This window comes from Flavobacterium calami (genome assembly GCF_038290035.1).
GTDB classification, from domain to species: domain Bacteria; phylum Bacteroidota; class Bacteroidia; order Flavobacteriales; family Flavobacteriaceae; genus Flavobacterium; species Flavobacterium calami.
The window spans coordinates 1-115343 of sequence record NZ_JBBYHS010000016.1; the positions used below are offsets into that span (position 1 = coordinate 1).

The following is a 115343-nucleotide window of genomic DNA, read 5'->3' on the forward strand; positions in this document are numbered from 1 at the left end:
ATCCGCATCATTACTCGATAAAACATTTATAAATGAACTACTTATGAAATCAGATTACAATAATATCAATGAACATAATACTAACCAGCTGGTTTTTAACTTATTTTAAGTGGACACTAGTGACTGAAATCAATAAAAAAATTCTCTATTTTACCCGAAAATTTTAATAAAAAAGTGAGTGTTGGCCAAATTTTGATTAAGCATTTTTCGACATGCTCGACTAAATTACTGAGAATAATATTGATTTGATTAAAATCAGATTCCAAGTCTTTGATGTTTTCAGCCGTACTGACTTCGGCTGAGGCGATTCCTAAATCCAGATTTACATGTGCATTGATTCCGAGCAATAAATGCTGAACCACTATTGGCCAAAATGTTTCGGCCTGTTGAAAAGAGAATTCCCAGCATTCAGATGCTTTTTGTTTGGCTTTATATTGATAATACGCTTTCAGATATCGATTGGCAAAAATTACGTCAAGTTTTTCCATTCGTTCACCATTCTGAAAAGAACCGTTTTGAATCCCTTCTTTTACTTTCAGGGTAACTTCACGATACAATGCGGTAAACAATCCCAAAGCACTCTGCTCCTGTTTTGATATTTCTATTATTTCATCTAATAATACAATGACTTCATCTATAGTAGCAGCTTGTTTTATACTCATTTTTAATTAATTAAGATTAAATTAGCAAGAGCGAATATAATTATTTTAATCTTTAAAAAAATTAATATTTTAAAGAATTATCCTGTTATTTTAAAACTCAGTTAATGTTTTGATAAACTTTCTACAGCTTTACTGTTTTTAAAAAATACACCAAAAGGAGTATTTTTTTAAATAGGAGCATTATGTAATTTTGAAGTTAATTTTAACTTTAAAAATCATTATTTTATGACAAAAAAACTACTCTTTACTCTTTTAAGTTTTGCGATTTTTTCTATTTCTTATTCGCAACAAGAAGCTACGGATTATATTTCAAATTTAGACGAGCCCTCGGCAATAATCAACAAAGGAAATATATTATATGTACAGGGACCTAAAAAATTGTATGAAATAAATACGGCTTCCGGCTCTCCTACTGCAAATGTAATTTACACAGCTGCAGCAAATTTTTACATGAACAATCTTGCTATTAGCGGTAATATTCTTTACATCTCGGAAGAAAATTACGATGAAGTTGCTAATCAGGCTTTTGGATGTAGAATTATTGCTCTTGACCTCAATAATCCGGGTGCACCTGTTAATGTAATTTATACTACTCCAAATTATGTTTCGGCATTAGCAATTACAGGATCTACAATCTATTTTGCATCTGAATTTGAAGTAGCTCTGGATGATTATACAGTTCAGATTCAAAAAATAGATGTAAATAATCCTGTGGCTACTGTTGTAGTAAACAATTTGGCTGAAGATGAAGAAGCAAATGATATGGCTTTTTATAACAATAATTTAATGATATCTGTAGGTGGTGTACAGAAAGTTTTTGGTTTCGACACTACAGAAACTGTAATTAATGTGTCAGAATACCTTACCGGTTTAAACTATAACAAAGGATTATTTGTAAATGGAAATAACGTATTTATTGCAGATGGAAATCGTATTGGAACGAAACCACTTAATTTGCCAACTCCATTGACTTTTGTGGCTCAAAATACAATTTACAAGGATAACAATAATGGAACACCTTTTAATGCGAATTTCAGAGATGTAGTTTTGATTGGTGACAAATTATACATGACCTTATTAAATCAGGGGAAAGTAGTTACTGTACAGGATGCCACTTTATCTAACAATAAATTCAGTCAGGATTTAAAAGGAGTTTCTGTTTATAATTCAAAAACAGCACTTATTATTTCCGGATTAGAAAACAATCAGTTGGCATCAATTTATACTTTATCCGGACAATTAATTACTTCAAAAGAACTTTCTGCAGGTGAAAACTCAATTGACATCAGTTCATATAGCCATGGTGCTTATATAATTAGATTAGGCAGTAAATCATTTAAATTCATTAAATAGTCTGAAGTAAAAACATTTTTCAATTTATTACAAAAGCTGCAAGAAAATATTTTTGCAGCTTTTTTTATTTATGAAAGAAAAAAAATCAACCTTTGTGTAATAAAAATCTTTAAACTTTTTATAGATGAAAATCGTAATTGTATCCCTGCTTTTGATAATTGGCCTAAACTCATTTGCTCAATCAAAAGATTTTTCCGGCGAATATACACGCACACTTGGTGAGGAAGGAAAGCATGTAATTGAATACAAACTAGTTTTAAATCAGGACGGTACATTTGTGTTTCATTCCTATTCAAAAATAAAAGGCGGTATTCCACCTGAAGTCAATACATACGGAAAAGGAAAGTGGAGTTCAAAAGACAACCTGATTACTTTTTTATCAAATAAAAATGAAGATTTTGACGAAAAATATACTTTAAATTTTAATAATTCAAAAGCTCGATTCATAACTAAAAATCCAAGAGATAAAAGCGATAAAATAGTTAGAACGAAACTTCAGTTTTTAGAATCAGAAATTTCATGGATGCAAAGAATTGATATTTTTAAAATTTAAATTAATTCAAAATCATCATTCAAAAATACAGTGCCAGAAAACGAGGAATTAAAAATTCGTTCAAAACTTAAAATCTTAGTATCTTAGAATCTTAGCCACTTTTTTACAAAAAATACCTAATTTCGCTCTCCCAACAAGAATAGAAAAATGAAGGTCTGTATTGCCGAGAAACCAAGTGTAGCACGTGAAATTGCATCCGTTTTGGGAGCCAATACCAAGCACGATGGTTATTATGAAGGTAACGGCTATGCTGTAACCTACACTTTCGGTCATTTATGCACCTTAAAAGAACCAAACGATTACAAACCACACTGGAAGAGCTGGGATTTGAACAATCTCCCAATGCTTCCTGAAAAATTTGAAACCAAAGTCGTTGAGAATTCTGGAATCCAGAAACAGTTTAAAATCATTAAAAGTCTTTTTGACAAAGCCGAGGTAGTCATCAACTGCGGGGATGCCGGACAGGAAGGAGAACTGATTCAGCGCTGGGTGATGAACGAAGCGCATTATAAGGGAAAAATTCTACGTTTATGGATTTCGTCACTTACCACAGAGGCTATTAAAGAAGGTTTTGAAAACCTGAAACCTTCAGCGAATTACGATAATTTATATTATGCCGGATTTTCAAGAGCCATTGGCGACTGGTTGCTCGGCATGAACGCCACCCGTTTGTATACCGTAAAACATGGCGGTTACAAACAGGTTCTGTCTATTGGACGCGTGCAGACGCCAACATTGGCGATGGTTGTAGACCGTTTTAGAGAAATCGAAAACTTTAAGCCACAACCCTACTGGGAATTACAGACTTTATACAGAGAAACGCTTTTTAGTTATGAAGAAGGCCGTTTTTTAAACAAAGAAGACGGAGAAATTCTGGCAGAAAAAGTCAAAGAAAGTGATTTTGAAATTGTTTCTGTTGATAAAAAAAACGGAAACGAATATGCTCCTAAACTTTTCGACTTAACCGGTTTACAGGTGTATTGCAACCAGAAATTTGGATTTTCAGCAGAAGAAACACTGAAAATTGCCCAGACTTTGTACGAACAGAAAGTTATCACTTATCCCAGAGTTGATACGACTTTTTTACCGAATGATATTTATCCGAAAGTGCCGGGAATTCTACAGAAACTAACCAATTATGCAGAATTGACTCAGCCTGTTTTAGAGAAAAAAATCAAAAAATCGCCAAAGGTTTTCAACGATAAAAAAGTAACCGATCACCATGCTATCATTCCAACAGGAGTTCAAAATAATTTAGCATACAATCAGCAGCAGGTTTACGATATTATTACAAGACGTTTTATTGCCGTTTTTTATGATGATTGTCTCGTTGCCAACACTACAGTTATTGGAAAAGCTGCGGATGTTACTTTTAAAGCCACAGGAAAAGAGATACTAAAGAAAGGTTTCCGTGTGGTTTTTGAAGATCCGAATGCGAAAGAAAAAGAACCCGATTTACTGCCGAGTTTTACTGTGGGCGAAAAAGGACCTCATGAACCTTCTTTTCTTCAAAAAGAAACCAAACCGCCAAATCAGTTTACCGAAGCGACTTTACTTCGTGCTATGGAAACCGCAGGAAAACAAGTTGACGACGAAGACTTACGTGAATTGATGAAAGAAAACGGAATCGGGCGTCCGTCAACGCGTGCGAATATTATTGAAACGCTTTTCAAACGCCAGTATATTGTTCGAAATAAAAAACAGGTTTTACCCACTTTAACCGGAATTCAGTTGATCGATACGATTCAGAATGAATTGGTCAAATCGGCTGAACTTACCGGAACCTGGGAAAAACAATTGAAAGATATTGAAAAAGGAACTTTTACCGCTGCAGCTTTCATCAGAAACATGAAACGAATGGTTGAAGCTTTGGTTTATGAAGTTCGAAGCGAAACCAAACATGCTAATATTTCGCACGCAGCAACGATTCAGAAACACGTTGTAAAAACGGAAAAAGAGAAAAAGAAAGCGTCTGGAATTACGGCAGAAACGTGTCCGAAATGCCAGAAAGGAAATCTAATTAAAGGGAAATCTGCTTTTGGATGCAGCGAATATAAATCGGGCTGTGATTTTGTACTCCCTTTTATTTTTCACAATAAAAAAATTACGGAAAGTCAATATTTACGATTGGTCCAAAAGGGTTCTACAGTTAATATAAAAGGTTTTAAAACCGATTCCGGTACTGTTGAAGGTTTAATTCGTTTTGAAGAAAATTACAAACTGAAATTAGAACCTAAGAAAACCGAGAAAAAAGCAGAAACTAAAGAAAGTTCAGATTCATTAGTTTGCCCGAAATGCAAAAAAGGAACAATACTGAAAGGCAAAACTGCTTATGGTTGTGCCGAATATAAATCGGGCTGTGATTTTAAAGTTACTTTTGATGAAGTTCGAGCTAAACTAAAAGATCAAAAACCGACTAAGGAATTGGTTTATTCGATTCTTTGCGAAGAAAAATAAAAAGTAAGAAGTAAAATGTTAGATGTCTACGAATATACATTTCACATTTCACATTTCACATTTCACATTTCACAAATAAACAATTCTTTTTCATACTTTAGTACAATCAAAAACCTTATAAATATGTTTCAGAAAATTACTGTTATCGCACTTATTATAGCTTTCGTTTCCTGCCAGAAAAAACAAACCGTTGAAAAAGATAAAATCAAAAAAGCAGACTGGTTAATCGGAAACTGGGAGAACACATCTCCAGATGGTCTTTTAACCGAAAACTGGCAAAAATTAAACGATAGTACTTTTAGTGCCGCATCTTATTTCATTAAAGGAAAAGACACATTGCATTTTGAAACTATTATTTTGGCTCAATTGGGTGAAACATTGACCTACAAAGCAACTGTAAAAGGTCAAAATGACGATAAACCGGTTGCCTTTCCTTCTACTTCGGAATCAGATAAACAATTGGTTTTCGAAAACACGAAACATGATTATCCTCAAAAAATCACTTATACAAAAGGAGCTAATAATACTTTGACGGCTGAGATTTCTGGGAATTTGAATGGAAAACCGAGTTCTGAGAAGTTTGTGATGATAAAAAAGTAATTTCTTTTTTTGTAAAATGTAAAAAGTTTTTAGTTCGAAGTATAATTACATTACAAAATGAAAAAATTCACATACGTTGAAAAAACTCCCTTACTCAAACTTATTATTGGCAATCTATTATTTGTACCATGTGTTTTGGTAATAATTTTTATCAATACAGGAAATAATCCACTTCATTTTTTAATCTATTTACTGATAGCTTATTGGGGAATTTTCTTTATCTCTTCAGAAGGCTTGGAAATTGATTTTCAAAACAAAAAGTTTAGAAAACTATTTTCTATATATGGAATTAAAATTGGTCTATCGTGGAAATTTTTACCCGAAATCAAATATTTAGCTTTAGTGGAAACAACTGTAAAACAAACTTTTGGAGGGCGAGGTTTTAAATCTAGTGCCACTACAACTATAACCGAAAAGACAATAAAAATAAATGTTTTCGACCTTAGCGAAAAGTCTTTCACATTATATTTTGCAAATGATAGAAATACAGCTCTAAAAATTGCTTCAAAAATTAAGGAAGCTTATAAAATAGAAGTTTTGACAAATTTTCAATAATAAAAAGAAGACAACAGAATAAATTAGCTACAAAAAAAACTTAGAATCTTAGCGACTAAGAACCTTATCAACTTTAAAAAAAACTACTCATTCTCCCCTATTTTATTCACCATAAAAATCATCAGAATACCTAAAAGCGCCATTACCAGAAACGCCCATTTCATACTCAGATATTCAGAGATAAAACCAACCATTGGCGGAACCAGTAAAAATCCGAGATAACCGATTGTAGAAATAGAAGTTAAGGCTGAACCACTGCTTAATTTTGATGATCTTCCGGCGATACTAAAAACTAACGGAACTACACAGGAAACCCCTCCACCTATTAAGACATAACCAAAAATAGTAGGGTATGCATACGGAAGGATGAAACAAATGGCAAAACCTACAGTAATCAGGATTCCGCTATAGAGCAAAATCTTTTTGGTTCCGAATTTCATTACACCATAATCTCCAAATATACGTCCTAAAGTCACCGCTGTGGCAAAAAACACAAAAGCAGCACTGGTTAATTTTGGAGAAGCTTTTAATATATTTTCAAAATAAATTCCGCTCCAGTCGTACATAGTGTTTTCGCAAGCCATGGAAACAAAGCAAATCAAAGCGAATTTTACCAGATTTTTTTCCGGCATTGAGAAGAACTTCTTTTTAACGGGTACAGGCACATTATGAATACTCAACGGATAAAAACAAGCCGTCAGCGCCAGCATAAAAACACTCACTCCCAACAAATGATGGGATGGCGCAATATGCTGTGTTACCATTACGTATCCTAAACCTGCTCCTGCAAAAACAGCAATACTCCAAACCGCATGAAAACGGGTAATGATTGATTTTGGATATAATTTTTGTACTTCAAGAGATTGAGCATTAATTGATAAATTGAAAATATTACGGGAAGCTCCAAAAATTAAAAGCACAATAACCAACTGCCATACAAAAGCAACTAATCCCGGTAAAGACAGCACAATATTAAACATAATTGCTCCTAAAAGCATGATATAGCGGCTGCTATGTTTGTTCAATAATTTTCCTGTAAAAGGCATTGTCAGCATTAATCCAATTGGAAATGCGAATAAAACAGCTCCGAACTGGGCTTCGGATAAATGCAATTGTGCCTGAATATGTGGTATTCGGGATACCCATGAAGAATATCCAAAACCTGAAAGGAAAAAAAAGACAGTATTAGCTATACGATAGCCACGGGGAGTATTTTGAATTTTTTTGAAGAAAGGTAAAATCATGAAGTCATTTTTCAGACTGCAAAATTAAGGTATTTTGAAGCAACATCCTTTCTTTTAACTTTTCTTAAAAAAGAATTATACAGATACAAACATAAGTACTTAAAAATTAAAATTTTAACAATTTATCCTTTTTAAATTTTTAACTAATGCAATAAACTGGAGAAAATTATATTTATTCATTCTAAATAATATTTGCTAACGCAATATTAATTTTTACATTTGCATTGTTTTTATTTATTCTAAATAAAATTAAATTTCCTTAACCAAAATAAATTTATAATGAAGTATCTAAAAATGAAAACACTCCGTTTTCTATTTTCAATCAGTATGCTATTTTCGGCAATTAGCATGTTTTCACAACAAAACCACGGAAAAATAAAAGGAATCATTACGACCTCTGACGGTGCTCCGGCAGCAGATGTAAATATCATCCTGAAAAAAACAAAATATAATGCCGTAACCAATGACGAGGGAAATTTTGAGTTTAACAGAGTAGCTCCAAATACCTATACATTACAAGTTTCTTTAACGGGTTATGAGACTTTAGAGCAGGAAGTAAATGTTTCTGAAAATGAAACTACTTCGCTTAGTTTACAACTGAAAGTTTCTAATAAAGAATTACAGGAGGTTGTGGTAAGCGGTAAAAAAAGCATTATGTCCAAAAAGACAGATTATGTTGCCAGAATGCCATTAGCTAATCTTGAAAATCCTCAGGTGTACAGTGTAATTCACAAAGAACTTTTACAGGAACAAGTTGCCGTAAACATTGAAACAGCCATAAGAAATAGTGCAGGTGCTGTACCAGTAAGTTATCCTTCGGGTGGAATTGGAATAGGATTCAGAGGTTTTACCGTTGGGGTTAACGCCAGAAATGGTATGGAAACTGTTACGGGGCGTTCTTCTATAGATTTGTCAAACGTAGAACGGATTGAGGTGATGAAAGGTCCTTCAGGAACCTTATTTGGTTCATCTGTATCTTCTTTTGGTGGTGTGGTGAATCTGGTTACCAAAAAACCTTTCGAAACTACAGCTTCAGAAGTAACTTATACTGGAGGAAGTTTTGGTCTTAACCGACTTACTGCTGATGTAAATACGCCTTTAAATAAAGAAAAAACAGTACTTTTCAGAATCAACTTAGCTGTAAATAATGAAAAAAGCTTTTTAGATTATGGTTTCAATAAATCACTGGCTGTTGCTCCAAGTCTTACTTTTAAAGCAAACGACAAACTTACATTCCATTTTGATGCAGAATTGTATAATTCAAACAATACCCGACGAACCTATAACACTTATGATACAGCTTCTGGCATAAACAATCCAGAGCAATTAAAGATAGATTATAAAAAATCTATGTTCCATGATGACAATGATGCGAAAACTTCAGCAACCAAAATTTTTGCACAGGCTGAATATGAAATTTCCGAAAACTGGAAATCTACTACTATATTTTCTTTCGTAGGTGAAGACGTAGAACGGAGCTATCAAAGCTACGCTAACTGGACTTCTCCAACAAACGCTTCCAGAAGAGTTGGACTTTGGGGACCTATTTTTAATAATTATACCAATCTACAGGAAAATATTAATGGTCAGTTTTCTACCTGGATATTCAAACACAAATTTCTTGCAGGTATCAATTTAAGAAAATATGAATCTAACTTCTCAGGAGGAAGAACTGCCACAACCTATCTTGACAATATAGATGTAACTACCAACTTCGCCCCGATTAGAAGAAAAGCAGTAGATGCAGTATTAACGCTGACTACATCTCCGGTTGGAGATCAGGAAACGTTTAGCGCCTATGTTTGTGATGTAATCAATTTTACTGACCGATTATCAGCGATGCTAAGTTTACGTTTTGACAATTTTAACCGTGATCAGGCAGGAACTGTAACTGCATTTCACCAAAATGCTCTGTCTCCTAAATTTGGACTGGTTTATGAAATTGTTAAAGATCAGGTTTCAGTGTTTGGAAATTACATGAACGGATTCCAGAATTATGCTCCTGTACCACAGCCTTCAAGCGGTGAAACATTAGTATTAGACCCTGTATATGCCAATCAGTATGAAGGAGGTATAAAAGCAGAAACTTTTAATAAAAAACTGAGCGCTACTGCCAGCTATTACAATATTACAATTGATAATGGTACCAGAACACTTGCCAATGGAGATACTATGCAGGATGTAAAACAAGAAAGCAAAGGAGTAGATTTTGAATTAATCGCCAAACCAATAAACGGATTAAGTATTATTGCAGGATATGCTTATAATGACAATCGTATTCTGAAAGCAACTAACCCTGAACTTGAGGGAAATAAAGCTGCAAGTTCTCCTGAAAACGTAGTGAATTTTTGGACTACCTATACTTTTCAAAATAAATTTAAAGGATTAGGTTTCGGTATAGGTGCCAATTATGTCGATGATAATTATTTCACCGTTGATAATACTTTTTATATGCCATCTTACATGATCTACAATGCTACTGCATTTTACGATCAGCCAAACTGGAGAGTTGGTGTGAAACTAAACAATATAACCAACGAAAAATATTGGGATATCTGGGGAGCATCACAAGCTCCAACAAACCTTCTGGTAAGTTTATCATTAAAATTTTAAAACTAATTACAACAAAAAACACCTCGCCTCATTAAGGAATGAGGTGTTTTAAATATATAATAACAGCTTTTATTTAAGCAGTTGTAGCGTACTCAACATGACATTTAAAAATTTTATAAAGAAAGTACATTTATGGCTGGGATTATCCTCAGGGCTAATTGTAGTTATACTCGGAATTACAGGCTGCTTGTATGTTTTTGAGGAAGAATTACGGCCTATAGTTCATGACTATTATTGTGTAGATCAGGTAAAAAGTAAAAAACTCCCTGTTAGCCAGTTAATAGAAATTGCAGAAGAAGCCAACAAAAGCAATCCGAAACAGACACTTTCCGGATGCAAAATAATGAATGACGATAAGCGTACCGTAATGATCTGGTTTTTTGAAGAACTAGACAAAGATGCTATTTGGTACTGGAATCGTTATCAGAGTACTTACGTCTATTTAGATCCTTATACAGGAAGAGTAAAAAAACTGGAAGAATACAACTTTGAGTTTTTTGTATTTATACGAATGCTGCATCAAACACTATGTTTTGACAGCAAAATAGGAGATCCAATCGTAGGAACTGCAACCATTATATTTATCATTTCATTAATTACAGGTCTGGTACTCTGGTGGCCAAAAAATAAACAGGTAGCCAAACAGCGATTTTGGTTTCGATGGAAAGATACCACTAAATGGAAACGTAAAAATTATGATTTACATAACATCCTGGGGTATTACATGATGATTTTTGCCTTGATTATTGCGCTTACCGGTTTAGTATGGGCTTTTGAATGTTATGACAAAGGGATCCAATGGGTATTTAATGGAGGAAAAAACATTGAAAAAGATACCAAAGTTATCGAATCTGATACCCTTCATTATACCGAAAATAAACCGGTTGATAAGATTTACAATACCATAAAACAATTGCGGCCTGATGCTAAAAGTTATTTTATGTTTATGCCTAAAGCAAATGATTCATTGGGAACTGTAGGCGCTTTTATCAAACATGAAAGCCGTTTTGATGATGTATCAATACAGTTTGATCAGTACACGGCGAAGCAACTTCTAACCACAACTTACGAAGACAAAAATAATGGTGAAAAATTCCGGTTCATAAATTATGATTTGCACGTTGGAAGTATTCTTGGGTTTCCCGGAAAAATATTAGCCTTTATTGCGAGTCTGGTTTCCGCGAGTTTACCCATTACAGGCTTTTTAATCTGGTGGGGACGAAATAACAAGAAAAAGAAAACCTCTCCTTAATTAGACATTAGCTCAAAAAAAATAATCTTTTTGAAATTAGAAAATTAACCATTTAAAATAATTTATGAACCATTCTAACAAACAAATTCAAAATTTTGTATTTATAGTTTATTCATTCTTATTCTTTTCGCTTAGTTGTGCTGCTCAACAAAACAACGGAAAAATAAAAGGAAATATTACTACTTCTGACGGTGAACCTGCTGCGGGTGTAAATGTCATTCTTAAAAACTCGAAATATGGTACAATTGCCAATGAAGATGGTAATTTTGAATTAAACCGTGTAAAACCTAATACTTATACACTGCAAATTTCATTAACCGGTTATGAAACAGCACAGCAAGAAATAACCGTTAACGAAAATGAGACAACCACAATTAATCTACAATTAAAAGTTTCTAACAAGGAATTAAAAGAGATCGTGATACATAGCAACAAGGCAAATAAATTTGCCGATAGAGAAACAGTTTATGTCGCACGTATGCCACTGAAAAATTTAGAAAACTCACAAGTATACAACACTGTGAGTAAGGAGTTAATAAAGGAACAGCTGGCTACAGATATGTCACAGGTCCATAGAAATATACCCGGAGCAATACCTGGTGCTGCCGGAGGTGGCAGCGTTGGTATTGTATCCAGAGGATTTACTAGTTATCAATCACTTAGAAACGGTATGAATTCTGCAGCTATTGCACCTGAAGACCCTATTAATATTGAACGTGTTGAAGCTATAAAGGGACCTGTGGGCACTCTATTTAGTAATATTTCGACCAGTTTAGGAGGAGTTCTTAACTATGTTACTAAAAAACCATACGAAACTTTTGGAGGCGAAGTATCTTATACAACCGGTAGTTATCAACTAAACCGAATAACGGCTGATGTAAATACGCCTCTTGATAAAGAAAAAACATTGTTATTTAGAGCTACAGCTTCGTATCAAACAAGAAATGGTTATGTTAATGGTGATGGGGCACTTTGGGCAAACAGCTATTCTTTTTCTCCAAAATTAACTTATAAAGTGAATCCAAATCTTACTTTAGATATTGATGTCGATATTGTTAGTCAAAAATACAATGCCACTTATGTTTATACTATTGGCTCTGGAGTTACTGCAAAAAGTTTAAAAGATTTACTTCCTTATGATAAAAGTTTAAGCAGTAATGGTCTTGCCAATTATAACTTCATGAATAATGTAAATGTTACAGCAAATTATAAAATTTCGGAAAGTTGGACTTCACAAACCAGTTATATGTTTTCTGAAGGACATTATCCAAAACAATATTTATATTCAGCTGCTACTTTTACAAGCAATACTTCTGTTAACAGAGTCGTTGGATTATGGGAACCTGATAATAAATTTGGTCAAACACAGCTACAACAAAACTTTGTTGGTGATTTTAAAATAGGTAAACTTAGAAATCGCATTGTCGCAGGTATAGATTGGTCGCAATATTACTATGGATTAAATCGTCCTTTAGCATTAACCGATGGATATAAAGATACAGTAGATCTAACCAAACCTATTCCTGAAATTAGTCAAACTCAGGTAGAGACGGCAAATTCATTAGTTAAATACAATTTTAGAAGTTCTAAACTGGATCAATATAGTGCTTATGTTTCAGATGTGTTAAACGTAACAGATAACTTATTGGTAATGGCAAGTTTGAGACTTACCCGAGCTATAAATAATGGCGTATACTCACAAAATACAGGATTAATAACTGGTAATTATAACCAAACACAATTCTCTCCAAAATTAGGCATCGTTTATCAAGTGCTGAAAGACAAAATATCACTTTTTACCAATTACAATAATGGTTTTGTAAATGTGGCACCTGCTCCAACTGCTCCTAATGGAGATATAACTGTATTAAAACCACAGCAGGCTAATCAAACTGAAGGAGGTGTAAAATTCGATTTATTTAACGGTAAATTAAGCAGCACATTTAGTTATTACGACATTCGGGTGACTAATGCTACCTATCCTGATCCTGCAAACGCAGCCTATACAGTACAAAATGGAACGCAGCACAGTAAAGGATTCGAAGCGGACGTAATTGCCAATCCTATTGCAGGACTGAATATTGTTGCTGGTTATGGATTTAACGAAAACATATATACTAAAAACTCAACAGCTCTTCAGGGTAAATTTGCAACCTTTGCACCTAAAAACATTGCAAACCTTTGGATTAGCTATAAAATAATGAAAGGCAAATTAAGCGGCCTTGGTCTTGGTGCAGGAGGGAATTATGTAAGTGACTCCTGGTACAACACATCTAATACTTTTATATTCAACGGCTACACTGTTGCGAATGCATCTGTTTTTTATAGTACTGAAAAACTTATCCTAAACCTTAAGCTAAATAATATTACCAATGAACAATATTATATTGTAGGAACAGGTACACCTCAAATGTTGAGAAATATTGCAGTAGGTTTTACATACAAATTATAAAACTCTTTTTTAGTTATTCTTTTTAATAAAATCAAGGCTTAGTTTGCTTATTTAGTTTCTTCAAACCGCTAAGAACATGCTTTATATTTTTAAGAGTTAAAATCTTAAGAAAAAAAAATAGGGACAATCAGGTATACAATTTTAATGACGAAATATGGTAATCGATAATAATTCTTTAGCTCCTAGAAACATTGCATTAAATAAGACATTAAAGCTTTAAGATTTTAAATCTATCTATATTACACCTCTATTTAAAACTTCTTCTAAATAGAGGTGTTTTTTTGTTAACCTAAAAAATAATTATTCCAACACTCTCTACCACAAATAATATTTTACATTTGCCTGTTTTTAATTCAAAACAACTAATCTAACCAAAAACATGGCCTTTTTTAATCTTCGAATTCCACATTTTATTTTTATAATTTGCTTGTTTCTAATTTCAGCAACAAATACTTTTTCCCAAAACAACGGCAAAATAAAAGGTAAGATAACTACCTCTGATAACGAACCTGCTGTGGGTGTAAATGTCATTCTTAAAAATAGTAAATATAGTACAGTAACTAACGAAGAAGGTGTTTTTGAATTTAACAGAATAAAAACCAATAATTACATTTTGCTGGTTTCCTTGCCCGGATATGAAACTCTTGAACAAACTGTAAATTTTGAGAACGGCGAAACAACTTCTCTAAATCTTCAATTAAAAGTTTCTAATAAACAATTACAGGAAGTAACAATATACAATAACAATAAGGCAAAACTTTTTCCGAAACAAAGCACTTATGTTTCTAAAATGCCTCTGAAAAACATCGAAAATCCTCAAGTTTATAATGTTGTTACAGCAGACTTATTAAAAGAACAGGCAATAACCAATTTTGAAGATGCCTTAAAAAATGTACCCGGTATTCAAAAATTATGGGAATCTACAGGTGCTGCCGGAAATGGAGGTTCCTATTATACCTTGCGTGGTTTTGAAACACAAGCAAAAATTGTAAATGGATTACCTGGCTTGACAAACGGTAGTCTGGATCCGGCAAATATTGAACGTATTGAAGTTATAAAAGGACCATCCGGAACTTTGTTTGGCAGCAGTCTTGTTTGTTATGGCGGATTTATAAATACCGTAACCAAAAAACCGTATTCGGGTTTTGGTGCAGAAGTCTCTTATCTTGCCGGAAGTTTCGGTCTGAACAGAGTCACCGCAGATGTAAACACTTCTATAGATGAATCTGATAATGTTGCCATAAGAGTCAATGCCGCCTTTCAGACAGAAAACAGTTTTCAGGACGCAGGTTTTCGCACTTCTTACTTTTTAGCACCTGTCCTATCCTACAAGGTCAACGAAAAATTATCTTTCCTTATTAATACTGAATTTATGCAGGAAGAAAAAACAACACCTACAATTTTATTTTTGGGAAGAAGTAAACCATTACAATTCAGTAATCTTGAAGAGTTAAATTACAATACAAAGTTATCTTTTACCATTAATGACCTATCCATTAAAAACCCAAAATACAATTTGCAGGCATTGATGAATTATAAAATATCAGACCAATGGACTTCGCAAACGGCATTATCAAGAGGGTCTACAAAATCTAAAGGATATTATTCATACATTAATGACAATCAAAATGGGGATGGGGATTTTGGAATCATTATTACAAAAGAAGATTCTTTCACAACAACTACTGATATTCAGCAAAATTTTGTTGGTGATTTCAAAATTGGCAGCATGCGAAACCGTATTGTAATCGGGCTTGATTATTTTCAAAAAAATGTAATGTACGGAGGTACCGAATGGGTTGGAGTTTACAACGTTACCCCTCAGGGTGAAGTGAGACAATATGATGAAAATAATCCGAATTATTTAACGCAGTCATCTGTCGACAAACTACTTTCTGCTACAGACACCAGTAATTATAATTCGAGAAATAGTACTTATAGTGCTTATGCTTCTGATGTAATGAATATTTTTCCTAAATTGATTGCAATGGCAAGTTTACGTATTGACTATTTTGACAATGAAGCTGACATTACAAATGAAAAGGATGATTATGACCAAACGGCATTATCTCCTAAATTTGGCTTATTATACCAGCCAATTGAAGATAAACTGTCCTTATTTGCCAATTACATGAATGGTTTTAAAAACGTTACTCCAGGTAATAGCCCAACTGGAATTCAGAACTTCGAACCGGAGCATGCTAACCAATTAGAATTTGGAATCAAGGCAAATCTTTTAAACGATAAATTAAATGCTACGGTAAGTTATTATGATATCAAAGTAGCTAATTTGCTAACTGCTGATCCTGCTGATATAAAAAGAAGTTTGCAAGGCGGTGAAGCCCAAAGCAAAGGTTTTGAATTTGATTTGAATGCTTCTCCAGCAAAAGGTTTACATATTATTGCCGGATACAGTTATAACGACAGTAAAGTAACCAAAGGCGACATGAAAAATGTCTGGCTGGAAGAAGGAAAAAGACCCATGTGGTCCGGACCTGAAAATTTAGTAAATCTTTGGGCAACCTATAAATTTAATAATGGAGCCCTGAAAGATTTTGGCTTCGGCTTTGGAGGAAATTATGCCAGTGAAAATGCAGTCGTAAACAGCGTGACTCTTGGAAAATTTGTATTGCCATCTTATACGGTCATGAATAGTTCTGTTTTTTATGGCTCTAACAAATTCAGGGTTGCTTTAAACATCAATAACATTGCAAACAAAGAATACTTTAATGGCGGATGGGCAACTGTAAATCCGCAAAAACCAAGAAATGTTGTAGCGAGTTTTACCTATAAATTTTAAAAATAATTATAAAGGAGATCCAAAATTGGTGCCTTTAATTTTTAGTTTATGTGTTTAAAATATTCAAAGTTTTTTTTCATGCGAACTAAACAAAATTTATTGTTAAGAAATTTCACACTAAACAAACTAATTAAAATGCCTTACTCCCACAGTAAGGCATTTTTTTTTACGACCTTACTTACCTATAATCAAAGCATTAAAAAAATTATCCATATTTAATCTAAATAAGATTTGTTAAACAAATATTAAATTTTACATTTGCACTATTCTTATCAAGTCTAAATAACAAACAAACTTAATTTCAATGAATAAACAAAATTATAGAACAAAATACCTTTTGGTTTTTGCCGTTTTTTTGATTTCAATAGCAACTTCTTTTGCTCAGAGCGGTACAATAAAAGGAACCATACAAACCAGTGATGATAAAGCTGCAGAAGGAGTTTCTGTTTCCGTTAAAGGAACAAACAAAACTACAATTGCGGATAACAACGGGGTATATGAAATTAAAAACGTTCCTGCAGGTACACAAACATTAGTGGTTACTTTAGTTGGTTATGATGATATTAAAGAAGAAGTTACTATTACTGCCGGTGAAGTTACTACTACAGATTTAAAACTAACTTTATCGAATACTGAGCTTAATCAGGTTGTCGTTTTGAGCAACAAGAGTGCTTCAAAAACCAACAGAATTTCATCATCACTTCGTTTGCAATCGCCTATTATCGAAATCCCGCAAAATATTCAGGTTGTTACTGCAAAATTGATGCAGGATCAACAAATTTTTGATATGCTTGAAGGTGCTACCAGAAACGTAAGTGGTGTTACAAGAGTAGAACACTGGGACAACTATGCCAACATTTTCATGAGAGGTAGCCGTGTAAATCCTTTTAGAAACGGTATGAATGTAAGCACAACCTGGGGACCATTGACAGAAGACATGAGTATGGTAGAACGTATCGAGTTCGTAAAAGGACCTGCAGGATTCATGTTATCAAACGGAAACGCAAGCGGACTGTACAATGTGGTAACTAAAAAACCAAGCGGACGTAACAAAGGAGAAGCTACTCTTACATTAGGAAGTTTTGATTTATACAGAGCTGCCCTTGATTTTGACGGAAAATTATCAAAAGACGGAAAACTATTATACCGTATTAATGTAATGGGACAGGCAAAAGGCAGTCACCGTCAATTTGATTACAATAACCGCTACTCTATAGCTCCAGTATTAAAATACCTTTTTGATGATAATACATCTCTTACATTAGAATATACACATCAATTTTCACAAGTAAACATGATTGGAACTAATTATGCTTTTTCTAAAAAAGGATATGCTGATCTGCCAAGAGACTTTACTACAGGAGAAGGCAATTTTGATCCAACAAACATGAATGACAGAAGTCTTCTTCTTATTCTTGATCACAAAATAAACGATAACTGGAAATTTACAGGACAAGGAGCTTATTTTCATTATACTCAGCAAGGTATGTCAATGTGGCCGGATGCAATTACAGGTCCTGATGAAAATATTATGACCAGACGTGTATACATATCAGAAGATTATGCTGTGGCTAAAACTGGGCAATTTTATGTAAATGGAGAAGAAAAAACCGGATCTGTTAACCACAAAATACTTGCTGGTATTGACTTAAGTGATAAAATCAATTATTATGACTGGAATCAAAGCGCCTTGCTTACTGATCTTGATATTTACAACCCTGTTTACGGGACTATGAATGCAAGTAATATGCCTGTTTTTGATACAAGCGTAGATATAAAAGTAAGAGGAGTTCAATATAAAAATGCTTACAATGCTTTTTATGTACAAGATGAACTTGGATTTCTTGACAACACACTTCGCCTGACACTTGCAGGTAGATATACTACTTTAAAAACAGCAAATGTATATTCCGGAGAATTCAAAGACAGTAAATTCACTCCTCGTTTAGGACTGAGCTGGTCAATTAATAAAAACACTTCTGTTTATGCTTTAAGAGACGAATCATTCAACGAAAATTACGGAACTGATTCTAGTGGTAAAAGCTTTGACCCTCAAACAGGCACAAACTATGAATTAGGATTTAAAAGAGACTGGATGAATGGAAAATGGAATTCAACATTTGCTCTTTACCAAATTGTCAATAACAATGTTCTTACACCAGATCCTAATAATATGCAATTTAGCATACAAAGCGGACAACAAAAAGTAAAAGGTTTTGAAGCAGATATCAGAGGTGAGATTTTAAAGAATCTTGATGTAGTAATTAATTATGCTTTTACCGAAGGTAAAATCACTAAAGATGAGAGTAATCCTGCATCTGTGGGCAGCCAATTATCCGGAACTTCAAAACATGTTCAGAATACCTGGTTAAATTACAAAATAGACAATGGTGCATTGAATGGCATAGGGTTCTCTTTAGGATACCAATATCAGGTAGACAGAAAACCTTGGTTTGCATCTAATGATGAAACGCAATTACCGGATTATTTCCGTCTGGATGGTGGTTTAACTTATACCAAAAACAAAATGACATATAATATCCTTGTAAATAACATATTAGATAAATATTTATTTTCTGGAGGATACTATACGTCCAACCAAACATATTACTGGCAATCAGAACCAGGAACAAACGTTCGTTTCTCTGTTTCTTATAAATTTTAATTAAAGACAGTAATTCATTTCACACTAAAACTCCTCATCTTATTGGGGAGTTTTATACATTAAATATTAATCTTAAATATAAAATTATGCAATCAAATAACTTTAAAAAAATAGCTTTTGCAGTTCTAATGCTTGTAGTAAGCCCTGCCCTCTTTGCCCACGCCTTATGGATCGAAACTAAAGCTACAGGTACAAAGGGCAAAGCTCAGGAAATATCCGTATTTTTTGGAGAATACGCAGATAATGACATTACTAAAGCCGATAAATGGTTTTCAGATTTAAAGGAATTTACCTTAATAGTGATTTCACCTTCAAAAAAAGAAACTAAACTAACGGCTAAAGCCCTTGAAAATAAATATCAGGCCTTTTTTACTCCTGATGAAGACGGGGTTTATACCATTGCCATGCACCATAAAGTAAAAGATGTGTACGGAACTATGGTTTTAGATTACAACTCAAGTGCTACCGTTACAGTTGGTATAGCTACTAAAGGAAACGAAGCTACTGCAAATTCAAATGTCATCAGCTTATTTTCTAAAGATGTAATTAATGCAAAACAAAAAAACAAAGTAACTGTAACTGCTTCTTACGATGGCAAGATTGCAAAGGAGCAGAAAATAAAGGTAATCGCACCAAATGGCTGGGAAAAAGAATTATGGAGTAATGAAAATGGTGAAGTCTCCTTTACTCCAATATGGTCTGGTAACTATATGGTAGAGTTTGCTTATACTGAAAAGACAGCAGGTGAACATAATGGCAAAAAATATGATGAAATCTGGAAAATGGCAACTTATCTAATTGCTGTAAAATAATTTATTTTTTACTTTAAATTCATTAAACCTTGCTCAAACAGCAAGGTTTTTTTGTAGTTATTTTTAACTAATTTAAATAAACTTAATTAAAATTTTAAGCAAATATTAAGCTATTTTTAATGTTATTTTAATAAATATAATTCTCTAAATATTTTGTTAAAGCATAAACGTGTCTTTATATTTGCAGAAAAAAATTATCTTTATTAAATCTAAATAAACAACATGAAGAATAAATTACTACTGGTTTTATCATTTGTAAGTTTTATTTCCTATAGCCAAAATATAAAAGAATCAGATACAGATAATGCTTCGGCAATTAATGATACTGTAAAAAACAAAAAAGGACAAATCCTTAATGAAGTTAAAATTACTGCCAATAAACCCAAAAAACCAATTTCAGCAGCTCGTTCAGGAATTAAAGTGATGGATTTGCCTCAGAGCGTTCAGATTATTGGAAACGAAGTTATCGAACAACAGCAGGCTATTCGTCTGAGTGATGTTATCAAGAATGCTAATGGTGTCTATGTTGGGTCTGCACGTGGTGGCGCACAGGAATCATTTTGGTCAAGAGGTTATTCAATGGATGCCAATAACATGTTTAAAAATGGTTTTCGTTATAATGCAGGTTCTATTCCAGATGTTACCGGTTTAGAAAAAGTAGAATTTTTAAAAGGCGGTTCAGCATTATTATATGGAAATGTTACACCTGGAGGAATTCTGAACTTAGTTACCAAAACTCCAAAGTTTACACAAGGTGGTGAGTTGTCTATACAAATGGGAAGCTATGCTTATTACAAACCGTCAATTGATATTTATGGACCTCTAAACCAATCCATTGCTTACCGTATAAATGCATCTTACGAAAATTCGGAGAGCTTTAGAGATTATGTAAAAAATGATCGTATTTATTTTAATCCTTCTCTTTTGTTTAATCTTTCTGAAAAAACTCAAATTACATTACAAGGAGATTACTTAAGTGCGGACTGGACACCTGATTTTGGAACCGGAATCGTTGGAAAAGAAATTTTGGATTTACCACGCAATCAATTTTTTGGAGCGCTATGGTCAACAGGAAACACAAAATCTTCAAGCGCATCGTTACTGTTTAACCATAACTTCAATGATAATTGGAAATTAGGATTCAATTCTTCTTTTCAAACATACAGAAGAACTCAAACGTCAACTGCACAATTATCGAACTTAGCCTATTCTACAAATAGCACAACGGGCGCAACAGAAGTTCTTTGGAAAAGAGGCTTAACAAAGGCTGATGCTGGAGAAAATATATTTGCAGACCAACTGAATCTTCAGGGTGTTTTTAATACCGGAAAAATCAAACATCAACTATTTACAGGGGCTGACTACGAATACTCAATGGCACCAAGCTATACTTTTGGTTTTTTTGATCCTGCAAAACCTGCTGATCTTGTAACAACAGAGGCAAAAGCCATAAATATCTTAAACTACGATTACAGCACTCAAAGCCTTAATGTACCTTACAGCAACAGAATAACCCAATTGGCTACAACAGAAACAAAACGTTTTGGAGTTTTTGCACAAGATTTAATTTCTATCACAGAACACGTCAAGTTTTTAGGAGGAATTCGTTGGTCATGGCAGGAAAGTCAGGTTACTACAACAAAAGAAGTAATTGAAAAAGAAATCGTAAACGGACAGCCTACTAATAAAAATATAATTAAAACTCCATATGAAAATGCAGCTCCTGTAACTGCCGCAAAGGTGCTAAACAGAGCTTTTTCTCCAAAAGCAGGTCTTGTTATACAGCCTAACAAAGACATGTCGCTGTTTGCCAGCTATTCTAACTCGTTTACACCAAATACAGGAACTACAGTTGATTTTAAACCATTAGATCCGTCTATCATTGATCAGTACGAAGTAGGTATCAAAAAAGACTTCTGGAAAGGGGATTTAAGTACCAACGTAACAGTTTATATGATTGAAAACAACAACTTAGCACAAACGGCCCAATATCAGGCAGATGGTGTTACTGAAAACGTAAATACAAATTTAAAAGAACTAGTTGGAGCTACAAAAGGTAAAGGAATTGAAATCGATGTTACTGCAAGACCTGTAGAAGGTTTAAACATTATAGCCGGATATAGTTTTAATGAAACTAAAGTTTCAAAATCATCCGGAACTAGCGGAAGTTTAGTTGTTGGTGATATTTTAGCAAGAACACCAAGACATACGGCAAATTTGAGCTTTTTCTACAAAATACATGATGGAGTTTTAAAAGGATTTTCTTTTGGTGCAATTGGAAGCTATATCGGAGACCGCACAGGAGGCTGGAATGATGATTACTTATGGACAGAAATTAAACCAGCACCTACTAACCCAAATGATCCAAAATACACAGTTACTATCAGAGATCGTGACATTCCATTAGAAGGTTACGTAACGGTCGATGCAACGGCAGGTTACGAATGGAAAAAAGTATCTCTATTATGTAAATTATCTAATCTTACAGATGAGTTAAACTATACAGTACACGAAAATTACAGTACAAACCCTATCGCTCCCCGTCAGGTAATGGTTAGCCTGAAATACAAATTATAACCTAAAATCAGGTTTTACCTTTACTAAAAAACTTTTTCTGCTTCTTTCATTTTTGAAAGACGGAAAAAGTTTTTCTTTTTAAAATAAAAAGTATTTTTGCCCGAAGAACCTCAATTATTATAAACCTTTTTATTTATTTAAACATGCCTAGTCCAGTTTCAGAATGTCTTTACTGTCAAAATAACGACACCTTACATCAGTTAATGATAAAAGTTTCAGACTTAAAAGTCTCGCAGCTTTTTCTTTTTAAAGAACAGTCTTATACAGGCCGTTTAAATGTAGTCTACAAAGATCACGCAGTTGAATTTTATGAACTAAGTGACGAACAACGTAATTTATTCATGGAGGATGTTGCTACAGTTGCAAAAGCTATTGCAAAAGCCTTTAATCCTGATAAAATCAATTATGGTGCATTTAGTGACACTTTATCACATTTGCACATGCATATCGTTCCGAAATACAAAGACGGTTACGGATTTGGAAGTGTTTTTGAAATGAATCCTCAAAAAACCTATTTATCTGATGCTGAATATGATGCTGTTATTGAAAAAATTAAAGCCAACTTGTAATTCTCAATAAAAGCAAGTATATAAAAAAGCTTTTTCTGCCTCTTTCAATTTTGAAATGCAGAAAAAGCTTTTATCATTATGATACTAATTGATTAAAGTTAAATAACCCCCATCTTTTGCATTAAGAAAGTAGCACTTTTGTTTTGACAAATTCCGTCACGAAGTTTGTAATCAAAATGTAAATCATTGTCTTTTATTTCGACTTCAAAACACTGATTGGTTAAAATGTCAGGATATTCATTTGTAGTCAGACAAACTTCAATATCATGCGTTGCAATAGCACCAATTGCATTTTTAGCAATCACCTTTTTGACTACTTCAATTGTTCCGTTTCGTTTGTCATCAGAGTTGGTTCCTCTTAAAATTTCATCCAGTAAAACAAAAGCCGGTTTTTCTTCCAACGCATCCATAATTTGCTTTAAAAGTTTGATTTCAGCAAAAAAATAGGATTCGCTATCTGCTAAAGAATCTGACAAACGCATTGAAACTAAAACTGGAAGTGGATGAATTTTGGCCTCTGAAGCACAGACTACTGAGCCTATTCCTCCTAAAACCATATTCACACCAAGACTCCTTAAAAAAGTACTTTTTCCGGACATATTAGAACCTGTTAAAATCATAAAAGATTCCGGATAAAAATGCGTATCATTCCCTACTCTGCTCAACGGATTTAATAATGGATGGCTTAGGTTTTTAAATCCGATTTTATATTCAGAATTAATTTCCGGAAACACAAAATCAGGATTATTATAAGCCATATTTGCCAGACTGCTTAAAGCTTCAAACTCACCAATCACATCAATCCATTTTTCTAGTTGATCCGCATGCTCTTCTTTCCATTTTAAAAGTGCTTTTAAAACATGAAGATTAAATAAAAATGAACCATTAAAGAGCGTAGCCGTCACAAGATTATTAATCGTATCCATTCTGGAAAACAATTCCGAAAGCTGTTTCAAATGCAAACTGGCAGATGTATTTTTAAAAACCAGCTGTTGCTGTAAGCTAATTAACTTTTTGGATTCAAATTTTTCTGATTCGATCTTCTCAACCAAAAGTCCATATTGTTTGATGATTTTATCAATATTATCCGCTTTGGCAATTTCAGACTGAATTTGTTTGAATGCCCTTCCTAAAACGATAAGATTTCCAATAAAAACATAAGTCAGATACGACAACAGAATTGTTTTTGAGGTAATAAAATAAGCTGTCAGAAAACCAAAAAACAATGCTGGCAAAACAAATGAAAGTATATCTAAAACTTTAGGTAAAGAATTATTTCTAAATGATTTCCAATACATTAAAGACTCATAAAAAACTTTACTGTCATGACTGACAACTCCAAGCGCATTCAATTCTTGGCGCCAATCTATTTTTGATGCAAGTTCTTTTACAGCTTCCTGATTTTCAAGAATAACTTCATTCGAATTCAATTTCAATAATTGATTTGCTAATGTTTTTTTTCCGATAAAAGTGGCCGTTCTGTTTAAATTCTGGAACAAAGAATGCTCTCCGAAGATATCCAGATCGTACGCATACGGATGATGAAAATCGTTAAATTCGAAGCCGTTTTCAAAAGTAAGCTTCTCTCTTTTCAGAAAAGAGATTTCATTTTTATTGATTTTTAAAAGAGCAGTTAAAAGCTGTTTATGAAAGGACAAACGCGAATGAATACGCATTAAAAAAATAAAACCAACAAAAAATAACAATGCACTTATTAAGTATAGAATCTCATCAGTTTTAATATAATAAAACATTAGAAACAAAAAACTAAAAATACTCAAAAGCCTTAAAAGACTGATGGTGTTAAATTTTTTATTGGTTTTATTTAATGACTCTGTATAATAGGAAACCCTGTTTTGATAATAGTCCATCTTTGCAATTTAGTTGAGCCACAAATATAGGTTTTACCATTACAATAATCATTTTTTATTGCTTTAGAAATTAATCTTCATGCATCACTAATACCGGAATAGAAACCTCTTTGGTGATTTTTTTGGTAAAACTGGAATCAAAAAGACTTTCAAAAAAAGATCTTTTGTGTGTAATAGTGGTCAGGATATCAATGTCTTTAAAAAGTATAAAATCGAGTATCGTTTCTTTGACATCATCACTTGGCAGCACCAAAAACTCTACATTTTCACCTGCAAACTCAGCCTCCCATTCTTTAATAGTTTGATGAGAAACATCAGAAACAGAGGTTTTGACATACAAGCTTCTAACTTTAGCATTCGTTTTCTTAGCAATTTTTAATACTTTTTTCAGTTCTTTTTTATCTTTTTCGCGATAACGGGTCGTAAAACCAATTACTTTTATTTTTTTGAATTTAGCATCTATCGGGACACACAATACCGGAACTTCAACACCTGAAATCACCGAATTAGTGTTTGAACCAGTAAAAAACTTCGTCCAGTCAGAAACTCCGTTTGTACCCATAATTACAAAATCTATCTGATCTTCTTCAACGGCATTTTTCAGATTATAAAGCAGATCACCATCCATCAGACGATGCCTGATTACGATTTCATCTAAATTGCGTTCTGCCGCAATAGCTCTTAACTTCGGGATTTCATCTTTAAAAACTTCAAATTTGGCTAATTCAATAGAACTGTAAATCGCAGCGTAATTTTCTGGAAAAAACTGACTATCATAGACCGGAATTTCAAAAGTGTGCAGCAAAATAAGTTCGCCGTTGACAATTTTTGCAAATTCTAAAGCATGAACAAATGCATTTGTAGCCGCTTCAGAAAAATCGGTTGGGAATAATATCTTTTTCATCATTACATTTTTTAGATTAACTACATAAAGTTAGTGAATCACAGTTAGATGTTCCCTGATAATTATCAGTTTTAGAAAAATTTAACCCAAATGAGTATTTTAAAAAATGGCTGCAAATAAAAAAGCTTTAGAAAATTTGTTGCCAAACTCCCTAAAGCTTTATACACAAGCCTATAAAATTGTTTATTTTTTCACAAACTTGAAAGATTTATACCCTAAACGAGCAGTATAGACTCCTGTTGTAAAATGAGAAATATTAATTTTTTCATCCGCATTTGTATTTCCTGTTTTAACTACCTTACCATCAATACTGATGATTTGATACTCAGATGAATCTTCTAAATTTGAAAAACTAATAAAATCAGAAGTTGGATTAGGGTATAAAGCCACTTTTGGAGATTTTTCAAAATCCTGTGTTGCCAAACTGTTCAAATTTGCTTTGTACAACAAATAAGTAGTGGTAGTTCCATTATAATAATCTCCAAAAAAATACAGGTTATTGTTTCCATCAGCAATCATTTCACCAATATCCGGATTATTTCCATTAAAATCAAATCCACTTACAGCCAATGATGCTGTGGGAGTAGCAGAATTCAAATCAATTCTCTTAATCACTTGCGGACTACTATCTCTATTTAGATATATATAATTGTTATAAATTTCTCCTTTGTAAAAAAAATCTCCAGGCGCATCATTATAATAAGCAATAGCAGCAGTAGGTGTTCCAGTTGTTACATCAAGTTTCAAAATATTTGTTGCTCCGTTGACTTCGGCACCAGACCACTCAGTAACATACAAAAAATTGTCCTTAAACTCAAAATCATCTATACTGTAAAATTGGTTATTCAACACTGTTTTAATAGGCGCTCCGGATAAATTAATCAACGAAATCTGCATATTGATTAAATCTTCGTTACTATCTATAAAAGCTTCAGAAACATACACATTTGTTCCATTTGCATCTATCTCTATCGGATACATAAGTCCTGAATAAAGATCCACTACCGTCGGGTTAGCTAAAGATGCATTAATTTTAGAAAGTTTACCTGACCCTGGAGCTATTACGGCATTGTTTCTTTGCAAAAAGTAAAGTTCGTTGCCCACTACTTTTAATCCTGTCGGATAAGTAAGACCTGTAACAACATCCACTACCGGACTGTTCGGAGCAGAAAGACTCACTTTGACTATTTTTCCAGCCGAAGTAATAGAAATATACAATTCATTATTGTAAATTTCCATATCCATGCCATCAGCAAACTGGACCCCATTCGATAAATTATTATGAAACAAGGTCGGTGTTACCTGTGCCTGTCCACAAAATAAATTTAGTAATAAAACTGCAATAAGAGTAATTTTTAATTTCATAAGCTTTTATTTTTTAATTGTTTCTACAAAAATAATTTTTTTTTTGTTTGTAATAAGCATCATATTAATAATCACTTGAATCTTATATAAAATAATAAAACTCACAAAGTCACAAGCCTTTCAAAAACTTTGTACCTTTGCATCCTTGCAACTTACAACATGATAAATCCAGATTCTATAGTCGCTTTGGCTACTCCATCCGGAGCAGGAGCTATTGCCATAATTCGTATTTCAGGTACTGAAGCTATTTCCATTGGAAATTCAGTTTTTAAATCCATAAAGAATAAAGATTTAACCAAGCAAAAAACACATACGCTTCATTTAGGCCATATTGTGGATAACGAAAAAACGCTTGATGAAGTTTTGGTATCTGTTTTTAAAGGACCAAATTCGTATACGGGTGAAGATACTATCGAAATTTCCTGCCATGGATCAACTTATATCCAACAGCAAATTATTCAGTTATTGTTGCGAAAAGGATGCCGAATGGCTGATGCTGGAGAATTTACGCTAAGAGCCTTCCTGAACGGAAAACTGGATTTATCGCAGGCAGAAGCCGTAGCGGATCTGATTTCGTCTGACAATGAAGCTTCACACCAAATTGCGATGCAACAGATGCGTGGCGGTTTTAGTAATGAAATTGCTAAATTACGTGAAGAACTTTTAAACTTTGCTTCCTTAATTGAACTGGAACTTGATTTTGCAGAAGAAGACGTAGAATTTGCAGACCGTACACAATTTTATGAGTTACTAAACCGAATTGAGTTTGTTCTAAAACGTTTAATCGATTCATTTGCTGTCGGTAATGTGATAAAAAACGGTATTCCGGTAGCAATTGTGGGAGAGCCAAATGTTGGAAAATCAACTTTGCTAAACGCCTTACTTAATGAAGAACGCGCAATAGTATCTGACATTGCCGGAACCACTCGCGATACGATTGAAGACGAATTGGTGATTGGCGGTGTTGGTTTCAGGTTTATAGATACAGCGGGAATACGTGAAACAAAAGACGTGGTTGAAAGCATCGGAATCAAAAAAACTTTCGAAAAAATAGATCAGGCGCAGGTTGTTATCTTTTTGTTTGATGGTTTAAAATTCAAAGCCGCCAGTTCAGAGTTTGTTTCTGAAATAGAACAGATTAAAAACAAATATCCTTTAAAACCATTAATTATAATTGTAAATAAAAAGGATATTCTTTCTGAAGAAGAAGCTTTTAATATCACTCATAAACTCCAAAGTTTAAACGCCAAACTTTTATTAATATCGGCAAAACACAAAATTGGCGTTGAAGAGTTGAAGAATGAATTGTTGTCATTTGTAAATACAGGAGCTTTAAGAAACAACGAAACTATCATCACAAATACAAGACATTACGATTCATTGCTTAAAGCTTTAGACGAAATACAAAAAGTAAAATTTGGCCTTGAAACAAATCTCTCAAGTGACTTAATTGCACTGGATATTAAAGAAGCCTTGTATCAATTCGGGCTCATCACAGGTCAGGTCAGCAACGACGAATTGCTTGGAAATATCTTTGCAAACTTCTGCATCGGAAAATAGCAGGACAAAGCATCACAAAATAAAAACAAACAAACGAGTTAAAATATTGATAATTAATATTTTAACTCGTTTTTTTACTGTCGTTTTCTTTTTGATATTAGGTGATGTTTTGATTAAATTTGTACCGTTTTTGTACCTCGAAAACACGAGGTACAAAAAATATTTTTTTTTGGCCAAATTATGGCACTCAGAGACACACATAGTCACATTCTATGAGTTCAAATATTAAGATTTATTGGTTCTTCAAAATTTTTATGCTTCCTGCAATGCATTTTTAACAAATCAACAACAACCTGTATTCACCTTCATTTTCAATTGGTGCTCTATGAATACAAGGCAATACTTGTTGTTTTGGATGATCTACTGCAAGACGCCAAAGATGCATCAACCCTAAATTAATTGGTTTTACATTCGGATGTATCTGATAATGTAAATCAAAGTAATTCTCCTTCAAAAAATCATCAAATTCTTCCTCTGTTCCATTATGCAGTTCTTTTAGTTTTGCACGGATTTCCGGTATCAAAATTTTTTGCTCTGCCTGCGAATTAGAAATAATATCACTTGCTGCTCCGTAATATGTACATAAAAAAGTATCTGTTGCAATAGGTGAACGATCAACATGAAATGAATATACATCGGTAGATATGAAATCAAATTCATCATCACGCTCATAACATTTCAATAAATTAAGTGATGGTGAAGCCCCGAAATCAGTTAGTAATTGTAAATCATTCAAAATAATTTCCCGTGCCCTAGAACCTTTTTCCGATAATTTGAGTCCGATTAAATCTTCAGGATAAACTTCTGTTATATTTTCTTTTAAAGACAACTTGCTTACAACTTCGTTAAAATCTCCATCCAAATCTCTATACCAGCATAGCGCATTTATTTCTCCTTCAAAATTGGTATTTACAAGCTCAGAGAAAGTAGAGACCAAACCTATTTGGTCACTGTCAGAAAATATATTACTCATGGTGTTTGTTGCTGCATTAGATTACAAAAATATACAATAGCTGGTACTTCGCCTGAATTAATGTTTCCTTAAAAAGAAAAAACTAACTCACACACGTTTGGCAAAATTGTTTTTAATACACTTTTTTTGTTTCGTTTTATTAAAAAAAACCGAATTGACGTTTTTGATTTCACTATCGGACTATTACTCTTCGAAAGTAGTTAGGCAAAACATCACACAATCTATCAAATCTGTAAATAATCAATTTTCATTTATTTGTATATTTGCCCATACCCTATTGTTATAATAAGCAAAACCAATAATGTTCGAGCTTTTACGCATAGATCCAAAAACTCTCTTTCTGCTTTATCTTTGGGGCAATTTTTTTACCTGCATCCTAATTTTCAGTTATTCCTTTTCGTATGCAACAGGCGATAACAAAAAAATTCTAAAATGGTTTGGACTGGGAAAATTATTACTTACAATTGCCTGGGTGCTGGCTATCCTGCGAAATGTTGCCAGTGATTTCATCTCAATTAACATTGCCAATTCCCTGATTTTCTGCGCATGTGGCTTCGAAACCTTGGCTATGTTAGCACTCCTCAGGAGCAAAGCCAGAAAATATTATTTGTTGCAAACAGGAATTACAATTGCTGTCATACTCATTTTTAATTTTGCAACTCTATTAAAGGCTACTACAAATATCCGGGTCATAATTAGTTCAATCGGAATATTTGCCATTTATCTGCCTGTTACAATCAGTTATTTTGTCGAAAAAAAGAAAAGTTTCTTTAAAACGTTTTATATCCTGTGCTATGCCGGATTTGAAATCCTAATCATAATACGAACTATTTACCGATACCTTCATCCTCAGGAACAAGTTTTTACCGATAATTTATTAGACTCTTTGTACTGTATTGGTTTATTCATGGTGAGTCTGATTGGAATCGTGGGATTATTATTATTAGTTAAAGAAAAACAAGATCATAAGATTCAAAAACTTTTAAACGATAAAAACCAGTTCTTTTCTATAATTGCCCATGATTTAAGAGGACCATTGGGTTCATCTGTTTCACTCTCTGAAGTCTTACTTGAAAATATAGATGAATACAATCGTGAAGAAATGAGGGAAATCTCAGAAACGCTGCACGATTCAAATAAAAACATCTACAAATTATTGGAGAACTTATTAGAATGGTCGCAGATGCAAACCGGAATGATCACATTTTCTCCAAAAAAAATACTACTGAACACTTTGATTGAGGAAAATATTGAACTTAGCAAAAATTCGGCATCAAATAAAAATATAAAAATTGTTTTTGAGGCTGCTTATTTTATTGAAGCCGAAGCAGACAAAAACATGATTGACACCATTTTGCGAAATTTACTGAGCAATGCAATTAAATTTACCGATAAAAACGGCGAAATTAAAATTAGACTTCAAAAAACAGATCAAAAAGCTGAAATATCAATCACAGATAACGGAATCGGGATTCCTGATAATATAAAAGAAACACTGTTTAAAATTAACCGAAAGTCCATACAAAAAGGAACTGAAAATGAATCAGGCAGCGGACTGGGATTATTACTTTGTAAGGAATTCGTAAACAAGCATAAGGGAAAAATATGGGTAGAAAGCGAATTAGGAAAAGGAAGTTCTTTTAAATTCGCTCTTCCTTTAACAAATTAATAATAAACACGTTATATGTTTTTGTTTTTTTTTTAAAAGATAAATTCATAAAACTGTTTCTGTTTTTATTAACACACAATACAAAAGCAATCTGCTAAATTTGTATACTTCTAAATTTACCTCATGAAACGTTCCGGTTCGGCTGATCTTCCACTTCATTATGGCCATGTCCCTTTATGGCTTGCCGAACGTATGTCTAAATTAGGACTGGCAATTGTAGAAACTATAGCAATGGAATTTTCGACGTCAGAAGTCATCAGTAAACTGAGCAATCCTTTTTGGTTTCAGAGTTTTGGTGCTGTGATGGGAATGGACTGGCATTCTTCTGGCATTACGACTTCTGTCCTTGGGGCTTTGAAGAAATCGGTCAACCCTCATTCTAAAGAACTCGGTATTTACATCTGCGGAGGAAAAGGTACTCACTCAATGAAAACACCTCAGGAACTCTTGTATGTAGGCGAACAGACAGGACTAGACGGTAATGGTCTTGCAAATTGCAGCAGACTTACTGCCAAAGTTGATAACACAGCAATTCAGGACGGGTTTCAGTTATACCAGCATAATTTTATTGTGGATAATAAAGGGCAATGGGCCGTCATCCAGCAAGGCATGAACCCGGATTCTAAAACGGCACGAAGATACCATTGGCATTCTGAGGATTTAAAGTCTTTTATCAACGAACCACATACTTTTATATACGGAGAAAATCAGGGCAGTATTCTGAACCTTACAGCCGGAACAGCCGAAAAATCAAGAGCAGGAATTTTAGAACTGTCTAAAGAGTCTCCGACAAAAATAATTAGAGAAATACAGCATCTTTCTATGCCTGCGCATCATGACGTACGAGTTGAAAATGTAAATATGAAAAGACTGGGTGCGATGTTGTGGACCACCCATGAAAACAGCCCCGAAGATTTTGAAGAACTTTTGCTTTTAAAGGGCATGGGATCAAGAGCTCTTCAATCTTTAGCACTCGTTAGCGAAGTTATTTACGGTACCCCTACCCGATTTGAAGATCCTGCCCGTTTTTCTTTTGCCCATGGTGGAAAAGACGGACATCCGTTTCCTGTACCAGTAAAAATTTATGATGAAACTATTGATACCCTGGAAAGAGCTATTCATCGAGCTAAAATTGGCAACAGCGACAAGATAGAAGCAATTCGTAAGCTTTCTGAAATTTGCCGGAAAGCTGAAGAAAATTTTACGCCCAATAACAATCTGGATGCCCTCATTCAAAAAGAAAGGGATGAATCTTATAAATATGGAGGGAAAACCGTTTTTGGAGATGCAAAACCTCCTAAAAACAAATCTATTCCACCAGACAATCAGTTGCAATTGTTCTGATTTTTTTTGGCAATTTTAAGAGTCCGAAACCCTATTCGGAAACTTTAAAAAAAAACCTTCAAAACTTGATACGGGTTTATTTATAAGCACTTTCTGCCGAACCACAATTTGCTCCAATGTTCCTAAAAACATAAAAACAGGTAAATATACGTATTGCGATATTGTGAAATTTAACTAATTTAACTATCACGTTTTCAACAAACAAACTCAGTTTACACCTGACCTTATCTAACCTCAACACTAACCAAATCCAAACTTTATGAAAATTGGAATTATAGGAATTGGATCCCTCACACTAGAATTAGCAAACAGATCCGCACTTGCAGGATATGAAGTTATGGTAAACAATCCGAGAGGTAATAGCCTTGTAAGAGATACAATTGCCAGAATTGGTACAAATATAAAACTAGTATCATTGCATGAAACTGCTTCAGCAGATATTATTGTTTTGTTTGTTCCTAAAGATAATCTGGAATCTGTAATTCAAAATCTGCCTGATATGACTGGTAAAATAATACTTCACACCAGCGGTCTCATATTCAATCCTCAATCTCTCTTATCAGGAATATCTAATGCATTTACCTATCAAATAACTGCTTCACTGCTTCCTACTGCACATGTGGTAAAGCTTTTTCATCCTGTTAGCCTGGAACCCAAAAAAGATTCTTTTCGCGAAAAAAAAGACGAAATCTTTTATATCGCAAGCCATGCCGGTTCCAGACACACTGTGAGGGCATTTTTCAAAAAGCTTGATTTCTCAGCTATCAATCTTTCCGGTCGCTTACGTAGTGTGGGAATTGATTTAAAAACAGGCATTACACCTGTCGTTATTCAGCCACCTATTTTTTATTCAAATTAGGTTTCGATAGGCTTCATATAGCATCTTCAGAAACGATTTATTGGAGTAAGGAAAACCGTAAAAATAGTTTTATTTAAAAACCGAACTTTAAGCAAACTATAAAAATAAGGTTATGCTTAAAAAAACTATTTTTATTGAAAACAAGTTTTCCTTAACTACCAAATACAATCAGCTGGTATTAAAATCTGAAACTAAAGAAAGTACAATCCCCATAGAGGATATTGGATTTCTTGTTCTTGACCATAATTGGACTTTTTTTATCATTATTGAAAAGTTAATTTTAGCTTCCTACCCTTTTTTTACCTAAATTTACAATAAGCAAGAATTCTTATTAATTACTCATCCTGAATTTGTTACAAATTAAAATATAAGTATTACCCAAAATAAATTTATACATGAAGCATTTTCTGTTATTCACATTTTTTATTGGTTTCATAAGTTTTTCTTTCGGTCAGGCAATAGCTGATTCTGTTCCTAAAAAAGAGAAAAAAATCGAATTGAGGGTTATGCCTTATTTGAGTTATAACCGTAATCTCGAATTTATGTTTGGGGCTATTCCGATGATGATGTATAAAGTCAACGAAAAGGATACCATTTCGCCGAAGTCGTTATCTGGAATGTCAGCCATTTATACCACTAATAAATCTTATATTATTGCCCTTTTTAACAGATGGTACCTGGATGAAGACAACTGGCGTGTGAAATTTTTCTTTCTGACCGGCAATCAAAATTCACAATTTTATGTAGACGATGTGGATCAGCCTGATTTTTATGATTATGGGACTAAAACCACCATCTTAAGTTTGGGAGGCCAGCGAAAAATAGTCGGCAAATTTTATGGTGGGCTATCGTATACGTATGCACATTACGACACGGTTTACGAGGATGATATCTCACCTGCTTCGGTTTCGCATAGTAACGCTTTGGTTTTTGAATTACTGTTTGATACTAGAGATGCTGTTTATTATCCTACCAAAGGCTATAAAATTAAACTGGACTGGTCTACTTATCCAAAATTTATGGACAATAGTCTGGCATCCAACCGAGTTTCGTTTCAGGCCAATAAATACATTCCGACACGCGAAGGAAAAGATGTTATTGCAGCTCGTCTTTATGGTAAATTCGGTCTCGGAAATGTCGCTTTTGAACAGCAGAGTACCATTGGTAATACTGATATCCGGGGTTATTCTGAAGGTAAATACCGTGGTGACGGCTTAATGGATATTCAGGGTGAATACCGCTATAATTTTGGTAAAAAAATGGGCCTTGTAGGTTTTGTTGGTCTCGCAACAATTTACGGTTCTGACACACCGAGTTTTGACTGGAAAATGTATCCCGGAGGAGGAGTCGGATATCGTTACAATCCTTTTAAAAAATCAAAATTTAATGTGGGTATTGACGGAGCTGTGGGTAAAGGCGACTGGGGAGTTTATTTTAGAATTGGCGAAGTTTTCTAAATCTTTTTTTTGAACAAGAAGTCTCTTTTAATATTTTTTTTTGCATTACAGGCTTCTTTAGTTCGCTCTGCTCGTGTACAATGTAATGCGGGATGTGGCTTACTGAAATACCCTTTTTTCTGCTTCAAAAAACTATTCGTATTCATTTCTAAATTTTAAAAAAGCCTGTCAGGAATACTGAATACCTGACAGGCCAAACTAAAAACTAACCAAACTTTTTTTTTGAATTTTCTATCTACTTAACTGGCTCATAAAACTCTATTTCTACGATAGGCAGGCGCTGAATTGTTTTATCTGCATTATTGATTCCGGCCTGATCTACTTTTCCGGTAATTTCTACCAGATTGATAGCGTCACTGTCTTTTTCGGAACCCAATAATTCGATTTGGACTTTTTTACCTTTGGTTGAGGCAAAATCTATCGTCACATACCCTAAACTCAGCGGAGTTGACCCTTCAAAAACTTTCTTACCGTCAACAGCTATTTTGATTAGGTATTTTTTGCTTCTCCACCCTGCCAGTTTCATCACAACCTGATTAACATTAGCTGTGCGAGCCAGTTCATATTCGATTACTGCTTTGTCATTTTTTCCGTATGACCATTGCGTCAGTTCGTTATCATCATAACTTTTTGCAACATCTGCCTGATTAGATTCGGTCTTAGCGCCAATAATCGCAACTGGAATTCGGGTTTTCTTAAACGATGGTGTTCTTGGCGTAGGCCCTTTTTCCGTATAAGAAGGTAAGTTGTCAGACGGTAATTTTGTAGACAATTTGTCCAAATCGGTTTGAATTGTTTTTACCTCTATAGCCGTACTTTTGAGTGATTGAGAAGACGCTTTAATACTGATAACTCCGGCTGTTTCGGTTGATCTCACAAAAATTCGATTCACTCCACATTCCACCGGAAGATTTTTAGAACCAATATAATTGTCAGGTCCTTGGGCAATCCCACCGACAAAAGTACCTTGACCCTGTACCTCAAAATCAATCATATTCATAGCCGTAGGACAACGGTTTCCTTTTTCATCCACCACTTCTACCTGAACGATTGCCAAATCATTAGCATTGGCCAACATCCCTCCAGGTCTCTCGATGGTGGTTAATTTAAGTCCAACAGGATTTCCGGCCGTTTTGATTTCGTCTTCACAAATAGCTTTTCCTGCTTTATCATAACCAACCGCTTTGATGCTTCCGGGTTTAAATTGTACATTTTTAAATTTGAACAAAAACCTTTTATCTTGCGTTCCTTTTCCAAGACTAATATTATTCACAAATAACTCCACCACATCGGCGGTAGAAACTACTGTAATGTCTTTGGTTACGCTATTTTCATAATTCCAATGTCCGATGATGTGAGCCGCCGGTTTCTCGGTATCGACCCAGCCATCCCAAATAACTTGATGCGCATAAAAGCCGTCTTTAGGAATACGCATTGGATCGACCTCACCGCTTCGACGGTAATTTTCCTGTCCTCTGTAATGGGTGTTTGAATCACTGAAAATAATATTCACTCCACCCGAACTTACACGGGCTCCAGTCCCCGGACGGGCTTCCCAATAGTCGTACCAACGCACCACATCTTCAATGGCATGAGCATCCTGATTGTGATTGTAAGCACTCGCATCGACAACTTTTGTCCCGTTTACATTGGTATGATTGGTTCCTCCTGTTCCTTCTTTATGAAAAGGCGGGGTAAACTCATCCCAATATTTACGTAAGCCTTCGTCCCTGCTGTATTCAGTTGCCCACATCGGGATATGCGCACTTTTGTTGATGTACAACATTTCACCACCATATTCGGCTACTTTACTGTCCAACATTTCACGGCTGCCGATAGCGCGACCTCCAAATGGATCATACTGATTTCGAATGTTTAGCATTTCCTGCATGTGTTCTTCAGAAATACTTTCGTTACCGGATTCGTAAAACAAAATACTCGGATTGTTTCGGTTGTAAATAATAGCGTCACGCATCAATTCGGTACGCTGTTCCCATCTTCTGCCTGTAACATCTTTTTCGGAATCACCTGCTGGCATTGCCTGAATAAGCCCTACTCTGTCACAAGATTCCACATCTTGTTTCCAAGGCGTGATGTGCATCCAGCGCACTAAATTTCCGTTGCTCTTTACCATCAGACTATTCGAATAATCACTCAGCCAGGCCGGAGCAGACATTCCGATAGAAGGCCATTCGTTACTGGTGCGTTGTGCATAACCGTGCATCATTATTACTCGGTCGTTCAAATACACCATTCCGTTTTTGAATTCTGTTTTGCGGAATCCTGTTTTGATATCGACCTTATCAACCGATTGGTTTTCTACCATCAACTCCGAAGTTACCGTGTACAAATACCCATAACCCCAACTCCAAAAATTCAGATTTTGCAAAGCTTTGGATGCCTTTAAATCTTTGGTTTGATTGGGTTCCAAAGTAATAGCTTCGCCTAAAAAACTGGCCACTTCTTTTCCTTCCAAATCTTTTATGCTGACTTTCAGCTGTGCTTTTACCGTTTTGGCCTCTTCATTTTTTACCTGAGAAGTTACATTTACAGTCGCTTTCTTTTGGGCAATGTTGAAATCGCTTGCATACACATAAGTTCCCGTAGTACCAAGGAAAGAATACAATGGCAAAGTTTGGTACACTTTTGATTTAATGTGCAGAAATACATTTTTGGGCATACCGCCGTAATTGGCATTAAAGTTTTTGTCATTCCATTGATAAGGGGAATTACTGGATTTTTCTCTGTATTTCCAGTCATTATCGGTTTTTACAGCGATTACATTTTCCTGAGGAAATGGATTCACCAAAGCCGAAATATCAATTCCAAAAGCCATTGCTCCATTTTCGTGGCGACCTGCAAATTTTCCGTTTACGTAAACTTCTCCCATTTGGCGAACGCCTTCAAATTCGATAAAAACTTTTTTGTTTACAGCCTCCTTAGGCAATTGAAAAGTTTTGCGGTACCAGGCAATTCCGGTCGACAAATGAGAAATATCTACTTTGAAAGCTTCTGCCTGATTCCATGCAAAAGGCAGATTTACTTTAGACCATTTGTTGTCATCATAAGTTATCTCTTTGGCTTGCTCAGCATCACCTACATTTAATTTCCAACCGTAATTGAAATTGTATTTGACTCTGCCAGAATCATTCTGTGCATTTAGTCCGTTTGCAAATAGAACTGCGAAACCAAATGCGTAAAAAATATTTTTAATAGTCATTATTTAAATTGGTATTGGGTTAGTTGAATAGTAAGCACTTTTAAAGGTTTCACAAATATAAATCCTTCTGCACAACTTGTATTATCAGCCTTTGCCATTGGTTATCATATTCGGACATATTGGCCAATTATGATATAAAATGTCAATTTATGATAGGCAACAGCCTTTTATGTACTATTATTTTTGCCTGGACCGCTTAGATTTTAGAAATTTAAAAGCCCATAATTTTGACAGAATATAAAGTAAATGTAGATTTGAAAAGTAAGATTGTTTTTTTGAAGCAGTAAAAATTTGGCATTTCAGGAAACATCGTCCGCTTTCCATTACACACCAACGATAGCGAACTGACGAAATAATCGGGACTAAAAAGGAAACATTTTACATATTAGCTATCAATCAAAAAATCATCATTAGAAAGAACTATCCAATTCAGATTTGAAATAAAGTAAACATGAAAATATCAAAACTTATTCTTGCCTTTCTTTTTTTTATGGCATTAAACGCCAATGCTCAAACAGAAAAAGGAACACTCATTGCCGGAGACAAAACCTTTTTGCTAAATGGTAAACCTTTTGTAGTACGTGCAGGTGAACTTCATTTTCCGAGGATTCCACGCGAATACTGGGAACACAGAATCCAAATGTGCAAAGCCATGGGGATGAATACGATTTGTATTTACCTGTTTTGGAATTTTCACGAACAACAACCTGATAAATTTGATTTTACAGGACAAAAAGACGTAGCAGAATTTGTACGCCTCGTTCAAAAAAACGGAATGTACTGTATCGTGCGCCCCGGACCTTATGCCTGTGCCGAATGGGATATGGGCGGTCTGCCATGGTGGCTGTTGAAAAAAAATGACATTCAGGTGCGGACTTCAAAAGATCCGTATTTTATGGAGCGTTCTGTTAATTACTTAAAACGTGTGGGCAAAGAACTGGCTCCTCTTCAGATTCAAAATGGTGGAAATATCATCATGGTTCAGGTCGAAAATGAATATGGTGTTTTCGGTCAGGATGTGAATTATATGGAAAAGGTACGAGATGCCGTTCGTTCTTCCGGATTTGACAAAGTACAATTATTCCGTTGTGACTGGAGTTCGAATTTCTTTAAATATGATGTTGAAGGCGTGTATACCGCATTAAACTTTGGAGCAGGTTCGAATATCGATCAGCAGTTTCAAAAATACAATGAAGTCTATCCCAACGCCCCTCAAATGTGCAGCGAATACTGGACAGGATGGTTTGATTACTGGGGTCGTGCTCATGAAACCAGATCTATCAGCAGTTTTATAGGCAGTTTAAAAGACATGCTCGACCGCAATATTTCGTTCAGCCTTTACATGGCTCATGGCGGAACTTCTTTCGGGCAATGGGGTGGTGCCAATGCGCCTCCGTTTGGTTCTATGGTCGCTTCCTACGATTATAACGCTCCTATAAATGAAGCCGGACAACCTACAGACAAATTCTATGCTGTTCGTGACTTATTAAAAAATTATCTAAATCCCGGAGAAACGATTCCGGAACCGCCGGCTAATTATCCGGTAATTTCGATTCCTAAAATCACTTTTAGTGAAACAGCTCCTCTTTTCGACAATCTTCCGAAAGCCATTCCGTCAGAAACCATAAAACCTATGGAATATTTTAATCAGGGCTGGGGACGAATTTTATACCGAACAAAACTTCCGGAATGTACAACTCCGTTCAAATTAAAACTTACTGAACTTCACGACTGGGCCAACATTTATATCAACGGAAAACTTATCGGAAACCTGGATCGCCGAAAAGATGAAAGTACTATTGAAATGCCTCCGGTTAAAAAAGGTGATGTACTCGACATTCTGGTCGATGCCAACGGCCGTGTAAATTATGGGAAAACCATCATTGACCGAAAAGGAATTACTGAAAAAGTTGAAATGCAGATTTCATCCAATTCAAGTACGCTTACCAATTGGGAAGTTTATAATTTTCCTGTGGAATATGATTTCCAGAAAAACCTCAAATTCAAAAAAGAAAAAACAAATGGTCCTGCCTGGTATCGCGCCACTTTCAAACTTACTGCTATTGGTGACACTTATATCGATATGAGCAGCTGGGGAAAAGGAATGGTTTGGGTAAACGGTTATAATATCGGAAGATACTGGAAAATTGGTCCGCAACAAACCCTATTCATGCCGGGATGCTGGCTGAAAAAAGGCAAAAATGAAATTATAATCCTGGATTTAGAAACTCCAAAAGATCCTCAAATTTCAGGTGTTACGATTCCTGTATTGGACAAAATTGTTGTTGACGAATCTCTTTTACACAGAAAAAAAGGAGAAACTCTTGATCTTTCCGCTGAAACTCCTGTTGATTCAGGTTCGCTTAACGCTGATAAAGACTGGAAAGAAGTACTTTTTCAAAAAACGGCTGAAGGGCAATACTTCTGTTTTGAAGCTATTGCATCTCAAAATCCAAAAGACAACAGCGCCAGTATTGCCGAAATTGAACTTATTGGAACAGATGGACAACTGATTCCGCGTTCTAAATGGAAAATAGTCTATGCCGACAGCGAAGAAGTAATGGTTGGAAATTATTCTGCCGAGAAGATTTTCGATCAGCAGGAATCAACCATTTGGACTACCAGTAAAGCCGGCGATAAAATCACTTATCCGCATCAGGTTGTGGTTGATATGGGCGAAAATATAAAAATCAAAGGTTTCAAATTTTTGCCACGTACCGATAAAAGCACTTCAGGGAATATTAAATCGTATAATTTCTATATCAAAACAAGTTCATTTTCGATTAAAAAATAAATTGATGATTTCAGTGATTAGTGAAAAGTAATTAGTGATTGGCACTTGAAATTTGCAGTCTCTTGCCTATCAACATAACAATAATTACTAAAGACTAATCACTAATAACTATTCACTAATAACTATTTACTAATAACTATTTACTAACAACCAATAAACCTCAATGAAAAAACATATTATTAACTGCCTGCTGATGGTCGCCTTTTTTACCCTAAGCAGTTTTAAACAGGAAGAAATAAACCTCGAAGGCAACTGGCTTTTCGAAATAGACAGACAGGACGTTGGTGTTGCTGAAAAATGGTTTAACCGAAAACTGACAGACCACATAAAACTGCCGGGTTCTATGGCTCAATTTCTAAAAGGAGACGAAATCACTTTGAAAACAAAATGGACAGGTTCTATTTATGACAGTTCTTTTTATTTCATTCCCCGCTTAGAAAAATACCGCCAGCCTGGAAATATCCACATTCCTTTCTGGCTGACACCTGCAAAGCATTATGTTGGAGCTGCATGGTACCAAAAAGAAGTAAATATTCCCGCAAACTGGAAAGGCAAACGCATCATCCTTCGTTTAGAAAGAGCACACATACAAACCCGTGTTTGGGTCAACGACAAAGAAATTGGTCTTCAAAACTCATTGGTAGCCCCTCATGTGTATGATTTAAGTCCGTATCTGAGTACCGGAAAACAACGTATTACAATCCGTATCGACAATAGAATCAAAGAGATTAATGTTGGTCCTGACTCGCATAGTATCACAGATCATACTCAGGGCAACTGGAACGGAATTATTGGTAAAATCGCTTTGGAGTCGCTTTCTCCTATTTACATTGACGATGTTCAGATTTATCCGGATGTGAAAAACCGAAAAGCGCTTGTAAAAATTACAGTCAATAATACCACGTCGGAATCGTTTGACGGAAAACTCAAAATTTCGGCAAAAAGTTTCAACAGTCCGAAATCAGATCAGACTAAGGAAATCACAAGCAATCTAACCATTTCCAAACAAAAAGAAAACACTATCGAACTTGATTTACCTTTTGGAAAAGGAATGCAAATCTGGGATGAATTTGATCCATCACTTTATAATTTAGAAGTAAAACTTGTTTCCAAAGCTGTAATTGCTACGAAAAAAGTACAATTCGGAATGCGGGAATTCAAAATCAGAGGAAGTCAATTTCTAATAAATGATATTCCGGTAGTACTTCGCGGAACGGTTCACAATTGTGAATTTCCGTTAACGGGTTATCCTGCAACAACAGTCGAAGCCTGGGAAAAGATCTTTAAAACCATCAAATCGTATGGTTTAAATCATGTGCGTTTTCATTCCTGGTGTCCACCTGAAGCTGCTTTTATTGCTGCCGATAAAACAGGACTATATTTACAGCCCGAAGGTCCGAGCTGGCCTAATCACGGGCCTAAAATAGGTTTGGGTCAGCCGGTCGATAAGTTTTTGTATGATGAAACCATTCGTATGGCAAAAGAATACGGAAATTATGCATCGTTTACCATGCTGTCTGCAGGAAATGAACCAGCAGGAAATCAGGTGAAATACCTCAACGAATTTGTGGATTTTTGGAAAGCAAAAGACAACAGACGCGTTTACACCGGAATGTCTGTAGGCGGAAGCTGGCCTGTAGTCCCAAATGCGGAATACCAGTCTCGTGGCGGTGTAAGAGGTTTAAAGTGGGACAAAATGCCCGAAACCGAATCAGATTTTAGTGCAGGTATCGCTCCGTTTAAAGTTCCATTTGTAGCTCATGAAATCGGACAGTATTGTGTTTTTCCGAATTTTGATGAAATTAAAAAATACACCGGTGTTTACAGAGCCAAAAACTTTGAAATGTTCCGTCAGGATTTACAGGATCATCACATGGGAGATCAGGCAAAAGACTTTCTAAATGCTTCGGGTAAATTACAGTTGCTGTGCTATAAGAACGAAATAGAAAAAATACTGAGAACACCCGGATACGCTGGTTTTCAGGCATTAGGTTTACAAGACTTTCCCGGGCAAGGAACGGCTTTGGTAGGTGTTCTGGATGCTTTTTTTCAGGAAAAAGGATATGCAACGGCTCAGGACTATATCCGATTTTGCAATGAAACTGTTCCATTAGCCAAAATTCCAAAATTTGTTTATACCAATAATGAAACTTTCAAGGCAGAAATAGCTCTTTTTCATTCAGGCAAAATACCACTTCAAAATACAATTATCAGCTGGATTATTAAAAATGAAAAAGGAAATATCCTTTCTTCAGGAAGTTTCAATCCTAAAACTTTTGAAAATGGAAACGGACAGTTAGCAGGAAATCTAAATTTTGTTTTAAGCGAAATAAAAGAGCCTTCAAAACTAAACCTTGAAGTAAAAGTAAACGGAACAGCTTTTGTCAACGACTGGAATTTCTGGGTTTATCCGGAAAAGAATCTGGAGAATACCTCCTCTGTTTATTACACGACAGTCTTAGACGATAAAGCGAAAGAAGTCCTGGATAAAGGAGGAAAAGTCTTTTTGAATGCTGCCGGAAAAGTGGTAAAAGGCAAAGAAGTCGAAATGCATTTCCTGCCTGTTTTCTGGAATACGTCCTGGTTCAAAATGCGTCCACCGCATGTTACGGGAATGCTTATTCAGGAAAAAAGTCCGGCTTTTGCCTATTTCCCAACGAGTTTTCACAGTGATTTACAGTGGTGGGACATCCAAAACCGTTCTCAGGTGATGAATCTGGAGGATTTCCCTGCAGATTTTCGTCCGTTAATTCAGCCGATTGATACCTGGTTTATGAACCGTCGACTGGCACTGGTATTTGAAGCTAAGGTAGGAAATGGAACAATCGTCGTCAGCAGTGCCGATATTGATCCCGAAGTGCAAAATAAACCTGCTGCAAAACAATTGTTTTACTCGCTTCAAAAATACATGGATTCGGATCAGTTCAATCCAAAAAACAAACTGGATTTTGAGGTCATTAAGGATGTATTTACCAGTCCGTCCCGTGAAGTGTTTAAAACTTATACGAAGGACAGTCCTGATGAACTGAAACCGAATTCTAATCAGAATAAGGTGAAATAAATCCGATTAATTAGGATTGAGTGTTTGGAAAATTAGTTCACAGTTTTACACAATAATGTCATTTCGACCGGAGGGAGAAATCACATTAGAAATTCGACAAAGATTGGTGATTTGCTTTGCTAAATTTGTAATGTGATTTGCTTCTACTGTTCACTATCTTTCGGAACACCTTCGTTGAAATGACAAACTCACGCTGGCTCTTTAAATAGGAGCATAAGATCGTCATATACTGCTTTAATTTTCATGCCTGCAATACCCAAGATAAAACATTGGATGAGGATATTTCTTTTTATCAAATGTTTTTCCTATTGGATTTAAATAACCATTTGAAATTAGAATCTTGTCACCAAGCTGTACAGCTTGTTTATCATCATACTTAAGCGTTAGAATATTATCTTTTACATCCCACTTTCCTGTCCACCACTCGTTATAACCAAAAACACCAGTCCAATGTAATTCAAATGTTTTATCTTTTCTAAAAAGAATATAAGCCTGATTTTGGGTTCCCTCATAACAGGCTCTGAAATCAACTTCACTTTCTAACTTTTCTGAATCAAGTCTGTAAGGACTTAAAAATGTATACAAAATTGTTATTGAGCAAATTAGTACTGGCAAACAAAATAAAAAATTCAAATTCGCTCTGTTTCGAATAATTCTGACAATCCCTTTAATTTCAAAAACAAAGATTAATACAAATATTATTGGAATTAAAGCTGTCAAAAAAATATAAACAACTCCGGATAAATGTTTGTCAATATGATGATAAAATATTGTCAAAAGAAGATAAATACAACAAGTAATTATGGTTAAAATTAATATCCGTTTTGTCTTTCTTTTTTCTTCCATAAAATTAGTGGTAACATTCGTACTATACTCCAAATATAACGAGCATCAGATGAAATCATGAAAAGTCATATTCTAATAAGTTTTAATTTATTCAGCTTGTAATTTTTTAATTCTTTTTCTGAATGATAGAAATTGAATTGCTGTAAGGAACAAATAAGTTATCGAAAAAATTGCAAGAGTTTTCAAGATAGTCAGATTGTTGAGGCTAAAATCTATCCATGCCTTAATCATTATAAAAATAATACAAAATGACGGTATTCCTAAAAATGTTAAAAGGGACAAATAGAAATTATTCCTGATTTTTTCTATCAGATTCAACAGAACTGTAAAAGAAGTTACGACCATAGCAACAAGATATATAAATGCAAAAAATATATTCAATAGAAGTTCTAAAAACTGCATCAATTGTTCCAATAAATTTCCATTAATTGTCTTTTCTGCAATCACAATTCTATAGATCACAAATAATACAATGCTTATCAGAAAATTAATTATACAAAAACTAACTACTATTTTTTTCATTTTTTTTGACTGTAATTGTACTGCTTATACAACAAAAAAGCAATGTAATAAGTTATAGTGTTTTTTTATTGTTCTTTCTTTATCTGCGAGCCGTTACGCAAATTATAGCTCAAAAAGTTATGGGTTTAACTATCAGTTATCACTAGGATTTATAGAACTAGAAAACTTCAATTTTACACATTAGTCCGTCTGATACAAACCTTTGTTAGCGGTATTTTTATAATCCTTCTTCATAGTCTGGATTATAAACCTGAAAATTTTTGGGCAATTCTATTTCTATAAATTTTTCTTTGTCTAAATCTATTTCCCAAAGTTTATAGATTTTGGTTATTATTTCCTTAGAATTATCTTCATATTCGATCAGATAATTTTTTTCAGTTTTGTTTCAATCTAATTTCATACGAACATTCGAATAACACTTTTTTGGAAAATCACTCGTTACAATAAGTTCATCCTTCACCACAAAATTTGCTTTTCCCTGCTCATAATAATTGATAAATTTTTCTATAACAATTTTATTCCTCCCTTTATGACAATCATTACGATGTAATGAATATATGCAAACGGCATATTCTTCATTTTCTGAGTTATTTCCAAGTATTGCTCCTAAACAAGTATGAAAGTTATATTTGTTTAATTCTTCTGTAGTTTTTCCAATGAAAATAATATCCAAACTGTCTTTACTAACAATTTGGTCCGTTTTCTTTTTTTTGATTTCAATTGCTGAAAATTCAGTTCCTTTCTGTTTAGTAATAACTATTTCTGGCTGTTTATTAGTTTCTTCTTTTTTTTCATTTTGACAACTTAAAATTGTCAAGACAGTTAAAATGAATGTTGCTAAGATTATATTTTTCATAATTGTAAATTTATTTGGCAGTTGTATTGGCAAAATTACCGACAACTCTTTTATAGTAGACGAAATTAATCTTCGTTATACGCCTTATATTTGGAATACTGTCAGGATTTTATTTCTTCTTGCTATTTTTCAAATATATCCAAATATTCTTATAAAAAAATAAGAACATTTAAGTTATTAGAAGTAAAAAAAAATAGGATTTTATTAAAGCTGTAATTATTATTTCATAGCTTTTTGATATTCTTCTCTCTCGAGTTTATTATAATCTTTGACGATTATTGTACCTTTTTTAAGATAGTAATAAACAGAATCTTCACCTTTTCTTTTTACAACACTGTCTCCGATGTTGACTTTTTGATAAATTTCACCTGAAACTGGTTCTTAATGATAATTTTCTAAAAGAATATATCTTGGAGATCTTGGGTAATCTCCTTCTTCTGTTTTTTTTATAATTGTTCCGTTAAACTCAACAGCTTGGGATTTTTCATATTGTGTACGAATATAATCGACGGAATTGCTTTGATAATAAACAACATTACAGCAATCGGAACAAAAACTAAGAACAAATTAAAACGTATTTCTTTTTCCTGCTTTTCTAATTCTTCTTCTGTAAAATTCATTTTTTTTTAGTTTAATAAAATTACTTCACAAACTGCGAAGGACTACAGCCAAAATACTTCGAAAAAGTTCTTGAAAAGTTCGAAGGCTCAGAGAAACCTAATTTGTAGGCAATTTGCGAAACGTTCAGGTCTGAATTTCTTAAGAGGTTTTCTGCTTCATTCATTTTTACTTTGGTAATAAATTCGTGAACCGTATTACCGCTGATTCCTTTTAGTTTTCTATAAAGCTGTCTTTGGCTGATACCTAAAACCTGCGCCAGTTCTTCCGAATTGAATTCAGTATCTTCAATATGTAAAGTTATTTTTTCAATCACCTTTTCCAGAAACTGATTGTCCAGATCCGGTACTTCCTGCTGCAGCTGATTGATTTCTTTGATACCGGCAAGTCGGTTTTGCAAAATGATTCTGTTCTCCAGAACGCTTTTTATCTGCGCATTCAGCACCTCTACATTAAATGGTTTCATCACATAAGCCTCCGCACCTAAATTATAACCTTCAATCTGATCTATGTCTGAACCTTTTGCTGTTAAAAAAATAAGCGGAATATGGGATGTGTTTTCGTTGCTTTTGAGTTCCCTGCAAAAATCGGTTCCTTCCATTTCGGGCATCATAATATCCGAAACAATAATATCCGGAATATGCTTTATTGCGGCTTCGAGACCTTTTTTACCGTCATATTCCTGTATCAAAAAGTAGTCTTTGCTTAGCTCTTTGCCTAAATACAACTGAACATCAGGATTGTCTTCTACAATAAGCAATGACGGTTTTGAATTATCAGAATCAGTCGAAACAATATTCTCATCTCTCTCTTTATAATCATTTACAGAAACAGTTTCAGCGGAAACCGAAGCAAAAGATTCAGCTTCTGCCATCTGGTAAGGCAAATTTATAATCGCTCTGGTTCCTTTATTGGGTTCACTTTCAATAGAAATAGTTCCACTTAGAAACGCAATAAGATTTCGTGTGAGCGACAATCCAACACCGGACGAATATCCATAAAACGGACTTGCTCCTACTGTATTGAACGGCTCAAATATTTTTTCCAGTTCCGAAGCTACTATCCCGAGTCCATTGTCTTCCACAACAATTTCAATAAATGTTTTATTATTGTTCAATCCGGCAGAAAACGAAATTTCGCCACCATCGGGAGTGTACTGAAAAGCATTCGATACTAAATTAATGATAATCTGTTCTGCTTTTTCAAAATCCAAATAGCAAAACAAATCTTCTTCCTTCAAATGAAGGCTGAATTTAATATGTCGTTTTTCGGCTATAAACTGAAAAGTCGCGTAACATGCTGCTGCAAAAGCGTTAAAATCCTGCGAACTAGTATTGAGTTTTAATTTCCCCGTTTCTGATTTTCTAAAATCTAATATTTGATGAATTAGTCGGGTTAAATGCTGCATGTTTCGGTTAATCATCGAAAAATAAACCGCTTTGTCTTCTGGAGCAACCTTGTCTTCCTGAAGGCGTTTCAATGGATCAGCAATTAACGTGAGAGGCGTTTTTAAATCATGAGAAATATGAGTGAAAAACTCCATTTTTTCCTTGTTCAAAACTTCTTGTCTTTCGGCGTTCAGGCGTTCCTGTTCGATTTCGTTTTTCAGTCGTTCGCGATACAAAATTTCTTTAAAAACCCAATAAACACCAGCAATCAGTAAAATCAAAAACAAACCTCTGAACCACCAGCTTCCATACCAGGGCGCATTCACGTGAATATCCAGTTCAGCTGCAGAAGTATTTTTAATATCTGAAACCAATCTTACCCTCAAAGTGTAATTCCCCGGCGGTACTTTATGGAACGAGATTTTGTTACTGTTCGTTTTAATCCAATTGTCTTCGTAGCCTTCCAACACATATTCATACACTTCTTTTCGGCTGTCAAGATAGTTGAAAGAAGCCAATTCAACAGTAAAGTTTCGGTTTTCATAATCTAAATCAATAGATTTTGTCTGGGATAAAATTTTGGATAAAATTGGTTTCCCAAAAACAGTATCCATCGGAATAACTTCCTGATTCGACACATAAAGTGATTTTAAAATCAGTTTATTAGGTTTTGAAATCGTTTTTATATCCTTCGGATTAAAAGCAACATAGCCATTTTTAGCGCCAAAATAGATAGTATTTCTTTTTGAATCTTTATAAAGTGCTCTTTCTAAAAAACGCCAGGAACTGTACTGATCTTTTTTCTGGTAATTCGAAATTTCTCCTGAATCACCATTAATCTTAGAAATTCCTTCTTTATGGGCAATCCAGATATTGCCTTCATTATCATCTGTAATCGAAGAAATGTAGGTATTTGGCATTCCCGACTGCAGCTGTATATTTTCAGCCTGAATAGGATTTAAAGCAAGCTGAATTTTATACAAACCTTCACTCGTTCCTACCCAGACATTTCCTCTTTTGTCTTTTTGAAGCGCATAAATAATGCTTCCGGAAATCTTTTTATTTATGGCTGAACCTGATCGGAAAACATTAAACGAATTATCATAAGTAACGTCATGATTATTTATCTTCAATTGAATTATTCCGTTTCCTTCAGTTGCCAGCCATAGTTTTTGTTTGTCAATCGCAAGGATATCCATCACGCTGTGATTGTCGATTTCTTTTGCTAAATCATAAAAAACAACAGTTTCATCGGATAAATTAATTTTGGCAATTCCGTTGTATAAACCAATCCATAATATATCATTTTCAAAGGCTTCTATCGCAAATACCGACCAGGTTTCCAACTTTGGATATAAAACCTTATTGATAACTGGTTTGGTTTGGTTGCTTTTAGGATTATAATATTCCAAACCATTCACTCCTCCAATCCAGATACCGCCTTTATTATCCCTGAATAAAGTCCGTACCTGACTGATTTTACTACTGGATTTATAAAAAGGATGATTGTAATTTATTCCATGATTGTTGTAGATAAGTACACCTTCATCAGTTCCAAGCCAAATTTCGTTTTCAACTTTAAGAATTGCCCTAATGCTTGCCAGTTTGGTTTTTCCATCTTTTGAAATATAGCTGTAATGCAGTTCAAACGGATTTCGGTTGGGATTTGCTTTATAAATATCACCTCCTCTGGTTCCGAGCCAGATGATGTTTTCGCTATCTATAAAAAAAGTTGTGACATAATCATCCAATAAACTTCCCGGCTGACTTATATCGGCAGTGTAACTAAACTCTTTTCCGAAATGAATATCCAATGAAGTCAGCAGATGTGAAGACAAATAATAGCGTTTGCCGTTAACAACCTTTGCTTTGTTTAAAGTATTGGAATTACTGTTTAGTTTCGAAATTATACTCTTTGGAACTGCTTTTGCCTCAACAACACGAAACGTATTGAGCTGATAGTTAAACTTAGCATATTTACGATCGAATGTCAAAAACCAAAGTCCCAGTTTTTGGTCTGAAACGATATTACGAATTCGGTTATTGGGCAATGAATTGTTATCTGATGGTTTGTGATAATAATAATTGAAAGATTTACCATCGTATCTGTACGCTCCGTTCCAGCTCCCAAACCAAATGTAACCGATTGAATCTTTGGCAATACCATGAATTGAAGTACTCGGATCTGTATCCTGCCCGGAAATCTTTTCAAAAAAGAGCTCCTGCCCGAAACAATTTAGTCCAAACAGATTGACAAACACCCAACAAAATAAAACGAGCCCTTTTCTGTACATCTTTAAAAGCAAAAAAACGTTATGAAGTGAAACGTAAATTTATGCTAATATTTGAATAATGCAATTTGAATTTTAAATCCTCATTATTTTGATAAAAAAAGTGTCATCCTGAGCGAAGGCTTAAGAATTTGAAAGGGCTTCGTCTCCGCTCAGCCTGACAAGCGTTTTTAACAGCGATTTAAATTTATTCTAATTTATAAATCTGTTCCATTGGCAGCCATTTTTCACCTTCCTTTGCTCCCGGCGGTGCCTGCTGAAATTTCCACATCAGTTCTTCCCATTCCTGAACCTTTGGATTAGCGGTATCCATCATTTGTTTCCGTTCCGGACTAAAAGTTTCATCCACTTCCATAATCATAAATAAGCGGTTGGCAAGGATATAAATTTCCATGTCTACAATTCCGGAATCTTTGATACTTTTTGTTATTTCGGGTGGAATATTTTCTTTTGAATGATACGTTTTATATTCCTCTATCAGCTTTGGATTATCAATCAAATCACAGGCATAACATAATCTTTTTGTATTCATAACTGCGTTTTATCGAATTATACAATCTCCAATGCATTAGCAAAAGAAGCCTCAGGTCTCTGATTAGGGAACCGAACCTCTAAACCATTATTATGATGGGTAAACTGAAGCTTTTCTCCTGTACTCACTAACTTAACTTGTTTTATGTTTTTCGTATAATGACCCGCTTCTTTTCCTAAACTTTTAATCAAAACCGAACCATTTTCAGGCCATCCCATTACGGTTGCAAAAAGCTTTTTGTCCTTTTGTACAAAACGAATATCCTCTGATGTATATGGTTTTCCTTTTCCTTCGTTAAAACCCTGAGCTTTTAATGCTCCTGCACTTGCCTGCTGTGGTCCTTCACCAAATATTTTCCAAGGTCGTGTACCATAAATACTTTTGCTGTTGGCTTTCATCCACACCCCAATTTCTTTTACAATTACACGTTCTAATTCGTCTATACTTCCATCACCTCTTACCGGAATATTGAGCATGAGGTTTCCGTTTTTACTGACTACATCGATTAATGTATGGATAACCGTTTTAGCAGATTTATAACGTTTTTCATTATAAACGCCCCGATCATAATGCCAGTTTCCAATACAGGTATCCGTTTGCCACGGTAAAGGCTCAATTTCATTACTTTGACCTTTTTCGATATCCCAAACTATAGCTTTACGCTGCTGTTCTGTTAATATTTTACCTGTAATAACGGCCTGAACGGTTTTATTTTTCTTTAAGCTTTTATTGTACAAATGTGCTGCTATTCGCAAACCTGCATCGCTAACAGGCCATAATGGTAAAGCCGTATCATCAAAATAAATCATATCCGGATTGTATTTATCGATCAGATCAATTGTTCTGTCATGAAACTTTTCAGAATAGGCTGATGACGGAATTGAAGCACCATCTGCCCAATCCCACTGATTGTGAACCGATGATTTATCAGAAGGCTTCGCACTTAGCGGATGATTTTGAGCATACAACTCCTGAGGATCCAAACCTTCCCACCAGGTTCCTTTTCCGTCTGCTTTGGTCAGATTTCCATCATAAGGAACTCCTGCTAAAGAACCGTTTTTATCGGCGCCCTGAGCAGTATCAAACCAGTTCCATGCATGAGCAGCATGAACGCTTACTGCAAAAGGAAGATTTGCTTTTCGGGCAGCTTTTTCCCAACCGGCAATGATGTCTTTTTTAGGTCCCATTTTAGTCGAATTCCAGTTTGGCTGAAACTTACTATCATACAAATCCAGATTATCATGATGATTTGCCATAGCCATAAAATATTTGGCTCCGGCATCTTTATATAGATTGACCAGCTCTTCTGGATTCCAGTTGTCTGCTTTCCAGATATTAATCACATCTTTAAAACCAAATTTTGAAGGATGACCGTATTTTTCGACATGAAATTTATATTGTCTTGAACCCTCTTCATACATTCCTCTCCCGTACCAATCTCCTGCTTCTGGTTCGCACTGAGGTCCCCAATGCGCCCACATTCCAAATTTAGCGTCCCGAAACCAATCCGGTACCTTATATTTTCCCAACGATTCCCACGTAGGCTGAAAAGGCCCATCAATAACGGGTGTAACATCACCAAATATACGGGTCTGGCTCAACAATGGGGATAAATAAACTCCTGCTAAGGCAGACATACCCAATTTTAACGCATTTCTTCTGTTCATCTTTTATGGTTTTGGATAATAAATTATATATTTCCGTTTTTAACACTCTTATAATTCATTCATTCTAGTAATAAAATAAATTCAAAAACTTTTATTATCACATCTATTTTATCAATAAATTTGATTATTGATTATTTTTTACAACTATAATTACAACAAATGTAACTTATACAAAACAGATGCTTTTATCTGAAAACGATCTTTTATTATTCAAAAACGATCTTTTCTAAATTATATGTCCAAAAATATCTTCAAATATTCGTTTTCATTATTGCACATTGATTATGTAAAACTCAATAACAACTGGAATTACTACAATGTTGTAAGCCCTTACTATCGCTTGTATTATATTGATGAAGGAATTGGTTTTATTTCTGATAATTATGGTCAATTGACATTAGAGCCGGGGTATTTATACCTTATTCCAAGTTTTACAATCTGCAATTTGAATTGTGATGAATATTTGAGTCAGTATTTTATTCAGTTCTTTGAAGAATCTGCTGATGGAATTTCTTTATTTAACAATAGCAGGAGTGTGATGAAACTGCCTGCGTCTGAAATTGATATAATCCTTATCAAAAAAATGCTGCAAATTAATCCGGGAAGAGGAATTAACAGGTCTGATAACCCTAAAGTGTATGAAAGAGAGGCTTATTATAAAGAATACAAGGCTTTAAATGATGCTATGAAACCTCAACTCAAATTTGAAAATCAGGGAATTATCCTGCAACTGATTTCGCGGTTTTTAAGTACAAAAGATTTCAAAACCAACCAACCACTAATTTCATCTTCTAAAATACTCGACACTATGAGTTATGTGCAGATTAATTTAGACAAAAATCTTACTGTTGCGCAATTAGCCAAAAGAGTAAATCAGAATCAGGATTATTTTTCGAAACAATTTATGCTGCATACAGGACAAAGACCTTTAAATTATATTCATGAAAAAAAAATCGAAAGAGCCCAGTATCTCATTGCTACCACCAGTAAAACTTTTTTAGAGATTGCTTTAGATACGGGATTCTCTAACCTGCCTCACTTTTCAAAAATATTCAAACAAATTGTAAGTCTTACTCCAGGAGAATACCGGAATCAAATAAGCCATTTGAATTAGTTCTTTTGGTTTTCCTTGCAACCTGTTTTAAAAATAATCAGCATTAATCACATACCGATCGGTATTTATTACTATATTTGTCCTGTATCGTTCAACCTCAAAAGATTACTATGAATACTTCTGAATATATTCTGGACAAAGTAGCTCCTATTTTTAACCGACAAGGGTATGTGGGAACCAGCCTTAGCGACATTACAAATGCGACCGGACTTACAAAAGGAGCTATTTATTGTAATTTTTCGAATAAAGAAGATTTGGCGTTAAAAGCTTTTCGGTTAAATGTAAGCCTCGCTATAACACCTTTATTCAAACTCGTTGCTGTAACAGAAGGCAGCCTGAATAAATTATACGCCATTACCAATTACCAAAGAAGCTATTATGATTTAGTGAAAGACAGAGGCGGTTGTCCGATGCTTCGTGTGAGTGTAGATGCCAAGTTTAACAATCCTTTGTTGTTTGAAACTGCACAGAATTTATCTTCAAAATTCACTTTAGGTTTAACCAATATTATTAAGGATGGGATCTTAAATAATGAAATTCGCCCTGACATTGATGCGGTTAAAAATGCTAAAATAATTTTATCCCAAATTGAAGGAAGCTCGCTGCTTTCTTTTATTCATAATGATCCTGACTTCATAATAAGCACAATGGATTTTATTGATTTTACTATAATAGAAAGCTTTAAAAAAGTAAAAATTTAAAAGAAAAAAATTTAACCCCTCACATACCGATCGGTATTTGATTAATATATTTTAACAATGGAAAAAATACTTAAAACCAAAAGAAAAATCAGATTTCAGGACTGCGATCCTTTCAACCATTTAAACAACTCCAAATATCTGGAGTATTTCCTGAATACCCGTGAAGACCAAATTGCAGAACATTATGACCTTGATGTTTTTCAATACATGAAAAAAACAGGTTTAAGCTGGGTAGTTGCTTCTAATCAGATAAGTTATCTCAAACCGGCTTTTACAATGGAAACAGTTTTAATTGAATCACAATTAATTCAGTATTCTGAAAATACACTGCTGGTTGAAATGAAAATGTGGGATGAAGCTGAAACCAAATTAAAAGCTATTCTATGGATAAAATTTATCGCCTTTGACCTTCAAACACAAAAAGCAGCAAACCATTCAGATGATTTGATGAAATTATTTGAATCTGTTGTCCTACCAGTCGATCAAGAGACTTTTGAGAAAAGGACTTTGGAAGTTATCCAGAAAATAAAATCTGAGGCTGTCGTGTAAACTCAAAAAAATACAAACCTCTATAAAAAGCAAAGGAGCCGTTAAACCGGCTCCTCAAATAAATTTTCTATATAAATTGATCACTATATCAAATCAAATCGATCCAGATTCATTACTTTATTCCATACAGCAACAAAATCTGTTATAAATTTTTCACCGGAATCACTCGCTGCGTAAACTTCAGCAACAGCTCTTAATTCAGAATTAGAACCAAAAACAAGATCTGCACGTGTTCCAATCCATTTTGGCTGGCCTGTACTGCGGTCGTTTCCTGCATAAAGTTCTTTATCATCCGATAACGCTTTCCATTGTGTATTCATATCCAATAAATTTACAAAGAAATCATTAGTAAGCAGCCCCGGACGGTTTGTAAATACGCCATTTTTACTTCCGTCAGTATTAATATCCAATACACGTAATCCTCCTAAAAGTACTGTTAGTTCTGGTGCTGTAAGTGTTAGTAAGTTGGCTTTATCAATAAGAAGTTCCTCTGTAGAAACTGATGATTTTGTTCTTCTGTAATTACGGAATCCATCTACCCGAGGCTCCAAATAACCGAAAGATTCAACATCTGTCTGCTCTGGAGAAGCATCGGTACGTCCTGCTGAAAATGGCACATTTACTGAATGTCCTGCATCTTTTGCTGCTTTCTCAATTCCTGCATTTCCGGCCAAAACGATTAAATCTGCCAATGAAACTTTTTTACCATTTCCCTGCGCAATATTAAATTCTGCCTGAATATTTTCAAGTTTATCCAAAACCACTTTAAGCTGAGCCGGATTATTAACCTGCCAGTCTTTTTGAGGAGCCAGTCTGATACGAGCGCCATTTGCACCTCCACGTTTATCTGATCCTCTGAAAGTTGACGCAGATGCCCATGCTGTTGCTACCAACTGTGAAACTGTTAAGCCTGAATTTAGCACTTTTTCTTTTAACTGAACAATATCGTTAGCATCAACCAAAGGATGATTTACTTCCGGAAGAGGATCCTGCCACAACAATACCTCCTGAGGAACATCAGCTCCCAGATAACGGGAACGAGGCCCCATATCACGATGGGTTAGCTTAAACCATGCGCGTGCAAAAGCATCAGCAAATTCATCCGGGTTTTCAAGGAAACGTCTGGATATTTTTTCGTAAGCAGGATCAAGTCTTAATGACAAATCTGTGGTAAGCATGGTAGGCAAATGTTTCTTATTGCTGTCAAATGCATCAGGAATAATAGGTTCTGCATTTTTGGCCACCCATTGGTGCGCACCTGCAGGGCTTTTCGAAAGTTCCCATTCAAAACCAAATAAATTTTCAAAGAAATTATTACTCCACTGTGTTGGTGTTTTTGTCCACGTCACTTCTAATCCGCTTGTTATGGTATCAGGACCTTTACCCGAACCAAAACTATTTTGCCAGCCAAAACCCTGCAACTCTATACCTGAAGCTTCAGGCTCTTTATCTACGTGGTCAGATGAGGCTGCACCATGCGTTTTCCCAAATGTATGTCCTCCGGCAATTAAAGCAACTGTTTCTTCATCGTCCATTGCCATACGCCCAAAAGTATCCCGAATATCTTTAGCAGCAGCGATAGGATCAGGATTACCGTCCGGCCCTTCAGGGTTTACATATATAAGTCCCATTTGTACCGCTGCAAGTGGCTTTTCTAAATTTCTGCTATGAATATCACCATCTGCATTGTCATCAGAAACTACTACTCCATGGTTTTCCGGCACACCTTCTGAACCGTGGTTGTAACGTTCATCACCTCCAAGCCATGTTTTTTCTGCCCCCCAGTAAACTGATTCGTCCGGTTCCCAAACGTCTGCACGGCCTCCGGCAAAACCAAAAGTCTTAAACCCCATAGACTCTAAAGCGACATTTCCCGTTAATATCATAAGGTCTGCCCAGGAAATTTTTTGTCCGTATTTTTGTTTAATTGGCCATAAAAGTCTTCTGGCTTTATCAAGGCTTACATTATCCGGCCAACTGTTAAGTGGAGCAAAACGCTGCTGTCCTGCACCTGCGCCTCCCCGACCGTCATGTACGCGATACGTTCCTGCACTATGCCATGCCATTCTGATGAAAAGTCCTCCGTAATGACCAAAATCTGCCGGCCACCAATCTTGTGAATCCGTCATCAGATCATGTAAATCTTTTTTTATCGCTTCAAGATCAAGAGTTTTAAAAGCTTCAGCATAATTAAAGTTATTACCCAACGGATCCGATAAAGAGGAATTTTGTCTCAGGATATTTACTTTTAACTGATTTGGCCACCAGTCACGATTTTTTGTCCCTGAAGCCGCTGCTTTGTCCATGCTGCCATTATGAAAAGGGCATTTACTAATGTCATTTGATTGATTTTCCATAATTTATTTTTTTGATTTTTATTATTAACCGAATTACGAATTTACGAACTAAACAAAGAGTCAGTATCAAACATCTATATTATATCAATCTACTTTAATAGATAAAATCTATATTAAGAAACTGCAAAAAATACTGAATTAAGAACGAAAGAATTTACTTTATAAAAAAAATACTCAAAATATAGATAATAAACTGAAAGATACGAAAAATACTTTTTTTATACCACTGATATTCATTAACTTGCAGTTAAATCCTAAATTATTGCGCCATGAAAAAATCTTTTTTGCCTTTTTTAGTAGTTCTAATTAGTTTATTCACGCAGCCCACTTTTTCGCAGACTGAAGATGATATTCCTGCTTTAGGTTTACCAGGAGACAATCTGGATCTTTATGCTGTATTGAGTCTTTTTCAAAAATCAAAAACTATCGAAGAATTCGAAAAAAACTTAAACCTGAAAGAAACAGGTATCAATAATCTGGATTTAAATCTGGATAAAAAAGCTGACTTTATAAAGGTCGTTACAAAAAAAGATGGTAACGCTTTTACTTTTATTCTACAGGTAAATGTTAACAAAAAAGAAACACAGGATGTAGCTGTGATTTTGGTAAATAAGGACAAAAACGGAAAGGTTTCGCTACAGATTGTAGGTGATGAAGATCTTTACGGTAAAGATTATGTTATCGAACCGGCCACAAAAGATACTCCCTCTGTAACTGCAAACCCTGCTTATACCGGTTCAAATCCGGTTACAGTAAATGTTCCCGCTACAACTACTGTTGTTGTAGAAACTCAGCCAATCGTGCAATATGTTTATTCTCCTGCTTACGTTCCGTATTATCCTCCTTATTATTATGGCTATTACCCCCCGTATTTTGCCGCGTTTACGATAATGGCAGTTGGAATATACCGTCATAATAATTGGTATCATCATGGAGGCTACTACGGTGGTCACTACCACGGCGGAAATAACACGGTGATTATTAATAACCGAAATCAAATCAATCATTATAACAGCGAGAGAAACCGATCAAATACGGTTTCTAATAACAGAGCTAACGGAAATTATAATACTGCCAGAAATAATTCGAACCGTCCCTCTGCCGGGACTTCAGATCGTCAGGGAAACAGAGGGAATTCTGCCTCTACACGTCCTTCAGCAGGAACATCAGATCGTCAAAATAACAGATCTTCTGCATCTACAAGACCTTCGACAGGAACATCAGACAGGCAGCTAGGATCTGGGTCAAGAGGATCATCAGCAACTACCCGTCCGTCTACGGGAACTTCAAATCGTTCTTTTAATTCACCATCAAGATCATCTAATTTTTCTTCTGGCCGTACAGGTGGAGGTTTTAGTGGCGGCGGGGGCTTTGGTGGCGGAGGTGGAAGAAGAAGGTAAAAGCTTTTTAATGAGGCTGTCTAAAATTGGCAGCCTCATAATGTATATAGCCAAAAAGTATTTATTTCAATTCAATATCAGAAGCGCTCATATCTCTAACACAAACATATTTGCCGTCTCTTTTTTCGAACAGACTCATGTAATTTCCTTTATTAAGAAGTGTATCTGTAGAATCTTTTACCTGAAACGTTCCTGTCTCTAAAACCTGAATACCATCACTGGATACAAAAACTTCGCCCGTTGTAAAAGAAATCTTGTTTTTAGAACCCTCAGCTAAATCTGATGTCAGAAATTCTAAAATAGATTCTTTACCTACCAGCGGTGCAGCATTAGGATAATAAGTTACTGCATCATCTGCATAATAACCAATATTTTTAATCTTACCAGAATTATAAGTTTCTGCAAATTCATCTTCCTTAGCCTGAATCTCTTTTTTTATCTGCTCTTTATCAATTACCGGGGTCTCTTGCTTATTACAAGCCAGCAGCAAAGCTAAAACACCAACCAACAGCACTCCTTTTAAAATACTTTTTTTCATAAATTAAAATTTTAGATCTATACCTTAAAATTAAATATAAAATTCAGAAAATCAGATGATTTGATGTAAAAAGTTTAAAAAATAAAATTTAAAAGAAACCTTTTGGCCGAAAATTTTATAAATATTATAACACCATACTATAAAATATTCTGTAGATAAAGTGCTTTCTTTACAATTGTAGCTTTAAGATACCCGACTCTTTTAATTATCAGATCATTCATAAAAACAATTAACTAATTATGAAAGACTTAGCAAAACGATTTTCCGAGAATCCATTATTAATGCCTAAAGACCTCCAGCCAAGCAGTCCGGACTTACAAATTATAAGTCTTTTAAATCCCGGTGTTTTTGTATTTGAACAAAAAACATGGCTTCTGGTAAGAGTTGCCGAAAGTATTACACAAAAAGAAGGTGTTATTTTTTTTCCGGCTATCAACGATTTAGGCAAAGTTGAAATTATTGAAATTCCACTGAATGATCCTGATCTCGTTGCTACTGATGCGCGGGTCATTCAGTATAAAGGACTTGATTATCTTACTACACTTTCACATTTAAGGCTTCTATGCAGCGACGACGGCATTCATTTTTATGCGTCCGAAGGTTATAGTTCACTATTTGGTTCAGGCATATTAGAGCAATTCGGTATTGAGGATGCCAGGGTAAGCAAACTGGAAGATACCTATTATATTACTTACACTGCCGTTTCTTCTAATGGTGTGGGTGTTGGACTTCGTACGACCAAAGACTGGAAACATTTTGAACCAAAATCGATGATATTTCCACCGCACAATAAGGACTGTGCCATTTTTGAAGAAAAAATAAATGGTAAATTTTATGCTTTGCATCGCCCATCAAGTCCACAGATTGGAGGTAATTACATCTGGCTTGCAGAGTCTCCTGACGGAATTCATTGGGGCAATCACCAATTTTTATTGGGAACCAGAAAAGGACTTTGGGACAGTGCGAGAGTGGGTGCCGGTGCAGCCCCTATTAAAACAGACAAAGGCTGGCTAGAAATTTACCATGGTGCCAATGCCGAACATCAATATTGTCTGGGTGCTTTTTTAATGGATTTAAAAGACCCTTCAAAAGTAATTGCAAGAACTCTTGAACCTATCATGATCCCTTTAGAAAATTACGAATTGAGCGGTTTTTTCGGATATGTAGTTTTTACTAATGGTCACGTTGTAGAAGGCGATAAACTAACAGTGTATTATGGAGCTGCAGATGAATTTGTGTGTGGTGCCCACTTTTCAATCAAAGAAATTTTATCTGCGCTCGAAGTTCCTTTTTGATTAAATGTTTTCCTCATATTTTAACATCTACGGGTGTTTTATATTACCTGTCTGGTGTAGTCATTAAAAACTAATTACATCGGACAGGTTTTCATTTTATAATCTTAGTTTCTTTCGTAAAAAGGGGAAAAACACCCTTACAATAAGGGCTATTGCACTCTATTCCAAAATTTTAAACAAAAGTACTTTTACTTAAAATACAACATTTAAAATGGAGGAAGCCGAAAAGCCAAAAAGAGTAGGTCTATAAAAAACTAAAATTATGAAAGCAAAAACACTATTAATTATTGGTGTTATAGCCTTTGGGTTGATATTATTTTCCCAATGCAAACCCAATAAAATGTTAGTCTACAACGACAACGGAAATTATTTGGTCGATAATAATTTCCTGATCAAGGATGTTAAGGAAATGTCTAAAGCAGATATCGAAGGACTTATCGCACTTGACAAAGAATACACCAAATTAGGAGGAGCCGGTTTTCTGAATTACATTGTTCATACACAAAGAATTCAGCACATTACCCGAATCCAAAACTGGGATAAGTTGACAAAATTCACAAAACTAAACATCATTCATAAAGGCTGTTTTGAAAGAGCCGATATCGATTGGAACTCTTTTGGTGACATCAAAGTCAGACTTGATAAAATAGTATCAAAATATAAATATGTCTCTCTTGATGGTAATATTGGAATTGAAGCGAATAAAATTGTGATCAGTGCAACCAAATTGTCTGAGAAAGACGTTAGTACTTTCAATAGGCTCTCTGTTATTGGAATTGATGAAAATAATATCTGCAATGACTACATGGGAACAAAAGCCTTTAGCAGACTTCTGACAAGAACAACCCGGGTTCCTGTAGATAAAAACCTGAATCAACAAGTTATCAATGTCATCAAACAATATCAATAATTAGAAAAACAAGGTCAATCATAAAAGTTGCCCTTGTTTTTTAACTAAAAAAGTTTCAATCAAATACATTGAAAAATGAAAAGAAAATGGCAGCTTTTGGGAATATTCCTTTTACTATTTCTAGTATTTATTATTGGATTAAAAGGGACTTTTGATGGGTATTACGGTTTTTATTATGATAAAGAAGAATATAAAAAACCATTTGTTTATGAACTTTCTAATAAAATTACTGAGTTTCAACCAGTAAGTATATTTACTACTTATACAGGTTTTGATACAGGATATGGCTTTTTTGCGCCCAATGTTGCCAGTGATTTTATATTGCTTTTTGAATTACAGGATGCTCAGGGAAATATTTTGGAAGAAAGGATTATGCCGGAATTGAAAAGCAAGGAAAGCATCGTTCGGTACACTTCTGTTTTTAATATGTTTATGGATAAAGTAGTGGCTTCTAAAAAGAAAAATGAATCTCAATACCATCAATACCTGGATATTGTGCTGAAACAAATTGCAAAAAGCGTACTTAAAGAAAACTACGGCGCTACAAAATGTACTGCCAAACTTTATTTATACGATTACCCTAGTTTGGAACGGTACAAAAAGGGAGAAAAAACAGATAACCTTATTTTAGTTAGTCAAATAAAATAAACCAATCATGAAAAAAGTCACCATCTTATATAAAAAAATAGAAGATTTCTTTTTTGTTACAAAAGGAAACAATGAGTTCCTTGGTTTCTTCAGAATCTCAACAGGGACAATGGCTTTATTACATTTTTTAGCTATTCTAAGCGACTTTGATACTTTTTTTTCCAGTAAAAGTATTATTCCACAAGATATAATGTCTGTTTTTCATCCTGAATGGCTGCTTACTTTTTCAAAAATAACCGCTTTTTTAGAATCATTCGGAGTTACAGAAAATATCGTAATTGCGGGAGCAAAAACATTATTTATCATGTTATGTTTTAACATCATTATAGGATTTTATTCGCGGCTTAGTGCTTTTGTGTTACTCCTCTTGCAGGTTTCTTTATTAAAAGGAAGTTCATTTTTTATTTATGGAGTCGATTTTTTTACCAGCATGTCGTTGTTTTATCTGATTTTACTCCCTTCGGATGCTTATTGTTCTGTTCTTCGGCTTATTTCTAAAAAGAACAGCAAAGAAGTAAACTTTATGCCTGTCAAAAGAATGTTTCAAATCCATATCAGTATAGCTTATTTTTTTTCAGGATTTGACAAATTACTGGGTTACAACTGGCGAAATGGTGAATCTATCTGGAAAGCCATTCATTTGCCTTATGCCAACAGGGATTTTAATTTTGACTTTTCCTGGATGGCAGATCATTCGTACTTATTAATTTTTATTGGCTGGGCAACTATCATCATCGAAATGCTGTATCCGGTTTTTGTATGGATTCCTAAAACACAAAAAACATGGATGATGCTCACTATTTCTATGCATCTGGGAATTGCACTGGTGTTGAATCTCTATTATTTTTCGGCCATTATGATTATCTGGAATCTTACTAATTTTAATTTTGAAAGAGAAAATGTTTCTGTAAAGTCTTCAATTTTTGAGCGCAGGCTTCATAAAAAATCCAGTTCAGTGGGAATATAAAAATAATAATCAAATAGAAATTAATAAAGGATGAGCAATATTAACTCATCCTTTATTTTTTTCTAATATCCCTTAATCGAGATCAAATATTTTTCCTAAATGCTCTTCCATAATAAAATATGGATCATTTGTCTGGGTAACAGACCTGATGTGAATTAGACTGGTTTTACTCATCATTCTAAGCATTTGCCTGCGTTCGCATTTTATAATCTCTCCATTTTCTATTCGCTGACCGGCAACAAAAGCACTTCGTCCATGCGCGCACAAATGATTGTTTACAAAAATAAGATCACCTGAATTTGGAATATAGTCGCTATTGATCAGTGTTTTAGCTTCATCCCAAAAATCCATTAAGTTATTAAGGGCTTCAGATGTCTGTCCTGCATTTTCATTAAAAATTTGCTCAGCAGCATCAAAACGAATAAATGGAAGCTCTTTATTTCCATACAATACCGGAGCCAGAGGTCCTGAATCTGCATTTTCTTCATCTTCGTAATTCGCATCTTTTGGACATTGATAAATAGGCTCGAATAGCTTTTCCATTACAGCGTTAACCTCTCCATGCGAACGTACTGAATATAAAGTAGAAGGCACCCTCTCTTCATTTCTTAAATAAAGAAAACTTAAAAAATCTGCCTGATTGCTTAGAAAAGCATCTTCAGTATGCACAAACAAATCGGTTTTAGAACCTGATCCTGTTTGGGTAGCAGCCATTTTTTCGTCCGGAATTACTGCGTGCAATATTCCTCCGCCTTTTCTTTGAGCATAATACTGTACCGGTTTAGAAGGCACTGCACCATGAAGAAGCGAACATATAAAACCGTATTTGTTTAATTTTCCATAATCAGCTTCCTGCCAGTTTGGAGGTGTGGGCCCTAAATCGTCCTGATCTACTTCTAAAAGTCCCTTAAAGACTATTGCGCCATATTGCTCAGCCGAAAAATCGGTACCAAACTGACTTAAGATTCGGGTAATTCGTTCGGGCAGTAATTGAAAAGCATGAAGATGAAGAGAAGATATGTATTCAGGATTTTCATAATTCCCAAATGCCTTCACCAAAAGGTTGCCCACATTTGATAAAATATTTCTTTCCTGAGGAGTTATCTCTATTAATAATGGTTTTGTAGGAATATCAAAAGACAATGGTTCTTTAGTAGGTCTTTCAATTGAAAGAATTGATTGTGATTTCATTTTTTAATCCGTTTTTAGGTTGTTAAAATACAATTGAAACATTAAACACAATGCACTAAAAATAAGCATTATATAAAATTAAATCTGGAACACTAATTTTATTCATGTACGGGCATTCGTATAAAATTTTTCATGTTTGTTTTTTTTATTCATTTTAATTTATACATTTGTTTTTACTTAGTCTAAATAAGATTTACTTACAAATATATTTTTAATTAATCTAAATAACAATAGTTTTCTTAGAAAAATTTTAAAAAAAACATGGAAATTAAAGACAACCTCAGTAAAAAAGGGCTCTCAGATTACTCTGGCAAACCAAAATTAATTTCAGAAAACATACGAAACAGAAGAAGTGTTTTTGGAGATCAATTCATCAAGGGGGAATTACCGAATAAACTGCTCGATGAAATTCTTATAAATGCTACCTGGGCACCCAATCACAAGATGACAGAGCCCTGGAGATTTATCGTTTTAAGAGGAAAATACCTTAAAGAATACGGTGAATACATGGCCGATTATTACAAAGAACCCTACGCAAAAGAACTTAGTCCGGAGGCATTGGAGAAAAAGCTGGATTTTCTGCGAAATTATCCTTTGAATGCCGTATGCATGATTGGAATAGTACTGGTTCGAAACATCAAGATTAATCTTCCTGAATGGGAAGAAATTGCCGCGGTATCATCTGCTGTTCAAAATATGGCTCTAACCTGTACGGCAAACAACATCGGAAGTTACTGGAGCACCAAAAATGTGGCTATTGATTACGTGAGTGAATTCGGTCTTGGTGAAAACGAAAAGTCCTTAGGCCTTCTCTATCTGGGTTATTATGATGATAACTTAAAAATATCCAAAAAAAAGAGATCTCCTTTATCAAAAAAGGTGATTTATCTGCAATAACTATTAACAAACCCTAAATGAAACCCATTATGAACAATGCATTAATGAATGAAGAAACACCAAAAAAATCGGTGCTTATTCCTGAACAGGATATTTACAAGGATATTTTTCATCAACACTCAAATGATGAATATTCCGAAGCTATACAATTGGCACAGGACCGCGTTACGGATTTTTTAAAGAACAACCTAAAGCCTTTCAGCGGAATCAGACCTGATGAAATGAAAGCCAAGGTAGAAAATGTGGATTTGGATACTCCCCTGCCTGATTATAAAAGCCTACTGAATGAAGTAGATGAATTGTATGTAAAACATGCTACAGCCTATCATTTACCGGAATATATTGCGCATTTAAATTGTCCTGTAGTAATACCTGCTTTGGCCGCCGAAGTATTAATAAGTGCTATAAATTCTTCTCAGGATACGTATGATCAAAGCGCCGGGGGAACTTTTATCGAGCGAAAACTAATCGACTGGACCAGTAAACAAATTGGCTATTCTGAAAATGCAGATGGAATTTTTACTGCCGGAGGTTCTCAAAGTAACTTAATGGGATTATTACTGGCAAGAGATTACTTTTCGCTTGAATATCAAAAATGGAACATCAAACTTGACGGACTGCCAACGGACGCCGGTAAATTCCGCGTTTTTGTTTCGGATAAAGCGCATTTCAGTAATCATAAAAACGCATGGATTCTGGGACTTGGTGAACAAGCAATTGTTCATGTGGGTGTGGATGCCAGATATAGAATGGATCCTAAACAGCTTGAAAAAGCAATTGCAGAAGAAATAGAAAAAGGTAATATCCCTATCGCGATTACAGCCACTGCGGGAACTACAGATTTTGGTAATGTGGATCCATTAACTGAAATAGCACATATTGCTAAACGCAACAATTTATGGTTACACGTTGACGCCGCTTATGGCTGCGGATTATTGCTGACAGAAAAATACAGATATCTTTTAAACGGTATCGAACTTGCAGATTCCGTAACCATTGACTATCATAAGTCTTTCTTTCAGCCGATTAGCAGCAGTGCTTTTATAGTAAAAAATAAACTGCATCTTAACATCATCAAGCATCACGCCGATTATCTGAATCCGAAAGAGCAGGATTACGATGCACTGCCGGCACAAATCAATAAATCAATTATTCAGAGTACACGTCGTTTTGATGCCCTGAAACTTTGGTTTACCCTGCGTTATATGGGCAAAGAAAAACTTGGACAATATACGGACACGATCATCGAAACAACTCAGCAAACCGCTGAATATATAGAGAAACATGAAAATCTGGAACTTTTGTGCCACTCTGATATGGGCGTATTGGTCTTCCGTTACGTCAATGGTTTGGATCAGGCCAATTATTGCAACATCAATCAGTACATCAAAGAAAAATTATTTTTTAGCGGAGAAGTTTTGGTTGCCAGCACAAAAGTAAATGGAAATTTCTATCTCAAATTCACCATTTTCAATCCTTTGACTACGCTTAATGATATCAAAAATATTCTTAAACTCATTAAACAAAACGGAAATGACTACCAACAACTCAACTAATTTTCAGCAGCTGGCAGAACAGGTGAATTTTAAGTCCCTGCTGAATTGTTATTGCAGAGAATTCGGGAACTGGAGCCGTTATGAAGGTATTCCGAAATACGATCCGGCTTTGGCTGATTATATGCAGACCATCAATCATAAATCATTTCTCCGATTTGATTTTACTGATATCGGTCAGGAAGTTTTTGCTCCTTTGACTTATTTTTCAGAAAGCGGAGTTCATTCTTTTGGATTTCCAATTGTTGCACGCAATTGTACATCTGATGAAATCAAAGAAATTAGTCCTTTTGATTTTGTCGAATTTGTTGCTGCATTTGCTAAAAAAGAATATCCGGAACTGGATGCACTGCCTACGCAAAAACGCATGCAAAATAGCATTGATAATCTGGCTTTTTATCTGGCTCAATATAAAGATAGTGACCTGACTGCCAATACTCCTGAACAATCTTTTATTGAAGCCGAACAATCTTTAATTTTAGGCCACAGTGTACATCCTTTACCTAAAAGCAGGGAAGGTTTTACTCATGAAGAACTGAAAAAATATTCTCCGGAAACGGCGGGAAAATTTCCTTTGCATTTTTTCCTTATCCATCCGGATAATGTACTCGAAAAAAGTGCCGAAGATTATCTGATGACGGATTATCTCAGAAATGAAATCTCAAAATATGCAGATAAAAGCACTAAAGAATTACTGATTTTTTATCCGGATTGGAAAGTAGTTCCAACACATCCATGGGAAGCTGAGTATTTATTAGATCAGACTGAAGTCAAAGAAATGCAGTCCAAACGACTTTTATTCAGTCTGGGACAATTTGGGCCATCTTACACTGCTACTTCATCGGTTCGTACGGTATACAATGCCGAAAGTGAATGGATGTATAAATTTTCGCTTCATGTAAAAATCACCAATTCTTATCGTGTCAATTATCTTCATGAATTAAACCGTGGTTATGATGCAGGTAAACTCATGAAAACAGAATGGGGAAAAGGAATCCAAAAAGATTATCCTGAAGTACAGCTCATTTGTGATCCGGCTTTTATTGCTGTTGTTTATAAAGATAAAGTTATTGACGGTTTTAGTACCAGCGTACGCCAAAATCCTTTTCACGGAGCTAATGCCAGAAAAAATGTAAGCATGGTGGCCTCTTTATGTCAGGATGGTGTTTTGGGCGAATCAGCCAGAATACTGAATATCATTAAAGAATCAGCAAAAAGACTGGACAAGGAAGTGACTGATACAGCCATAGACTGGTTTAAACAATATCTTAAAGTTACTTTGCATCCATTAATTGGTATCTTCAATAAATACGGATTTGGAGCTGAATTCCATCAGCAAAATATACTTATTGAATTTGATGACGATCTTTTCCCTTCCAAAATGTATTTTAGGGACAATCAGGGCTATTTTTTCCGTGAGGGAATAGTAGAAGAATTACAAAAGATAATTCCGGATTTTGGCAGCGAAAGCAGGTCGTTTATAGCCGAAAGCCGAATAATCAAACTCTGGGGATATTATTTTTTAGTAAATCATCTCTTTGGAATTGTAAATGCTTTAGGCAAAAACAAACTGGCTGATGAGTCACAACTCCTTAACCTGATATATGAAGCATTCAAAGCAGAAGAAACAACCGACACCACAGGGTTAGTTTCTCATTTTCTAAACAGCATTCAACTGTTTGCAAAATGCAATCTGCTAACGAGCCTTAACAATATGGATGAAGCGAGTGCTCCAAGAACTAATCCGGCGGTATATCTAAATTATCCAAATCCGTTAAACAAGTACTTTTTTTCTAAAAAACTGATTTATCCGAAAGGAACGGATCTGGTTTTTAGCCGATACTTCGAAAAGGAAAACACAACCATAACCTTACGTCCGGTTGATCCTGAACGTGATTTAGAGATGCTGCACGAATGGTTTCATCGTGAACATGCTCTCAAAATCTGGCAAATGAATTGGCCAATCAAGGATTTGGAACTATTTTATCGTACCCTGCTTCCGGAAGATATCTCGCACAGTTATATTGGTGAAGCCAATGGTGTTCCCACTTTTAACATGGAAGTATACTGGGCGAACCGTGACATTGTTGGCGGCTATTACGACTCTCTCCCATCTGATTACGGAACGCATTTGTTTATCGCTCCAACAGATTCCAAACTAAAATTCACTTCTGCTGTAACCCAATCTATGATGGATTTTGTATTTGCAGAAGCCAAAGTTGGAAAAATGGTGGGCGAAGGAGCTGTAGATTCAATAGCATCAATGCTGAATAAAGCACATGTTGGATTCAAAATCGAAAAAGTAATTGAAATGCCGCATAAAAAAGCCAACCTCAATTATTGCTACAGAGAATGGTATTGGGAAAAATTCCCCACAGCCAAAGACTTTCAGAACATTCCGGTTTCAGCACCCCAGGTTTAATTAAATAAAAAGTAAAATGAGCACAGAAAAAATATATTCGGTCATAGGTATTGGGATTGGTCCTTTTAATCTTGGCCTTGCCGCCCTTATGGAACCGGTAGACGAACTTTCATCCCTGTTTTTTGATCAGTCAGTCAGTTTTGACTGGCATCCGGGTCTAATGTTAAATAACGCCACACTTCAGGTTCCGTTTTTAGGAGATCTGGTCACCATGGCAGACCCTACAAGCCAATATTCATTCCTGAATTTCATCAAAGAAAGCGGACGTTTGTATAAATTCTACATCCGTGAAAATTTCTTTATTTTCAGAAGAGAATACAATGAATACTGCAAATGGGTAGCTTCTAAACTTGATAATTTAAAATTCTCTCACAAAGTCGTTTCTTTAGATTATGCTGATAGTTTATACAAAGTAATCGTCATGAATACAGAAACCTGTATCACCTCAACCTATTATGCCGAAAAAATTGTTTTAGGAACAGGAACTTCTCCATACATTCCCGATTTTATCGAGAAACAGGAACTGCCAAATGTGATTCATGCATCGAAATATTTATATTCCAAATCAAGAATCAAAAACAACAATTCGGTTACTATTATTGGTTCAGGTCAAAGTGCTGCAGAAGTATTTCGCGATCTTTTACCGGAAACTGAAAACGGTTTACAGCTCAAATGGTACACCCGTTCCTCCCACTTCTTTCCTTTGGATAACAAATCAAAACTGACGCTGGAACTTACTTCACCTGAATATGTGGATCATTTTCATAGTTTGTCTTACGAAAAACGCAAACAGCTTCTTGCAAGACAACACGGACTTTATAAAGGAATTGATCAGGAATTAATCAATGAAATATTTAACAGTCTTTATGAAATGAGTTTAGAAAACAAGCCTTTGAATGTGGAATTACGTTCCAATCTGCGCCTCGGAACTGTTACTGAAAATGCGGACAGTTCTTACACTATGGACTTTATTCATACCGAACTTGAACAGCCGTTTCAGGACCAGAGTGATTATATTATTCTGGCAACAGGTTACAGTTACAAAGAACCGGATATCATTAAAGGAATTGAAAACAAAATTAACCGTCTTGAAAACGGCTTATTCAATGTCAATCGCAATTATACCATTGACAAAGAAGGCAAAGACATTTTTGTTCAGAATGCAGAACTGCATACCCACGGTCTTTCGACTCCTGATTTGGGCATGGGACCTTATCGAAATTCCATTATTATCAACCAACTGGCAAACCGTGAAGTTTATAAAGTGGAGAAGCGTATTGCTTTCCAGGAATTTGGCGTAGTAAAATCAACAGATTTTTCACAAAAAGATCCTTTGGAAGCAGTAAACGAACCATTAGATATCGAAGCATTATTAAAATCAAACTAAGATGACAACTCCTGAAAATATATTCAAAGACGCACAACATCTTGATGCGAATATCTGGAATAAAGTAAACCGTAACCTGCTGGCAAAAAGTATTGCAGAACTGATGCGCGAAGATCTGGCAAAACCGCAAATCATAAGCGAGCAGGAAGACGGTCTTACCCATTTTAAATTAGCTACTGATAAAGAGAATATTTATTATACTTTTTCTGCTTATCCAAGATTCATTAATTACTGGCATATTGTAAAAGAAAGCATTCAAAGAAATGAAGACGGAAAAGAATCAGATATCATTGATGTCCCTAATTTCTTTATCGAACTTCAGGAAACTTTTGGCATAAATTCCTTTACACTGGCTCATTATGCAGAAGAATTGCTGCATACTTTATATGCGGATGCTTTTATCCATTCTCAAAAACGTTTATCCGCAGCCGAACTGGCAGATGCCGATTTTCAAACCATAGAACACAGTCTGGACGGCCATCCGTGGGTAATTGTAAACAAAGGACGTATTGGTTTTGATTCACAGGATTATCAAAACTTTACTCCTGAATCTGGTCAGAATACCCGTTTGGTATGGATTGCAGCACATAAAAGCCGTGCTACATTTCGTTTGTTAGAAAGTATGGATCAGCAACGTTTTTTCGAAGATGAACTGGGCAAAGAAAAAATAAACTCTTTTAGAACTGTACTGACTAAGGCAGAAGTAAATCCGGACGATTACATCTTTATTCCGTTACATTCCTGGCAATGGCAAAATAAACTTGTGATGCAGTTTGCACATGATATTGCTGCAAAATTCCTGATTCCTTTGGGACTTTCAGACGATTTGTACAGCCCTCAGCAAAGCATTCGCACTTTTTTTAACCAGAGTCAGCCACACAGACATTATGTAAAAACAGCTATGTCTATTTTAAACACCAGCCACATCAGGGGGTTATGTGCCAAGCAATTATCAATCGCACCTAAATTAACCGGCTGGATTAAAGATTTATTAGAAAAAGACCTTCATCTGCAAAACATGGGTGTTGTACTCTTAGGCGAAGTCGTTTCTGTGAGTTACACGCATCCCAGTTACAGTAAAATTGTAAATCCTCCTTATCAATACAATGAGTTTTTGGGAGCAATGTGGCGAGAAAGTCCGATTAATTTTTTAAAGCCAGGAGAAAATCTGATGACGATGGCGGCTTTATTGTATGTAGATAATCAGGGCAAAAGTCTGATTCAGGAACTGATTGAAAAATCGGGTCTTTCTACAGAGCAATGGCTTAAAGCTTATATGACCGCTTATCTTAAACCCGTATTACAAATTTATTACCAACATTCTCTATGCATCGATCCGCACGGGCAAAATGTAATTCTTATTTTAAAAGATTATGTTCCTACGCGTATCGCTTTGCAGGACTTTGTGGGCGATATCTTAATTAACGAAGAAGGGAAGAAAAAACTGCCTCAGGAATTCATTGACAATATGTTCAATGCTTCTCCAAATCCTGAAAATGCTCCGTTGGTTATTCTGATAGCGGTTTTTGATGCTTTTTTCAGATACCTCAGCGATATCTTAATCACGACTGCAGATTATTCTGAAGTTTCCTTTTGGAATTGTGTTTACGAAATTATCACGGAATATCAGGAAGAGCATCCGGAACTACAGGATATGTTTGAAAAATATGACTTGCTGATTCCGGAGTTTAAACGCCTCATTTTTAACAGCCGACGCTTGTTTAATGGATATGAAGAAACTTCAGGCTTTCCACACATGAAAAAAAGCGGTTTTATTCCCAACCCGTTGTATCAGTTGGTAACATCTGAATTGGCAACATTAAAAGAAAATTCATGAAAGAAGCCTTATTGAAAACACGTTCCTTTTTTAGCCTTTTAAGACATTCGATATCGGGTAAGGAAAGTAATTTTACCTCAGGCAGTATCAACAGAACGATTATTCTGCTATCTGTTCCGATGGTTGCCGAATTACTGATGGAATCTTTATTTGTCTGTTCCAACTTATTTTTTGTCAGCAGATTAGGAACCAATGCTATTTCTATTGCCGGTGCCACGACAACTTTTATTACATTTTGCTATTCGGTTTCCATAGGATTAGGAATTGCAGCTTCGGCTATGATTTCAAGGAGAATCGGAGAAAAGAAGTTTAAAGCAGCGGGACAAACTGCTATGCAGGTTATTTATATTACAACTCCAATAGCTGTAATAATCAGTATCGTCTGCGCTGTCTGGACATCAGAAATCATGGGCCTTATGGGACTCTCCCCTGCCATGGTTCAGGAAGGATATACTTATGGAGTGGTTATGTTTTCTTCCAGCGGGTTTTTGATTCTGCGAATCGTAATCAACGGAATATTTCGTGGAGCCGGTGATGCTTCTACAGCCATGCGGGTATTATGGGTTTCGAACGCACTGAACATCATTTTATGTCCGATTTTTATCTTCGGATGGGGCATTATTCCCGCCTTTGGTTTACTCGGAGTCGGAATCGCAACTTTAATCGCCCGATTGATTGGAGTCCTTTATCAGGCCTGGTACCTCATCATAGGTAAAACCGTAATGAAAATCGGTTTGGCACAATTGGTATTTCATTTGGATATTTTCAAAAGAATCCTCAAACTCGCTTTCAGCGGAACCGTTCAGTTTATTATTCCTGCTTCCAGCTGGGTATTTATGATTAAAATTATGTCCCATTTTGGAGAAAATGCTTTAGCAGGTTACATTTTAGCGCAAAGAGTAACCTCAATAGCCACAATGCCTGCCTGGGGACTTGGAAATGCTGCGGGCATATTAACCGGACAGAATCTCGGAGCCAGACAGCCCGATCGTGCCGAAAAATCGGTTTGGAGAGCCGGTATGCTAAATATGGGATTTTTGGTCCTGATTGGCATCTGCTGGATTTTCCTGGCTGCTCCTGTAGTCAAAATCTTTACGGACATTCCCGAAGTAATTTCCCAAAGTACCATGTATATCCATCTTATTTCGATGGCGTATGTTTTATTAGGATACACCATGGTTATTTCAAGGGCACTCAATGCTGCAGGCGAAGTAAAAGTCGTTACCTGGCTTTACATTTTGATGTTTTATATCGTCCAAATCCCACTTGCTTACGTATTGGGAATTGCTTTTAATCTTGGCTCCAACGGTGTTTTTACAGCCATCCTTCTTTCAGAAATTGTATTAGCCGTTGCCTGCATTCTCATCTTTCGAAAGGGAAAATGGAAAACAACTAAAGTTTAATAAATTTTAAATCAATTAAAAAATTATGAATACAACAGCACAATTACACAGCGTATTTTCAAGAGCTTTTGAAATACCGGTTGAAACTATAAATGACCAGTTAGAATATCAGGGAATAGCCGAATGGGATTCTATGAGCCATCTTGTACTGGTTGAAGAACTGGAAAGAACCTATAATATTTCAATAGATATGGAAGATATTCTGGATATGGGAAGTGTTGAAAAAATAAAAGGTATCCTTAAAAAACACGGATTTGAAATTAATTAGAAACCAATATGAGAATCATGGAATTATATGAATTAATCTCAAAAAACGAAAACTTAATCTTTACGGATTCTGCTACAGGTTTTTCTAAATCGATACAAGAAATACATCAGTCTCTGGAAATTGAAGACTTAAGATCTGTTGTTTTTATCTATAACGATAATCAGCTGCCGGCTGTTGAGACACTATTAAATTTTTATCAAAGTCGATACACCATAGCATTGCTCGGACAGGGAACCAATACTGATTTCAAGGAAAACTTAGAAACAAAATATACTCCTTACTATATTTATGATCCGTCACGTAATAGTATTGAAGGTTATACTGCAGTACATGTTTCTGATACTATAATGCTTTTCAGACGCAATGAAAATTCGATCTATCCGATACATCCCAAAATTAAGCTCTTACTGAGTACTTCCGGAACAACAGGCTCTCCAAAATTTGTGCGGCTTTCTGTTGAAAATCTGTTGCAAAATGCCAAATCTATCTTAGCATATCTGCCTATAAAAGGAGATGATGTAGTGCCTTTGAATGTTCCTGTTCATTCGGTATTCGGGTTATCTATTTTTCATACCAATTGTATCAAAGCACATCAGATTGTTTGTACGGATAAAGATCCTTTTCAAAAAGAATTCTGGTCAGATTTGAAGCATTATGGATATTCGACTTTAGGAGGTGTACCTTATTTTTATGAAATGCTCAATAGTATTGGTTTCTTCAGAAAAGACTATCCTTCTCTCAGATATTTCACCCATGGAGGAGGAATGCTGAGCCATAAATTGGTTGAAATCATTTCAGCATACAACGAGAAGTATGGCAAACAATTCTTCGCACAATACGGGCAAACTGAGGCTAGCGGACGCATGTCTTTTTTACCTCCAAAAGATCTCTTACGAAAAGCAACTTCTATCGGAAGAGTTATTCAAAACGGACGTTTCGAAATAGACAATGAAACTTCGGAGCTTATTTATTACGGTCCGAATATTTTTGGCGGTTATGCTGAAAGAAGAGCCGATTTACAGTTTTATGACCAGGAAGAAAAACTGCATACAGGCGATCAGGCAAGAGTAGATTCTGAAGGCTATTATTTTATTACAGGACGTTTAAAAAGAATCGTAAAACTATTTGGTACCCGTATCAATCTGGATGAAATAGAATTGCTTCTAAAAAACACTCTTGGAGGACAAACCTTTATCTGTCTGAATATTCATGACAAACATTTAGCCGTGTTGTATACTGATGAAAACGTAAACAAAGAAGTAATTATAAATGTTCTAAAAGCAAAATTGAGCCTTCATTCCAGTTCATTAAAAGTAATTTACTTAGATAATGTCCCCCTTACCGCTAATGGAAAGGTAAATTATCCTGTTATTAAAGAATCACTCGAATCTGAAATAGCGGTGTAAAAACTATAAATTATAAAACAAAAAGACCTCTATCCTTTCGAATAGAGGTCTTTTTATTGGGATAAAAACGATTAAAACTTAAACGTTAGACTTCCTAAAATAGTTGTTGGTGCCTGAGGTGCTCCCCATGTACTCCAGTATTTTTCATTAGTTAAATTATCTACCTTAAGCCCTACTCTCCATGTTGGCTGTTCGTAAAATACGGTAGCGCTGTAAATAGTGTAAGACGGAATATAAAAGGTATTTGCTGTACTCAAATAACTTTCATCTACATAATTTGCTCCAAAACCTGCACCCAAACCTTTTAACTTATTTTGAAGTTTATAAGAAGCCCAGAAGTTCACTACATTCTCAGGTGCATCCTGAGCCTTATTACCTTCAATAGCTTTATTGGCATCACTTGTTTTTTCGATACGGTTGTCATTATACGCATAACCTGCAGTAATATCTAAGCCAGGGATAGGATTCGCCAGAAATTCAAATTCAACACCCTTGCTTACTTGTTTACCATCCTGTTGATACACTAAATCTGCTTGTCTTATTAATGCATTATCATTAGTGATTTCATAATAACTCACTGTTGTGCTTAATTTTTTATTGAACAATTCAGCTTTTATTCCTGACTCCCATTGATTAGCATAAAGAGGATCCGGTACAAATTGTGCCCCGTCTGGCTGATTAACCGGCGCAATATTCTGGAAACCATTCATATAATTTCCAAACAATGATAACTGATCATCAAGAACTTCGAATACTAACCCAAATTTCGGTGATACAGATGTTTGTTTATACCCCAATACCGTACCGCTTTGTTTACGTTCGAAATCATCTAAACGTAAACTTGTCATAATGTGTAACCTGTCTGCAATACCCATAACATAAGAAGCATAGGCACTATACGTATTTTCATCTCGGCCTGCTCGTATAACCGGAGCTAATAATACCGCATCAATATCTTTTTTTCTAACCGGTACAAAGTTAGTTGTTACATCAATTGTTCTAAACGGAGCTGTTGGCGTTGGTGTAGACGAAAAAGTATCTGAATAATTTCTGTAATTCACTCCGGCAACAATTTTATGGTTTAAGATTCCCGTTTTGAATTCACCATTAATATTTTCCTGAAGATTAGTATAGTTACTAGATATAGGTCCAAACATAGTAGCACGAATCGTAGCTGTAGTCGGAGAAGTCCAGGTTGGCAAAACCTGATAACTGTACTCTACGTTCTCACTCACATAAGAAAATAAAGTGGTAGATTTCCAATTGTCTGATATTTGGTATTCTGCCTGTACGAAAGCCTTTGAAGAGGTTGATTTAGCATCGGCATCATCATGTACCAATGATTTTTTATAATCCAATTTAATATCGGCCGGGTTTGTCACACCTGATGTTGCAGATGCTGCCGGATATAAGGGTTTTGTATTTTTAGCATTATATAGCTCTGCGTCAATATTAAATTTAAGTTTATCCGTTGCTTTGAAAGTAAGACTTGGGGTAAAAGACAAAGTATTAGAATACCCATAATCAAGAAAACTTTTTGCTCTGTTTACTCCTACATTAAGTCTGAAAAGCACTTTTTTATCTTTTGTAAGCGGTGTATTGATATCAGCAGTAAGCTGATGTGTACCGTAACTTCCGGCAGTATATCCCACTTCAGTAGCTGTAGCTTCAAATGGTTTTTTAGTAACTAAATTGACTACACCTCCAAAAGAAGATGCAGAAGAACCAAATAAAGTTCCCGAAGGTCCTTTCAATACTTCAATTCGCTCAATATTTGCAATACCAACTGAAGAACGGCCTGATAACGTTTCCATTCCGTTTCTGGCATTAATACCAACCGTGAAACCTCTAAAAATAAGTGCAAAACCTCCAGAAGGATAATTAAGCGGCACTACTCCGGGTGCATTTCTCATTGCTGTAGTAATATCAACTGCTACCTGCTCCTGAAAAAGTTCTTTATGAATTACATTGTATACCTGAGGATTTTCAATATTTTTTAGTGGCATTCTTGCTACTGTTTCTGTTTTTTTTGACAGTAAACTTTTTCTACTGCTAATTACAACCTCCTGTAATTCTTTGTTAGAAACCTTCAACTGTAGATTAACCGTTGTTGTTTTATTATCTTCAACAGTAACCTCCTGTTCAGAAGTTTCATAACCTGCTAAAGATATCTGTAGCATGTAGGTATTGGCCTTAACCCTGTTTATTTCAAAACTACCATCATCATTCGTAAAAGTCCCGTATTTTGAGTTTTTAAGGATGATGTTTACATCTGCTGCTGGTTGTCCGTCAGAAGTTGTGATTTGTCCCTTTATCTTCCCTTGATTTTGTTGTCCAAAAGATGAAATGACTATAAATAAAAAGCTAATAGTAAATAAAAATTGTGATGTTCTTAAACTAAGATATTTCATTGATTTTTAAATTTGGTTAGTACATTGTTTTTATTTAGAATTAATAAAAACAGTGCAAAAGTAAAAATTAATATTAGTTTAACAAGTAAACATCATGAAATTATTTAGAATGATACTAAAGAAGTGTAGTTTTATTTAAAAATAACTATAGATTTGCAGGAAATTAAATTCTTTAAAATCCACATGAAGAAAAAATTGAAGAAAAAAATTGGACAATTACACCTTTGGTTAGGACTTGCTTCAGGTCTTATTTTATTTATAGTAGCTTTAACAGGCAGTCTTTTGGTTTTCGAAAAAGAAATTGACCAGTTTGTTAATCCAGAGTTTTATAATGTAACCACTGTGGGAACCAGTAAAAAATCAATTGATGAATGTACAGCTGCCATTCAGAAGCGATATGCCATTGAAAAGATAAACCGAATCATAGTTTACAACGATCCTAAGCGTACTATGACAATCGTAGGAAAAGACAGCGAAGGAGACAGCCAAATTTTCTCTGTAGATCCTTATACAGGAAAAATACTCGGGACTATCTCACAGGAAAACCGGTTTTTCTCTGTTGTATTAAACATACACAGGCATTTACTGATGCATGACATTGGTGAAATCATTACCGGATGTTCCTGCCTAATATTTGTTTTCATGCTGATTTCTGGTCTTGTTTTGTGGTGGCCTAAAAAAGCAAAAAATTTAAAGCAACGTCTAACTGTAAAATGGAAAGCCTCTTTTAAAAGAGTCAATTGGGACTTTCATTCCACTTTTGGATTTTACACTTTTCTTTTTTTGTTAATTATAGCCCTGACAGGTTTAACATGGTCTTTTAAATGGTTTGAAAACGGAATGTATTTCATCGCAAATGGTACTACTGAAAGACCATCTCCTAAAGTAGAAAACCCTACTAAAGTTGATCCTCAAACAGACAAAACTGCTTTTTATCAAACTTTATATCGAAAAACAGACAGTATATTTCCATACAAAGGCAATATTCAGATTAGGATGCCTGCTGATACCATTAACAGTATTCTGGTATTAAAAGAGAACTTAGAATTTAACATTCCAAACCAGTCAAGTGCTATTTATTTTGACAAATACACAGGAAAAGATATTGAAGTCAGAGCTTATGAATCCTTTTCGAAAGGAGACAAACTGAAACGGCTTATTTATCCCATCCATACCGGAAGTATTTATGGCTACCCCACTAAAATACTTGCTTTTATCGTTTGTCTTTTTGCAGTAACCTTACCTGTTACGGGATTATTTATCTGGCTAGGAAAACGAAAAAAGAAAGCAGCTAACTAATTTAAAAATTCTAATATCAAATCATAAGGTTTGCAAAAAAGTAAATCAGTAGGATTTAATCTTATCTAAGCCTTTTGCATAATTCCTAACTTTTGGATCACGATCCATATTCAGTTATAAAATGTTATAAAAAAAAAAGCTCCAGATTTCTCTGAAGCTTTTGTCTTAGTAGCGGGAACAGGACTCGAACCTGTGACCTTCGGGTTATGAGCCCGACGAGCTGCCTACTGCTCTATCCCGCGATGTTTCGGGTGCAAAGATACACACTAAATACGGTTATACAAAGAAATTTCTATTTTTTTTTATTTAACATTATTAAACTCAATATATATCTGTTTTACAGCATTTAAAAAAAATTCCTATAAAACAATTGTCATTTATCTAACACTTACTAATAGTGGATTTTTCAATTCTTGTGAAAAATGATTCAGGTATTCAAACCATTGAACTGAGTTTACGATTTCACCTGCTTTATCCCATGAAGCTCCTGTATAATAAACGATTGGCTCATTGTTTTTTACTTCTGTAATGCCTAAAATCTGCTCTTTATTTACAAACATATTCTTTACAGGAGTGGTCAAAATTGAACCAACGCCCGTTGTACCATCTTCTTTAGCCGTTGGCTCCCAATATCCCATAATGCCTTTTTGTTCCTCTAACAAAATTACACCAGACTCAGGTCTTTTAATAATTCCGACCACAACCGGCATCGACTTATTATCGTCAAAAGTATACTTATTTTCTACACGACTAAGCTGTGATCCGGCATCAAGAGAAATCGTTTTTACAGCTTTTACTTTTATACCTCCAGCATTCCATGTATCGTAAATAAGCTGAAAAGTAGACCGCAAAGGTCCATTGTCCAGTAGTTTCCACTGGTGATAATTGGCAGAATATCGAATCGTATCTTTAATAAAAGGCGCCATGTTGCCAGCACCTAATGTGTGCCCGACATGGTAATAATCCATTCCGTTGCCATTGTCTTTGTGATAATTGCCTAATTTATAACGCTCGTTAATGACCATTTTATCGGTTCTTTTTACCCAAACGTCAAAACCGTATGCATCTTCGTTGGTATTTTCTATCGCTTTTCCGTAGGTTCTAAAAGCAATTTTATCATTTTCCCAGGCAAAATCGTCTTTACGCTCCGGCACATAACGCGCATAGGTTTTAACTTCAACCGGATTTGGTTTTCCTTTTTGAATAAAAAGACTAAGCGTTGTTTTTGCCTTTACATTTACTTGTATTAGTAAATTCTGAATTTTCGGAAGTCCTTTATGTTCTAATTGATACGGAATCTGTTTTTTAGTTTCAGCATTAATTACTACAAAATTTGACGTGTCTATTTGAGGATAATGAGACAAGATGGTTTGCCAATTGATAGCCACAACAGCTTCATTTCTTTCTAAATCTGAATTATTTTGAATTTCGATAGCTGCTTTGTTTTGTGACAAAAGCATTAATGGCAACAAAAGGAAAAATAAAGAAATGCATATAATGTTTTTCATAATTGTAAAGATATAATTCTAATATATGTTTCTGAGCTAGTTTAAACTTAGTAAAGTTTAATTTTATAAAAATAGTTCAAACAGTGGGAATTGGGAATAAAAAATATCATTTATTTAAAAAATGCATTCGGAGGGACTTTTAACCGAAGAAGCATCAAACGGGTTTATCAAGAACAAAGCCTAACAAAATCAAACTGGTAGTTTAAACGATTAACCTTCGGATCAATCCGGAGCTTTTTATTTTATGAGCCTGGCTAAAATGCCTGCAAGAGTTTAGAAACACTACATAACATTAAATTGTTCTGGTAATAAACATCAAAAAAAACGCTGAAAAACCAAAAGAATATTCTTTCAAAATGAAAAATTTAAAAAAAAATAAAATTATTTGTTTTGATGAAAAAATAAAAAACTTACTTGTCCTTATTTTTAAATCCAAAACAACCAATTATTAATCAGCAAAATACATTTAGAAAAAACAGATTCAATTACGAAAGGTTATTACTTAAAATGATTTTAACAGAATAATTAAATCAAATTCTTAAAAAAACATTTTGTGTATTCTAAAATTAATTGCATTTTTGCACCCGCAATAGCAAAGCAGGTCCGTTCGTCTATCGGTTAGGACGCCAGGTTTTCATCCTGGTAAGGGGGGTTCGATTCCCCCACGGACTACTTAATAATACAAAAGCTTCAGAGAAATCTGAAGCTTTTTTTGTTTAGATTATACCACAAATGGCTGAATCTGGAACATTGTATATTAAAAATGCTAAAGAAAAGACACAAACAGCGGTTACAAGCCCACACAGCAGTACAAAAAGCCTTTTTCTTCAGGCTGATTTTAACAAAATAATCGCCATTATTTTCCCAAAAATCTCCAAAAGGATGTGAAATATTCGAAAGATTCTCCAATTGACTGATAAAAGTCATAGATTTGCCTTTAAATACCAATAAGCAATTTTATTCCTTAAATGGAGAATACCACAGAAGATATTTTATTATGGGAGCAGATCAAAAAAGGTGATATTAACGCCTTTGAAAAGCTGTATGATAGCTATGCTGATGTTTTACTTACTTTTGCTTTACAATATACTAACGAAGAATCTTTTGCCAAAGATGCAATTCATGATGTCTTTCTGGACATTTATAAGTACCGAACCGGCTTAGCTGAAACTGTAAACGTAAAATCTTATCTCTTTAAAATTACACAGCGAAATGTCTTAAAAAAGAATAAAGCTTCACAAAAAATATTTCACATTAACCGTGAATATGAATATTTTACACCCAAAGAAGCTTCTTTTGAAGAAACTTTAATTGCCGAAGAAAATACTCTGGAACTTAATTCTAAGCTGGCTTTTGCCATAGAAGAACTTACCGAAAAACAGCGTACAGCCTTATTCTACAGATTTAACGAAGACAAACCTTATGAAGAAATTGCTTCAATCTTAGACATCTCTGTTGAATCCTCCAGAACACTGATATACAGATGTTTGAAAGAACTTCGAAAAAAACTTTAAAAAAACATTATTTTTTTTGTCTATGCTTTTGACTTTTGGTTCTCTATGTAATTATAGAGAATCTAAAAGAAAAATATTTTGTACCCAAATTTCAAAATTTTACCAAAAGAAGTCAAAGCTGATTTAAAAGCAAAAATTGCAGAAAGTATTGCTTTTGAAAAAAAACGAGCCCGACGTAAAAAACTTTATGTGCTTTCATCGAGCGCCGCAGCTGTATTTTGTCTGCTTTTTGGACTTGTTACAATTTTTAAACAAAAATCACAGTCGTTAGAGATAAATGCAATTGAGGAGTTTGCAAAAAATACTGCCAATGAAGGTTCTTTTGAAAAAAGCAATAAGGTTCAGTTAGTACTCTCAGATCATGAGGCTGTAACGGTTGGAGACAGTACCACAATTGCTTATGATGCTTCAGGAAATAAAATTAATGTAAATAACAAACAGATTAAGCAGAAAGTTTCTAAAGAATCTCAATACAATACAGTTTTAGTTCCTTATGGCAAACGGGCACAGCTTAGTCTTGCAGACGGAACCCAGGTTTGGCTGAATTCAGGATCTAAATTAATTTATCCGACAACTTTTGATGCCGAAACCAGAGAAGTATTTTTAGAAGGAGAAGGAATTTTTGATGTATCACATAATGCAGCAAAACCTTTTTTTGTAAAAACTGCTAACAATTACAGTGTGCGTGTATTAGGAACCCTTTTTAATGTGAGTTGTTATGCTAAAGATGCAAAAGTTTCGACTGCTTTATTAAGAGGAAAAGTAAAAGTAGCGTATGCCAAAAAAGGTTTTTTCGGAACAGATACTATTCAGACCATTCTTAAACCAGGAATGATTGCTGCACTCGATAAAAAGAAAGAAACAATGAAAGCAGTTGTACAGGATGTTGAACCTTTGTTTTCATGGAGAAAAGGATATTATGAATTTTCACAGGAAAGATTATCGCTGGTATTAGACAAATTAACACGCTATTACAATGTCGATTTTGTTTTAAATAAAAAAATAAGTACAAACGAAACCTACTCCGGGGCTTTTAAACTGAATGATGATTTGGATAAAGTAGTTGAAACATTAGAAGCTACAACAGGTTTTGAACTTGTTTATAATGAAAGTACCCGGGAAATCACTATTAACTAATATTAACAACAAAAAACATAAATGCCTATGATTTAAATAAAGATTTGAAATAACCTAACATAACCCTACCAAAAACAAAAAAACCAAAAGATGCTGGAACATCTTTTGGCTATGTAAAATTTTAATTGCAGATGCAATTATTGATAACTAAAACAAAATTATGAATAAAAATCATGATAAAGGCTTTCTATTGCCTAAAAAAATCATCAACCTTACTTTTATTTTATTTATGAGAGTATTCATTTTATCACTGTATTTAGGAATAACCAGTATTTATGCTCACAGTGTAGAAGCGCAAAATGAAATATCGGTAAAGGTACAGGGAGCCTCTCTGAAAACCCTTTTTACGACAATTCAGCAAAAAAGCGATTACGTCTTTTTTTATAATGATGATTTGCTAAATGCTTCTAAAAAAGTGAGTATAAATCAATACAGTACTGTTCCTGAAATCTTAAATACGGCTTTAGCTAATACAGGCTTGACTTATACCATTATAGACAAGCAGATTGTAATTAAAAAAAGTAAAATTAAAACTTTATCAAACGAACTGGAACCTTATGAAATTAAAGGAATAGTAACCGATAAAAAAGGAAATCGTTTAATTGGGGTAAATGTTTTATTGGTAGGTACTCAAATTTGGGATGTAACCCGCGAAAAAGGTGATTACAGAATTGAAGTAATTGCTACAGACTCTCTTAGATTTTCTTATTTAGGATATAAAACAAAAACACTGGCTGTTAAGGATAAAAAAGTGTTAAATGTAATATTGGAACCTCAGGTTGAATTATTGAAAGATTTAGTTGTTGTAGCTTCAAACGGATATACAGATTTACCTAAAGAAAGAGCTACGGGATCATTTGGAGTTATTGGAGCCAAAGAACTCGCTGAAGTTCCAACCGTAGATATTCAGTCAAGAATTGAAGGGAAGATGGCTGGTGTAAAAGTAGATCCAAGAACAGGTTCTATAACGGTGAGAGGAACGAATAACTACAGTGGTTCAGGTAATCCTTTAATTGTGGTTGATGGTTTTCCGCAGGCAGAAGCTTTTGCATTTAGTAAAAGAGGTGTGCCGGGATCATCTATTTTAAGTTATATGAATCCGGATGATGTAGAAAGTATCACGGTTTTAAAAGATGCAGCAGCAGCTGCAATTTGGGGATCTGCCGCTTCTAATGGTGTGATTGTGGTAGTCACTAAAAAAGGTAAAAGAGGTGAACCAGTAATCAGTTTCAATACTACTACTACTATTGGTGAGAAAATGGATTTAGGCAAACTTCGTATTATGAACACAGCTCAATATATTGATTATGAGAAAGATTTAGTAAGTGGCGGGTTTGTTGTAGATAATATTAATAATTCGATTAATTCAGGTTATGCAAAAAATCCAAGTGCAGCTCAGGAAATTATGTTCAGACAGCAAAGAGGTCAAATTTCCTTGTCAGAGCGAGATCAGTTATTAGATCAGTTATCACAAAACGATAATTTGGGGCAGATTAACAGATATTTGTTAAGAAATTCACTGACAACACAATATGATTTGTCTATTAATGGAGGAACAGATAAAAGCACATATTATTTTTCTTTAGGCTACAATAATGATCAGGCAGCTATGAGAAGTAACGATTCTCAGTCTTATAATCTGACACTTAATAATACGTTTCAGCTTAAGAGTTTTTTAAAATTAAATACGGGTGTAAACTACGTAAATTCAACTTTTCAGGTAAACAATACAGCAAATGAAGCATTATCTAATGTTTCGGATTTTGCTTTGCGTCCGTATGATATGATTACTGATGCAAACGGAAATGGTATTGACCGTTATATTATTTTCAGACCTGAAGTGGCTCAAAGCTACGAAGCAAAAGGATATTTGCCATGGACGTACAATTATTTAGATGAGTTAAACTATTCTAATGTAGTAACAAAAGGGAACAATATAAGATTGAATGCTAGTTTGACAGCTACAGCTACCAAATGGTTAAATTTTGAGGTTTCTGGTATGTATACTACAATAGGAAATAAAACCAATTCGCTAAGTGAATTAGACAGTTATTATACACGAAACATGATTAATCTGGCTACTTCTGTTAGTTCAGCTGGTAAATTAGTTTACGGAATACCGGTAGGATCATATTTGTATAATACTCTATCAAATAGTGAATCTGTAACCATGCGTTTCCAAACCAATATCAATAAAAGCTTTAATGAAAATAATAGCCTTCACTTTTTAGCCGGTGCTGAAACCAGAGACATAAAAGCAGAAGGATCCAGCCAAAGATATTATGGGTATGACTTAGATACAAATTCTTCCATAGCAATAAATCCAACAACCTATTACACGACTATTTATGGATGGCAAAGTATTATCGGTAGTTCCGATACCAGCATCAGTAAATCACACGTGAGGAATTTATCTTATTATGGATTAGGCTCTTATGATTTTATGAACAAATATCATATATCTGGAAGTGCACGTTTTGATGATGCCAATATAATTGGAGCTTCAAGAAGTGAGAGAGCAAAACCTTTTTGGTCTGTAGGAGGGAAATGGGATATTAACAAAGAATTTTTCTTAAGAAATGTTAACTGGCTAAATGACCTTGCATTGAGAGTTACTTATGGAGCAGGCGGAAGTACACCAACAGCAGGATTTGGTAGCACAAAACCTATTATAACGGTAGGATCAGTAGATTATAATACAAATTTACCAACTGCTTCTATTTCTATACCGCAAAATCCAGAAATTACATGGGAGAGAACAAAAACATTAAACTTTGGTTTAGATTATGGTCTCTTTAATAATCGTTTACGTGGTTCTTTTGAATTTTATAAAAAGAAATCAGATAATATTATAGCCAATGTACCATTTAATCCAACTTACGGATGGTCGTATCTGAATTATAATGCAGCTTCATTAAAAGGACATGGTATTGATGCTACTTTGTCCGGAGTAATAGTAAACTCAGGTTTTAAATGGAACAGCAGTATTAATTTTTCATACAATACAAATGAAGTAACAGATACTCGTTATAAAATGACCTCAACCAATCAGTATTTAGCTGGGGGAGCAATGCTTGGAGAATCAATAGGAACAATATATGCTTACAATTGGGCTGGTTTAGATGCTACAGGTCAGTCAACCGTTTATAAAAAAGATGGTACAATTGTGAATGCATCTCAGGGTATAACAAATATTGATAAAGACGATCTGAAAAAAATGGGAACTACATTTGCTCCTTATTTCGGAGGATTAATGAATGATTTTTCATATAAAAATTTCAGATTAGGCGTTCAGATTACGTATTATGCTGGTCACGTATTTAGAAACCCGGTTCTGCAAAACTATCCTTCTTATTCAGGAGTTCAGTACGGAGCAGTAGCTAAAGATGAATTGATAGCACAAAGATGGAGACAAGCTGGAGATGAAGCGAATACAAATGTACCAGGACTTACTAATATCAGTTACAACAGTTTAAACCGTTATCAAATGGCAGATATTAATGTGCTTCCTGCAGACAACATCAGATTACAGCAAATTTCATTAGGTTATAATGTTCCAAATAAATGGATAGAGAATACTTTTATTAAGTCATTGAGTTTCAATTTTGCGGCAAGAAACTTAGGTTTATTATGGGTTAAAAATGATCTAGGTATTGATCCTCAATACTTGTCAAATAATAACTATAATACACTTCCGCCTCAGCGTAATTATACTTTACAGTTTAATTGTACTTTTTAATTTTAAAAAATAAAGACTTATGAAATTTCTAAAATCCACATTATATATATTTCTACCGGTACTTTTATTAAACTCATGCCGAGATTATGTTGAAGTAGAACCGGTTGGAAACAACAGAGTTTTAAAATACACTTCTGACTACAGAGGGCTGGCAAATAATTACAACAATATAACAGCATCAGGAGGAATTTATCTTTTGGCTAATGCCGATGTAGAATTCCCAACCACTTACCAAAGTAGTGTTAGTACTATTTGGGGAAACAGCTACACCTGGAAGGAGACAATCTATGATGTCTCTCAAGGAGATAGTGACTGGATAAATTTGTATAAAGCGGTTTATTACAGTAATGTAATTCTTGACGGCGTAATGAGTAGCGAAAAAGGGACTGAGGCAGAAAAGAAAGAAATTTATGCCGAAGCTTTTGTGCACAGAGCTTTTGCTTATCTGCAATTAGTTAATACTTACGGGCCACAGTTTGATCCTGCGTCTGATAATTCAGAAAAAGCAGTTCCGTTGTTATTAAAACCATTATTGTATTCTTCACTAGAGAGAAATACAGTAGGAGAGGTTTACGATCAGATTATTTCTGATTTAAAAAATGCTTTAGCAAATGATATTCAGGATAATCCGAATTTCAATGTGCTTCCTTCTAAAAGAGCAGTTTATGCATTATTAGCGAGAACTTATTTATTGATGGGGCAATATGATTTGAGTCTTGAAAATGCACAAAAAGTATTAGCGATGCAAAATACCTTAATTGATTTAAAAGGATTAGCATCTGCTTATAGTTATCCGGTTTTAATTCAGAATCAAGAAGTTATATTTTCAAAAACGCTTTTACTTACCTATAATGGTGCACCATTGGCACAGGACTTATTAAACAGTTATAGCGTCGATGATCTTCGATATAATTATTATACAGCAGCGGGAACTAGTTTTTACCCTAGTTATACTGGAAGAGGATTTGGAATTTACACGTATAGCTACACAAACGGAATTAATATCGGAGTTTCGGTTCCTGAGATGTATCTGATTCTTGCTGAATGTTATGCACGTGCCGGAAATACGCAGAGTGCTATTGATAATCTGAATATTCTTAGAGCTAAAAGATATAAAACAGGAACGGTATATGCTGTATCTGCTTCTACAAGTAAAGAAGCTTTAGATTTAGTTTTATTAGAAAGACAAAAAGAGTTTATCGGTAGAGGATTCCGTTGGTTTGATCAGCGAAGATTGAATTTGGATCCGCTTTACCAAAAAACGTATACTAGAGTTTTTAAAGGAGAGACTTATACTCTTGAACCAAACAGTGATGGATATGTATTTCCAATTCACCAAAATTACATCGATTTAAACCCGGAATTGGGTAATTAAAAAACACAAAATGTTAAAAAAAACAATAAATATCAAATTGCTGGTATTGGTCTTTTGCGCCTTTACCTTACAGGTTACAAGTCAGGAAATAAAGTCAAGATTAACAGGTATGGTGGATATCCCCATACCTGGAATGACTTTCAGCATGACGTATGATCCAAAAGGCGGTCCACTTGAAAACGTTAAAGATATCAGCGGCTATGCTTATGTATTCAATGATTACAGATGGGAAATCGAAGACCTTAAAATGAAAAAAAATGGCGCTGTTTACAGCGCCGATTTTACAGTCCCAAAAAACTGTGCTTTCATGGCTTTCAAATTCTATGGCAATACCGAAAATGGATTAGTTACCGACACTAATCAAGATACGGGATATATGCTGGTTGCCTTTAAAGAGCCAAAAGTAAAAATGCCCGGAGCAGATCTCGCTTGGGCAACGTTTAGAAACAAAGACTTCAATGGTCAGTTTGGCGGTTATTTCAAAGATTTTTCTATTGAAGGAGATGCAACAGAATATTGGTTAAAGAAAGAAGTCGCAGATCATGGAGACCGTTTTCCAGAATTTTTTGATACTTATTTTAAAGTATTAAAAGTGCAGAAACCTGAAAAATTTCAGGAATTGGGAAAAAAGTTTTTAGCCGATTTTACAAAAAACATGAAGGGGCTTCCTGAAGAAGTATACACAAAAGTACATCACATTTATTTGTTCGATCTAAACAATAAAACAAAGGCGGACTCTCTTGAAGCAGTAATCGAAAAACAGTTTCCAAAAGGAAGCCATGTAAGATTCAAAGCCTATCAAAAAATCATGCCGATTGCCGATGCTGCAGAAAGAAACAAAGTGATAAATCAATTTCTAACCGATTTTCCATTCACTACAGATGTACCGGATTCTCAGAAATATTTCTACGATAACATTGTAAAAATGCAGTTTGGATATTATTTCGATACTAAAGATTACAAAAGCATTTTAGCTATGATTCCCACAATGAATTTTGCTAATTTAAATGATGCCTACCATCAGAATATTTCGAAAGCATTATACTTAAAAGCAGTTGATCCTGCCGTAATCGAAACTATGGCAGTGCCAATGATTCAGCAGATGCAGCAAAAAGTAAACGATATGTCTTACATGCAGGGACTTTACTGGTCGCCAAACCAGGCGACTGAGAATGCGAAAATGCAATTAAACGATGAGTTGGTAATTCAGATTCGTATGTACGATATTTTGAAAAAACACAAAGAAGTTTTAGAAACTTTTGAATTACTGCCTTTCGAAAAACGTTACGAAAAAGCAAGCATCAACGATATTCATATTAAAGCTTTAGAAACATTTAATAGACCAGTTATTGAAGTTTTGAAAAATGCGGCAAAAGCCAATACTTTATCAGAAGGTGCAACAGCTAAGCTGAAAGAATTGTATTTGAAAGAAGGCAAAAAAGAAGCTGATTTTCCCGCATATTTAGAGCAATTGAAAAAAGAAAATAAGCCGGAAGAAAAAATCGCTTTAATGGATCCAGTTCCTGCGCCCGCTATTAAAGTGCAGTCTGCAGACGAAAAAACAAAAGATTTGGCTTTAAACAGCGGTAAAATTATCGTTATCGATTTTTGGGCGACCTGGTGCGGGCCTTGTAAAAAGGCTTTTCCGGCAATGCAGCAATTAGTAAACAACTTTAAAGAAGACAAACAAGTAGAGATTAATTTTATCAGCACGCAGGAAACCAAAGAAGGCTACAAAAAAGAAGCTTTGGCGTATTTAAAAGAAAAAGGTTTAAAACTGGATACTTATTTTGATTTAGTTAAAAAAGATGGCGGAACCAATAATGAATCTTTTTCTAAATACGCTGCAATTTTTAAATCAAGCGGAATTCCAAGAAAAGTTGTGATCAAAGACGGAAAAATCCGTTTTACATCAGAAGGATATTCTGGAAATCCGGGACAATTAGTAGATGAACTTACAGAGGTTATCAATACTTTAAAGAACGAATAATTGCTTTTTGAAAATCAAAAAAAAATATGAAAAAAATAGTTTTACTATGCTCACTCGCTTTGGGTGTGCATAGTTTATCTGCACAGAAAAAAACGGTAGACGAATCGGCTTACCAATCCTGGCAGAGAATCAACAGCAAAGCTTTGTCATACAATGGAAAATGGATGTCCTACAGCACTGTTTTTCAGGATGAAGAAAAAGAAAATAACAAACAGATCATTATCCAGGAAGCTCCAAAAGGAAAACGTTTGGTATTGAACGATATTGACGATTTAAAATTCATAGGAAAAAAAGACTGGATTCAGTACAGTAAAAATGACAGCACTCTTCTGCAGAATTTAAAAACAGGAGTTAAAAAACTTTGGAAAACCAGCCATTATACAAGTCCGCTTGAAGGAACCGATTTCTTGTATTATACACGCCCGGAATCTCAAAAAGGAGAATTCCTTTTGCAGCGTTTGGTTTTTTATAATCTAGAAAGCAATGACAGTATTTCTGTAAACAACATTAAATCGTCTCGATTTTTAAAGAATAAATCGATTGTTTATGTTCAGATCGAAAAGGATCAGGTGTTTTTAAAACACGGAATTCCAGGCGGTAAACAAGAAACAGTTTATAACGGAAAAGCTTCTGACTTTGGTGATTTTCAATTAAATGACAAAGAAAACGGAGGTAGTTTCACTTTAAAAGGAAACAACAGTTCTGATTTCAACTTGGTTTATTATTTCAATTTGAATACCAATTCAACAAAAGTTTTATTCAACTATGATGAAATTACTTTAAACGATTCTGGTTTTTCGATTTCAAAAACAGCTTACAGTTTAAATGAAAATACACGTTTTATTTCGTTATTAGTGAATTCTAATAAACGACCTGAAAATACTCAGATTGCAAAATCTAATGTTGAAATCTGGAGATCGAATCAGGGAACTATGGAACGCAGACAGGAATTACTGAGAAGTTCAAAAACGCTTCCTAGCGAACAGAAATTCCTTTATGACATCCAAAATAAGAAAGTAATTAAAGTTGCTTCAACCGGCGAATTTGATCAGGTTTTAATTCCGGAATCCGGTAATTTTAAAGGTGCTTTTGCGATTGATAAAAAACCCTATGCGGTAGAAGTCGATTGGACTTTTAATGAACGTAACGATTTATATTGGATTGATGCCGAAACAGGAAAATCAACAAAAGTTCTAACTGGCGTTTTTGGAAATCCAACCTGGAATCCGCAGGGAAGTTTTGCTGTTTATTATGATGAAAAAGTAAAAGTTTGGACTGTTTTTGATCCCGCTTCTTTACAATTCAAAAACATTAGTTCACAAATTCCTTATCCGATTTCTAATGATAATGTAGACATGAAATCTTCCAATACAGCCTATGGAATTGCAGGTTGGTTAAACAATGGAAATACGGTGGTTTTATACGATCAGTTTGATTTGTGGGCAATTGATCTTACCAATCAAAAAGTCGCATATTCCATTACGAATGGTTTCGGAAGAAAAAATAGTATTGAACTGCGTTACAGCGAAAGCGGTTTTATAGGAGATTTAGACTCCAAAAAAGCAATTACATTTATTGGTTTTGATGTAATTACTAAATCTAAAGGAGTTTATAAATTAACCAATAATAGTTCTATTACAAAAGTATTTGCAAACTCTGATTATAATGTGCGAATTGAAACCGTTTCTGGTGACGATTCAAGTGTTTTATTTTCAAAAGAAAGTTATACCGTTTTTCCAGATTTATGGTGGGGAACTTCTAGTTTTGGCTCACAGACAAGAATTACAGATATCAATCCGCAGCAAAAAGAATATGCCTGGGGAACTTCAAAAGTGTTGACCTGGAAAAGCTTTAACGGAAAAGAAAATCTCGGAAATCTATATCTTCCAGATAATTACGATAGCAAAAAAACATATCCGGTAATTGTTCATTTTTATGAAAAACATACAGAAGATTTTAATGCATATCAATTGCCAGAAGTAAGCACTTCAAACATTAATATTCCGACTTATTTAAGCCAGGGATATATCGTTTTTCAGCCAGACGTGCATTATGTTTACGGCGATGTCGGCAACAGTGTTTACAATGATGTAATCAGCGGCGTTGAATATTTAATTTCAAAAGGTATTACCGAAAAAGGCAAAATTGGAATTCAAGGACACAGTTTTGGCGGTTACGAAACTTCTTTCTTAACTACAAAAACAGACCTTTTTACTTGTGCAATTGTAGGTTCTGGAGTAAGTAATTTTACTGCCAACTATCCTGTAATGCGCTCCAATGGAATTTCGACTATGTTTAAATACGAAGCCGATCAATACCGTATGGGAAGTTCTATGCATGACAACTTAGACGGATACATTAAAAATTCTCCTCTTTTTGCAGCAAAAAATATCAAAACTCCAATATTGATTTTCCACAATGACAATGACCGCGCGGTTCCTTATCAAGAAGGACAATCTTTGTTTTTTGCACTTCGTCGTTTAGGAAAACCAGCTTTGTTAATTAACTACAAAAAAGAAGGACACACTTTAGAAGATGCAGCCAACAGAAAAGATTGGACACTCAAAATGCAGCAGTATTTTGACTATTACTTAAAAGGTGCATCAAAACCAGACTGGATGTAATTTTATACTTAAAAAATTAGACACTGATTTTACTGATTCGCTATCGCGAAGACGCGGATTAAACGGATTTTATTTAAATATTTTATCTGTGTAAATCTGCGTTTTCGCAGGGCGAATCTGTTTAATCCGCGTTCCATTACAACTGTTTTTTGAAGATTTCAAATAAACAGCACAAACTTCTTATACCCATTTCAAACTAAAATTCAATCAAAAAAAAAGAACAATAACGATCAACAATGAAAGCAAAATTAATTTTAGCGCATTTCTTAATCTTGGGTTTAACTCAGGTTTCGGCGCAGTTTAAAACTACTTTTCCGCTGCCCAAAGAAGTGGCACACGGAACGCTTCCAAACGGAATGCAGTATTTCATCCTACACAACGAATGGCCGAAAGACAGAGCCGATTTTTATTTCGTTCAAAACGTTGGAGCTATTTTAGAAAATGACGATCAGGACGGATTGGCGCATTTTCTGGAGCACATGGCTTTTAACGGGACAGCACATTTTAAAGGAAAAGGAATTATCAATATGCTGGAAAAACAAGGTGTTTCTTTTGGAAAAGACATTAATGCTTACACCGCTTATGACGAAACGGTGTATAACATCAGTAATGTTCCTTCTGAAAACAAAACTTTATTAGATTCTTGTATGTATGTGCTGCACGACTGGTCAGGTTCCCTCCTGCTTGCAGACAACGAAATTGATGCCGAAAGAGGCGTAATTCGTGAAGAATGGCGCACCAGAAGAAATGCAGATTACAGAGCCGGAGAAAAAATAGACAAAGTAGTTTTTCAGGGTTCAAAATATGCCAAACGAAATGTAATCGGGGATTTGAATGTCATCAATAATTTCAAATATCAGGTTTTAAGAGATTATTATAAAAAATGGTATCAGCCGCAAAATCAGGCTGTCATTATTGTCGGGGATATCGACGTCGCTTTAATCGAAAAACGAGTAAAAGAGATTTTCAGTTCGATACCAAAACCAAAGAAAATCAACAAGAGAGAATACGAAAAAATTCCTGTTCAAAAGGAAAACCGATATGTTTTGGCTACGGATAAAGAATTACAGCGTTCCGGAATTTCACTTTCGTACACCAAATCGAAACCCATGGTTCAGGATCAGGTTGAAATGACCAAAAGCATGCAGGAAAACCTTGCAATGCAAATGATGAATACCCGTTTTAACGAATACATCATTAACAATGAAACAGCAGGGCTGGCATTCGGAATTTCAAATGATAATCTTTCGAGATTAGACAGTAAATTTTCAATGCATATTACTCCGAAAAAAGGGAAATTCATTGAAGCTTTTACCGAAGCCTACAGAGAATTTGAAAGAGCCATGCAAAACGGATTTACACAGCAGGAATTAGACCGTTTAAAAACTAAAATGCGTACCAGTCACGATAATCGTTTAGCAAATAAAGATAAAATTGGAAACGGTTATTGGGCAGAACAATTGCAATTGTATTTTTTAGAATCCAATCCGGTTTTTACAGTTGAAGGAGAACACGAATGGATCAATACGTTCCTGAACAATGTTACTTTGGCTCAGGTAAATACTGCTTTTAAAGCCTTAAACCCAAAAGATAATTTAGTATTATCGGTTTCTGCACCGGAAGATGCTGCAACAAAATTTCCTGAAGCAAATGACTATTGGAATGCAATGAAAACCATTTCAAACTCCAAATTAGAACCTTACAAAGAAGAAGAATTAACGGCTTCTTTAGTAAAAGAGCAATTGACCGAAAAAGCAATTGTAAAAACAGAAGATATCAAGCCATTCACTAATGCGAAAAAATATACTTTGGCAAATGGTGCAAAAGTTATCGTTTATCCGACCACTTTGAGCAAAGACCAGATTTTGTTTTCGGCTTACAGTGCCGGAGGAAATTCATTGGCTGACTGGCAAGATCTTCCGTCAGCTCAAATTGCATCTGCTGTGGCGGCGTATTCTGGCCTGGGCGATTATAAATTTACCGATCTGAAAAAGAAACTAACTGGAAAAACGGCTAATGTGAGTCCGTATATTGGTGGTTTGTACGAGGGTTTTAACGGAAGCAGTAACAAAGAATCGTTAACAACTTTATTACAGCTTACTTATTTGTATTTTCAGCATCCGAGGTTTGACAACAGTACTTTTGATAAAATAAAAGAGCAATATCAAAACAAACTGAATAATGCGCCAAACAGTAATGAAAAAGCCTTAAGCGATACGATTTCGGTTTTAAACACCAATTACAGCAAACGTAACTGGCTGTTAACTCAGGATTTCATCAATACTTTTGATTTAAACAAGGCTAAAAAATTCTATACTGAACGTTTCTCAAATGCAGGAGATTTCACTTTCTTCTTTGTCGGAAACGTTTCTGATCAGGATATCGCTTTAATCAATACGTATTTAGGAAATATTCCGTCTGCTCAGAAAACAGAAAATTATGTAGATCATAAAATTTCCATGAAAGACGGAAAGACTGAAAAAACAATTATCAGGACAATGGATACGCCAAAAACGACGGTTTATCTTCATTTAGAAAACAAAGATATGGTCTTCAATAAAAAGAATAGAATCTTAAGTTATATGTTATCTGAATGGTTGACAAAACGTTATTTAGAGACCATTCGCGAAGAAGAAGGCGGCAGTTACGGTGTTCAGGTTGGAACGGATTTATCGCAGTCTCCTACTCCATTATTCTCTATGGAAATCAACTTCGATTGTAATCCTGATAAAACAGATGCATTGGTGAAAATTGTACATGCAGAACTAGCAAGAGTACAAACCGAAAACATTCCTGCGAACATGCTGGAAGACATCAAACAATCTATCCTTAAAAACCATCAGGAGCAGATTAAACAGAACAATTACTGGATGAGTGTTCTGACTTCGTATGTTCGAGATAACGAAGAACCAACTGATAATGAAATCCTTAAAAACACTTTAAATAACATTACGGCAAAAGACCTAAAAGATTTCACGGTAAATGCTTTAAAGAAATCCAACAGCGTGCAGGTGCTGATGAAAGCAAAATAAGAGGCTTTTATAAACTGGTTCAGGTTTATGAACTTCTTATTGATTTTTTATTTTTTATTTTAATTAGTTTTTAAAGGCTGTCTATTCTGGACAGCCTTTATTATGAGTACAAACTGTCAATGACAAACATAACCTTTCTTTAACACAGTGATTTTGGCATTAAATTACCAAAACATTCCATATACAAAACCAACTTTCTATTAAGACTAAAAGGCCAATCCCGCCAAACGGCTATTCGTGACTGTTTTATCTTATCCAACCTACATTCTTTTTCCATTCTTCAACTTCCTGTTTTCTTTGTTCAAAGTTTATTGGTGGTGACTGATTTTCGTTTTTCGCTTGTTTTTTTATAATTTCTGTTTGTTCATCAAGTGTATTAAGTCCTAATGATTTTCTTCGTTCGTTTACTTTGGCTAAGTCATCAAAATGATTTGGACTTAGATTTCCATTTTCATCCCAATCAAATTGAGTTCCGTAAAGTTGTGGTTTGCCTTCAAAAACTGCTATTCGGTCAGTTAGATAAGCTAAACTTTTCAAGTCTGCTTTATTTTCTCTAACCGCTCTTTTTAATAGCTCTGCACTCTTTTTCATAAATTCAGGTTGTTCGATTGAGTGTTGTATTACCAACCAAGCTGCTTCGTTTGCTTCTTTACCAACTTTGTCTATTGTCGGATAACCAATTGAGTCAATTATGTCATTTAGAATTTTAGCGTTTTTGTTATGCAAGTCTTTCATTTCTTCGTTATATCCTTCGCTAATTTGTCCGCTTTCAATAAGTTTAATCCTTAATGTCAAGTCTGCATTTTTTAGATCAATGATTTTTTCAGCAATGCTTTTGTAGTCCATTTTGATGTTATTTTGTCCTTGCTAAACTGTTGCACTACAATAGCCACTAATGTCAGTCTGTGAAAAAAACTCTTCAAATTTAGAAAGTATTCGGAGAGCTACCGGAAAAAAATCTCAAATATGAGATTCTCAAGACGTTGATTTTAGTTTGTTCACAGACTGACGTTCTGGTGCTTGGTTGCGAACTTCGGAACTAATTATTTTCTGTTAAAGATAAAATTTCTTGCGAATTGTAAACGTCAATTTACTACAAAATTCGCAATATTGTCAAACGGCTTTTATTGGCAATATTTATTTTAATTAAAGTGCTTTTTCATGATTTTAGATCTGTTTTCTCTTTCGGTATTGATCATTTCAGTGATAAAGTCAGTCATTTTGTTTTCGTCTGTTTTAAGTTGACTAACTTGTAAATTTATATTCTGTGCTCCAACCATTTTATTGAGTTTTGCAGCCCATTTATATAACTTTTTCTTCATGACAAAAGACTTGTCAAGTTTGAGCGACACAAATTTTTGATTATGAATGTTTACTGGATAGGCTCTTTTAATTTGCTCCCATTTGAATTCGTCTTGCTTTGTGGTTCTATCCCAAATACCATTTTCGGTTATAATTATTTGTGGTCGTCTGTCAAAAGTTTGAAAAAGTCCAATTGGAATACCAAGCTCAAAAAAACAAGTGCAAATCCAGCCCATTATATAATCTGTTGTTCCAATTGGTTCTTTACTTATTGTAAAAATTCCAATTGCAATGAAAGGAATTGACATGGCAAAAATTTTCAGTCCTTTTAATGGTTTTTTATATAGTTTGACTTCTGTCATTTTTCAATTTTAATTTTCAACGGATTCTCTTGTAATATTGCCATTAACGTCAGTCTGTGAAAAACCTCTTCAAATTTAGAAAGTATTCGGAGAGCTACCAGAGAAGAATCTCAAATATAAGATTCTCAAGACGTTGATTTTAGTTTTTTCACAGACTGACGTTCTGGCACTACAGCGGGTTTGGGACTAAATTAAGTCCATTCTTCGGATTTGCCAAATCATCCAAATACAAAACCATCTTTCCATTAAGCCCAATTCCCAAATCCGTTGTAGTGGCTGTTGGCAGAAGTATTTTTAACTTGGCAGGTTGTGTTTATTTTTTCTTTTTATAATTAACCCATTTTATAGGTTCTTTAATTTTTATTTTGAATAGTTTATTTAGATCTGGTTTATGCAATCCTTCATCAAATGAATTTAGAATTGCATTATATGTTGCAACTTCATAAGCTATTGGTCTTGCATCGACTGGATGATGACTACTATCTATAATTTCAAATGTGAATTTCTTTAAATCGTTTCTTTCCTTTTCAACAAAGTCAAGAAATAGATTTGCAATCTTACTCACAAATATTCTATAATCAGAAGGCAATTTTTCTTCACCTATGTTCCAAATTATTTCTGAATTATTTTTAGCAGATTCGTATAATTTAAATTTTATATGCCCATAACGATCACTACCAGACCACTTTATACAAGTTCCTTCTCCAGTAAGTTCTAAATTTTCTTGATTTATTATATGCTTATCTAATTTTTCAAATAATTTGAAATAGTAATTTTTATTTATATCTTCATTTGAATTATCAACTTCTTTTGATGATTCATCAAAAATTTCTCTATTTGAAGTTTCTTCATTATTTTTTGAATTAAAGATTTTAAGAAAATCAAATATTTTCATTTGGAGTTATTTTTGGTTAATATTTCTGCCAACTAGTTTATATGCGAACCAAACATTCGCATATCTCCCTCCTTACAAGGTAGATTGGCGCTATTTCATTTCGTCTTATATTTTCTCAAAAATATAAAAAAAGTTAAGATTATTACTCTACAATCGAAGACGAGGATACAATTTTAAAATCTGCATATTGCCATGCCTTATTAAAAGCCATTTTAATTTTCAAGGCTTCTTTTTCTTTTTTCTGCTCCATTAATGAATTGTAAAGTCCAATGAGTGCCCAGCCGTTTTTGGGCCAGATTTGTAAATCTTTTAGGTAGATTTTTTCTGCTTCGTTATATTTTCCGGCTTTAAGTAATACAGCTCCTAAATAATGCCTTACCGAGAAAAACCAATCCGGTGGTTCGTTATAATTGAGCTCATCTTCAATTGAAATGGCTTCATTTAAGAGCAAGATTGCTTTGTTGAAATTATTTTTCTTTGAGGCAATACCTGCGGCAAGCACTTTTGAAGCAATATGAGCAAGATCTTCGGTAGTATTAATATCCCAAATCGTGAGTTCTTTTAAAATAATGTTTTTCGAAAGTTTATCGAGTGCGGCTAACTCCTTTTCAGCATTCAAGAGGTTGTTTTTCCCCAGGTATGCCATTCCTCTTGCGTAATGCCAGACCAGCTGTGGATAGATAAGGTCTTTGTCTGGTTTGGGTAGTGAAATAATAGTATCCCACATAGCGAATTTTACGGCAATATAATACGGAATCGTATAATAATGCTGTAAAGTACCCCAGCCGGGCTGACGCATAATTTCGGCTGAAGTATGCTCCTGAAGTCTTTTTGCTGTATTCCATGCTAATTTAGAATTTCCTTCTAAAGCTGCTGTTGCAGTTAAAAAATGATAATTATGCGGATAATACGCCAGAGGATAAGCTCCCTGAGCGTGGCATACAGTTGTATAAAGACTATCAACTTTTACAGCCTGAATATTAGAAAGTGATCCCTTATGATAATCGCCTGTACGAATGTAAATGTGCGAAGGCATGTGAACCAAATGTCCTGATCCCGGAACCAATGTTTGCAATATCTCAGCACTTTTCAAACCTTTTTCCGGAGTAGCTGAAGCCTCAATTGCATGTATATAAAAATGGTGGGCACCGGCATGTTTGGGGTTTTTAACCATCAACTCCTCTAAAATTTTCACTATTTCGGGAGTCCATTCTTTTGCTGTTCCGGTGCTTTTATCAAATAAGTCCCAGGGATGAAGATTCATTAATGATTCGGCATAAAGTGCTCCAATGTCAGGATCTGAGGGAAATTTGTTATACACTTTTTTCATCGCCGCAGCATACGCAATATCTAATGGTTTCCTGTCCGGAGGCGGATCTTTAGCATATCTGACCGTTAAGGCTTCTATTAATGCTTTTTCTTTTGGAGAACAATCTGCAATATGTTTTTTAGCTTTTTGTACCGCATCATAAGCCCGCTGAAAATTATCTTCTTCCATTCCGGCATTGTAATTTGGTCCTAAGACATAAGCAAAACCCCAATATGCCATAGCGCATTTGGGATCGAGACGAGAGGCTTCATAAAATGACCTTGCTGCTTCGGCATGATTAAAACCGTAAGCAAGCATCATTCCTTGATTAAAATACTGCTGCACTTCCTTATTACTTGCGGATATTTTGAAATAAACACCCTCTAATCCTTCCAGTTTTGGGGCTTTTTTATTCAGCGAGTACCAATCTTTGTCTGTTGTTTTTGGCGTATAACAGCCTTTTGGAGAGGTGATTTTTATTGATTTTGTTTCTGTATTTTTATTTTTACTACAGGCAAAAAGCAACAAAACAGCCAGAAGTACGTAATGTTTCATCTCAAAAATATTTGTAATTTATTAATCAGTGAAAGGCTCCGTAAAAAGAAGAAAACGTCTTTGTAATATTCAAACGCATTTATTCTATATAAAGTTACAAAAAAACATCACAACAAACTGTATTACAAATACATACAAAACAATTGACTATAAGTCTAAAAAAAAATGTGCGAAGTCATATAACATACGCACATTTTACAAAAACACTTTTCAGAAGAGTAGATTTATCTGTCCTGTTAATAAGTTTATCATTCGGAGATTGTACTTTCTATTGATAGTTCAACCGTATTGAAAATCCCCTCTACTCTTTCTGTAACCGGCCAATTGTGGATTGTATGGTTGTTAAAGTTGAAAGTCGGGGCAAATACTGCAGTCGTTTTATATTTTCCGGCAACCGGCATTTTTCTGACTGTTATATTTACATCCCCTTTTTCTCCCGGGAGAACGCCGTCAGTACCGCCAACAGGATTTGAAAGAATTGCGGTAATCGTATTGGCATCGCCTGTATAATCAAACGGGAACGTTTTGTTTTTATAACTTTCGACAGCCATCCCCCTAACCGGATGATTTCCCTGATTTGTCCATTTAACCACAGCAGGTAAAAACTGTGTCGCTGTGCCATCACCTGATTTTACATTGGGTGTAATAACAGGAAGCTGTTCAAACTTAACCGGATCTTTTACGTCCACAATTACATTATAAATTTTAGATTTAGTACCATTTGAATTTTCTGCCTGCAAATAGAACCTTTTCGGGTATTTAAAATCGACCTCCATGGTATTTGAGGTATAGAGCTTAAATTCGGTACCGGAGCTGTAATACAATTTGGCAGCATCAAAAGCTATTGTTGGAGTCAATTTAGAAAAATCGGTTCCTACAGGTACCAGTATATAAATGGCATTTTCAGAGTAGTTTTCGTACTCGATAATTTTGACGGCATTAATAGTTGACTCGAGAAAAGGATTTTTACTTTTCTCAAAACTGAAACCTGTAATTTTTGTATTGAGATTTACAGACCCTGCTTCTGCGACAACCTTTACATTATAATGAACACTTTTATTTTTATCAAAATTAGATGATATCGTGTACGTTACTGATCCTTTTGAAAAATCCTGCTGTTCACCAATAGCCGGAAAAATACTGTACTTATTGTTGTCTAAATTGAATTGTTTTAAACTCAGCATCAAACTCGTATGCGTACGCGGAATGGTGATTTCAATTTCGCCATATTTTTTTTCCTCTCCGTTTACGATTTCAGGATGTGTGATTTTGATATCCAGATAAGCAACCTCAGATAACGGAAAGCTTTTCAGCTGGGCATTTTCCAAATCCGGATTATTGGTAACCTCTTTTGAGTCATCTCCCTGACACGAGGTAATGAGAAATAAACTAATCAGCTGCAATGCTAAAAAAAATTTTACTGTTTGAGTCTTCATAATTCACTAACTTTAGTAGGTTTGTTAAAATTGCCCGCCTAATCGCAATAATGCTATTACGCCTTGTTTAAAACAAAAAAAAATAAACCGGCACCGATATACATTGACTTATGTTAAAAAATACATTTTTCTGTTACGTAACACCTACAACAAAATTAGTTTACTGTCAGATACATTCCATCATTACAAATGATGATATTTTATAATTGTACCACTAAAAACCAAAGCTTTTGAATAAATTTCATATCAAAAAAAGCTAAATCTTTCGATTTAGCTTTTTTTGATATTACTACCTCCAAACATGGAAGATAACATTTGTCTAAACGACCATGAAACGTTAAATTTTATTTTTCAAATTCAAGACTTGCTAAAATAAAAGGTCCGGTTCCTTTTCCGTCATTAGAACGGATGGCTTCATTAATGTAATATTCATAAGAACCATCTCGGTATGGTTTTCCGCCCAAACCTGCAACCGCACAGCATTTATTTAAATTAACAACACCGTTTGCCTCTACAGAAATAAGATTTTTGATAATCCCATCGTAACCTTTTTTGGCTGCTTTTTTATATGATTTAGGAAGATAGCCTTCGTTTACAGATTTTATCATTACGTAAACAAACATCGCAGAAGCCGTAGCTTCTGTATAATTGCCTTTCGCTCCGGCTTTATCCAGAACCTGATACCAAAGTCCGTTGTCTTTATCCTGAACTTTTATTACAGCATCGGTATATGATTTTATATAAGAAATTAATCTTGCCCTTCCCGGATGATCTTTTGGTAAAAAATCCAGTACATCTACCATAGCCATGCCGTACCACCCCATTGCTCTCCCCCAGAAATTAGGCGAAAGACCCGTTTTTTTGTCAGCCCAAGCCTGCTCTTTGCTCTCGTCCCATGCGTGATATAACAATCCCGTTTTTTTATCTAAAAGATTTTTTTGAACCTCATCAAATTGAAGCACTACATCATCATACGCTTTTTTTGCATCCTCGCCTTTTGTAAAATCATGTGTGTAATGTGCGTAGAATGGCATTCCCATATACAAGCCGTCAAGCCATACTTGATGAGGATATACTTTTTTATGCCAAAAAGACCCATCTTTGGTTCTCGGCTGTCCGTCAATCTGCAGACGAAGTGTCTGAAGTGCTTTTAGATACTTTTCTTTTTTCTCTTTTTCATAAAGATAAAGGAGCACATTGCCGCTGTTCAGCAGATCAATATTGTACTTTTCTAATTCGTAGGAAATAATAGTACCATCTTCATTAATCAGTTTTGCTCCAAAATCGCTGATGTAATCGTAATATTCTTTTTTACCAGTTTTGGTATATAATTTTTCTGAGGCATCCAGGACAATTGCGGCGGGGTAAGTCCATTTCGGACTTTTGCTAAAATCAAGCATCCATGACTCCGGAAATCGCTGCATTTCTGAAAGCATCATTCTTTCAGACCATTTTAAATTAGTTGGGACTACTTTTGCAGATTGCGAGTTTTCTTCTGAGGATTTTGAAACAGCTGTCTGGGCATTCCCCAAAAAAATTCCTGCACCTAAAGCAGCAAAGACAAGTACTTTTATTTTAATGAAATTCATTTATATATAATTTTAAAGTTGATTAAAACGTCTCCGTATGCCGAAATAATCATGCCAAATATATTCAAATAAAATAATGCCTTTCAAATTTTAAGAATGTAAACGAAGTGTTATTCATTAACTGTCACCCGAAAGTTTAACAAACCAATTATTCAGGCTCAAATCATCAACCTGTACTTTTTATAAAAATGCCCCAAATAGTTTTACCGTATTTGAGGCTATTCAGATTCTGTTGCAGTTTTTTAGTAAATCTTCAGAAACGGGTCGGTAACTATATAATTCTTATTCAAAATTAAATTTTTAACAGTAGAGTCTCTTTTGGATTTAACTCTATTTCCACCATTTAAAGCCAGATTCAGTAAAGTTTCGCGTATATCTCCCAAAGGAAAAACCTCCATTTCCTGTAATTCATTTAATTCAATAGTTGGACTTATGCCCGATGTATAATTTCCTTCGTTACGGGCATTAAACAATTTATAAATAACAGGATATAAAACCCATCCCCGCTTATCAGCAATCCTGTTGTCTTCTATTGCAAAACCGGCTGCATCTTTGCCTGTTGTTTTATCGCCAATAACAATAACATTCATGTAAGGTGTCAAATTATTAATGATGATTTCGGAAGCTGATGCTGTATGATTTCCGCTTAAAACATACACTTCCTGAATTGCCGGATGAGCTGCCCGAAGCGCTTCGTAATTTACCTGAGATTCGTTCATTTCCAAAGCTTCTTTGAACGTTTTGTTTACCAGCCCACCGTTTTTATTGCCTTTAAATTTGATAAACAAATCATCCGGTTTGATATTTGGAGCCAAAATAATACTTAGGGCTGCAGCAGATGATACATCCCCGCCTCCATTATATCTTAAATCAATAATTACCTTAGTTACGGACTCGTTCTGAAATTCTTTGAAAATTCGAAGAAAAGTGGCTGCCAGTCCAACATCAAAATGAGGGATTTCTACGTACCCTGCTTTTTGATTATCCGAAAGCATAACCTTATACTTTATGGGTTGTGAAAAAGTAAAACTTCTTATTAATTCAACATTTTTTATTGCTGAAAAACCTGTTGCAGAGGAATATTCTACCAATTCCAATTGTACATTGCCAGAAGCAGTCAATTCCTTGTATAAGTTTTCAAAATTGTGATGACTGACTGTTATACCATTTATACTTTTTATAAACTGTCCTCTTTTCAGACCGTTTCTCTGAGCCGGAGAATCGGTTAATACAAATAAAACAACACCAAAAGCCTGTCCGTTGTATTCGACAAACGAGATATCAAATCCATACGTATTTCTGATACTTTTTGGTGCTGTTTCAGGATCCGAAGGATTTTCAGCATAAGAAAAACGATCATCTGTATTCAATAACTTTTCAAAATAATCTTTTGGATTTAAAGACAAGTTGGTAAAAAAAGGCAATTCCTCATTCCAATAATAGTATTTCTTCATTTGTTCGAGCATCCAGATATTCGTGTACTGATTACTCGCCTTTTCGTATGATACGGGGTTATCATCACTTTGGCAGGAAATAAAGAAAATTCCAATAACAAAAAAAAGCACTATCACGGAAGAGGAATATTTTTTCATTTATCTGTACTATGTAAATTATAAAATCCTGAAAAACACAGGAAAGGTTTTAAAACGTAAAATAATCAGCCAGATTAATTGTTCCTTCTACTCCTGAAAAAACATTGCCAGTTGCTTTTTCTTCCAGGACAATCAACTTTGATTTATTATTTTGCAAAGCCATTTGAAAAATGATTTTCTTTTCAGGAACATACGATTCAGTGGTTCCATGTTTTACAATTTCTACACTGACAATAGGCGGAGAACTAAACGGAAACTCTACAAAAGAACTAAAACTAGTGTTTGTAATGTTTTCTGCTATTCCTAAAAGCTGTCCGTTTGTCTTTTTTATTATAGCATCCAGAGCACCTGAATAACCGCTTTTAGAATATAAATTGACCCCTGGAAAAATAAATCGGAATCCAGTACGTCCCGTTCCTGTCAGTTTACCTGGTTTATACGATAATACGTTTTCAATCCATATATTTTCTTTTACGTAAAAAGAAAGCGTGTCAATTGGCTTTGACTTTGTGAAATTATAAGATTTTAGTATCTCATTTGTTTTTTTATTAATGATATCAATTTTTCTGGAAATATCATTATAATATACAAACTCATAATTGTTTTCTACTTTTTTTACGAAAGCATCATGCTTAGACATTACAAGCAGTTTGCCGTTTAATGAAATCTGAACTGAATCCTGTAATGCATTGTACCCTCTTATTACAACCTTGCCGGCCTTCTGCTCCTCATACACCGGAACCAAATCATCATTGACGCAAGCTGCGCAAACAAAAGTGATAATAAAAAAGAGAGTGACTATTTTAATTGTATTCGACATGAAATGAATTCTAAAGGATTACTTCTTAATAAATTTTATCTTTTCGACTGCAGAGTCATTTCCTATCGCAAGGAAATAAACACCCGCCTGTAAATTGTCAACAGCAACAGGAGTATCGTTATTGTATTTTGATTCCTTAACCAGCATCCCGGCCGTATTGTATATTTTTATAGTTGCGCCTTCAGCAATTACAGCATCGCCCAATTGCAGGTCTAAATAATTTTCTACAGGATTTTGTTTTAAAAATATTTTCTTCTTTGCTGCTACATCATCAATGCCCAAAGTAGCCGCTGTAATAGACACTTTATCAATTTCATAACCTACAACAAAAGTCGGTGCATTTAAAAAAGCAAAATATACTTTGGATTGTCCGACAAACTGAGAAATATCTACCACATAATCTTTAAACAAATCAGCAAACATATCATCTCTTGTAATTTCGATAGTACCAATCTGAGTAAAAGATCCCGGATTTGTATCTGTTGTAGAAGCGTACACATATAAATTATCCGTTCCGTCAAAAATTGCTTTTTGTGCATTTATAATTAGCTGCATACTTCCTCCATAAAACGATAAATCCATTTCGGGAGTAATTGCCCAGTTTTTTTGTTCAATACCAAGCGGGGCACCGGTAGTCATATCGATATTATAAGTTCCTAATACATTATGAGTTCCGCCGATTATAGCAAAATTTTCATCAACCTGAATGTTTGTTCGGGCAAACCATTTTAAAGCATCTCCATCACCATCTACAAATGTCCAGTCTGATACGTCTGAATCATCAAAATCGTCTTCCCAAATTGTAAATTGTGCTGATGTAATTCCGGAAACAAGCATAAATGCCAATACAAGTAATTTATTTTTCATTTTTTAATGTTTAAAAGAGGCTGCCTAAAGAGTGAGAACTGAAGTACGAAACGTTCTACTCTTAAAAAAAAACAATAAACACACTTCAGGCAGCCCTTGATAATTAATATTTTATAACCTTTTTATTAAAAATTAGTGAACTTAGTCCAGGTATTTGTCCAGTTAGCTTCTGTCTTAAATGCTCCTGTTGCTCCTGTAAAATCTAACGCTCCATTGTTAAAGAATGGCTGAGTAAGACTCCATGCTGTTGCAGGATTTACTGTAGAAGTTACGTTACCCAAACCTAAAGCTGTACCAGTTGGCAATACAGGATTAGTAAATCCGTGGATTGATAAAGCACTCCATGTAGAATTAGAAGACAATGAAGGACTGTCCCATCTAATTCCGGTTACATATCCGGTAACTGTTACATTGTTAAGGCTTATCTGACCTAATCTGCGTACATGTATAGCGTTTTCATAAAGAGCAGCGTCTGTAGAAGAGCTGTTTCCAATGATTGATAACTGAGAAATTACGGGTCTTGTAATTAATGTTGCCGGTGTACCAGTTGTACCTGTTGCATTATTATCCAATTCGATACCGTTTGAGTCAGGACTACCTCCGCTTAAACTATGTGTAGAGTTTTTATCAGCAATAGCTATTGCTTTTGTAATAGATCCAGTATATCCCCAGTCAAAATCAAAATTGTCATCATCCGCTGCAAAAGATACTAAGTGACTAGCGTTTACTGTTCCTCCGAAGAATTCGAATGAATCATCTCTACCATACGATACCTGAACGTGGTCTACCACAGTACCTGAACCAACTCCTCCAAAAGTTAATCCGTTGATTTCAACACCTGTATCTGCATTCAAAATACGTCCTGCAAATTCGATACGAACATAATTAATATCCCCGCCATCGTGAGCATTGTTTGAACCTCCATAGTAGAAATCAGATACATTTGGCTGATCTCCCAAACCTTCAATAATATTAGTTGTTGAACCAGTATTTACCTGAGCATCACCCAAAAGAACAACTCCTCCAAAATCACCAGGAGCTGCAACGGTATTAGCATTGCCATCTAATAAGTTATAGCTTGTAAAAACAACTGGTGCATTAGTTGTACCCTGAGCGTCAATTTTACCTGCTTTTGTAATTACCAAAACTCCGGTTGCTACTCCTGCAGCCAAAGGTTTTGCTTTAATAAAAGTACCTGCTTCAATGGTTAAAGTAGCTCCCGATTTTACTCGTACCACTCCATCAATTTCCCAAACTTTGTTACTTGTCCAGGTAGTGTTTGTTGTAATATCACCACTTACAGTCTGAACTGTACCAGGATAACCCGAATAATCGGCACTGGAAGATTTCATTGCAAATGATGAATCTGACACAGCGTCATCATTTTGACAAGAATTGAAGAACATAATTGCAATCGCTAACAAAAAAACTTTTTTCATGATTATTGATTTTTAATTACCTTTGCTGCTAAGTTTTTACACTAGAGGTCTTTGGGAGGAGCAGCAAACTTTCTTCCCTCTGACCTTTCCTTTTTTTGGTAAAGTTTTTTAATAAGCTTTCCGTTTTACCGCCGGAAGCTTATCCCTATTAATCATCTTTCACTTTTAGGGCCGAAATGAAGGATCATTTTCTTTAAAAAATCAAACAACTAAATGCGGAATTATTTTTGAACGTGAAATCCAATTTTACCATATTAGCCTATTTTGACCTGGATTTTTTTGCTGATTTCTGACGTGTTAATCTTCCCCTTTATTGTTTCAGCTTTTCAAAGAATTAATTTTAAACAAATCTGGTTATAAGCAAGAATATCCTCTTATTAACTACATTAGATTTTGAAAGGCAGAAAAATCACTTGCTTTTTTATCCTTAACGGTTTCTTAATTTTAGTTATCCATTATTGCTGAAATCAATAATTTAATGTTACTAAAAAGAATAGTTCATAGAAAGACTAATGGTTCTGCCTGTCCATGCCTTGAATATTCTCTGATCAATATCCTGATCGAATTTTTTTGTTGCTCCGGGACTAAGTGAATAAAATTCTCTCGGATTTGAACCAGTTGGTGCATCTGTTGACGACCGATAGCTATTAAAATTGTTATAGGTTTCGATAGCTGAATCAAAAAGATTTTTTACACCTAATTTTACTTCTAAATTTTTCTCCTTATAAAACTTATAGCTTATTTGGGCATCTGTCACAGCATAGGGCATACGAATTTCTTCTCCATCATAACCAAATCCCACTAAAATATATTGGTCTCCAATGGCATTGTGCCTGACACTAAAGCCCATTCGGTCACCGATAAAATCAAGACCCAGATTGTAATTATAAGGCGATTGTCCGTACAAAGGGCGATTGGCTTCATAGAGTCCGCCTGTGCCATCAAAATTTTTATATCCGACAACCTTTGTATTATTGAATGAAGCGTTGGCACAGATAAAAATTTTGTTTAAAAGATCGCCTTCTCCCAGAAAAGACAAATTTTTGTAGATCTCAAATTCTACCCCAAATAGCTTAGCGCTATCAGAATTCATCATCTGGATACTTCTTGATGATTCTGAGCCAACAACTGTAACACCTTCTATTGGCTTATCAAGATTTTTATGGTAAATACCCAAAGAAATAATTTCACCCGGAGACGGAAACCATTCCGTTTTAAAATCATAACTCTCCACTATGGTAGAAACAATTCCTCCGGTAGCATTAGCAACCAATGAATTCCGTATAGGATCATAATACGGTATGAGCAGACGCTCCGCAAATTGAGGCCGTATTACCGATTTGTTGTAACCAAGCCTAAAATTTGTTTTGTTTGTGGGACTTACAGTTAAATTTACTGAAGGAAGATACTGCCACACATCATCATCCAGCTGATTGGTACCAAAATCACCAGCAGCCATTGACTGGCTGGCAATTTGGGTGTAAACATAACTTTCTGCACGCAGCCCCCATACCAATCTTACATATTGAGAAATTTTATTATCAAGCATTAAAAAAGGCGAATGAACCTTAACATCACCTATATATTCATTGCCATATTTTTTAGCACTGGTCCAGCCAAAACCACCCCAGCGATAATAAGACCCGTCTAGTAATTGTGAGTATGGAACATCTATATTAGCTCTCTCGGTGCCCTGACCGATCACCTGTAATAATGCTGTTTCCTGCTGATTTCTTGCTTTTTTATAGGTTCCGAAATAACCGGCTTTGATATTATTTTTGAACGATTCGCCAAAGTCAAAAGCATAGTTAAAATTTACCCCTGCATTATAATCTTTTTCGCTGCTTGTAATATTAGATCTTGCAAAATTGTCACTCTCATTATATATATCTGTAAAAAGCAGTACATCGTCACCAGCATATTTCCTGCCGAAGGTAACAAAAGTGGCATCTTTAGTGTCTTTTGACGTACTGGAATAAGCACCAAACCAATTGATTTCTAAATTCTCAAAACGATGATTCCCTTCTATTTTATTCTGGATAAAAGTCTGGTAGACCGGATAGTTTGACTCTCTTGTCTGAGGCAGATACTTTCCGCTCAAGATATCTTGAACATCGACTCCTAATACCCAGCCTGTAACCTGAGTTAACTGGTTGTCATACATGTGCATGTAGGAATTTCTGATGGCAATTTTGTGTTTCCCTAACTGAATACCTGCATTTAGCATTCCGCTTAAAACAGAATTGAAATTATAAGAAGCTCCTGAATTTTTAAATCCGTATTTTTCATAAGTAGAATAGCCTTTTTCCGGTGCAGGCGTAAAATAAGTATTGGGCATATTTTCTCCCCTTTCTGTATGATCTATCTGCAACTGATCCTGTCTGTTTTTAAAGTTTAGAGAACCCACAAAACCAAATCTGTTGTTGTCTTTTAAATCGTAAGTTCTACCTATTGCAAATTGCAGTGATGTTCCCGGAGCTGCATAGGTTTTATAGGTACTAAAATTATCCTGTGTAAATCTTTTGGACTGTTCTAAATATGGACCGGATTCAGCTTCTGTTGCAGGTATATCCATACTAACAATGCCAGCAGGATAATCTCTTCTGCCGTCATCATATCCAATATAATCGTATGCGCCTTGCTCCTTGGTAAGACGTTCTTTAAAAGTGCTTCGGCTGTTATAGGCAGTCCCCACATAAAATGACGTGAAATTTTTCTTAGGGATATCCTTTGTTTTGACTTCTATATATCCACCGGCAAAATTGGCATACATATCTGGAGTCGCATTTTTACTGACCACAATACTTTCTACCATAGCTGTCGGAATAATATCAAAATTAAACTGCTGTTGATTAGGGTCTGTACTTGGCAGATTGACTCCATCCATAACAGCCTGATTCCAGCGCTCAGCCATCGACCGTACCACAACATATCTTTCGTCAATAGTGGTTACCCCTGTGATTCTTTTCAGCGTACTTCCAACATCTTTATCTGGTGTTCTGGCAATTTGTTCGGCTGAAATTCCATCTGAAAACTGCGCTGCTTTTTTCTGCTGCAAAAGCATTCCCTCTATAGTAGCCGTTGCTTTTTGAAATGTTTGTGTTACGATTACTTCGTTTAGTGATTCTGCATCATCTTTAAGTGAAACATTAAGTACCACATTGGAGCCATCTACTTTTATACCTGTGATTTTTTGTGTCTGAAAAGAAACATAACTCACTTCTATGGAGTAAATTCCATCCTCGAGGTCAAAAGAATAATTTCCGTCAAAATCAGAAACTGCTGCATCGTTGGTTTCTACGACTTTTACAGAAGCCCCAGGGAGTGCCAGACCATTTTTGTCGACAATTTTTCCAGAAACAGCCCCTACTTTTTTTGCTGTTTTTTTATTGACTGCAATATTGGTATTGTTTCTTCTGAAATTTAAGTTTGTAATCGTTTGAAGTTCCTTTAATATTTCATCAATGCTTACATTATCTCTTTTAAGGGTAATGAGTGGTTTGTCTAAACCAATGTCTTTTTGATAAATGAAACGATAAGGAGTCCGCAATTCCAGATTTTCGAAAACTTCTTTTGGAGAGGCATTTTTAAAGTCTACAGACACAATGCCTGTTTGAGAATAAGCACTCGTAATTCCGAAGAAAATGCAAAAAAACAGGATTTGTATGGCAATAGGGAATTGCCTAAAATAATCATTCATAATAAATAATTTGTTTTTGGTTTTATATGTTTAAAAGATGTTTGAGTTCAAACCGGTCTGTCCTCCGCCTATCTGCTCACCACGTAAGTATCATTACCAATTGGTTTAATGGTAATTTCTAAAGCAAAAGCAAGAGTCTGCAGTATTTCTGAAACACTTTGTCTGGTATCCAGAGTCCCTTTTACCTGAAGTAATTTTAAATCTTCGCCGGTATATTGCAGTGTAAAATGGTGAGTGGCTTTCAGCTTTTCGATAACGGCTTCAAAGGTTAAACCGTCGACATCCAAAAGTGCTTTTTTCCACTCCGGTTCCAGAGTCAGTGCTTTACTTTTTTGCACCCTATTTTTTATTGGTTCAAATACTGCAGCGGTTCCTCTTTCCAGAAAAACAGCATTTTGTTCACTTTCAACTTTTACCTTTCCGGTTCTAACATTTACCTCGGCAATATTTCCGTAAGCTTTAACATCAAAAGAAGTTCCTAAAACAGTGGTTTTTATGTTTCCTGAACTAATAATAAAAGGACGTGTCGTATCTCTTGCTACCTCAAAAAAGGCTTCTCCTGTTAGTTTTACGATTCGTTCATCTGAAGCGAATTTTGCAGGGTATTCGATTTTCGTATTCTCGTTGACCCATACACGCGTTCCGTCTGATAAGCGAATCAGTCTGATATCCTTCGGAAATGTTTGTGTAATAATTTCAGGTGATACTGAAGAATTAAATTTAACATACTGATATCCTGCAATAGAAATTAAAAGTGCAGCAGAAGCCGCAATTGCTTTTCGATACCTGTTTCTTCGTCTGTTGATAGTGGCCGACAAAATAGCATTCCACATTCTAAATTTCACTTCATCCGGAAATATACCTTTCTGCGGCAGCTCATTCCATTCTTCCTGTAACCTGTTTAATTTCATTGCTAAGAGTAAAAGTTGATACTTAAAGAAAATCCTCAAAATATCCTGTTTATCTGCAATAGACCGGTTTACTCCAAAAAATCACGGGCTTTTTTACTCTTAATGATTTGTTAATACAAAAATGTGACAACACACAAATAACATCATAAAAACCAGACACTTAAAAATTAAAACCTCAAAAAAACCATTACATTTACTTTACATAACGGATACATTTATATGCAGATTCAAAAGGGCGCTGACTAAGTTTATCCTGAGCGAAGGCAAATAAACTCAGCCTGACAATATTTCTTGAAAATTATAAATGATGTCTTACTTGCAATCTACTCTTCGAATTAATTTTTTCATCAAATCAAATTTTAATCCACTTCATCCAGCAGACAAAATCATTAAAACTTAGAAAAATTAATTCTGGTAATGATTGATAAAGACCAAAGCAAACCAGTAAAGTTCATGGCTTTTTACAGAATTTTTTTTAAGATATTGCAGTGTTTTAGAAATCTGATTAGCAACAGCACTCTGAGACATCCCCATTTCTTCGGCAATCTCCTTGTAGCTCATTTCATCAAACTTATGAAGCGTGAAAATTTTTCTTCTTTTTTCGGGAATCTGCTGTAACAAATGTTCGATTTTTTCCAGCTTTGAAGAAAATTCCTGCTCAATTTCTTCCTTATTATCCAGTTCCCTGATTAATTGTTCGTCTTCAATTGAAAAAATTCTGTTCTGTTTTTTGTACCATTTTGAAATTTCCTGCTTACAGCTTTTAAACAAGATGGCATCCAGCTCTGTTGAAGGTTCAATTTTGTTACGATATTTCCAAAGATGTATAAAAACGTTTTGCGTTATATCTTCTGCATCTGTTTGCTGAGCTGCATATTTTTTCACAAAACAAAATACTTTAAAATGATATAATTCGTAGATTTCCTTAAAACAAGCATCATCGCCGTTTTGTAATCTTGTAATCAAAACAGTACTCATAATATAATTTTAAATTTGGAAGGAATCCTTACAAAATTACCGCAAACTGTCTTTCCTTATTTTGTTCCAATATTTATTTAATGATTTATTAATATTGTCTTCAGGAGAAATCTGATTTTTTTATGCCTAAAGCAAAAACCTCACACAAAAAAAGGTCCGGATATACCCGAACCTTTCTACATATTGCTGTAAGATACAGCATAACTATTATTTACAAAACCTTAGAAGCCTCAACCAGACGTTTTAATTTGGCATGCGTGATTTCAATGGGCACATGTCCAAATCCGCATTCGCTGGTCAGTATCAGACGATCGGCCGGAAAGTAATCTAAGGCAGGTTTTATACGTTCTCTGATTTCCTCAACCGATTCCAGTTCGTCACTGCGCTGATCTATTACTCCAAGTGCCAGATCACCTTTAAAATCCCAAATATCAAACAATTCGAGCATATTGTAATCGAGTGTACAATGTTCCAGCATCAGTTCATCTACAGGAACCGTTTTAAATGCTTCAACCAAATCAGTGTATTTGGTGAAGTAAACTCTTTTACGCCTCGGATTTCCTCCGCAGACATGCAATCCTACACGTATCTTTTTAGGCAGAGATGCTATTAATTCTGCAAGAATTTCAGCTGCCCAAAGGCTTTCTTCGGGAGATTCTGTCCACATGGGTTCGTCAAATTGTACGTGTTCACATCCCAGTTTTATAGCTTCTACTATTTCCTCTCTTAAAACATTTGCCCAGGCACGACATAAGGCCTGCGCGTCTGGATAAAGGTCTTTACGTTCGTTTACACTAAAGCGATATAATACATGAGGTCCTGTTACGGTCAGTTTCACATCTACATCTGCCGGGGCTGCATCACGAGCTATTTTCCAGTTACGGGCTGTACCAAAACGCGGATTTTTGAGTTCGCCAATTACCCTTGGACACTCAATTCCAAAACCCGCTGTACCGAATGTAACCTTCGGCATATCCTCAAATGTGATACCGTCAATTCGCTTTTGATAGAAATAGTACATATTTTCACGGTAGCCTTCTCCATCGGTTATGGTATCCAATCCAAGACTGGCCTGGTCTTTTGCAGCCCAGTTGATGTAATCGTCTACCTCCTGCTGATTCATTACCGGACGTTTCATGGTATCCTCCAATTTTT

General features: G+C 34.9%; 77 protein-coding genes and 2 tRNA genes (1 of these 79 running past the window's edge). 46 read left to right on the plus strand and 33 right to left on the minus strand.

The genetic code is table 11. The features are described from left to right. Positions 1 to 116 precede the first annotated feature (116 nt). A complete protein-coding gene (locus AAEO57_RS15250; protein WP_341693889.1) occupies positions 117 to 662 on the minus strand; it encodes a DUF5995 family protein in 546 nt (181 codons plus the stop codon). Between the two features lie 225 nt (positions 663 to 887). On the opposite strand from AAEO57_RS15250, the gene AAEO57_RS15255 reads away from it, so the two are divergent. The 5 genes from AAEO57_RS15255 (at position 888) to AAEO57_RS15275 (ending at position 6180) form a co-directional block, all read left to right on the plus strand. Next, positions 888 to 2015 carry a T9SS type A sorting domain-containing protein gene (locus tag AAEO57_RS15255; protein WP_341693890.1) on the plus strand — a complete coding sequence of 376 codons (1128 nt, stop codon included), beginning with the start codon at positions 888 to 890 and terminating at the stop codon, positions 2013 to 2015. Between the two features lie 124 nt (positions 2016 to 2139). Beyond that, positions 2140 to 2568 carry a hypothetical protein gene (locus tag AAEO57_RS15260; RefSeq protein ID WP_341693891.1) on the plus strand — a complete coding sequence of 143 codons (429 nt, stop codon included), beginning with the start codon at positions 2140 to 2142 and terminating at the stop codon, positions 2566 to 2568. A 147-nt stretch (positions 2569 to 2715) separates the two neighbouring features. Continuing rightward, positions 2716 to 5025, plus strand: coding sequence for a type IA DNA topoisomerase (locus AAEO57_RS15265; RefSeq protein ID WP_341693892.1), 2310 nt, complete (start codon positions 2716 to 2718; stop codon positions 5023 to 5025). 123 nt (positions 5026 to 5148) lie between these two features. Next, complete coding sequence (locus AAEO57_RS15270; protein ID WP_341693893.1) at positions 5149 to 5625, plus strand: DUF6265 family protein; 477 nt, start codon at positions 5149 to 5151, stop codon at positions 5623 to 5625. A 57-nt stretch (positions 5626 to 5682) separates the two neighbouring features. After that, entirely contained in the window at positions 5683 to 6180 is a 498-nt protein-coding gene (locus AAEO57_RS15275; protein WP_341693894.1) for a hypothetical protein, read from the plus strand. A gap of 83 nt (positions 6181 to 6263) precedes the next feature. Here the strand turns inward: AAEO57_RS15275 and AAEO57_RS15280 are convergent, their stop codons facing one another. Beyond that, positions 6264 to 7424: an MFS transporter gene (locus AAEO57_RS15280; protein WP_341693895.1), complete on the minus strand. Its 1161-nt coding sequence runs from the start codon at positions 7422 to 7424 to the stop codon at positions 6264 to 6266. A 279-nt stretch (positions 7425 to 7703) separates the two neighbouring features. Between AAEO57_RS15280 and AAEO57_RS15285 the strand changes: the two genes are divergently transcribed. The 8 genes from AAEO57_RS15285 (at position 7704) to AAEO57_RS15320 (ending at position 23164) form a co-directional block, all read left to right on the plus strand. After that, on the plus strand, positions 7704 to 10037 hold the full coding sequence (locus AAEO57_RS15285; protein ID WP_341693896.1) for a TonB-dependent siderophore receptor: 2334 nt from the start codon (positions 7704 to 7706) through the stop codon (positions 10035 to 10037). Between the two features lie 97 nt (positions 10038 to 10134). Beyond that, positions 10135 to 11289 carry a PepSY-associated TM helix domain-containing protein gene (locus AAEO57_RS15290; RefSeq protein WP_341693897.1) on the plus strand — a complete coding sequence of 385 codons (1155 nt, stop codon included), beginning with the start codon at positions 10135 to 10137 and terminating at the stop codon, positions 11287 to 11289. Positions 11290 to 11353: 64 nt separating this feature from the next. Continuing rightward, positions 11354 to 13741 (plus strand): TonB-dependent receptor domain-containing protein, encoded by a 2388-nt coding sequence (locus AAEO57_RS15295; protein ID WP_341693898.1) that lies wholly within the window; start codon positions 11354 to 11356, stop codon positions 13739 to 13741. Between the two features lie 379 nt (positions 13742 to 14120). Further along, entirely contained in the window at positions 14121 to 16541 is a 2421-nt protein-coding gene (locus tag AAEO57_RS15300; protein WP_341693899.1) for a TonB-dependent siderophore receptor, read from the plus strand. Between the two features lie 304 nt (positions 16542 to 16845). Next, on the plus strand, positions 16846 to 19206 hold the full coding sequence (locus AAEO57_RS15305) for a TonB-dependent siderophore receptor (protein ID WP_341693900.1): 2361 nt from the start codon (positions 16846 to 16848) through the stop codon (positions 19204 to 19206). An 86-nt stretch (positions 19207 to 19292) separates the two neighbouring features. Continuing rightward, positions 19293 to 20018: a hypothetical protein gene (locus tag AAEO57_RS15310; RefSeq protein ID WP_341693901.1), complete on the plus strand. Its 726-nt coding sequence runs from the start codon at positions 19293 to 19295 to the stop codon at positions 20016 to 20018. A 222-nt stretch (positions 20019 to 20240) separates the two neighbouring features. Then, positions 20241 to 22595: a TonB-dependent siderophore receptor gene (locus AAEO57_RS15315; protein WP_341693902.1), complete on the plus strand. Its 2355-nt coding sequence runs from the start codon at positions 20241 to 20243 to the stop codon at positions 22593 to 22595. Positions 22596 to 22798: 203 nt separating this feature from the next. Beyond that, the gene (locus tag AAEO57_RS15320; protein ID WP_341693903.1) at positions 22799 to 23164 is read left to right on the plus strand and encodes an HIT family protein; all 366 of its coding nucleotides are present in this window, start codon (positions 22799 to 22801) and stop codon (positions 23162 to 23164) included. A gap of 98 nt (positions 23165 to 23262) precedes the next feature. Here the strand turns inward: AAEO57_RS15320 and AAEO57_RS15325 are convergent, their stop codons facing one another. From AAEO57_RS15325 to AAEO57_RS15335, 3 genes are all read right to left on the minus strand, one after another. Beyond that, positions 23263 to 25035 (minus strand): MutS-related protein, encoded by a 1773-nt coding sequence (locus tag AAEO57_RS15325; protein WP_341693904.1) that lies wholly within the window; start codon positions 25033 to 25035, stop codon positions 23263 to 23265. A gap of 70 nt (positions 25036 to 25105) precedes the next feature. Next, positions 25106 to 25939 carry a universal stress protein gene (locus AAEO57_RS15330; protein ID WP_341693905.1) on the minus strand — a complete coding sequence of 278 codons (834 nt, stop codon included), beginning with the start codon at positions 25937 to 25939 and terminating at the stop codon, positions 25106 to 25108. Between the two features lie 183 nt (positions 25940 to 26122). Next, a complete protein-coding gene (locus AAEO57_RS15335; RefSeq protein ID WP_341693906.1) occupies positions 26123 to 27304 on the minus strand; it encodes a T9SS type A sorting domain-containing protein in 1182 nt (393 codons plus the stop codon). A gap of 159 nt (positions 27305 to 27463) precedes the next feature. Between AAEO57_RS15335 and mnmE the strand changes: the two genes are divergently transcribed. After that, positions 27464 to 28864 carry a tRNA uridine-5-carboxymethylaminomethyl(34) synthesis GTPase MnmE gene (gene mnmE / locus AAEO57_RS15340; RefSeq protein WP_341693907.1) on the plus strand — a complete coding sequence of 467 codons (1401 nt, stop codon included), beginning with the start codon at positions 27464 to 27466 and terminating at the stop codon, positions 28862 to 28864. 274 nt (positions 28865 to 29138) lie between these two features. On the opposite strand, the gene AAEO57_RS15345 is transcribed toward mnmE, so the two are convergent. Further along, the gene (locus AAEO57_RS15345; RefSeq protein WP_341693908.1) at positions 29139 to 29837 is read right to left on the minus strand and encodes a DUF1826 domain-containing protein; all 699 of its coding nucleotides are present in this window, start codon (positions 29835 to 29837) and stop codon (positions 29139 to 29141) included. Between the two features lie 301 nt (positions 29838 to 30138). Between AAEO57_RS15345 and AAEO57_RS15350 the strand changes: the two genes are divergently transcribed. The 5 genes from AAEO57_RS15350 (at position 30139) to AAEO57_RS15370 (ending at position 35166) form a co-directional block, all read left to right on the plus strand. Continuing rightward, positions 30139 to 31506, plus strand: a complete 1368-nt coding sequence (locus AAEO57_RS15350) for a sensor histidine kinase (RefSeq protein WP_341693909.1) — start codon at positions 30139 to 30141, stop codon at positions 31504 to 31506. Between the two features lie 123 nt (positions 31507 to 31629). Further along, positions 31630 to 32850 carry a DUF763 domain-containing protein gene (locus AAEO57_RS15355; protein ID WP_341693910.1) on the plus strand — a complete coding sequence of 407 codons (1221 nt, stop codon included), beginning with the start codon at positions 31630 to 31632 and terminating at the stop codon, positions 32848 to 32850. A 259-nt stretch (positions 32851 to 33109) separates the two neighbouring features. Beyond that, positions 33110 to 33709, plus strand: a complete 600-nt coding sequence (locus AAEO57_RS15360) for an NAD(P)-binding domain-containing protein (RefSeq protein ID WP_341693911.1) — start codon at positions 33110 to 33112, stop codon at positions 33707 to 33709. A 112-nt stretch (positions 33710 to 33821) separates the two neighbouring features. Then, positions 33822 to 34016, plus strand: coding sequence for a hypothetical protein (locus tag AAEO57_RS15365; RefSeq protein WP_341693912.1), 195 nt, complete (start codon positions 33822 to 33824; stop codon positions 34014 to 34016). 88 nt (positions 34017 to 34104) lie between these two features. Beyond that, on the plus strand, positions 34105 to 35166 hold the full coding sequence (locus AAEO57_RS15370) for a BamA/TamA family outer membrane protein (protein WP_341693913.1): 1062 nt from the start codon (positions 34105 to 34107) through the stop codon (positions 35164 to 35166). A 235-nt stretch (positions 35167 to 35401) separates the two neighbouring features. Here the strand turns inward: AAEO57_RS15370 and AAEO57_RS15375 are convergent, their stop codons facing one another. Next, on the minus strand, positions 35402 to 38386 hold the full coding sequence (locus tag AAEO57_RS15375) for a glycoside hydrolase family 2 protein (RefSeq protein ID WP_341693914.1): 2985 nt from the start codon (positions 38384 to 38386) through the stop codon (positions 35402 to 35404). Positions 38387 to 38837: 451 nt separating this feature from the next. On the opposite strand from AAEO57_RS15375, the gene AAEO57_RS15380 reads away from it, so the two are divergent. Then, the gene (locus AAEO57_RS15380; protein ID WP_341693915.1) at positions 38838 to 41180 is read left to right on the plus strand and encodes a beta-galactosidase; all 2343 of its coding nucleotides are present in this window, start codon (positions 38838 to 38840) and stop codon (positions 41178 to 41180) included. 163 nt (positions 41181 to 41343) lie between these two features. Then, entirely contained in the window at positions 41344 to 44241 is a 2898-nt protein-coding gene (locus AAEO57_RS15385) for an exo-beta-1,4-galactosidase (RefSeq protein WP_341693916.1), read from the plus strand. Between the two features lie 234 nt (positions 44242 to 44475). Here AAEO57_RS15385 and AAEO57_RS15390 read toward each other — a convergent pair whose 3' ends face one another. The 6 genes from AAEO57_RS15390 to AAEO57_RS15415 form a co-directional block, all read right to left on the minus strand. After that, positions 44476 to 45087, minus strand: a complete 612-nt coding sequence (locus tag AAEO57_RS15390) for a hypothetical protein (RefSeq protein ID WP_341693917.1) — start codon at positions 45085 to 45087, stop codon at positions 44476 to 44478. 907 nt (positions 45088 to 45994) lie between these two features. Further along, positions 45995 to 46465, minus strand: coding sequence for a hypothetical protein (locus tag AAEO57_RS15395; protein ID WP_341693918.1), 471 nt, complete (start codon positions 46463 to 46465; stop codon positions 45995 to 45997). Between the two features lie 446 nt (positions 46466 to 46911). Next, positions 46912 to 47085 carry a hypothetical protein gene (locus AAEO57_RS15400; protein WP_341693919.1) on the minus strand — a complete coding sequence of 58 codons (174 nt, stop codon included), beginning with the start codon at positions 47083 to 47085 and terminating at the stop codon, positions 46912 to 46914. 20 nt (positions 47086 to 47105) lie between these two features. Beyond that, on the minus strand, positions 47106 to 50765 hold the full coding sequence (locus AAEO57_RS15405; protein ID WP_341693920.1) for a hybrid sensor histidine kinase/response regulator transcription factor: 3660 nt from the start codon (positions 50763 to 50765) through the stop codon (positions 47106 to 47108). Positions 50766 to 50949: 184 nt separating this feature from the next. After that, positions 50950 to 51294, minus strand: coding sequence for an L-rhamnose mutarotase (locus AAEO57_RS15410; protein ID WP_341693921.1), 345 nt, complete (start codon positions 51292 to 51294; stop codon positions 50950 to 50952). Positions 51295 to 51311: 17 nt separating this feature from the next. After that, entirely contained in the window at positions 51312 to 52961 is a 1650-nt protein-coding gene (locus AAEO57_RS15415; RefSeq protein ID WP_341693922.1) for an alpha-L-fucosidase, read from the minus strand. Positions 52962 to 53196: 235 nt separating this feature from the next. On the opposite strand from AAEO57_RS15415, the gene AAEO57_RS15420 reads away from it, so the two are divergent. The 3 genes from AAEO57_RS15420 to AAEO57_RS15430 all read left to right on the plus strand — a co-directional run bounded on the left by AAEO57_RS15420 (position 53197) and on the right by AAEO57_RS15430 (position 55325). Beyond that, positions 53197 to 54075: a helix-turn-helix domain-containing protein gene (locus tag AAEO57_RS15420; protein ID WP_341693923.1), complete on the plus strand. Its 879-nt coding sequence runs from the start codon at positions 53197 to 53199 to the stop codon at positions 54073 to 54075. A 110-nt stretch (positions 54076 to 54185) separates the two neighbouring features. Then, positions 54186 to 54776 carry a TetR/AcrR family transcriptional regulator gene (locus AAEO57_RS15425; protein WP_341693924.1) on the plus strand — a complete coding sequence of 197 codons (591 nt, stop codon included), beginning with the start codon at positions 54186 to 54188 and terminating at the stop codon, positions 54774 to 54776. Between the two features lie 57 nt (positions 54777 to 54833). After that, positions 54834 to 55325, plus strand: a complete 492-nt coding sequence (locus AAEO57_RS15430) for an acyl-CoA thioesterase (protein WP_341693925.1) — start codon at positions 54834 to 54836, stop codon at positions 55323 to 55325. Between the two features lie 83 nt (positions 55326 to 55408). On the opposite strand, the gene katG is transcribed toward AAEO57_RS15430, so the two are convergent. Next, positions 55409 to 57682 carry a catalase/peroxidase HPI gene (gene katG / locus AAEO57_RS15435; protein ID WP_341693926.1) on the minus strand — a complete coding sequence of 758 codons (2274 nt, stop codon included), beginning with the start codon at positions 57680 to 57682 and terminating at the stop codon, positions 55409 to 55411. A gap of 269 nt (positions 57683 to 57951) precedes the next feature. On the opposite strand from katG, the gene AAEO57_RS15440 reads away from it, so the two are divergent. Continuing rightward, positions 57952 to 59082, plus strand: a complete 1131-nt coding sequence (locus AAEO57_RS15440) for a dermokine domain-containing protein (RefSeq protein ID WP_341693927.1) — start codon at positions 57952 to 57954, stop codon at positions 59080 to 59082. Between the two features lie 61 nt (positions 59083 to 59143). Here the strand turns inward: AAEO57_RS15440 and AAEO57_RS15445 are convergent, their stop codons facing one another. Continuing rightward, positions 59144 to 59620 (minus strand): YybH family protein, encoded by a 477-nt coding sequence (locus AAEO57_RS15445; RefSeq protein WP_341693928.1) that lies wholly within the window; start codon positions 59618 to 59620, stop codon positions 59144 to 59146. Between the two features lie 239 nt (positions 59621 to 59859). Here AAEO57_RS15445 and AAEO57_RS15450 point away from each other — a divergent pair, with 239 nt between their 5' ends. The 4 genes from AAEO57_RS15450 to AAEO57_RS15465 all read left to right on the plus strand — a co-directional run bounded on the left by AAEO57_RS15450 (position 59860) and on the right by AAEO57_RS15465 (position 63440). Beyond that, positions 59860 to 60915 (plus strand): glycoside hydrolase family 130 protein, encoded by a 1056-nt coding sequence (locus AAEO57_RS15450; protein WP_341693929.1) that lies wholly within the window; start codon positions 59860 to 59862, stop codon positions 60913 to 60915. A gap of 262 nt (positions 60916 to 61177) precedes the next feature. After that, entirely contained in the window at positions 61178 to 61825 is a 648-nt protein-coding gene (locus AAEO57_RS15455) for a hypothetical protein (RefSeq protein ID WP_341693930.1), read from the plus strand. A gap of 75 nt (positions 61826 to 61900) precedes the next feature. Then, positions 61901 to 62473 (plus strand): hypothetical protein, encoded by a 573-nt coding sequence (locus AAEO57_RS15460; protein WP_341693931.1) that lies wholly within the window; start codon positions 61901 to 61903, stop codon positions 62471 to 62473. Between the two features lie 7 nt (positions 62474 to 62480). Continuing rightward, a complete protein-coding gene (locus AAEO57_RS15465) occupies positions 62481 to 63440 on the plus strand; it encodes an HTTM domain-containing protein (RefSeq protein WP_341693932.1) in 960 nt (319 codons plus the stop codon). A gap of 72 nt (positions 63441 to 63512) precedes the next feature. Here AAEO57_RS15465 and AAEO57_RS15470 read toward each other — a convergent pair whose 3' ends face one another. Further along, positions 63513 to 64631 (minus strand): Fe(II)-2OG oxygenase family protein, encoded by a 1119-nt coding sequence (locus AAEO57_RS15470; protein WP_341693933.1) that lies wholly within the window; start codon positions 64629 to 64631, stop codon positions 63513 to 63515. A 261-nt stretch (positions 64632 to 64892) separates the two neighbouring features. On the opposite strand from AAEO57_RS15470, the gene AAEO57_RS15475 reads away from it, so the two are divergent. From AAEO57_RS15475 to AAEO57_RS15510, 8 genes are read left to right on the plus strand one after another with little or no spacing between them, the layout of a single operon-like run. Then, positions 64893 to 65528 (plus strand): nitroreductase family protein, encoded by a 636-nt coding sequence (locus AAEO57_RS15475; protein ID WP_341693934.1) that lies wholly within the window; start codon positions 64893 to 64895, stop codon positions 65526 to 65528. A 29-nt stretch (positions 65529 to 65557) separates the two neighbouring features. Beyond that, positions 65558 to 67084, plus strand: coding sequence for a pyridoxal phosphate-dependent decarboxylase family protein (locus AAEO57_RS15480; RefSeq protein WP_341693935.1), 1527 nt, complete (start codon positions 65558 to 65560; stop codon positions 67082 to 67084). Next, entirely contained in the window at positions 67062 to 69503 is a 2442-nt protein-coding gene (locus AAEO57_RS15485; protein ID WP_341693936.1) for a GNAT family N-acetyltransferase, read from the plus strand. The genes AAEO57_RS15480 and AAEO57_RS15485 overlap by 23 nt, the downstream gene beginning before the upstream one ends. Before the next feature lie 16 nt (positions 69504 to 69519). After that, entirely contained in the window at positions 69520 to 70890 is a 1371-nt protein-coding gene (locus AAEO57_RS15490) for a lysine N(6)-hydroxylase/L-ornithine N(5)-oxygenase family protein (RefSeq protein WP_341693937.1), read from the plus strand. A 1-nt stretch (position 70891) separates the two neighbouring features. After that, positions 70892 to 72727, plus strand: coding sequence for an IucA/IucC family protein (locus AAEO57_RS15495; RefSeq protein ID WP_341693938.1), 1836 nt, complete (start codon positions 70892 to 70894; stop codon positions 72725 to 72727). After that, positions 72724 to 74130, plus strand: coding sequence for an MATE family efflux transporter (locus AAEO57_RS15500; RefSeq protein WP_341693939.1), 1407 nt, complete (start codon positions 72724 to 72726; stop codon positions 74128 to 74130). Before AAEO57_RS15495 ends, AAEO57_RS15500 begins: the two co-directional genes overlap by 4 nt. 25 nt (positions 74131 to 74155) lie before the next feature. Continuing rightward, positions 74156 to 74398: an acyl carrier protein gene (locus AAEO57_RS15505; RefSeq protein WP_341693940.1), complete on the plus strand. Its 243-nt coding sequence runs from the start codon at positions 74156 to 74158 to the stop codon at positions 74396 to 74398. 17 nt (positions 74399 to 74415) lie between these two features. Beyond that, on the plus strand, positions 74416 to 75804 hold the full coding sequence (locus AAEO57_RS15510) for an AMP-binding protein (protein ID WP_341693941.1): 1389 nt from the start codon (positions 74416 to 74418) through the stop codon (positions 75802 to 75804). Between the two features lie 71 nt (positions 75805 to 75875). Here AAEO57_RS15510 and AAEO57_RS15515 read toward each other — a convergent pair whose 3' ends face one another. Beyond that, on the minus strand, positions 75876 to 78215 hold the full coding sequence (locus AAEO57_RS15515) for a TonB-dependent siderophore receptor (protein ID WP_341693942.1): 2340 nt from the start codon (positions 78213 to 78215) through the stop codon (positions 75876 to 75878). 183 nt (positions 78216 to 78398) lie between these two features. On the opposite strand from AAEO57_RS15515, the gene AAEO57_RS15520 reads away from it, so the two are divergent. Continuing rightward, entirely contained in the window at positions 78399 to 79514 is a 1116-nt protein-coding gene (locus AAEO57_RS15520; RefSeq protein WP_341693943.1) for a PepSY-associated TM helix domain-containing protein, read from the plus strand. Between the two features lie 169 nt (positions 79515 to 79683). On the opposite strand, the gene AAEO57_RS15525 is transcribed toward AAEO57_RS15520, so the two are convergent. Together AAEO57_RS15525 and AAEO57_RS15530 are read right to left on the minus strand one after the other, a co-directional pair. Beyond that, positions 79684 to 79756 (minus strand) — tRNA-Met (locus tag AAEO57_RS15525). Positions 79757 to 79891: 135 nt separating this feature from the next. Beyond that, positions 79892 to 81022 carry a DUF4861 family protein gene (locus AAEO57_RS15530; RefSeq protein WP_341693944.1) on the minus strand — a complete coding sequence of 377 codons (1131 nt, stop codon included), beginning with the start codon at positions 81020 to 81022 and terminating at the stop codon, positions 79892 to 79894. A gap of 600 nt (positions 81023 to 81622) precedes the next feature. On the opposite strand from AAEO57_RS15530, the gene AAEO57_RS15535 reads away from it, so the two are divergent. From AAEO57_RS15535 to AAEO57_RS15570, 8 genes are all read left to right on the plus strand, one after another. After that, positions 81623 to 81694, plus strand: a tRNA-Glu gene (locus AAEO57_RS15535). A 296-nt stretch (positions 81695 to 81990) separates the two neighbouring features. Next, entirely contained in the window at positions 81991 to 82536 is a 546-nt protein-coding gene (locus AAEO57_RS15540) for an RNA polymerase sigma factor (protein WP_341693945.1), read from the plus strand. Between the two features lie 78 nt (positions 82537 to 82614). Next, a complete protein-coding gene (locus AAEO57_RS15545) occupies positions 82615 to 83673 on the plus strand; it encodes a FecR family protein (protein ID WP_341693946.1) in 1059 nt (352 codons plus the stop codon). A gap of 160 nt (positions 83674 to 83833) precedes the next feature. Further along, complete coding sequence (locus AAEO57_RS15550; protein ID WP_341693947.1) at positions 83834 to 87412, plus strand: SusC/RagA family TonB-linked outer membrane protein; 3579 nt, start codon at positions 83834 to 83836, stop codon at positions 87410 to 87412. Between the two features lie 19 nt (positions 87413 to 87431). Next, complete coding sequence (locus AAEO57_RS15555) at positions 87432 to 88787, plus strand: RagB/SusD family nutrient uptake outer membrane protein (RefSeq protein WP_341693948.1); 1356 nt, start codon at positions 87432 to 87434, stop codon at positions 88785 to 88787. A gap of 10 nt (positions 88788 to 88797) precedes the next feature. Continuing rightward, the gene (locus AAEO57_RS15560) at positions 88798 to 90777 is read left to right on the plus strand and encodes a TlpA family protein disulfide reductase (RefSeq protein WP_341693949.1); all 1980 of its coding nucleotides are present in this window, start codon (positions 88798 to 88800) and stop codon (positions 90775 to 90777) included. A 26-nt stretch (positions 90778 to 90803) separates the two neighbouring features. Next, positions 90804 to 93401, plus strand: coding sequence for an alpha/beta hydrolase family protein (locus AAEO57_RS15565; RefSeq protein WP_341693950.1), 2598 nt, complete (start codon positions 90804 to 90806; stop codon positions 93399 to 93401). A gap of 236 nt (positions 93402 to 93637) precedes the next feature. Next, positions 93638 to 96433 carry a M16 family metallopeptidase gene (locus AAEO57_RS15570; RefSeq protein WP_341693951.1) on the plus strand — a complete coding sequence of 932 codons (2796 nt, stop codon included), beginning with the start codon at positions 93638 to 93640 and terminating at the stop codon, positions 96431 to 96433. A gap of 246 nt (positions 96434 to 96679) precedes the next feature. Here the strand turns inward: AAEO57_RS15570 and AAEO57_RS15575 are convergent, their stop codons facing one another. The 14 genes from AAEO57_RS15575 to AAEO57_RS15640 all read right to left on the minus strand — a co-directional run. After that, on the minus strand, positions 96680 to 97279 hold the full coding sequence (locus AAEO57_RS15575; protein WP_341693952.1) for a DUF6624 domain-containing protein: 600 nt from the start codon (positions 97277 to 97279) through the stop codon (positions 96680 to 96682). A gap of 296 nt (positions 97280 to 97575) precedes the next feature. Beyond that, a complete protein-coding gene (locus AAEO57_RS15580; protein ID WP_341693953.1) occupies positions 97576 to 98097 on the minus strand; it encodes an STM3941 family protein in 522 nt (173 codons plus the stop codon). Between the two features lie 313 nt (positions 98098 to 98410). Further along, the gene (locus AAEO57_RS15585; RefSeq protein ID WP_341693954.1) at positions 98411 to 98992 is read right to left on the minus strand and encodes a hypothetical protein; all 582 of its coding nucleotides are present in this window, start codon (positions 98990 to 98992) and stop codon (positions 98411 to 98413) included. A gap of 142 nt (positions 98993 to 99134) precedes the next feature. Continuing rightward, positions 99135 to 100856: a tetratricopeptide repeat protein gene (locus AAEO57_RS15590; protein WP_341693955.1), complete on the minus strand. Its 1722-nt coding sequence runs from the start codon at positions 100854 to 100856 to the stop codon at positions 99135 to 99137. A gap of 248 nt (positions 100857 to 101104) precedes the next feature. Beyond that, on the minus strand, positions 101105 to 102292 hold the full coding sequence (locus tag AAEO57_RS15595; RefSeq protein WP_341693956.1) for a hypothetical protein: 1188 nt from the start codon (positions 102290 to 102292) through the stop codon (positions 101105 to 101107). A gap of 344 nt (positions 102293 to 102636) precedes the next feature. Next, on the minus strand, positions 102637 to 103881 hold the full coding sequence (locus AAEO57_RS15600; RefSeq protein WP_341693957.1) for a glycoside hydrolase family 88/105 protein: 1245 nt from the start codon (positions 103879 to 103881) through the stop codon (positions 102637 to 102639). A gap of 242 nt (positions 103882 to 104123) precedes the next feature. Next, entirely contained in the window at positions 104124 to 105473 is a 1350-nt protein-coding gene (locus tag AAEO57_RS15605) for a S41 family peptidase (protein WP_341693958.1), read from the minus strand. A 49-nt stretch (positions 105474 to 105522) separates the two neighbouring features. Then, positions 105523 to 106293 carry a hypothetical protein gene (locus AAEO57_RS15610; RefSeq protein ID WP_341693959.1) on the minus strand — a complete coding sequence of 257 codons (771 nt, stop codon included), beginning with the start codon at positions 106291 to 106293 and terminating at the stop codon, positions 105523 to 105525. An 18-nt stretch (positions 106294 to 106311) separates the two neighbouring features. Beyond that, positions 106312 to 107160, minus strand: coding sequence for a T9SS-dependent choice-of-anchor J family protein (locus AAEO57_RS15615; RefSeq protein ID WP_341693960.1), 849 nt, complete (start codon positions 107158 to 107160; stop codon positions 106312 to 106314). Between the two features lie 125 nt (positions 107161 to 107285). Then, positions 107286 to 108599, minus strand: coding sequence for a hypothetical protein (locus AAEO57_RS15620; protein ID WP_341693961.1), 1314 nt, complete (start codon positions 108597 to 108599; stop codon positions 107286 to 107288). 484 nt (positions 108600 to 109083) lie between these two features. Further along, complete coding sequence (locus tag AAEO57_RS15625) at positions 109084 to 112299, minus strand: TonB-dependent receptor domain-containing protein (protein ID WP_341693962.1); 3216 nt, start codon at positions 112297 to 112299, stop codon at positions 109084 to 109086. 68 nt (positions 112300 to 112367) lie between these two features. Continuing rightward, positions 112368 to 113210 (minus strand): FecR family protein, encoded by an 843-nt coding sequence (locus AAEO57_RS15630; RefSeq protein WP_341693963.1) that lies wholly within the window; start codon positions 113208 to 113210, stop codon positions 112368 to 112370. A 405-nt stretch (positions 113211 to 113615) separates the two neighbouring features. Continuing rightward, a complete protein-coding gene (locus AAEO57_RS15635) occupies positions 113616 to 114188 on the minus strand; it encodes an RNA polymerase sigma factor (RefSeq protein WP_341693964.1) in 573 nt (190 codons plus the stop codon). A gap of 211 nt (positions 114189 to 114399) precedes the next feature. Beyond that, a protein-coding gene (locus tag AAEO57_RS15640; protein WP_341693965.1) for a cobalamin-independent methionine synthase II family protein crosses the window boundary here: on the minus strand, positions 114400 to 115343 show its 3' portion. Its footprint extends 46 nt past the window's final position; the window shows 944 of its 990 coding nt (coding positions 47-990); its start codon lies off the right edge, out of view — the gene reads right to left on this strand; its stop codon occupies positions 114400 to 114402.

Bases quoted from the DNA above. Each gene is read 5' to 3' on its own strand.
- AAEO57_RS15250 (WP_341693889.1), bottom strand. From the start codon at position 662: ATGAGTATAAAACAAGCTGCTACTATAGATGAAGTCATTGTATTATTA.
- AAEO57_RS15255 (WP_341693890.1), top strand. From the start codon at position 888: ATGACAAAAAAACTACTCTTTACTCTTTTAAGTTTTGCGATTTTTTCT.
- AAEO57_RS15260 (WP_341693891.1), top strand. From the start codon at position 2,140: ATGAAAATCGTAATTGTATCCCTGCTTTTGATAATTGGCCTAAACTCA.
- AAEO57_RS15265 (WP_341693892.1), top strand. From the start codon at position 2,716: ATGAAGGTCTGTATTGCCGAGAAACCAAGTGTAGCACGTGAAATTGCA.
- AAEO57_RS15270 (WP_341693893.1), top strand. From the start codon at position 5,149: ATGTTTCAGAAAATTACTGTTATCGCACTTATTATAGCTTTCGTTTCC.
- AAEO57_RS15275 (WP_341693894.1), top strand. From the start codon at position 5,683: ATGAAAAAATTCACATACGTTGAAAAAACTCCCTTACTCAAACTTATT.
- AAEO57_RS15280 (WP_341693895.1), bottom strand. From the start codon at position 7,424: ATGATTTTACCTTTCTTCAAAAAAATTCAAAATACTCCCCGTGGCTAT.
- AAEO57_RS15285 (WP_341693896.1), top strand. From the start codon at position 7,704: ATGAAGTATCTAAAAATGAAAACACTCCGTTTTCTATTTTCAATCAGT.
- AAEO57_RS15290 (WP_341693897.1), top strand. From the start codon at position 10,135: ATGACATTTAAAAATTTTATAAAGAAAGTACATTTATGGCTGGGATTA.
- AAEO57_RS15295 (WP_341693898.1), top strand. From the start codon at position 11,354: ATGAACCATTCTAACAAACAAATTCAAAATTTTGTATTTATAGTTTAT.
- AAEO57_RS15300 (WP_341693899.1), top strand. From the start codon at position 14,121: ATGGCCTTTTTTAATCTTCGAATTCCACATTTTATTTTTATAATTTGC.
- AAEO57_RS15305 (WP_341693900.1), top strand. From the start codon at position 16,846: ATGAATAAACAAAATTATAGAACAAAATACCTTTTGGTTTTTGCCGTT.
- AAEO57_RS15310 (WP_341693901.1), top strand. From the start codon at position 19,293: ATGCAATCAAATAACTTTAAAAAAATAGCTTTTGCAGTTCTAATGCTT.
- AAEO57_RS15315 (WP_341693902.1), top strand. From the start codon at position 20,241: ATGAAGAATAAATTACTACTGGTTTTATCATTTGTAAGTTTTATTTCC.
- AAEO57_RS15320 (WP_341693903.1), top strand. From the start codon at position 22,799: ATGATAAAAGTTTCAGACTTAAAAGTCTCGCAGCTTTTTCTTTTTAAA.
- AAEO57_RS15325 (WP_341693904.1), bottom strand. From the start codon at position 25,035: ATGGACTATTATCAAAACAGGGTTTCCTATTATACAGAGTCATTAAAT.
- AAEO57_RS15330 (WP_341693905.1), bottom strand. From the start codon at position 25,939: ATGAAAAAGATATTATTCCCAACCGATTTTTCTGAAGCGGCTACAAAT.
- AAEO57_RS15335 (WP_341693906.1), bottom strand. From the start codon at position 27,304: ATGAAATTAAAAATTACTCTTATTGCAGTTTTATTACTAAATTTATTT.
- mnmE (WP_341693907.1), top strand. From the start codon at position 27,464: ATGATAAATCCAGATTCTATAGTCGCTTTGGCTACTCCATCCGGAGCA.
- AAEO57_RS15345 (WP_341693908.1), bottom strand. From the start codon at position 29,837: ATGAGTAATATATTTTCTGACAGTGACCAAATAGGTTTGGTCTCTACT.
- AAEO57_RS15350 (WP_341693909.1), top strand. From the start codon at position 30,139: ATGTTCGAGCTTTTACGCATAGATCCAAAAACTCTCTTTCTGCTTTAT.
- AAEO57_RS15355 (WP_341693910.1), top strand. From the start codon at position 31,630: ATGAAACGTTCCGGTTCGGCTGATCTTCCACTTCATTATGGCCATGTC.
- AAEO57_RS15360 (WP_341693911.1), top strand. From the start codon at position 33,110: ATGAAAATTGGAATTATAGGAATTGGATCCCTCACACTAGAATTAGCA.
- AAEO57_RS15365 (WP_341693912.1), top strand. From the start codon at position 33,822: ATGCTTAAAAAAACTATTTTTATTGAAAACAAGTTTTCCTTAACTACC.
- AAEO57_RS15370 (WP_341693913.1), top strand. From the start codon at position 34,105: ATGAAGCATTTTCTGTTATTCACATTTTTTATTGGTTTCATAAGTTTT.
- AAEO57_RS15375 (WP_341693914.1), bottom strand. From the start codon at position 38,386: ATGACTATTAAAAATATTTTTTACGCATTTGGTTTCGCAGTTCTATTT.
- AAEO57_RS15380 (WP_341693915.1), top strand. From the start codon at position 38,838: ATGAAAATATCAAAACTTATTCTTGCCTTTCTTTTTTTTATGGCATTA.
- AAEO57_RS15385 (WP_341693916.1), top strand. From the start codon at position 41,344: ATGAAAAAACATATTATTAACTGCCTGCTGATGGTCGCCTTTTTTACC.
- AAEO57_RS15390 (WP_341693917.1), bottom strand. From the start codon at position 45,087: ATGGAAGAAAAAAGAAAGACAAAACGGATATTAATTTTAACCATAATT.
- AAEO57_RS15395 (WP_341693918.1), bottom strand. From the start codon at position 46,465: ATGAAAAATATAATCTTAGCAACATTCATTTTAACTGTCTTGACAATT.
- AAEO57_RS15400 (WP_341693919.1), bottom strand. From the start codon at position 47,085: ATGAATTTTACAGAAGAAGAATTAGAAAAGCAGGAAAAAGAAATACGT.
- AAEO57_RS15405 (WP_341693920.1), bottom strand. From the start codon at position 50,765: ATGTACAGAAAAGGGCTCGTTTTATTTTGTTGGGTGTTTGTCAATCTG.
- AAEO57_RS15410 (WP_341693921.1), bottom strand. From the start codon at position 51,294: ATGAATACAAAAAGATTATGTTATGCCTGTGATTTGATTGATAATCCA.
- AAEO57_RS15415 (WP_341693922.1), bottom strand. From the start codon at position 52,961: ATGAACAGAAGAAATGCGTTAAAATTGGGTATGTCTGCCTTAGCAGGA.
- AAEO57_RS15420 (WP_341693923.1), top strand. From the start codon at position 53,197: ATGTCCAAAAATATCTTCAAATATTCGTTTTCATTATTGCACATTGAT.
- AAEO57_RS15425 (WP_341693924.1), top strand. From the start codon at position 54,186: ATGAATACTTCTGAATATATTCTGGACAAAGTAGCTCCTATTTTTAAC.
- AAEO57_RS15430 (WP_341693925.1), top strand. From the start codon at position 54,834: ATGGAAAAAATACTTAAAACCAAAAGAAAAATCAGATTTCAGGACTGC.
- katG (WP_341693926.1), bottom strand. From the start codon at position 57,682: ATGGAAAATCAATCAAATGACATTAGTAAATGCCCTTTTCATAATGGC.
- AAEO57_RS15440 (WP_341693927.1), top strand. From the start codon at position 57,952: ATGAAAAAATCTTTTTTGCCTTTTTTAGTAGTTCTAATTAGTTTATTC.
- AAEO57_RS15445 (WP_341693928.1), bottom strand. From the start codon at position 59,620: ATGAAAAAAAGTATTTTAAAAGGAGTGCTGTTGGTTGGTGTTTTAGCT.
- AAEO57_RS15450 (WP_341693929.1), top strand. From the start codon at position 59,860: ATGAAAGACTTAGCAAAACGATTTTCCGAGAATCCATTATTAATGCCT.
- AAEO57_RS15455 (WP_341693930.1), top strand. From the start codon at position 61,178: ATGAAAGCAAAAACACTATTAATTATTGGTGTTATAGCCTTTGGGTTG.
- AAEO57_RS15460 (WP_341693931.1), top strand. From the start codon at position 61,901: ATGAAAAGAAAATGGCAGCTTTTGGGAATATTCCTTTTACTATTTCTA.
- AAEO57_RS15465 (WP_341693932.1), top strand. From the start codon at position 62,481: ATGAAAAAAGTCACCATCTTATATAAAAAAATAGAAGATTTCTTTTTT.
- AAEO57_RS15470 (WP_341693933.1), bottom strand. From the start codon at position 64,631: ATGAAATCACAATCAATTCTTTCAATTGAAAGACCTACTAAAGAACCA.
- AAEO57_RS15475 (WP_341693934.1), top strand. From the start codon at position 64,893: ATGGAAATTAAAGACAACCTCAGTAAAAAAGGGCTCTCAGATTACTCT.
- AAEO57_RS15480 (WP_341693935.1), top strand. From the start codon at position 65,558: ATGAACAATGCATTAATGAATGAAGAAACACCAAAAAAATCGGTGCTT.
- AAEO57_RS15485 (WP_341693936.1), top strand. From the start codon at position 67,062: ATGACTACCAACAACTCAACTAATTTTCAGCAGCTGGCAGAACAGGTG.
- AAEO57_RS15490 (WP_341693937.1), top strand. From the start codon at position 69,520: ATGAGCACAGAAAAAATATATTCGGTCATAGGTATTGGGATTGGTCCT.
- AAEO57_RS15495 (WP_341693938.1), top strand. From the start codon at position 70,892: ATGACAACTCCTGAAAATATATTCAAAGACGCACAACATCTTGATGCG.
- AAEO57_RS15500 (WP_341693939.1), top strand. From the start codon at position 72,724: ATGAAAGAAGCCTTATTGAAAACACGTTCCTTTTTTAGCCTTTTAAGA.
- AAEO57_RS15505 (WP_341693940.1), top strand. From the start codon at position 74,156: ATGAATACAACAGCACAATTACACAGCGTATTTTCAAGAGCTTTTGAA.
- AAEO57_RS15510 (WP_341693941.1), top strand. From the start codon at position 74,416: ATGGAATTATATGAATTAATCTCAAAAAACGAAAACTTAATCTTTACG.
- AAEO57_RS15515 (WP_341693942.1), bottom strand. From the start codon at position 78,215: ATGAAATATCTTAGTTTAAGAACATCACAATTTTTATTTACTATTAGC.
- AAEO57_RS15520 (WP_341693943.1), top strand. From the start codon at position 78,399: ATGAAGAAAAAATTGAAGAAAAAAATTGGACAATTACACCTTTGGTTA.
- AAEO57_RS15530 (WP_341693944.1), bottom strand. From the start codon at position 81,022: ATGAAAAACATTATATGCATTTCTTTATTTTTCCTTTTGTTGCCATTA.
- AAEO57_RS15540 (WP_341693945.1), top strand. From the start codon at position 81,991: ATGGAGAATACCACAGAAGATATTTTATTATGGGAGCAGATCAAAAAA.
- AAEO57_RS15550 (WP_341693947.1), top strand. From the start codon at position 83,834: ATGAATAAAAATCATGATAAAGGCTTTCTATTGCCTAAAAAAATCATC.
- AAEO57_RS15555 (WP_341693948.1), top strand. From the start codon at position 87,432: ATGAAATTTCTAAAATCCACATTATATATATTTCTACCGGTACTTTTA.
- AAEO57_RS15560 (WP_341693949.1), top strand. From the start codon at position 88,798: ATGTTAAAAAAAACAATAAATATCAAATTGCTGGTATTGGTCTTTTGC.
- AAEO57_RS15565 (WP_341693950.1), top strand. From the start codon at position 90,804: ATGAAAAAAATAGTTTTACTATGCTCACTCGCTTTGGGTGTGCATAGT.
- AAEO57_RS15570 (WP_341693951.1), top strand. From the start codon at position 93,638: ATGAAAGCAAAATTAATTTTAGCGCATTTCTTAATCTTGGGTTTAACT.
- AAEO57_RS15575 (WP_341693952.1), bottom strand. From the start codon at position 97,279: ATGGACTACAAAAGCATTGCTGAAAAAATCATTGATCTAAAAAATGCA.
- AAEO57_RS15580 (WP_341693953.1), bottom strand. From the start codon at position 98,097: ATGACAGAAGTCAAACTATATAAAAAACCATTAAAAGGACTGAAAATT.
- AAEO57_RS15585 (WP_341693954.1), bottom strand. From the start codon at position 98,992: ATGAAAATATTTGATTTTCTTAAAATCTTTAATTCAAAAAATAATGAA.
- AAEO57_RS15590 (WP_341693955.1), bottom strand. From the start codon at position 100,856: ATGAAACATTACGTACTTCTGGCTGTTTTGTTGCTTTTTGCCTGTAGT.
- AAEO57_RS15595 (WP_341693956.1), bottom strand. From the start codon at position 102,292: ATGAAGACTCAAACAGTAAAATTTTTTTTAGCATTGCAGCTGATTAGT.
- AAEO57_RS15600 (WP_341693957.1), bottom strand. From the start codon at position 103,881: ATGAATTTCATTAAAATAAAAGTACTTGTCTTTGCTGCTTTAGGTGCA.
- AAEO57_RS15605 (WP_341693958.1), bottom strand. From the start codon at position 105,473: ATGAAAAAATATTCCTCTTCCGTGATAGTGCTTTTTTTTGTTATTGGA.
- AAEO57_RS15610 (WP_341693959.1), bottom strand. From the start codon at position 106,293: ATGTCGAATACAATTAAAATAGTCACTCTCTTTTTTATTATCACTTTT.
- AAEO57_RS15615 (WP_341693960.1), bottom strand. From the start codon at position 107,160: ATGAAAAATAAATTACTTGTATTGGCATTTATGCTTGTTTCCGGAATT.
- AAEO57_RS15620 (WP_341693961.1), bottom strand. From the start codon at position 108,599: ATGAAAAAAGTTTTTTTGTTAGCGATTGCAATTATGTTCTTCAATTCT.
- AAEO57_RS15625 (WP_341693962.1), bottom strand. From the start codon at position 112,299: ATGAATGATTATTTTAGGCAATTCCCTATTGCCATACAAATCCTGTTT.
- AAEO57_RS15630 (WP_341693963.1), bottom strand. From the start codon at position 113,210: ATGAAATTAAACAGGTTACAGGAAGAATGGAATGAGCTGCCGCAGAAA.
- AAEO57_RS15635 (WP_341693964.1), bottom strand. From the start codon at position 114,188: ATGAGTACTGTTTTGATTACAAGATTACAAAACGGCGATGATGCTTGT.